Below are 106,144 nucleotides of genomic sequence, written 5' to 3'. Positions count from 1 at the left end.
ATCCATGCTGCGCTGCACACCGCTTGGTGCAAGGAGTCCAGCGTCCTATATTGCGCCTTGCCGGTTCACCAGTTCATGACGAGTCGGTATGCCGGACGGGCACTTCGCCACAATGCTGCCCCAGGTGCGAAGGCCATTTAACATATGCCGGGCCATATTTCGTCGGCGTCGCGTTTTCGGCCCGAAATTGAGGATTGACAACAGATGAGCAAAGCCACTCCCGTGGCGCTGGTGACCGGCGGAGCGAAACGGATCGGCAAGGCGATCGTCGAGGACCTCGCCAGACATGGTTTTGCGGTCGCCATCCACTCCAATCGTTCCCACGATGAGGCGGATGCGTTGGCCACGGGAATCAACCTGTCGGGCGGCCGCGCCGTCGTGGTGGCGGCTGATCTGACCGACATGGATGCCGTCGGCGACCTGGTCGGCCGGGCGGAAGCCGCGCTCGGCCCAATCTCGCTGCTGGTCAACAATGCCTCGCTGTTCGTCGACGATTCCGTGGAGGATTTCGACTGGCATGCCTGGGATCGCCATTTCGCCATTCATGTGAAAACCCCGGCGCTTCTGGCTCAAGCCTTCGCCCGCTCTCTGCCGGAAGCGCAGGAGGGGCTGATCGTCAACATCATTGACCAGCGCGTCTGGCGGCCGACGCCGCGCTATTTCTCCTATGCGCTGTCCAAATCGGCTTTGTGGACGCAGACTGAGATGCTGGCGCAGGCGCTCGGCCCCCGCATCCGCGTCAATGCCATCGGTCCGGGGCCGACGCTTAAGAACGTTCGCCAGGATGATTCCGATTTTGACGCGCAGGTCGCCGGCCTGATCCTGAAACGCGGCCCGGAATTGCCGGAATTCGGCGCGACGATCCGCTATCTCTGGCAGGCGCGCTCGGTTACTGGCCAGATGATCGCGCTCGATGGCGGCCAGCATCTTGCGTGGCAGACGCCCGATGTGACAGGCATGGCGGAATGAGTCCCTTGGATCACAAAAGCAAGGCGCGCGGCGGCGCCGATGATCTTCCTCCTGAAATCGACCTCGAGGACGAAGCGCTTGAGGAGATCGTCGAGCCGGCAGGTCCCGAGGTTGCCTTCACGGCGATCGACTGGACGCCGCATGCCGGCGACGCCGACGGCCAGGTCGGCGCTGAAGTGATCCAGACCCTGGTCAAGCGGCTGCCCAATGCGCCCGGTGTCTACCGGATGATGAACGCCGCTGGCGACGTGCTTTATGTCGGCAAGGCGCGCAGTCTGAAGAAACGGGTCACCAACTACGCGCAAGGGCGCTTTCATACCAACCGCATTGGCCGCATGGTGCGCGAGACCGCGACGATGGAGTTCGTCGTCACGCGCACCGAGATCGAGGCGCTGCTTCTCGAAGCCAATCTCATCAAGCGCTTGCGGCCGCGGTTCAACGTGCTGATGCGGGACGACAAGTCGTTCCCCTATATTCTTCTGACCGGCGACCATGTCTCGCCCGGCATCTACAAGCATCGCGGGGCACGCTCGCGCAAAGGCGACTATTTCGGTCCCTTCGCCTCGGCCGGCGCGGTGGGCCGCACCATCAATTCGCTGCAGCGCGCCTTCCTGCTCAGAAGCTGCACCAATTCCTTCTACGAGAATCGCACGCGGCCATGCCTGCTCTATCAGATCAAGCGCTGCGCCGGCCCGTGCACCGGCGAAATCTCGCATGAGGGCTATGCCGAACTGGTCGATGAGGCCAAGGATTTCCTCTCGGGCCGCAGCCAGAAGGTGAAGACCGAGATTTCGGCAGCCATGCAGCAGGCCTCGCAAGATCTCGATTTCGAACGTGCCGCCATCTATCGCGACCGGCTCGCGGCGCTCTCGCACGTGCAGAGCCATCAAGGCATCAACCCGCAGACCGTCGACGAGGCCGATGTCTTTGCCATCCATCAGGAGGGCGGCCAGGTCTGCATCCAGGTGTTCTTCTTCCGCACCGGCCAGAACTGGGGCAACCGCGCTTATTTCCCCAAGGCCGACCCGGCGCTGGAGGGATCGGAAGTGCTTGGCTCCTTCCTGGCGCAGTTCTATGACGACAAGCCGACGCCGCGCGCCATCCTGCTCTCGCATGCCGTCGAGGATCAGGAACTGCTGGGGGAGGCGCTCTCCACCCGTGCCGGCCGCAAGGTCGCCATCTCGGTACCGCAGCGCGGCGAGAAGAAGGACCTGACCGACAACGCCTTGCAGAACGCGCGCGAGGCGCTTGGCCGCCGGCTGGCGGAAACCTCGACGCAAGCCCGGCTGCTTGCCGGTTTCGCCGAGACCTTCGGCCTGGCCAGGCCGCCGGTGCGCATCGAAGTCTACGACAACTCGCACATAATGGGCACCAGCGCGGTGGGTGCCATGGTCGTCGCGGGGCCGGAAGGTTTCGTGAAAAACCAGTACCGGAAATTCAACATCCGCTCGACGGAGATCACGCCCGGCGACGATTTCGGCATGATGCGCGAAGTGATGGAGCGGCGCTTTTCACGATTGCTCAGGGAACATGGCGATGTTGCCGCGGACGGCGACGCGGCCCCGGAAGGCGCCGGTGACGATATCGAGGAGGACATCTCCGGCAGCTTCCCGGCCTGGCCCGACGTCATCCTGATCGACGGCGGGCAGGGCCAGATGACGGCGGTGCGCAAGATGCTTTCCGATCTCGGCGTCGAGGATCGCGTCGTGGCCATCGGCATCGCCAAGGGCCAGGACCGTGATGCCGGCCGCGAGCGCTTCTTCGTCAAGGGCAGGGATTCGTTTTCGCTGCCGGTGCGTGATCCCGTGCTCTATTTCGTCCAGAGGCTGCGCGACGAGGTCCATCGCTTCGCCATCGGTTCGCACCGAGCCCGCCGCAAGAAGGAGATGGTCAAGAGCCCGTTCGACGAAATCGCCGGCATCGGGCCCGGCCGCAAGCGCGCGCTGCTGCTGGCATTCGGCACGGCCAAGGCGGTCAGCCGCGCCGCGGTCGAGGATTTGAGGAAAGTCGACGGCATTTCCGAACAGGTGGCGAAACTGGTCTACAATCACTTCCACGAGAGCTGATGCATGTCGCCCAAAAGTGCACGCGGTGTCGAGATAGCGATAGGCATGAGACACCACGCATCCCGCCCGAAGCGCAGGCGGTTTAGGGAAAATGTCTTGCATGAGACACCACGCATGTTGTCCAAGCGTTCATGCGGTCTACCTCCTGAAGATAACTGCGGTTTTGGCACCAGGCATGCGAAGGTTTTCCGCTATTTTCGGCTGGCCAATCGATTTTGGCCTGTTGACCGCCCACATTCGCTTCTGATTTGAGTACGCAGGCAGAAAGAGTCCCAGAAGACATGGCCCAGCGCGCGTTCAACTTGCCCAACATCCTCACCTATGCCCGCATCATCGCGGTGCCGCTGGTGGTGCTGTGCTTTTTTCTCGAGGGCCATCTGAAGTCGAGCGACTTCGCCCGCTGGTCGGCGCTGGTCATTTTCCTGCTGGCATCGATCACCGACTATTTCGACGGCTATTTCGCGCGCGCCTGGCAGCAGACCTCCAACATCGGCAAGATGCTGGATCCCATCGCCGACAAGCTGCTGGTCGCGACATGTCTTCTGCTCCTGGCTGCCGATACCGATCGTCATGCCGGCATTGCCGGCTGGTCGCTGTGGGCGGCGATCATCATCCTGTGCCGTGAGATCCTGGTCTCGGGCCTGCGCGAATATCTGGCGGCGCTCAAGGTCTCGGTGCCGGTGACGCAGCTCGCCAAGTGGAAGACCACCATCCAGATGGTCGCCATCGCCTTCCTGCTGGCGGGTCCTGCCGGCGACAAGATCTTCCCGCTGACCACGCAGACCGGGCTGGTGTTGCTGTGGATCGCGGCGCTGGTGACGCTCTACACCGGCTATGATTATTTCCGTGCCGGCCTCAAGCACATCATGGACGAATGAGATGACGACCCGTCTCATCTATTTCGCCTGGGTTCGCGAACGAATCGGCATGCCTGAGGAAGACGTCGACCTGCCCGCCGGCATCGAGACGGTCGCCGACCTCTTGCGCTGGCTGCGGTCGCGCGGCGAGGGCTATGAGCATGCGCTGCAATATCCCGACGTGATCCGCGTCGCCATCAACCAGGAACATGTCGATCACCGCGAGAAGATATCGGGCGCGCGCGAGATCGCGCTTTTCCCGCCGATGACCGGGGGCTGAACGCATGTCGGCCGTCCCGGTGCCGACCGTGCGCATCCAGCGCCAGGATTTCGATGTCGCCGCCGAGATCGCCCGACTGACGCAGGGCCGTGCGGACATCGGCGCGGTGGTCACCTTCTGCGGTCTTTGCCGCGACGAGCAGGGCGCGCTCTCGGCACTCGAGCTCGAGCATTATCCCGGCATGGCGGAGGCCGAGATCGGCCGTATCGCCGCCGAAGCGGCCGGTCGCTGGCCGCTGCAGGGGCTCACCGTCATCCACCGCCATGGCACGATCGCGCCGGGCGAGAACATCGTGCTGGTGGTGGCTGCTTCGGCGCATCGCCAGGCGGCGTTCGAGGCGGCCAATTTCCTGATGGACTACCTCAAGTCACGTGCGCCCTTCTGGAAGAAGGAGCATCGCGCGGACGGCTCCGAAGGTGGCTGGGTCGAAACCAAGGAAGCCGACGCCCAGGCGGCCCGGCGTTGGCAGCGGCCGTCCGAATAATACCGACAAGGCGTCACGGAACGACCGCAATCCTTCTGCCAATTCATCACGTGACTGATTTGGGCAAGGGAGAACGGTCATGTTCGACAGGATCGCCGAGTTCTTCGTCTTCGGCTTCGTGCCTTTGGTCGTCGGCATACTGGCGGTGCCGGAGCTCTCCGTGGCCGCGCAAAAGTCGGTGAGGGGCGAAGTGATCTATCGCGAGCGCATCGCCTTGCCGCCCAGCGCCGTGCTCTCCGTCGAGCTTGCCGACGTCTCGCTGTCCGACGCGCCCGCCAGGATCATCGGCGAACAGAAGGTCAAGCCGGCGGGCCAGGTACCCATCAGCTTCGAGATAAAATTCGATCCTTCGGTCATCCGGCCGGGCATGACCTATGCGCTGCAGGCCCGCATCACCGTCGACGACAGGCTGATGTTCATCTCCGATGTGCGTCATCAGCTCGATCCGCTGACCGACGCGCCGCAGACCATCATGCTCAAGATGGCGGCGTCCGACGATGCCCCGGCGAAGGCTTCGATGCTCGGCCAGAGCTGGCTCGTCGACTATATCGACGGCGTCGGCGAGATACGCGAGCCGCAAGCCACGTTCAGGATCGGCAAGTCGGGCAAGGCTGGCGGCAACGGCCCTTGCAACGTGTACTTCGCCACCGCCAGGGTCGATGACCGGACAATTTCCGTCAGCAATATCGGCTCGACCTACAAAGCCTGCGCGCCCGAGGTGATGACCGAGGAAAAGGCGCTGTTCGACGCGCTTGCCAAGGCGGCGACATACAGCATCGATGCCGGCAAGCTGACCATCTCGGACAAGGACGGACACGAAATCCTGCGCTTCAGCGCGGCGAGCTGACTGCCGGGCCGACATCACGCCGTGGCGGTTTCCCTGACCATGGTCTTGACGATCTCGATGGTCTGGTCGTCGGCCGGAAACAGCATTTCCAGGGCAAGCTCCGCCAGGGTCACGTCATTGGGCGTGCCGAAAACAGTCGTGGTGTTGAGGAAGGACACGGTACCGAGCCGTGTTGCGATGCGCAGCGGTGTCGCCAGCCGCTGCGCCGCTTCCAGCCCCTCCGCCCCATCCGAGCCAGGCGGCACGGGATAGGCCGCCACTTCGGCGAGCAGGCCCTGGATGATCGGATCGGCCCGGGCCTCGATCTGCTGGCGCAGAACATGCACCGTATGCGCGCGCCAGGCGGCGAAGTTCAGGATGCGTGGGCCCATACCGGCCGGATGCAGGATGAGCCGCACCGAATTGACCGGGCTGCGCATCAGTTCGGCGGAACATCCTTCATAGAGCTGCGGCAGCGCCGAATTCGACAGCACCACGTTCCAATGGCGGTCGACCGCGAAAGCCGGGTAGGGCCTGTGCGCTTGCAGCACGTTGTCGATCGCTTTGCGTGCCGCCTCCAGCTCGGCTAGCGAGCGCTCCTGGAAGGCGGGCGCGAAGCCGGCGGCAAGCAGCAGCGTGTTCTGATCGCGCAGAGGCACCGTAAGGCATTCGGCCAGGCGCACGATCATCTCGCGGCTCGGCCGCGCGCGCCCGGTCTCCAGATAGGAGAGATGCCTGGTTGAGCTGTCCGCCGCCAGGGCGAGATCGGTCTGCGTCATCCGGCGCTGCTCGCGCCATCGCCGAAGCAAGACGCCAAACGGGGTCTGGTGCAGTGTCATGGCCGGACCTTAGCGCGCGCTCGTTCTGGTTCAATGACCTGCAAGGTCAAATTCCGCGTGATCCGGCGGTCGCTTTTTGACCTGAGAGGTCATGGAGTTCGGCCCTCCGCGCTGCGAATTCTCTCCCCAAGGGCGGTGCATTGCCGCTCGCAAACCAGATGGAGTGAAGATCATGACCAGGTTCTTGGATGCCCAGGCGTTGGCCGACCGCTATGTCGCCGCGTGGAACGAGACCGACAGCGAGCGTCGCCGCGCGGCGATTACCGCCCTGTGGGTGCCCGATGGCCGGCACTATGTCGGCGAACGCGCCGTGCGCGGCTACGAGGCCCTGGAAGAGCGGGTACGCGGGTCGCACGAGAAGAATGTCCGCGACGACGGCAATCGCTTCCGCGCCGCCTTGAACGCCCGTCTGTTGCATGACGTCGTCACCTTCCGCTGGGAGATGCTGCCGGCCGATGGCGACACCGTGCTGGCGACCGGGCTCGAAGTCCTCACCGTCGACGCCGAGGGCCGCATCCTGGTCGACTACCAGTTCGTTCCGGCCTGATCGCGGTCCAGCGTCCAAAGAAAAGGCCGGCAAAATTGCCGGCCTTTCGCATGGAGTTTCGCGGTGTCGGCTCAGCCGACGATCTCGGTGTCCGAGAACCAGTACTTGATCTCCTGCGCGGCGGTCTCGGGCGCATCCGAGCCGTGCACCGAGTTCTCGCCGATCGACAGCGCGTGCACCTTGCGGATGGTGCCTTCGGCCGCGTTGGCCGGGTTGGTGGCGCCCATCACTTCGCGGTTCCTGGCAATGGCGTTCTCGCCTTCCAGCACCTGGACGATCGTCGGCGCCGACGACATGAACTCGACCAGTTCGCCGAAGAACGGGCGGTCCTTGTGGACGGCGTAGAAGCCTTCCGCCTCGCGGCGGCTCATCCACACCCGACGCGAGGCGACGACGCGCAGGCCGGCTTCTTCCAGCATCCTGGTGATGGCGCCGGTGAGGTTGCGCCGCGTTGCGTCCGGCTTGATCATGGAGAAGGTGCGTTCGAGCGCCATGGGTCGTCCTTGTCTGGATTTGAATTGAGAGTGGCGGGCTCTATACAAGCCGCCCGGCTGATTGCCAAGAGGAGCGGCTCGCGAAGCGGATGGAAAGCCAATTGCCTTGCTTTCCAAGAGACGAACGGTGAAAGCCCGGTCCACCTTCGGCGGATTGAAGTTCCAGTGGACCTTTCAAAGGACTTGCACGCCCGAAAGGACTTGAACCCCCAAAAGGACTTGAACCCCCAAAAGGACTTGGGAGCGACGGCGAAGGGCCGGGGCGGCGCACGCTTCCGTGTCCGGACTATAGGCCGGCAGGCTGGATCAGATGGCTGTAAAGCAACGGTTTGCTTGCTATAGTCGCTGCGTCGGCGCCGCGCTGAAGTCGGCCCGCATGGAGACAACATGACCATGACAGACGATCGTCAGGAGCGCATCCGCAACCGCGCCCACCAGATATGGCAGGAAGAAGGGCAGCCGGCCGGTCACCACGAACGCCACTGGCACCAGGCGGCGGCCGATATCGATCGGGAGGATGCGGGCAAGAAGCCAGCCAAGAAGGCATCCGCTGCCGGCAAGGCCAAAGCCGCCCCCAAAGCGGAGAAGGCCGCAGCGAAAGCCGACAAGCCGAAAACCAGCAAGCCAAAGAAGGCGGCCAAATAAGGCTTTGCGCCGCTGATTTTCGCGACGGCTCGACGGCGCCTGCGCTGGCTTGCTGCAGGCGATTGCGTCGTCATGCCGCCGCAACCTTTCGTCCCAGCCCGCCATGCAGGTCGAGGCAGCGGGCGAACCATTGCGTCACCACATCGCTGTCGTCGAGCAATTTGTACGGTGTGGCAACGCGTGCCCATTGCAGCGCGCCGAAGACGATATAGTCGGCATACAGCGGCGAGGCGCCGCCGATGAACGGCTGGTAGCTCAGCATGGAGCGCAGCGGCTCCAGCGCGGCCCGGAAGCTTGCCAGCCCGGCATCGCGCGCGGCGACGACCTCCTCCAGCCGCTTGCCGAAGCGCTGCTCCCGGCTCCGGCGGAAATACGAAGCGTTCTCCTCGTCTTGCATGGCGTGCAAGTCGACGAGCGCCGCGGTGGTGACATAAGGGTGGATGGTCAATTGCGACCAGCGCTCGATGAAGCGCGCCATCGCCTTGCCGCCTTCGCCGCCAAACAGCGTCGGGCGATCCGGATAGGCCTCGTCGAGATAGAGCGCGATGGCGAAGGAATCGATGACGACCTTGTCGCCGTCGCGAATGACCGGAACGGTTTTCGAAGCGCCGCCCTCGATGGCCGCCACTTCGAGAAAACGCGTCGGCGCGGTCGAGATATCGAGCCCCTTATGGGCCAGCGCCATCGTCGCCTTCCAGCAATGCGCACTGAACGGCCGGCTCTCGTCACGCCCGACGAGGTCGTAAAGCAGAATGGTCATTGGCGTCGGCCTCTTCGCAGTCTAGGTATCGCTCCCGAAGCCCGAAACGGTCCGGCGGGAGACAAGATGAAACAGCACTTCATGATGTTTGCGGCCTATAATCAATGGGCCAATGGCCGCATCTACGATGCCGCTGCCGATCTCGACGAAGAGGAATTCAACCGCGATGTCGGCGCCTTCTTCGGCTCGCTGATGGGCACGCTCAATCATCTTCTTGCCGCCGATCGCATCTGGATGAAGCGCTTCACCGGCGAGGGCGACGCGCCGACGGCGCTGGACGCCATATTGCATCGGGCCTTGCCGGTCTTGAGGACAGCGCGCGAGGCCGAGGACCGGCGGATCGTCGACTGGCTTGCCGGCCTGGGCGACAAGGCGCTGTCTGGCCGCTTCACCTACATGACGGTTTCGGACATGCGCACCGTCTCGCAGCGCCTGGCGCCGGCACTGGCTCATGTCTTCAACCATCAGACCCATCACCGCGGCCAGGCGCATATGATCCTGACGGTTCTTGGACGCCCCTCCGTGCCACTCGATCTGGCGCATTTTCAGCGCACCGAGGAAGGCAGGGCCTTCGCCTGATCCAGTTTCGCAGGCCGCAGCGTGCCATTGCCGCGTCTTCGCGGTCGTCGCCCTACGGGTTGAATTTCAGACGGCCGCCGGAGCCAAGCCGGTGATTTCGCTGTCCAATTGGCTCTGTGTCAGGGTGGCTTCCGCCATCACCCATTGCTTGAACAGCAGCACCTTGCGCGCCGCAAGGCTCTTATGGGGCGACACGAAGTACCAGCCGGCCGTGTTCGGATGGTGGACCGCAAAGGGAGCGACCAGCTTTTCGGCGCGGATGTCGCTGGCCATGTAGGCGCGGTTGGCGACCGCAAAGCCCATGCCGGCATTGGCCGCCTCGTAGGACATCATGCAGGAATCGAAATAGATGCTCTTGGTCTCGCTGAGCACGAAGCTGGCGCCGGCGAAACCAAGCCAGGATTGCCAGTTCTGGGTGCAGGTGTCGGAATGCAGCAATGTGAAGTGCTTGAGGTCGTCCGGTGTCACCTTCGACACCGGCTTGTTGCCCAGGACCTCATGGAACAATTTGCGGCTGCACACCGGTGTCAGGTCTTCGCGAAACAACAGATCGGATGGCAGTCCGTTGAAGTGGCCGTCGCCATAGCGGATTTCGAGATCGAACTCGGACGTGGTGAACTCATGCGTGGCGTATGAGGTCGAAACCCGCATCACGATATCGGGATGTTGCCGCTGGAACAGCGGCAGGCGCGGAAACAGCCAGCGCGCGGCAAAGGTCGGCAACACGGATATCTTCAGCACATGCTCCTGCGACTGCCCGGTCGCTTCCATGCTGGCGGCGACGATCCGCTCAAGCGCCTCGCGAACGCGCGACACATAGGTCTCGCCCTCCGGTGTGAGCGACACCGCATTGCCGCCGCGCTGGAAAATCTTGAAGCGTAGCTGGTCTTCCAGACTCTTGACGCGCTGGCTGACTGCCGAAGCCGTGATGAATTGCTCCTCGCCGGCACGCGTGAAATTCCCGTGCCTCGCAGCACTCTCCACGATCTTCAGCGAATTGAGGTTGACCTGACTGAGCAGACGCACGGGTTTCGACCTTAAGCTGGGCTTACGGTAGCACTAGCATTCCTAATTTTACAGGGGGGGCTAATTTAATTGACTGTTAACCAAGTGTTTGCCCCCACTTGGAGAAGTACAATGAACGCACATACCATACCCGAACTGCGCTATGCGATGAGCCGCGAGGCCATTATCGGCCACGAAACCGCCTGGAAAGTGTCGAGTTTCGGCGTCGCGCAGTATCTGCATGGCTATGATCCGGCACTGCTTGCCGCGATCGAGGAGGCCGCCCTGAAGCTTAAGGCCAGCCATGCCGTGCACAAGCACCTCGATCTGACCTTCATCACCGGCGCCGACCGTTTCATTCCCGAAATCAAGGAGTTGCTGCACGACAAGTTGCGCCTGGAGCGGCTGTCCGACATGATGGGCACCAAGCTGGAGCCCTATCCGCTGTCGATCGTCGGTTCGACCGTTACCTTCATGAACCCTAGGGATGGCGCCGTCGAATGGCATTGCGACGGCGTTCCGGTGACCGAGCTCATTCCGCTGTCGATCAGCGATCCGCTGGTCGGCGGCCATCTCGAAATCTATTGCGACGATTCCGAGACCGGGCGCGCCATTCTCGAATCCGGCCGCGAGATTCCGCGCAATCGCATCATGCGCATCGATCACAAGATGAATTACGCCACGCTTGGCCAGTTCCTGGGCGTCCTGCACCGCACGGCGCCGATCCAGTTCGGCGAGCGCGTCACCCTGGTGCTCAATCAGCGCTCGGTGGCCAAGCCCTATGTCGACGATAACAGGATGTTCTATCTTGCCGCCGACAATGATCACGACCGCGAATGGGTCAACGAGCTGGCGGAAGATGTCTGGACCAACCAGCTGCCGGCCTATCGCCGGTTCGAGGCGGAACACCCCACGCCGGCGCCCGCCGAGGCGCCGGTCCCGGGCGGAGCAAGGGAAACATGGTAGCGATCCATGATCCCGAAAGTTGGGAGCCGGTTTTCGGGTGCGATCATGGTCCAACGCCGGGATAGCGCTCCAAGCCGGCTTCTTCGACAGGAAGCAGGCTCGATGTCAGCGCTGGCCTTTGCCGCCGGGGCGGTGGCTTTGTGGTCGACAAATGCCCTGGTCGGCAAATCCCTGCTGGCGAACCATCCGGTGGCGCAAGTGCAGTTCCTGCAATTCGTGGGGGCTTCACTGGTCTTCGGCCTGATCCGGTTCATGGCTCGGGAACAGGCGCCGCCGCTCGCCGCGAGAGCCACGCTCGCGCCGCTGGCGGTCGGTTTCATCGGTCTGGTCGGCACCATGGTGTTGCAATATGTCGCCTTCGCCTCGATGCCGGTGATCGAAGCCAATCTTGTCGCCTACACCTGGCCCTTGATGGTTGCCGCGGCGGTGATCGTCTTTGAAAATCCGCGGCGTCCGGCACTGCTCGGTCTTGCCGCGGTCCTCGGTTTCGTCGGCGTCGCGCTGGTGATCTGGGGCGGGCGCGACCGTGCCTGGTTCCAGGGCGATCTCACAGGCTATCTCGCAGCATTCGGATCCGCGCTGTGCATGGCGTTCTATTCGCTCGCGGTGGGACGGCTGGCCACCTCGCCGGACCGCCTTCTGCTGCCGTCGTCGCTGATCGGCGTGGCCCTGGCGCTGGTATGGTGCGTTCACGAAGGTGTCGCCTGGCACGCCGGCGCGGACCTTGTCCTCGGGCTCTATCTGGGCGCCGGTCCGATGGGATTGGGTTACTATTTCTGGTCGCGCGCTCTGAAACTTGGAGGCAGTGGCAAGGTCGCCGTCGTTGCCTACCTCACGCCAATTGCCTCGACGCTGCTGTTGACCCTGTCCGGCGAACGGCTGACGACAACCGCGATTGCCGGAGCCGTCCTCGTCATCGGCAGCTGCATAGCGGTCGGGCTGGAACGTTCGGAGACGGAAAACCATGTTTGACGATGATGAAGGACTGGCCAGGCGGGAAGCGCATTGGTTGATCAGGGAGTTCGGCGTGGAAGCGCCGCTTTACGCGGCGATGAAGGCCGAAAAGGCGATCGAACAGAAGGATTTCGGGCGTTGTGCCCATTGGAAGCGTATTCTTGAGATATTGGCTGACAGCCGCACAGCCAAGTCTGCAGCGTCCAAGTATTAGATTTTCTAATTTGCGTGGTGTCGATTTCCCATAAAAATAGTTGATGGCAAGTCTTGATTCGTTTTGGGACTTGTCGGTCCGTTGGGGGACGCGGTTAAAGGGATACATCGACAAAAGTCTTCGCTGGGGTGGATGACTTTGTCGCAAATAGGGTGAAAGAATTGTCAAATATCGAGGATAAGACCGTTATCGAGCTGACGGCCGATATTGTCTCGGCCTATGTCGGCAACAATCCGCTTCCGGCTTCCGGCCTGCCTGACCTGATTGCCAGCGTCAGCGCTTCGGTTCGCAAGCTGGCTGGCGCCGCAGTCGTGGAAAGCCCGAGCCTGGTTCCGGCCGTGAATCCGAAGAAGTCGGTATTCCCCGATTACATCGTCTGCCTTGAGGATGGAAAAAAGTTCAAGTCGCTCAAGCGGCACCTCAGGACGGATTATGGTCTGAGCCCGGACGACTATCGGGCCAAATGGGGCCTGCCGCCGGATTATCCGATGGTCGCGCCGAATTACTCGGCGACCCGGTCCGCGCTGGCGAAGTCGACGGGCCTTGGCCGCAAGCCTGCCGCTGCACCGGCTGTCGTGGCCAAGGCGACAAAGCGTGGCAAGGCCACTGCCTGAGGCTTGCCGGCCTGTACGACAGGCCACTGACTGGCCTCTTTGAAGACGGCGCCATGCGCGTCGTTTTGAGGCCTTGTGCGGCCAGTTGGCCCGCAAGGTCTTGCGAAGCGTCGATGTCCGGTGCAAAAGCGCCGCCATGCTTGTAATCAACGACCTTTCACTCCGCATGGCGGGGCGCCTGCTTCTCGACCATGCCTCGCTGACCTTGCCGGCCGGCACCAAGGCCGGCCTCGTCGGCCGCAACGGCACCGGCAAGACGACGCTGTTCAAGGCCATAACAGGCGATTTTCCCTCCGAGACGGGATCGATCAGCCTGCCGAGGAACACGCGCATCGGCCAGGTGGCGCAGGAAGCGCCCGGCACCGAGGAGCCGTTGATCGAAATCGTGCTCAAGGCCGACCTGGAGCGCAGCGCGCTGCTGGAAGAAGAAAAGACCGCCACCGATCCGCACCGCATCGCCGACATCCATATGCGGCTGGCCGACATCGACGCGCATTCGGCCGAGTCTCGCGCCGCCACCATCCTGGCCGGTCTCGGCTTCGACGAAGCCGCGCAGCGCCGTCCGGCCTCGTCTTTCTCCGGCGGCTGGCGCATGCGCGTGGCGCTGGCCGCGGTGCTGTTTTCCGAGCCCGACCTCCTGCTGCTCGACGAACCGACCAACTATCTCGATCTCGAAGGCACGCTGTGGCTCGAGAACTACGTCTCGAAATATCCGCACACGGTTCTGCTGATCTCGCACGACCGCGACCTGCTCAACCGCGCCGTCAACTCGATCGTCCATCTCGACCAGAAGAAGCTGACCTTCTGGCGCGGCGGCTACGACCAGTTCGAGCGGCAATACACCGAGCAGAAGGAATTGCAGGAAAAAGGCCGCGTCAAGCAAGAGGCTGCCCGCAAGCACATGGAGTCCTTCGTCGAGCGTTTCCGCGCCAAGGCCTCCAAGGCAAGACAGGCGCAGTCGCGCATCAAGGCGCTGGAAAAGATGAAGCCGATCGCGGCCATCGTGAACGACTCGGTGCGGCCGTTCTCGTTCCCGGAACCGGTGAAGACCGTGGCCTCGCCGATCATCGCGCTCAACAACGTCAATGTCGGCTATACCGAGGGTTCGCCGATCCTGAAGAAGATGACGCTGCGCATCGATGCCGACGATCGCATCGCGCTGCTCGGCGCCAACGGCAATGGCAAGTCGACCTTCGCCAAGCTGCTGTCGGGCCGTCTCAAGCAGGAGACCGGCACGATGACCGTCGCCCCTGGGCTCAAGGTGGCGATCTTCGCCCAGCATCAGCTCGACGATCTGCGCCCGGAGGAAAATGCCTACGAGCATGTCCGGCAGCTGATGCCGGAGGCCCCGGAATCCAAGGTACGCGGCCGCGTCGCCCAGTTCGGCCTCGCTACCGAGAAGATGAACACCGCCGCCAAGGACCTCTCAGGTGGCGAGAAGGCGCGGCTGTTGATGGGCCTGTCTGCCTTCGAGGGGCCGAACCTGTTCATCCTCGACGAGCCGACCAACCATCTCGATATCGACAGCCGTGAATCCCTCATCCACGCGCTGAACGAATTTCCCGGCGCCGTGATCCTGATCTCGCACGACCGGCATCTGCTGGAGGCAACGGCCGACCGGCTGTGGCTGGTCAAGGACGGCGCGGTCAACCCCTATGACGGTGACCTGGAAGACTACAAGACGCTGGTCACCGGCGTGTCCGGCGACCGCCGCGAGCGGCGCGAGGCGGACAAGGCATCGAAGGCGGACCGTCGCCGCGAGGCCGCGCAGCGCCGCGCTGCCTTCGAGCCCCTGGCCAAGGAAATCCGCGCCACCGAAGCGCTGATGGACCGCATCCGCAAGCGCATCGACGGCATCGAGGACGAACTCGCCAACCCGGCGATCTATGAAAAGGATCCTTCGACCGCGACCAGGCTGGCCAAGGAACGGTCGCAGCTTAGCCAGACGCTCGCCGGCCACGAGGACAAGTGGCTTGCCATGTCGGCGGAGTATGAGGAAGGCACGGCGGAATGATTGGCCGATCTTCCCGGGGGAGATCAGCCCATTGTCTGGCCCTACACGCCACTCGCAAAACCCGCTAAATACCCCCCATGAACCAGCACACCAAGCTCCGGATCGGCCATTCGGCCTGTCCGCATGACTGCCCGTCGACCTGCGCGCTCGAAGTCGAATTGCTCGACGGCAATCGGATCGGTCGCGTCCACGGCGCCAAGGCCAACAGCTATACGTCGGGCGTCGTCTGCGCCAAGGTCGCGCGCTATGCCGACCGCGTCCATCATCCCGATCGCCTGCTGAGGCCGCTGGTGCGCAAAGGCGCCAAGGGCGAAGGCGTCTGGCAGGAGGCGAACTGGGAGACGGCACTTGATCTCGTCGCCGAAAAATTCATCGCCGCCGAGGAGAAATACGGCTCGGAGACGGTCTGGCCCTACTACTATGCCGGCACGATGGGGCTGGTGCAGCGCGACGGCATCGAGCGGTTGCGCCATGCCAAGAAGTACTCGGGCTTCTTCGGTTCGATCTGTACCAATCTCGCCTGGACCGGCTGGATGATGGGGGCCGGCGCCTTGCGCGGACCCGACCCGCGCGAGATGGGTAAAGCCGACTGCGTGGTGATCTGGGGCACCAATGCCGTGGTCACCCAGGTCAACGTCATGACCCACGCCATCAAGGCGCGCAAGGAACGCGGCGCGAAGATCGTCGTCATCGACGTCTATGAAAACGCCACCATGAAGCAGGCCGACATCGGCCTGGTGCTGAAGCCGGGCACCGACGGCGCACTGGCCTGCGCGGTCATGCATGTGCTGTTTCGGGAAGGGATGGCCGACCGCGCCTATCTCGAAAAATACACCGACGACCCCAGGGGTCTCGAAGCGCATCTCGTCACCCGCACGCCGGAATGGGCGGCCGGGATTACCGGGCTTTCAGTGGCTGAGATTGAAGCGTTCGCAAGATTGGTAGGCACCACCAAAAAAACCTATTTCCGGCTCGGCTATGGTTTTGCCCGCCAGCGCAACGGCGCCGTCAACATGCATGCCGCGTCTTGCATCGCGGCGGTCACCGGCGCCTGGCAATATGAGGGCGGCGGCGCCTTCCATTCCAATTCCGGTATCTTCAAGCTCAACCAGGATGTGCTGGAGGGCTCGAGGATGCGCGATCCCTCGATCCGCTATCTCGACCATTCGCGCATCGGTCCGGTGCTGACCGGCGCCGGCGATGCACTCTATGGCGGTCCGCCGGTGACGGCGATGCTGATCCAGAACACCAATCCGGTGAATGTGGCGCCTGAACAGCGTCTGGTGAAGCAGGGCTTCATGCGCGACGACCTGTTCACCTGCGTACACGAGCAGTTCATGACCGATACGGCCAAGCTTGCCGACGTCGTGCTGCCGGCGACGATGTTCGTCGAGCATGACGACATCTACAAGGGCGGCGGCAACCAGCACATCACGCTCGGTCCCAAGCTGATCGAGCCGCCGGAAGGGCCGCTTACCAATCATTTCGTCATCGAGGAACTCGGCAAGCGCCTGGGCGTCTCCGACCGGCCCGGCTTCGGCCTCACCGAACAGCAGCATATCGACATCATCCTGGGCAAGCGCGGGCTGGGCAGCTTCGGTTCCTTGAAGGAAGACAAGTGGGTCGACCTGCAGCCGGATTTCGAGACCGCGCACTTCATCAGGGGCTTTGGCCATGCGGACGGCAAGTTCCGCTTCCGCGCCGACTGGACCGGACAGGCGGCTCCCAACCGGCCGCCGAAGAGCATGGGCCTGTTCGGCCCTGTTGCGCTGCTGCCGGAATTTCCCGACCATGTCGATCTGATCGAGGTGGCCGATGAGGCACATCCGTTCCGGTTGACGACCTCGCCGGCGCGCAACTTCCTCAACTCGACCTTTTCCGAGACACCGGTGTCGAAGGCCAAGGAGGGCCGCCCTGAACTTCTGCTGCATCCCGACGATGCGGCGGCTCTCGAACTCGGCGACGGCGACCGTGTCGAAATCGGCAACATGCGCGGCGAAGTGGTGCTGCACGCCAGATTGTTTGGCGGCATCAAGCGCGGCGTGGTGATAGCCGAAGGCATCTGGCCCAACAGCGCGCACGAACGCGGCGAGGGCATCAACGTGCTGACCGGAGCCGACGCGCCGGCGCCTTACGGCGGCGCGGCCTTCCACGACAACAAGGTGTGGCTGCGACGGGCGCAAGATCTGAGTAGCTGACGCCGGCGACGCCCCCATTCGACGTCTGGCCCAAGCACGAGCGGTCGCTCATGCCAGCTCCCGTCTCTATAGAGGCACTTGTCCGTCGCAAGGGGAAGTGTCGATGGCAGGCGCGATTTCGCTTCTGGGAATACCGCATGACGAGAATTCGTCCTACCTCCAGGGGGCTGCCAAGGCGCCGCCGCTGATCAGGCGTGAGCTCGTCAGCGATGCCTACTCGTCATGGAGCGAGACCGGTTTCGACCTGAGCGACCGCTTCGTCGATCATGGCGACATCGACTTCACCCAACCGGGCGATCCCTGGCACCTCATCGAAAGCGAAGTCGGCCGCGCCCTCGATGCGGGCCATCCGCTGATCAGCCTGGGCGGCGACCATGCCATCTCCTGGCCGGTGCTGCGCGCAGTGCGCCGGCGCCACCCGAGCCTGACGATCGTGCATATCGATGCCCACCCCGACATCTATCACGCCTATGACGACAATCCGCGTTCCCACACCTCGCCCTTCGCGCGCATCATGGAGGAACGGCTCGCCGACCGGCTGATCCAGATCGGCCTGCGCACCGTGAACGGTCATCATCGCGACCAGTTCAGGCGCTTTGGCGTCGAGGTGGTGGAGGCCCCGCGTTTCAGCGACAGCCTGCGGCTCGATCTCAAGACGCCGGTCTATATCTCGATGGATCTCGACGGGCTCGATCCAGCCTTTGCGCCAGGTGTCTCGCATCGCGAGCCCGGCGGCCTGTCGACACGGCAAGTCATCAACCTGATTCAAAGCGTCAACCAGCCGGTCGTTGCCGCTGATATCGTTGAATACAATCCGAGCCAGGACCTCTCCAACATGACGGCGCTTGTCGCCGCCAAGCTGACCAAGGAGATCGCCGGCGTGATGCTCAGGATGTCGCCCGCGCTCGACTGAGCGCGTGGCACAGCTTTACACCGGCAGGGTTTCAGCTGCCTTTTTCCTGTTTTGCCGCTGACGGATGTCGTTAGCGACCGCCTGGGCCTCGATGCCGATTTCGCGCAGCAGCCCGGTGACGGCATTGTGGAAGCCGACCAGATAGAGGCCGAGGTCCGAAGCGCGGGCGTTGACGCCGCTCGGGCCTGGCTCAATGCCGGGCTCGAGGAATTTGGCGTAGCCTGGCCGGTAGCCGGTGGCGAAGACGATGGCGTCGAAGTAGTCGTGCCTGCCGTCGGTAAAACGGACGCCGCCTTGCGAAATCTCGGCGATATCGGGCGCGACCTTGATCGCGCCCTCGCGAATCTTGCCGATGGTGCCGACATCAATCACCGGAATGCGCGATGCCAGGGCGATCTGCTGCAGCAATCCCTGCTTAGGCCGTCTGAGCCCGAATTTTTCCAGCCTGCCCACGACCAGGTAGAGGATGAGAGGGAACAGCGCGTCATTGATGCGCTGCGGCCCCATGCGCGTCGCCATGCCGACCATCTGGATCGGCACGCCGAACAATTCACGCGGCACGATGTGAACGCCGCCGCGCACCGAGATCGTCGGCCGGGCGCCGCCTTCGGCCAGATCGAGCGCAATCTCGGCGCCGGTGTTGCCCATGCCGACGACCAGCACCGATTGGCCGGCAAACGGCTTGGCGTTGCGATAGTCCGCGCTGTGCAGCGTCTTGCCCTTGAAGGTGTCGATGCCGGCGAATTTCGACAGCAAGGGCTCGGCATTATAGCCGGACGCGATGACCACATGCGAAGCGTGCAATGCGCCGGACGTCGCTTCCACCCGCCAGCCGCGGCCATCGCGGGTGATCGCGCGCACCGTTTCTCCGAGGCGGGGCGCGAGGTCGAAGCGTTTTGCGTAGGCTTCGAGATATTCGACCACGAGATGGCGCGGCACGTAGCGCGGATAATCCCTGGGGAAGGGGACGAAGGGCAGCGAAGAGTAGCGTTTGGTCGTGTGCAGGTGCACGCGGTCATAGTGGCGGCGCCAGGCCGGCGCGGCCTGCTGCGCTTTTTCGAGCATGACGAAATCCAGCCCCGCTTGCCGCAGGCAGGCCGCTGCCGCCAGGCCTGCCGGCCCGGCACCGATGATGGCAACCGTGGTGCTGTCCCGCAACCGCGCCTCCGTCCCCATTGCCGGCGCACAATGTCAGAAACCCGGCGGGGGCGCCACGGTCATCCAGGCAATGGCACGGTCAATCCGACCTTGACCCGGTCCATGGCGACGAAGGTGCGGAACTTCCGCACATTGTTGCTGCCGAAGAACAGTTTTCGCGTCAGCGCCTCGTAGGCACCCATGTCGGCCACGGTGATGACAAGGATAAAATCGGCCTCGCCGGTGACATAGTAACATTGCTGCACTTGCGGCTCCGCCAGGAATTGCCGCTTGGCCGCATCGATCAGTTCGGTGCGTTCGCTCTCGAGCTCCACCTCGACGAAGATGGTGATGGGCTGGCCGACGGCCGCCGGCTCCACGATGGCGACATTGCCGGCGATGATTCCGGCCTGCTCCATGCGCTTGATGCGGCGCTGCACCGCCGGTGCCGACAGGTTCACCGCCTCGCCGATCAGCCGTTGCGGCGTCGTGTTGTCCCGCTGCAGGATAGCGAGGACGGCGAGATCGAAGCTGTCGAGCGGGGCAGGCGTCTTAGGCATGGGCAGTCCTGACGAAATAAACTTGCATTTCGAGAGCCGAATTACAGCGCCTTTTGCGCCGGTCCTGCAATATCTTCTCTTGGACCCACCCAAGGAGAGACCGGCAATGTTCCTGCCCAACCGCAATGCCTTGTATCGCCAGCCGCTGGACGCGGCCGATGTCGAAACCCTCGGCATCGCGGGGGCGGACACGGTCGAGCGTTTCCTGGCCCGCCGTGACAATCATGTGGCGACGCCATTGCGCGAGTTGCCGGCGCTGGCGGCCGAACTCGGCCTCGGCGCCCTGCATGTCAAGGACGAGGGCTTTCGCCTCGGCCTTGGCAGCTTCAAGGCGCTGGGCGGCGCCTACGCGGTCTTCCGCCTCGTGCTGGAGGAGGCCGGCAAGCGGCTCGGTCGTCCCGTCGATGTCGGCGATCTCGACCGGCCCGAAGTCCGCTCGGTTGCCGCGACCATGACGGTTGCTTGCGCCACCGATGGCAATCATGGCCGCTCCGTCGCGCAAGGCGCCGAACTGGTCGGTGCCAGGGCGGCGATCTTTGTCCATGCCGGCGTCAGCGAGGAGCGTGTCGCGGCCATCGCCCGCTATGGGGCCGAGATGATCCGCGTCGACGGCAATTACGACGATTCGGTCAGGCAGGCGGCGCGCATCGCCGCTGAGAAGGGCTGGACGGTGGTTTCCGATACGTCATGGCCGGGCTACGAACGCATTCCGGGCCTCGTCATGCAGGGCTACACGGCGATCGTGCGCGAGGCGCTGCGCCAGCTCTCCGAGCCCCCGACCCATGTCTTCGTGCAGGCCGGAGTCGGCGGCATCGCGGCGGCGGTCGCCGGCCATCTCACCATCGTGCTCGGCGCGGCCAGACCTGTCTTCACGGTGGTCGAACCTGCCCGCGCCGCCTGCGTTTTTGGCGCCGCCAAAGCTGGAAGTCCGGTCAAGATCGCGCATGGCGAGGCCACTGTCATGGCGATGCTCGAATGCTACGAGGCGTCGCCGGTGGCCTGGCGCGTGCTGGCGCGCGTCGCCGATGGCTTCATGACCGTCGACGAGGACGACGCTGTCGCCGTGATGCGGCGGCTGGCACGGCCGGTCGGCAACGATCCGGCCATCGTCGCCGGTGAAAGCGGTGGCGTCGGCCTTGCCGGGCTGGTCCGTGCGATGGCCGACCATAAGGCCGAACTCGGTCTCGATGGCGCCTCGCGCGTGCTGGTCATCAACACCGAAGGCGCGACCGATCCCCGCCGCTATGCCGAACTCGTCGGCATGAGTGAGGCCGATGTGCTTGCCGGCAAGGTGCTTTCCGGAGCGACGCAATGACCTCGACCAAAGCAATGACTTCGATCGACGCACAAAGGCTGCTTGGCCGCATTCGCGAGCTCGGCGGCATAGGTCGCGACGGCGAGGGCAGGCTGGTGCGGCTGGCCGCCTCTGACGCGGACAGGTTGGGGCGCGACCGTTTCGTCTCCTGGCTGCGCGAGGCCGGGCTCGAAATCGCCATCGACCGCATGGGCAACATCTTCGGCACCTGGCGGATGCCGGAGAATGCCGGCCGTGCGCCGCTCCTCATCGGCTCGCATATCGACACCGTCATCGATGCCGGCATCTATGACGGCTGTTACGGCGTGCTCGCCGGGCTGGAGGTGATAGAGACGCTCAAGGCGTCAGGCCTTGTCCCGTCGCGTCCGCTCGCCGTCGCCGCCTTCACCAATGAGGAAGGGGTTCGCTATTCGCCCGACATGATGGGCTCCCTGGTTCATGCCGGCGGCGTCGGTATCGACGATGCGCTGGCGGCGGTCGGCACCGACGGCAGCGTGCTCGGAGAGGAACTGGACCGCATCGGTTATGCCGGCGACAAGGAACCGGGCTTCCTCAAGCCGCATGTCTATCTCGAACTGCATATCGAGCAGGGTCCGGTGCTGGAGCGCGAGGGCGTGCCGGTCGGCGCCGTGGAAAACCTGCAAGGCATCTCCTGGCAGCGCATCACCATCGACGGCGTGGCCAATCATGCCGGCACCACGCCGATGTCGATGCGCAATGACGCCGGTCATGCCGCCGCGCGTGTCGTCACCTTCCTGCACGACCGCGCAAAAGCTTCGAACACGCCAACCGTTGCAACCGTCGGCACGATGCGCTTCGAGCCGAACGCCATCAATGTCATCCCCTCGCGGGCCGTCTTCACCGTCGACCTGCGCGACCCTTTCGAGCATCGCCTCCAGGCTGAGGAAGCGGCACTCGCGGCATTTCTCGAAGAACTCGCGGCTGCCAATGGCGTCACGATCTCGGTCGAGCGGCTGGCCCGCTTCGAGCCGGTGATCTTCGACGGCGGCATCGTCGAGTTGATCGAGGCCGCCGCGAGGAATCGCGGCCTTGTGTCGAAGCGCATGACGTCGGGCGCCGGTCATGATGCGCAGATGATGGCGCGCCTCGCACCCGCGGCGATGATCTTCGTGCCGAGCGCTGGCGGCATAAGCCACAATCCGCGCGAACATACCGAGGACAGCGAGCTTGTCGCCGGCGCCAACGTCCTGCTTGATGTCGTCGCCCGCCTCGCGGATCAGGAGAAGCCAGGAAATGCCTGAAATCGACCGTGACGCGCTGAGGCGCGAGATGACCGCATGGCGGCGCGATCTGCACGCGCATCCCGAATTCGGCTTCGAGGAGAAGCGCACCGCAGCCTTCGTTGCCGCCAAATTGCGCGAATTCGGCCTGGATGATGTCGCCGAGAATGTCGGCGGCACCGGCGTCGTCGGCACTTTGAAGCGCGGCCGCGGCAACCGTGCCATCGCGCTCAGGGCAGATATGGATGCGCTGCGCATCACGGAGCAATCGACCGTGCCGTACCGCTCCGGCAATCCCGGCATCATGCATGCCTGCGGCCATGACGGCCACACGGCGATGCTGCTCGGCGCGGCAAGGCTGCTGGCCGGCGAGGGCGGCTTCGACGGCACGGTGCGCTTCATCTTCCAGCCGGCGGAGGAATGGGGAAAGGGCGCGTTGGCGATGCTCGACGACGGATTGATGCAACGCTTTCCCTTCGACGAGATATTCGGCCTGCACAACATGCCCGGACTTCCCGTCGGGCATTTCGAAACCCGCGCCGGTCCGATCATGTCGGCCGAGGACAATTTCGAGATCGTGCTGAGGGGAGTCGGCGGCCACGCGGCCCGACCGCATGCGGGAAACGAAACGCTGGTCGCCGCCTGCGCCCTTGTCACCAACCTTCAAACCATCGTTTCGCGCAGGCTCAGTCCGGCCGACATCGCCGTGGTTTCGGTGACCGAATTGATCACCGACGGCACCCGCAACGCCCTGCCAGGCCTTGCCCGCATCCTCGGCGATGCGCGCAGCTTCCGCCCCGAGGTCAGCGCCGAGATCGAGCGCCAGATGCGCATCATCGCTGAAGGCACCGCCGCCACCCACAACGTCGCCGCCGAGGTCGGCTACAGCAGGGAGTTCGTGCCGTTGCGCAATGACGCGGAACTGGTCGACGCGGCCTTCGCCGCCGCCGGGAAAATCTTCGATCCCGGCAAGGTGGCGGTCGCCCGCGAGCCGATGACGGCGTCGGAGGACTTTGCCCGCTTTCTCGACCACGTGCCCGGCTGCTTCGTCTTCCTCGGCAATGGCGAGGCTTCGGCACCGCTGCACAATCCAGGCTATGACTTCAACGATGAGGGCCTGTTGTCCGGCGTCGATTTCCATGTCGCCATCGCAAGGCAGCGTCTTGCGCCTTGAAACCCTGAAGCGTCCGGCGGCATTTTGCCGGTGGAAAACGCTGGGGAGAGGCCGAAAACCGCGATCCCGCATGACGCAACGGCAAGACTCAGCTAGCCTCCGTCATGCGGCGGACCTGATATCCGCCTGGCCGGCGCTATCAGATTACCTCCCAAGCGGCGCCGGCCTTCTTCCTTGGGACTAAATTAGCTTTCATTAAATTTAGAATATTCGCACTTGCCGGAAGTTAGGGTCTTGCTGGCATGATCTCGGCTGGGGATCGGGGTGGTGCAGGATCACAGATGCGCGGGCGGAGCTGGATAAAGGCGTTGCGTCAGGACGAAGCGCGGCAGGTCCGCGCGCGCATCGCCGAACTCGAACGAAACCTGACGGCGGCCTCTGCCCAGAACCGGCAACGGCGCCATGAGGCAGGGCACGAACTGCGCAATGCGAAATTCCGCCTCGAGCGCCTCGAGGAATGCATCGCGGCGATGCGCTGAGGACGCCCCCGCGCTTCGTCGAAGAAGACATCGTTCACTCGCCGGCGATACCCGTATTCACGACAGTGACATCTCGATCCGCCGCAGTCGCCTTTGTTGGTGGCAGCTTGTTGTCGCAGGCCGAGATTGCCAGGGTCAGTAACGCGAGAATCAGTCCTAGCTTTTTCATCGCCTAACCTCCTTCATTTCAAAACGGGACGGCGCCGTTTTGGTTGCCCCACGCGCGCAGGGAACAAAATGTCCTGCCTCCGGTTGGTCCAGCAAAGGAGGACCGCCGCAATGATCCGTCTGCTGCTGGTTGGCACGTTTGCCTTCGTCACTTACCGTCTCGCCCGCAGGATGATCGACGAGGTGCCAGACAGCGTCGATCCGCTCCTGTTGCCCGCACCCGCGAACGACCGTGAAGCGTTACGCCGGCAGTCGAGGGCGATGGGTGTCGATCCCAAACGCTGACCCTTCCGCTCCGGCGGATGGGGAGGCGCTTCACTGTTGCGAACAAAGCGGAAACGATGCTTGATGGGCGATGAACCTCGCCGCCCATGATTCGACCTTCTTGGAACCGGCCGCCCAGCCGGCTTATCTCGCCCGGCTGAACGACGCCCAGCGTCTGGCCGTAGAGCATGGCGACGGCAAGGTCGCAGGCCCGTTGCTGGTCATTGCCGGCGCCGGTTCCGGCAAGACCAACACGCTGGCGCACCGCGTCGCTCATCTGATCGTCAAGGGCGCCGACCCGCGCCGCATCCTGCTGATGACCTTTTCACGCCGCGCCGCGTCCGAGATGGCACGGCGCGTCGAGCGTATCGCCGGGGAGGTGCTTGGCCGAGACGCCGCCGTGATCACCGATGCGCTGACCTGGGCCGGCACCTTTCACGGCATCGGTGCGCGGCTGTTGCGCGATTATGCGCTGGAGATCGGCCTCGATCCGGCCTTCACCATCCACGACCGCGAGGATTCCGCCGATCTGATGAACCTCGTGCGCCATGAACTCGGTTTTTCCAGGACGGAAGCGCGCTTTCCAACCAAGGGCACCTGCCTTGCCATCTATTCGCGCGCCGTCAACGCGCAGGCGCCGCTCGGTGAGGTGCTGGGTTCGGCCTTTCCCTGGTGCGCCGGCTGGGCCGAGCAGCTCAAGCAGCTGTTTGCCGGTTACGTCGAAGCCAAGCAGGCGCAGAACGTGCTCGATTACGACGATCTGCTGCTCTACTGGGCGCAGATGGCGGCCGAGCCCGAAATCGCGGCGCATCTGGGCGGGCGTTTCGACCATGTGCTGGTCGATGAATATCAGGACACCAACCGGCTGCAGGCATCGATCCTGATGGCGCTCAAACCCGACGGCGCCGGGCTGACGGTCGTCGGTGACGACGCGCAGTCGATCTACTCGTTTCGTGCCGCCGAAGTGCGCAACATCCTCGACTTCCCCACACAGTTCGCGCAAACCGCCGACGTGGTGATGTTGGAGCGCAACTATCGTTCGACCGAGACTATTCTCGCCGCCGCCAATGCGGTTATCGGCCAGGCATCGGAGCGCTTCACCAAGAATCTGTGGTCGGAACGCAAATCCTCCGACAAGCCGAGGCTCGTGACCGTGCGCGACGAAGTCGAGCAGGCGAATTTCGTCTGCGACGCCATCCTTGCCGAGCGTGAGGCCGGCACCGCGCTGAAGTCGCAGGCGGTGCTGTTTCGCGCCTCGCACCACAGCGGTCCGCTGGAGATCGAACTCACGCGGCGTAACATTCCTTTCGTCAAATTCGGCGGTCTGAAATTCCTCGACGCCGCCCATGTCAAGGACGTGCTGGCGGTGCTGCGCTTCGCCGAAAATCCGCGCGACCGTGTCGCCGGGTTTCGGGTGCTGCAGCTTCTTCCCGGCATCGGTCCGTCCGCCGCCGCACAGATCGTCGAAACCATGACGACGGCGCTGGACGAGGCGATGGGCCTCGCCGGCTGGCGCCCACCGCAGCGCGCCGCCGACGATTGGCCTGGCTTCGTCTCGCTCTATTCCGGCTTGCGGGCCGGCGCCAAATGGCCGGCCGACCTCGAACAGATCAGGCTATGGTACGAACCGCATCTGGAGCGCGTTCACGAGGATTCGATCACGCGCCGCGCGGATCTCCTGCAACTCGAGCAGATCGGATCGAGCTACGCCTCGCGCGAACGCTTCCTGACTGAACTGACGCTCGATCCGCCGGACGCGACCAGCGACCAGGCCGGACCGCCGCACCGCGACGAGGACTATCTGATCCTGTCAACCATCCACTCGGCCAAGGGCCAGGAATGGAAGAACGTCTTCGTGCTCAACACGGTCGACGGCTGCATTCCGGCCGATCTCGGCGTCGGCACCAAGGAGGATATCGAGGAGGAGCGCCGGCTGCTCTATGTGGCGATGACGCGAGCCAAGGACAGCCTCAACCTGGTCATGCCGCAGCGCTTCTTTCCGCACGGCCAGGCGGCGCGCGGCGACCGTCATCTCTATGCCTCGCGCAGCCGTTTCATTCCGGCCTCCATCCTTGCCGCGTTCCAGCAGCTTTCGTGGCCGGCCGCGCAAGCGGCGCAGGGCAGGGCAGCCCGGCCTGAGGTGCGCGTCGATATCGGCGCGCGCATGCGCGGCATGTGGAAATAGCGAGGGTGAGGCCGCCGATCAGGATTGCCATATCAGGCGCACTGGGCCGCATGGGATGCCAGATGGTGGATGCGGTGCGGGCAGATGCGCGTCTGGCGCTTGCAGCCCGCTTTCACCGCCAAGGCAGCGCCGGCGATGGGCTGGTGAGCCGCGATGAGGCGCTTGCCGCCGCCGATGTGGTCATCGACTTCACCACGCCGGCGGCCTCCGCCGAGCTCGCTGGCATCTGTGCACAACGCGGTGGGCCTGCCCTGGTGATAGGTTCGACCGGTTTCGACGCGGGCCAGCTCGCTGCTATCGCCGCCGCCGCCAAGGCCGTTGCCATCGTGCGCTCCGGCAGCTTCTCGCTCGGGCTCAACATGCTGGTCGGGCTGGTCGGGCAAGCGGCGAAGGCACTCGCCTCCGATGACTGGGATGCCGAGATTTTCGAGGGCCACCATCGCCACAAGATCGACGCGCCATCGGGCACGGCGCTGATGCTCGGGCACGCCGTTGCCGGCGGGCGCGGTGTCGATCTGGACAGGGTTGCAAGACGGGTCCGCGACGGCGTCACCGGCGCGCGGCCGCCGGGCGAGATCGGCTTCGCCGTGATACGCGGCGGCGGCATCGTCGGCGAGCACAGCGTCTCCTTCTGCGCCGAAGGCGAGACCGTCACCGTGTCGCATGCGGCCGGCGACCGCATCATGTTTGCGCGAGGCGCCATAGCCGCCGCGCTCTGGGTGGCGGGCCGCGCTCCCGGCGAATATGACATGCGCGATGTGCTTGGTTTCGGCGCGGCCTGATCGGCAATTTCGCGGAATTCCATTTCAACAGCCGCTAAAACGGCTGAAAGCCAGCTGAAAGCTTGGCCATGCCATGACGGTTTTGTGGCGTTCGCCACGTGACCGGTGCGGGAGCGGCCGGCAGGAGGAAATGCGGCGCAGTCCGGATGGCGCGCCGCCCAGGTGGAGGAAATTACGTGACCGGTTTCATCTCGAAGTGCATCGTGCGTTCGGCGGTGCTGACGCTTGCCATCGCCGCCACGGGCGCGACCGCGGCCTCGGCCGCCGACAAGATCACCATCATCGTCGGCGGCATGGAAAAGCAGATTTATCTGCCGGCCGTGCTGACCCAGCAGCTGGGCTACTTCAAGGATGAGGGGCTCGACGTCGAACTGGTCAATTCACGTGCCGGCGTCGAGGCCGAGAACGAATTGCTGGCAGGCGCCGTGCAGGGCGTCGTCGGCTTCTACGACCACACCGTCGACCTGCAGTCGAAGGGCAAATACATCCAGTCGATTGTCCAGTTCAGCCAGGCCCCTGGCGAGGTCGAGCTAGTCTCGGCCAAGCACCCGGAGATCAAGTCGCCGGCCGACTTCAAGGGTGCGACGCTCGGCGTCACGGGTCTTGGTTCCTCGACCGATTTCCTGACCCAGTATCTTGCGGTGCGCAACGGCCTCAAGCCTGGCGATTATACGCTGCTGCCGGTCGGCGCCGGCAACACCTTCATCGCCGCCGTCAAGCAGGACCAGATCCAGGCGGGCATGACCACCGAGCCGACCATCGCGCAGTTGCTGAAGACTGGCGAAGCCAGTGTGCTGGTCGACATGCGCACACCCGAAAAGACCAAGGAGGCCCTCGGCGGTGACTATCCGGCGGCATCCTTCTACGTCCAGTCTTCCTGGGTCGAGGGCCACAAGGACGAAGCACAGAAGCTCGCCAACGCCTTCGTCAAGACGATGAAGTTCATCGCCAGCCATTCGGCAGAGGAGATCGCCGACAAGATGCCGAAGGACTATTACGCCGGCAACAAGGACCTCTATATCCAGGGGCTCGCTGGCGGCAAGGCGATGTTCACGCCCGACGGGCGCATGCCGGCCGATGGCCCGGAGACAGTACTGAAAGTTCTGTCGACCTTCTCCAAGAGCCTGCAGGGCAAGCAGATCGACTTGTCGAAGACCTTCACGACGGAATTCGTCGACGCGGCCAAGTAAGCCGCCCGGCAGGCGCGGACGTCTCCGCGCCTGTTGAAAAAACAACAGCTTGCGCCGGCTGCCTGAATCAATTCGGCAGCGGCGTCTTCCCGGATGCCGATGAACGGCGAGCCCATGGCTCGACCGCCGGTATCCCCGCATCATCGCCACAGGAGTGTGCCATGCAATTGCAAACCATGGCGGCGCAGAAGCTGTCTCCAGCCGCGCCGCCGGCCGATGCCGCCATTGCCATCGACGACGTGACGCTGCGCTTCGTCACGCCCGACGGCCATATGATGACGGCGATCCGCGACTTCACCATGACCGTGGCGCGCGGCGAATTCGCCTGCGTTGTCGGGCCGACCGGCTGCGGCAAGTCGACGACGCTCAACCTCGTCACCGGGCTGCTGCGGCCCACCACGGGCAATGTCCGCGTCATGGGCAACCCGGTCACCGACATCAGCCGCGACATCGGCTTCGTCTTCCAGGTCGACGCGCTTTTCCCCTGGCGCAGCGTCATCGACAATGTCGCCGCCGGTCCGCTCTATCGCGGCACGCCGAAGGCTGAGGCCTATGACAAGGCGCGCGACTGGATCGCCCGCGTCGGCCTCGCCCGCTTCGAAAAACACTATCCGCACCAGCTTTCGGGCGGCATGCGCAAGCGTGTCGCACTGGCGCAGACCTTCATCAACCAGCCAAAGATCCTGCTGATGGACGAGCCGTTCAGCGCGCTCGACATGCAGACGCGCACCGCCATGCAGGACGAGTTGCTCGGGCTGTGGTCGGAGCTGAAATCCTCCGTCGTCTTCGTCACCCACGACCTGGAAGAAGCGGTGGCGCTGGCCGACAAGGTCTATGTGCTGACCGCCGGGCCGGGCACCGTCAAGAGCGTCTACCGCATCGACCTGCCGCGTCCGCGTGTCATGGCCGACATTCGCTACGACCCGAAATTCATCGAGATCGCCAAGGTGATCTGGAACGACTTGCGCGAGGAAGTGCAGCTCGGCCAGAGCCGTGGCTTGCAAACCGGCCATTGAGAGGAGAAACGACATGACAGCCATCTCTCCTGCCGCCGACAAGGCCGCCACGCGCGAAACCTCGATTGCCATCGCCGAGGCCCGGGCGAGGGCACGGCTGCGCCGGCGCCATGCCCTGGTGATCGGACTGCGGCTCGCGATCCTGGTCATCTTCCTTGGCCTGTGGGAACTCGGCGCCGACTACAACATCATCGACCCGTTCTTCTTCGCCAGCCCCTCGGGCATATTCGAGCAGATCTGGTCGTGGATCACCGAGGGCACCTCGCAAGGGCCGCTCTGGCTGCAGATCTATGTGACGCTCGAGGAAACCTTCCTCGGCTTCGTCATCGGGGCGTTGGGCGGCATCGCCGCCGGCATCATCCTCGGCCGCAACCGGCTGCTGGCGGACGTCTTCTCGATCTACATCAAGATCGCCAATTCCGTGCCGCGCGTCGTGCTGGGCTCGGTGTTTATCATCGCGCTCGGCCTCGGCATGGCGTCCAAGGTGGCGCTCGCCGTGGTGATGGTGTTCTTCGTCGTTTTCGCCAACGCCTTTCAAGGGGTTCGCGAGGCCGACAGGGCGATGATCGCCAACGCCCAGATCCTCGGCGCCTCGCCCTTCCAGATCACCCGCACCGTCATCATCCCGTCGGCTATGAGCTGGATCCTGGCGAGCCTGCATGTCAGCTTCGGCTTTGCCCTGGTCGGCGCCGTGGTCGGCGAATTCCTCGGCGCCAAGCAAGGCATGGGCCTCTTGATCTCGACCGCGCAGGGCGCCTTCAACGCCAACGGCGTCTTTGCCGCCATGATCATCCTGGCTGTCATGGCGCTGGTGGTTGAGTTCATCATCACCCGCTTCGAGAACTATGTGGTGAAGTGGCGCCCGGCGCCGTTCAACGAGCAGGGTGCCTGATCTTACCCTGACGACAATGCGAGCCTCGCGCCTGGCGCGGGCTCGGGTCAGGCGAGCGGCAGCCTGACCTCGACCACCAGACCGCCGGCCGCTCCATCCCCAAGGGTGACGCGGCCGCCGGCGTTTTCGACGACCTCGCGCACGATGGCGAGCCCCAGGCCACTGCCTTCCTCCGTCGAACCGGCGATGCGGTAAAAGCGCTCGAACACGTGGTCCCGCTCTCCGGCCGGGATGCCAGGCCCGTCATCGGCGACGGTCAGCACCGCCTGGCTATCGATGGTCGCCAGTCTGACCGTGACACTGCCGCCTGATGTCGAGTAGCGCAGCGCATTGTCGACGAGGTTGACGATCATTTCACGCAGCATGGTACCGTCGCCGATAACGGCAACCGGCCCTGCTTCCTCAAGGCCGAGATCGATCCTGCGGGCGATCGCCGCGGGCGCCTGCGTTTCCAGCACATGACGCGCGGCTTGCGTCAGGTCGATGCGATCGGCGCGTGGCCGCCGGCTGCCCGGCTCGGCCCGTGACAGGGTCAGCAATTGTTCGGCCAGCCGCGCCAGCTTGCCGGAACTGGCCTGCAGCGCCACCAGCGCCTCCTGGCGTGCGTCGGCGGCGGTTTCGCGCAGCGCATAGCTTGCCTGCGTCGACAGCAGCGCCAGCGGCGTGCGCAACTGGTGCGCGGCATTGGCGATGAAACGGCGCTGCGCGCCCATCTGCGCGCGCACGCGGTCCATATAGGCGTTGAGTGCATCGATCAGGGGGCGGATCTCGTTCTGCGCGCCCGGCACGTCGACCGGATCGAGATCGTTGCGGCTTGGCGATCGCACCGCGTCCCGCAGGCTGATCAGTGGCGCCAGGCCGCGCCGCAGGCCAAGCAGCACGAACACGCCGGCGATCGCCACCAGCGCCAGCTGCTGGACGAAAGCGCTGAACCACAGCCGCTTCACCATGGCGTCATGCCCGGCAAGCGTGACCCCAACTGTGACCATAACAGGCGAATCCGCCCCGGCGCCGACCACCGCATGGCTGAGCGTCGCAAGCCGCAACGGGTGATCGCGATAGGTCGCCTCGACGCTCTTGTGCGCCGGAGCGACGGGCAGGTCGGGATAGCCGGTCAGCAGGCGTCCGCCCGCGGTCTCGACACGGTAGTAGACGCTGTCGCGGTCGCCTGTGTCGAACATCTCGATCGCTGCCGGCGGTATCGTGGCATCGAGTACGCCATCGGCCATGGCGACTTGTTCGGAGATGGCGCGCGCCGAACCGACCAGCATGCGGTCGGTGACCAGATCGGCGGTCGCCAAGGCGTTGCGCTGGCTGGTCCACAGATTGATGGTGGCAAGCCCGGCGAGGGGCAGAACGACCCAGGCCAGCAATTGCAGGCGCAGGCTGCGGGTTCTCATGGCGCCAAATCATCGTGGCGCAGGAGATAGCCGAGGCCACGCAAGGTGGTGATCTGAACCCGCGACCCTTCGAGCTTCTTGCGCACACGGTGCACATAGATCTCGATGGCGCTGGGATCGGCGTCGGTCTCGAAATCATAGATCGCCGCCGACAATGCGGCCTTGCTCACCGTGCGTCCCGCCTTGATCATCAACTGCTCGAGCACGGCATGTTCGCGCGGCGTCAAGGCCAGCGTCTCGCCGCCGAGCGAGAACAGCCTTGTATTGGTGTCGAAGACGAGGTCGCCGCAGGCGACGACCGGTGCCGTCCGGTCGTTGACGCGGCGCAGTTGCACACGGATGCGTGCTTCGAGCTCTTCGATCTGAAAGGGCTTGGCCAGATAGTCGTCGGCGCCTTCGTTGAGGCCCTTGACCCTGCCATCGAGGCTGGCATTGGCGGTCAGCACGATCACCGGCACCCGGTTGCCCCGGGCACGCAGCATGCGCAGCACTTCCAGCCCGCCCATGCGCGGCAGCGCCAGATCAAGAATGACAAGCGCGTGATCGCCCGCCGCAAGCGCATGCTCGACATCCTCGCCATCATGGACGATGTCGACGACATAGTTCGCCTGGCGCAAGGTCTTGCCCAGCCAGTCCGCCAGTTCACGATTGTCCTCAACAAGCAGCAATCGCATGTCTATCGCGGTCCCGGCATATTTTCGGTCTCAGCGAACATCTCTGGGCTCGATCGACGATCTCAATCCGGCAATCGGCGATGAATGATCGATAGTATCGATCTCGACGCAAGGCAAATGCCGCTTGATGGCGGGCCGGTACCGGTTTTCACGGCTGGAATCGTCCAGTTTCTGGACATAAATCGAACCGAACGGTTCGGTTCTGGTTGACGGATTGTATCTCAAATGGTGAACAATGACCTCCCATCTGCCTCCGCTTTCGGCTCGGCGGCAAATACTATCATGCTGAAAATACTGAGAAAATCCGATTGAAAATGGTGCGGCGCAATATGCATTGTCTATAATATGATAAAATGCTGCAGGACCACATCGACTGGAAATCCCAAAACGCCCTACCCATCTTGGGGTGGTCCGAGCGACGCGAAATCCTCCCAAGGGCACGCCACTAGACGGACAGAACAAGGAAATTCTGGAGTAAATAAAATGACCAAGATCGCTCTTACCGCAGCCGCCATCCTCGTTGCCACGGGCACTGCTTTTGCCGGCAGCGACAATTACGGTTCGGCGACCGCCAACCAGCCTGCCGCCACTGTCGACCATTCGGTCACGGCTTCGATCTCGAAGTCGACGGCTGCGTCGGTCCAGGCTCCGCAGGGCGCTGACCGCAATCTCTTCGGCCGCTAATCGCGACTGTCGACCAATCCAATCCCAAATCCAATCTTGAACCAGGAGTAATTGAAATGACCAAGATCGCACTCACCGCTGCCGCCATCCTCGTTGCCACGGGTACCGCTTTTGCCGGTAGCGACAACTACAACTCGGCCACCGCCAACCAGCCGGTTGCCAGCCAGTCGACCTCCAACGTCGACACCTTCCGCACCGGTTCGATCGTGAAGACCGACAAGGCGCAGGCTGATGCCAATGCCAACGTTCCGGCTCAGTCGGGCCAGGGCGTCTGGGGCCGCTAAGCCTCTCAAGAATAGTGTGACTACAAAGAGCGGTGGGCCCGGCCCGCCGCTCTTGTTTTTTTGTGGCTTGAGCGGCGCCCGCGGACCGCCGGCAAGGCTGCCGAGCCCAGCGGCCGCTTGCGGCTCGACGTATAAAATCGAACCAGTCGGTTCAATTAATGTTGATGGGCCGTGTAGAGGTCGATGAAAATTACTGTCGGAAATGCGGCGTGAAGGCGTTCAGGTTTTCCTATAAGTGTCTGATATAATATACATAAATTGAGATGCGGGGCGAGTCCGGCGGAATTTCAAGGGCCCGGATTCGGATTGTGAACGAACATCTTCGTGATTGGAAGTCGGCAAACGAAACTCCAATTTTCAGCTTGTCCGAGCGACGCGAAATTCCTCCCAAGGGCACGCCACTAGACGGACAGAACAAGGGAATACTGGAGTAAAGGAAATGACCAGGATCGCACTTACCGCCGCCGCCGTTCTTATTGCCACGGGCAGCGCCTTCGCCGGCAGCGACAACTATCACTCGGCCACCGACAATCAATCGGTCGTCACCGCGCCCGCGGGCAACATCGACCATGGCCGTACGGCCTCGATCCGCAGGCCGGTCGAGCGCGTCGCGAAGTCGACGTTGAACGTCGCTCCGGATGAATATGGCCAAGGCATCTGGGGCCAATAAGGCCTTCGAACTTCTGACAGCAAAGAGCGGCGGGCCTGGCCCGCCGTTCTTGTTTTTTGGGCGCTTCAGGCAGCGTCCGCCGACGAAGCCAGTCTCGCAGTCGGCAAAAAACATTTCACGGCCAGGGAATAAAACCGGGCCGCTTCTGGTCTTGTCCTCAGCGGAACCGTCCTCCCAAGACGCCGCCTAACGGATGAAACAGGAGATTGAAATGAACAGACTTGCCCTCGCCAGCGCCGCTATTCTCATCGCAAGCGGAACCGCATTCGCCGGCAGCGACCACTTTGGCTCCGACGGCGCCAACCAGCCCGTTGCCTCGGTCGCCGGCGTGGATCACGCCGTCACCGGCGCCGTCAAGAACACCGATATGAACGGTCACAAGGCAGCCGACACCAAGATCAAGACCAACACCAACGACTGGCCGGAACCTGGCCAGGGCATCTGGGGCAATTGATGTCACGGGCATGGCAGGCAAAACCTGCCGTGCCCGTATTCTTGCTCAAAGTATTCTAGCTCAAATCCTTTGGCCGCAGGCAATGTGTCAGCCGGGCGCGGGACAGGGCGGACCAATCGTCCTCGAAGACGAAGCGCGCCAGAGCCGCGGTCGGAAACTTTTCCTCGAGCCTTTTGAGTGCCTTCGGTTCCGATCCCGGTCCGGCGAGCTGTTTTGCCAGATCCTCAAGCCCTGGATTGTGGCCGAGCACCACCAGACAGCCGGCCGACGGGTCGGCTTTCTGAATCCGGCGCAGAATGTCCGTCGCCGAGGCATCGTAGAGCGCTTCGGCAAACGCGACCCGTGGGTGCACCGGCAGTTCCGCGGCCACCAGTCGCCAGGTATCGCTGGTGCGCAGCGCCGGCGACACCAATGCCAGGTCCGGCAACCAGTCTCGCGCGGCAAGCTCGCGGCCCATCAGTCGTGCCGACTTCAATCCGCGTCCGGCGAGTGGCCGGTCGAAATCATCGAGCTCAGGATCATCCCAGCTCGATTTGGCGTGGCGAAGCAGGAGCAGCTGTTTCATCGCCATTCTCGCTCAAGGTGTTATTCGCGCCAGATGCTCCAGATCGGCTTCCTCGCGCAGCGGGTCGGGCGCCATCACCACCGAGGTGCTGTTGTCGGCATCGTCGGCGAAGTGGGCTAGCACGGTGCGGCCCGCCTCCATCCGCGCTTTGCCTTCTGCGACCAGACCCAGCGCCAATGGATAGAGCCGATGCTCGGTTTTCAGCACGCGCGCAGCCAGCGTATCGGCATTGTCGCCGACCATCACCGGCACCGCCGCCTGGGCGATAACAGGGCCGTCATCCATCTCCGGTGTGACGAAATGCACCGTGCAGCCATGGATACGGATGCCGGCGGCCAGAGCGCGCGCATGGGTGTCCAGCCCCTTGAACGCCGGCAGCAGGGCAGGGTGGATGTTGATCATGCGGCCCTGCCACTTCTGGACGAAGCCTGATGTCAGGATGCGCATATAGCCGGCCAGCGCCACGATGTCGGCATTGAAGGCCGCCAGGGCCGCGTCGATTGCCGCGTCATGCGCCTGCTTGCTGCCATGGTCGGCGCGGGAAATGACCTGGGTGGCGATGCCGCGTGCCCTGGCAATGCCGAGGCCTGCGGCGTCGGCCTTGTCGGAGATGACGCCGACGATCTCGGCCGGAAAAGCCGGATCGCTGGCGGCCGCGATCAGCGCGGTCATGTTGGAGCCGCGTCCCGAGATCAGGACGACCGTGCGTTTCCTCTGCGTGCTCATAGGCCGATCGAGCCCCGATAGATGACGCCGGCGTCGCGGCGCGGCACGATGCGGCCGATCGGCGTCACCGTTTCGCCGGCTTCCTGCAACACGGCCGCGACCTGGGCGGCCTGACCCGAAGCGACAGCCAGGATCATGCCGATGCCGCAATTGAAGGTGCGCATCATCTCCTCCGGCGCCACGCCCCCGGTCTTGGCCAGCCAGGAGAACACGGGCGGTACGTCAATGGCTTCGAGATCGAGCTCGGCCGAGAAATCCTTGGGCAGGACGCGCGGAATGTTTTCCGGGAAACCGCCGCCGGTGATGTGCGCCAGCGCCTTGATGCCATGCGTGTTGCGGATCGCCTTCAGGATCGCCTTCACATAGATCCGCGTCGGCTCGAGCAGTGCTTCGGCCAGCGTCGCCTCGTCGTTGAAGGGGGCTGGATCGCTCCACGCCAGGCCGCTCGCGGCAACGACGCGGCGCACCAGCGAGAAGCCGTTCGAATGCAGGCCCGAGGAGGCAAGGCCGAGCAGCACGTCGCCTTCGACGATGTCGTCGGTGGGCAGCAACTGGCCGCGTTCGGCGGCACCCACGGCAAAGCCTGCAAGGTCGTAGTCCTTGCCGTGATACATGCCGGGCATCTCGGCGGTCTCGCCGCCGATCAGTGCGCAGCCGGCCTGCCGGCAGCCCTGCGCAATGCCGCCGACGATCGCGGCGCCCTGGTCCGGATCGAGCTTGCCGGTGGCGAAATAATCGAGGAAGAACAGCGGCTCGGCGCCCTGCACGACGATATCGTTGACGCACATGGCGACCAGATCGATGCCGATCGTGTCATGCTTGCCGGCGTCGATGGCGATCTTGAGCTTGGTGCCGACGCCGTCATTGGCGGCAACCAGCACCGGATCGGTGAAGCCGGCAGCCTTGAGGTCGAACAGGCCGCCGAAACCGCCGATCTCGCTATCGGCGCCCGGCCGGCGCGTGGCGCGCACCAGCGGCTTGATTTTCTCGACCATGAGGTTGCCGGCATCGATGTCGACGCCGGCCTCGGCATAGGTGAGCCCGTTCCTGCGCTTGCCCGTTTTGTCCTGGCCAGTTTCGCGCTTGCTCATCGCAACTTTCCTGCTCGTTTGCGGGCTCTTCGCATGAACGGTTTCGGTCCGCAAGGATAACGGCGGAGCCGAGCGCCTTTTGGCCCGACAAAAGCGTGGATAGAATGGCATCGCGTTTGGCGTTCGCGGCTGGACGGGCTGTCCCTTGTCCCGGCTCTCCGTCTTCCTCATCTATGTCGAAACAGCGCATGGCGGGACACACGCTTGACCATCCCCAACCTGATCACCATCCTGCGCCTTGTCCTGGTGCCCGCCGTGGTGCTGGCCATGCTGCAGGCGCGTTGGGACTGGGCTTTTGCCGGTTTCCTCGTCGCTGGTATTTCCGATGGCGTCGACGGTTTCATCGCCCGCCGCTTCAACCAGCAGTCGGCGCTCGGCGCCTATCTCGATCCCGTCGCCGACAAGCTGCTCCTGGTTTCGGTGTTCGTGGTCATGGGCTTCATCGGGCAGTTGCCGCTGTGGCTGGTCGTCACCATGGTGTCGCGCGACGCGCTGATCGTCTGCGCGGTCCTGTTGTCCACGGTGATGGCGCATCCGGTCGAGATAAAACCGGTTCTGGTGTCGAAGGCCAATACCGCCATCCAGATCGTGCTGGCCGCGGTTGTGCTGGGCGAACTTGCCTTTGCCGTGCACCTCGACCCGATGCGGCCCGGCCTCATATTGCTGTCCGGGGTCTTGACCGTGGCTTCGGCCGCGGCCTATCTCGTGGCTTGGCTGAGGCATATGAGCGGCTATGGCGAAAGCTCCAATCCGGACATCTGAGAAAGAGGCGGCAGTGCTCGAGGCCGCGGCTGCCGATCTTGCCGCGGCTTCCGCGTTCCGCCGGCAGATCTCCTTCTGGGTGATCGGCGCAGCGTTGCTCGCCCTTTTCCTCTATGTCTTCAGCGACATCTTGCTGCCGTTTGTCGCGGGAATGGTGCTTGCCTATTTCCTCGACCCGGTCGCCGACCGGCTGCAGCGGCTCGGCCTCAGCCGCTTCATGGCCACGGTGGTCATCCTGATCACTTTCCTGATCGTGCTGGTGCTGGCCTTCGTCATCCTGGTGCCGGTGCTGGCGACGCAGATGTCCGAATTCGCCGGCAAGCTGCCGGAGTACCTGACCCGGCTGCAGAGCCTGCTCACCTCCTTTGACCCGAAATGGCTCGAGCAGAAATTCGGCGTTAACGCCAATGGCCTGCGCGACGGGTTGAATTCATTGCTGACCTCCGGCTTTGGCCTGATCACAACGGTGTTCACCTCGCTGTGGAGTTCCGGCATGGCGCTGGTCTCGGTGGTCAGCCTGTTCGTGGTGACGCCGGTGGTCGCCTTCTACATGCTGCTGGACTGGGACCGCATGGTGGCGGTCATCGACAGCTGGGTGCCACGCGACCATGTCGGCACCGTGCGCGGCATCGCGCGTGACATCAACACCGCCACCGCCGGCTTCGTGCGCGGACAGGGCACGCTCTGCCTGGTGCTGGGCGCCATGTATGCCACCGGCCTGACGCTGACCGGGTTGAATTTCGCCATTCTGATCGGCCTGTTCGCCGGGCTGATCTCCTTCATTCCGTATGTCGGTTCGCTGACCGGGCTGGTGCTGGCGGTCGGCGTCGCCTTCGTCCAGTTCTGGCCGGACTGGACGATGATCGTGGCCGTTGCCGTGGTCTTCTTCATCGGCCAGTTCATCGAAGGCAACATCCTGCAGCCCAGGCTCGTCGGCAAGAGCGTCGGCCTGCATCCGGTGTGGCTCATGTTCGCGCTGTTCGCCTTCGGCGCGCTGTTCGGTTTTGTCGGGCTTTTGATTGCCGTCCCGGCATCGGCGGCGGTCGCCGTCCTGGTGCGGTTCGCCATTGCGCGCTATCTGGAATCGCCACTCTACAAGGGCCACGCCGCGGCTGCGGCGCCGCCGTTGCCTGCCGATCGCGGCGGCGGCCATCGCACTCAACCGCGTCGCTGAAGTGAGTGCCCAGCGAACCGATCCGCCGCGCCAGCTGCCGCTCGATCTCGGCCACGGCACAGGCTATTCGCGCGACGAGCTGGTCGTCTCCGGCACCAACCACCAGGCGGCGGCGCTGATCGACCGCTGGCCGGATTGGCCATCGCCAGTGGTGGTGCTGGCAGGCCCGGCTGGTTCGGGCAAGACGCATCTGGCCTCGATCTGGCGTGCCCGCGCCAACGCGGTGGCCGTCGATGCCAGGCGTATTGCCGACAGCATCGCCAATCTCGGCGCGCGGCCGGCGCTGATCGACGACATCGATGCCGGCGCGTTCGACGAACAAGGCCTGTTCCATCTGATCAACGCGGTGCGTGGCGCTGGCTCGACGCTGCTTTTGACGGCGCGGCGCTTTCCCTCGGCCTGGGGTGTTTTGCTGCCCGATCTCGCCTCGCGGCTGAAGGCGGCGGCGACCGTCGAGATCCACGAACCCGACGATCTCCTGCTCGCCGGCGTCATCACCAAGCTGTTCGCCGACCGCCAGGTCGAGGTGGAGCCGCATGTCGTGCAATATCTGGTACGCCGCATCGAGCGCTCGCTGGCAACCGCGATGCGTGTCGTGGAGCGGCTGGACCGCACCGCGCTGGAGCGCAAGACGCCGATCACAAGGGCGCTGGCGGCCGAAACGGTGAGCGCCATGGATGAAGGGCAGGGCGAGTTCGAGATTTAGCGCCTCGATCTGCGTTCAGCCGTGGAGTTGCGTGACCAGGCCGGCGTCCCATTTCGGGACGAAAAAACTGGTATCCATCTTGCTGCGTCAGGTTGCCGGCTGATCCCGGTGCTGATTGCGCTCCCAATCAGTTTGCAGGCTCGTCGGGAATGAGGCGATTGGGGTCCTCGCCCGGCGAGCCTGCCTTCAAATATATCCGGCCACCGCCGGGCGCGGCGTATCCCTGTTCAGCGATGTTGTTGAATTGGACCATTGAGCGGTCCATTTCTATGACGCATGGATACGAGAATGGTCTATCGGAGCGTGGCATGCGGATATCCGTCACCGACGCTCTCGGCCGGTGATCTTGCGGCTGGGTCACAACCACAGCCCAACGAAATGCCGGACCACCAGATAGACGCCTGAATGGACGGCGACGTAGCAGGCCGCCACAAGCACAAAGATACCGATACTGGCGGGCCAGGAACGGGAGGCGGCTAGCCCTGGGGCCAGCCTTGCCTGCCTGCGGCTCTCGCGATTGTTCCACATTGCCAGCGCCGCACAGGCGATCGCCCACGCCACCATGAACGGAACCGTCACGCCCGCATAGGCAAAATAGGCCGGTCCGAACAGCGACACCCATGCATCGATCCCAAGCACCGCAAGGCCCTCCCGCATCGCGCCCGGAGACTGGCATCAAAAAACCATTGGCGGCAAGGACCGAAGCTGACGGGCCTCTTGCTCAATCCAGGCGCGACTGCACGAAATCGATGAAGGCGCGTACTTTGGCCGGCGGCAGGTGGCGCGACGGGTGGAGCGCGTAGAGCGGAAAGCTCTCGCCGTGCCAATCCGGCAGAACTTCCACCAGTGCGCCTTGCCGGATGAGGTGCTGGATACCGATGGCCTTGACCCTGGCGATGCCGACCCCGTCGAGGCAGGCGCCAAGCATCGTGCCGAATTCGGTGATCATGAGGCGGCCCGAGGTCCTGACCTCGACAGTTTCGTCGGCACGCCGAAACTGCCAATCCTCGATCGGCTGGCCGGTCAGGGAATCGCGCACCTGGATGCATTCGTGATCGACGAGGTCGGCGGGGGCGCCGGGGTGCCCGTGCATCTTGAGATAGGAAGGCGACGCGATCGTCACCGTGCGCGTCTCGGTGAGCTTCCTTGCCACCAGCGAAGACACGGGCGGTGTCCCGAAGCGGACAGCAATGTCGAACCCTTCGCCGACCAGGTCGCCCAGCTGGTCCCTGGCGACCAGCTCCAGCGACAGGTCGGGATAAAGCGACAGGAAGGTGCCGATGTGCGGCGCCAACAGCTGGCGTGAGAAGAAGGCATCGACATTGACCCGCAATCGGCCGCGCACGGCGGTCGAGGTGCCGGAGGTGGTCGTCACGGCGTCTTCGATGCCTGTCAGCAGCGGCGCGACCTCGGCGTAGAGCCGACGCCCCTCGTCGGTCAGCGCGACCGCTCTTGTCGTCCGGTCAAGCAGCCGGACACCGACCCGGGCCTCCAGGCGCGAAACCGCGCGGCTGACGCCGGATCGCGACAGGCCGAGCGCATCGGCGGCTCTTGCAAAGCTCCCGCCTTCGGCGATCGCGGCCAGCACGCCGACATTGGAGATCACGCGTCCGTCGAATGCCATGACGATCACCGTTGATTTCAGATCAACAATTCTATGATTTAATAGCACTCACTGCAACAGTAAGTGCTGCGCTAGAAATCCGCCATCCCCGCATCCACCCGAGATGCGGCAACGATGGAGACGGATCATGTACGCAGTTACCGGCATTACCGGCAAAGTCGGCGGCGCGCTGGCGAGGGCCTTGCTTGCCGCCCGCCAGCCCGTCCGCGCAATTGTGCGCGACGCCGCCAAAGGCCAGCAATGGGAGGCTCTCGGCTGCGACGTCGCGATCGCCGAGATGGAAGACGCGGATGCGCTGACGCAAGCGCTCAAGGGTGCGGAAGCGGTGTTCGTCCTGCCGCCCCCGGTGTTTGATCCCGAGCCCGGCTATCCCGAAGCGCGAAGGGTCATCGGCAGTGTGGCGGCGGCGCTGCGGGCCGTCAAACCCGCAAGGACTGTCTGCCTGTCGACGGTTGGCGCCGATGCGGGCCAGGACAATCTCCTGTCGCAGCGCACGATGATGGAGGCTGCGCTGAGTGATCTCTCCATGGCGATCACCTTCCTGCGGCCGGCCTGGTTCCTGGACAATGCCGCCTGGGATGTGGCGTCGGCGCGCGAAACGGGCGTCATCCACAGCTTCCTGCTGCCGACAGACAGGGCGATACCGATGGTCGCGGCGCAGGATGTCGGCCGGCTGGCGGCCGAACTCATGCGGCAGTCCTGGACCGGCAAGCGCATCGTCGAACAGGAAGGACCGGACCGCGTATCGCCCGACGACCTTGCCGCCGCCTTCGCAACCGCTCTTGGCAGACCGGTGCGCGCCGTGCCGGTGCCGCGCGAGACCTGGGAAACGCTTTTTCGCGCGCAAGGCATGAACAACCCGCGGCCACGCATGCGCATGCTCGACGGCTTCAACGAGGGCTGGATTGCCTTTCCCGACGAGACGAGGACGATCAAGGGCACGACAAGTGTGGTGGCCGTGGCTGCGGCTCTCGTGGCAGGCGAGGGCGGTTAGATCGCGTCGATATCAGGGGATGGTCGGAGTGGAGAGATTCGAACTCCCGACCCTCTGGTCCCAAACCAGATGCGCTACCAGCCTGCGCTACACTCCGAACGGTCTGTTGCCTATTCATTTCGGTGTTACATGGCAAGTGCAAAAACCTTGCCGCCGGTGCCAATGCGCAGTAATGACGGCCAAGGGGCGGCGACGCCGCCTTGAACAACAATGAGGTGGCCATGTCCGCGCGCATTTTCAGCCCAGCCAAAACCGCGATGCAGTCCGGCAAGGCCAAGACCGGCCATTGGGTGCTGGAATTCGATCCCGAGATGCGCAAGAAGATCGACCCGCTGATGGGCTATACCACGTCGGGGGACATGAAAAGCCAGATCAGGCTCACATTCACCACCAAGGAAGAGGCCGTGGCCTACGCCGAAAAGGAAGGGCTCGCCTTTCGCGTCGAGGAGCCGAAAGAGCCCAAGCGCCGCCAGATTTCCTATGCGGAGAATTTCCGCTATGACCGCAGGACGCCCTGGACGCACTGACCGGCTAGCCCGGCGCGCGTGCCAGCGCGAACATCTACCGGCCCCGAGCCGGCCAGCGGTCCCGTAGCTCAGCTGGATAGAGCACCGGCCTTCTAAGCCGATGGTCACAGGTTCGAATCCTGTCGGGATCGCCAAAAACCTTACACAACAAGGCATTGTTTTGCAACGATTTATCGGCTTCGGCGGCCAACGGATTACATAAAGTTAGAGCGCCGAAATTGGCCGTTTTACAGATCGGTTTACCGATTTCGTTCCTCATGAGTTCCCTTCCATGCGCAGGATCACCGCGTCGGAAAGCCCTTGATCGGTCGCCAAATAGTGCTTTTCGAGAACGGATTTTATCTCAGCCATTGAGTGGCCCGAGATTCGCGCAATGTCCTCGATCGATGATCCTTCTCTTGCTCGGTCGCAGATGAACGTGCCTCGCAAGTCGTGATAGGTCACGTCTTCGATCTTGATGGCCTCCGAAGCCATTGCCTTTCCCCAGGAGGTTTTGAAGCCATCCTTGGTCCATGGACGCTTGCGGGAATTGAGACAGATGCGCAGCGTGTCCTTCGCCAGTGGGTCAAGCAGCCCCTTGAGTCGGGCGTTCGCTAGCACCTTTAGGCGCTTGCCTGTCTTGGACTGACGAAACAGCAGGTACTTGCCGTCCCACTGCTTCCAGTTCATTGCTAGGATATCGCCCTGTCGCTGGCCGGTGGCGAGCGCGATTTCAAACGGGAGCAATAGGTGAGGTTCAAGCTTTGCCCGCACCGTCGCTATCTGCTCGGCTGACCAGAGGAATTCCTTTCTGGATCCCTGATAAAGCCGTTCGATGCCGGTGCATGGGTTCTTGTCCAGAAGCTCGCCAGCGATGGCGTATGAGAAGACCTTGGACAGTGAAAAGAGCAACTTGTCGGCTTTCCGAGGATTGGCGGCAAAGCTCCGGTGCCACTTCCGTATGTCTGCCTTCATACCCTTCTGCTGGGTAAGCTTCGCCGGCAGATGCGGCCATTTGGCACGGATCAGGCGAAACGCATATTCGTGATCGGCGCGGGTCGACTCAGCGAGCGTGAGGAAGTCAGGGTTTGGCTTGCCATCATCGCCTGTGGTGAACCGATCGATCAATGACGCCAGTGTCTCGATGGTTTTCGGCTGGGTCGAAGTCTTCAGCCGCGCATATTCAAGGGCGAACGCTTCAGTCCGTGGCGCCGACGTCATCCGAGGGCCGCCACGCCACGCGTAGTAGTAGACGCCGACAGTTCCGTCTGCCAACTTGCGCTTGACCTTGTGGATGCCCTTAATTTTCACGAGCACCGCTCCTGTCCCTCCACGCTAGGTATTCTTCCAGCGTGTCAAAGGCTTCGGGGTTGGCGTCATCGTCAATTGGACTGATTGCCTGTGCGTTCGCAGCGGGGATAAGGCGCACAACCACGTCGCCTATCTTGACTTCCGCGATACAGCCAGCTGCTGCGGCGCCCTTGGCGAGGGCCGTCACCTGCTTCTGCTTCAAGGCGAGAGCACGGTTAGCCATTACCATCACCGGACTGGCTTGGGCGGCGACGGGGCCCGGCATTCATTCGCGTACTGACACTCCGGCATCGCGCACGTTATGACATTTGGACGATTGCACGGCCTCTCATGAGCATTGCCGAAACGACGCGCTACAATCTCCGCGTCCGGATCATTCGGTCGGTACACCTTCCACTCACCCATGATCGCCACCATCCTTCTGGCTGGTGGGGGCGCGGGAGGCGGCGAGGTCAAGTTTATCGGCGGCCATCTCCATAATACCGGTAAGCCGTTCAACGAATTGCTCAGCGGTCTCGCCAACCGGTGAGGTTTCCATTGCTTCAATCAGGCAATGGTTCATCGCTTCCATGCGTTGCGCCGACGATTCTATCTCGGAGAGAAGGGCGCGGAGATCCCCAATTGTGAATTTCGGGATGGCGCGGAAATTCGCCGCTCGTTTGTGATCCGGCCAATCTTTCAACTGCTCCAGCCCAGCCCGCAGTTTCTCTATGATCCGTTCTATGGTCATAGGCGGGGCTCCAGAGCGCGGAGACGACGAGGCCTTTCCACAGTGCATTTTTCAGGCTGGACGGCCAAAGCTGGTGGAAGAGCGCGAATTGCGTCTCGGATAATGTTGGCATCGTTTGCCCACCAAGGGACGTCCAGAATGACGGCGCCGCCAGGCATGTTGACAACCGCGCGAATAGTTTCACTCGCGCGCGTCATGGCTGCTTCTCCAGAGCGCGGAGAGCGGCGCGGCCGGCTCGTTTGAGTGCGAGTCGTCTGCTTTCTTCAGATGCAGCGCGACCTATGGCGACCATTGCTTTGACCATAGCCAGTCTATCCGCTTCGGTCATCTCGCTAAAATCGCGCGCATACTTCCTCTTCGTCAGCCCCTTCATGACGCATCTCCAGGCGCGGTGGGGAGAGGCATCCAGCGAGTCGGCGGGTGCACAAGCGGTCCCATTTGACCGTTAATTTTCCAATGCGTGCCGTAGAACTGCGCGGTAGCTGCCGCTTCCCATTTAGGCGACCAAAGCAAGACGCGCGTCCCGTCTCGCGGCGCCGTCTCCATCGTCTGCCATCCGGTTGCTGGTGGTGCAGGCGCGGCGGAGAGAGCGGCTTCGATTACCGCCCGAAAGTCAGACGGGAGTCCGGTCATCCGCAAGTCCTTGCCCTTGTTCCAAGCAGCGTTGACCATCTCTTTGGTGGCTTCTCTGATCATGGCTGGCGTCCTACTTGTGCTTCGATGGCGTTCGTAACAGCCGCATCAATTGCAGCATCCACAGTGTCGCCAAATTCATGGGACCCAAGCCCGGCGCGGGCGCCCCAACGACCGTCTACCGTATGCCAGAAGGTGATCGAATAGCAGGGACGTCTCGTCTCATCGGCAAGTCGAGCATAACTGTTTACGATCGCGATTGGTGCCACCGCCACCCTTCCGCCTGCCCTACAGACAGGGGATGCGGAGAGGGCTGTACGGGCGGCATCAATCGCGGGCTTCATATCCTCTACTAGCCAGCGCTGGATTTCAGATACGCTAGTCTCGCCGGATTTTGTAGCCTCCCAAGCGCGGACAACATTTTGCAAGGCGTCGTTGACGTTCATTGTTCTGGCCTCTGTGATGCGCTCAGCCATTCGACCCTCCATCGCTGGCGAGGGCGCGGGCACGGCGGAAGTCGCCAGCCGTGACTTCGGCATCTTCATCAGAGTAGATGCCGATCTCGACACGATCGTCTCTGATGTTGACGGCAGACAAAGCAACTCTGCCGTACTTGGCGAACGGCTCCAGCGCCTTCGTCGCCTCCTCCAGCTTGCGCTCGGCGGTTTCGCGGGCTTCTGTTTCGCGAAGGATGCGGGATTGTAGGAGCTGCTCTTGATCGATACCGCGCGTTATGTCTTCGCGCGCCTCCTCCAGCTTGCGCCGCAGATCGGCGATTTCTGCGTTGGTCTTATCGACCTGTATCTGCCAAAGCTCGGCATCTGCTTCAGCGACGCGGCAGCGAGCGATGACAGCGCCTTTCTCCCGCTCCACCTCTGCCAGTTTCGCGGACAGGGCTGTAAGGGCGGTGGCGGATTCTTTGGCGATTTTGTTGGCCGAAACTCCACCCTCAATGCCAGCGTCCAGCCTCTCGACCAGCGCCCCGATCTCCCCTACCTCCGGTGCTGCCGGAGGGGTGGCGTAGAGGGCAATGGCTTCCGTGGCGCGCGTCAATTCTGCAGCAACGCGTTGCCGCATCCGGTCCTCAAGCCATGCGCAAACATCTTTTTCGTGCTCAAAGCCGAATTTGCCATCCCCGTAATTTCCAGAACCGCTCCACTTTCCGTCCGTCCGCGATTTGACAGCTCGCGCGGTGAATTTGCCCCAAGTGGTCTCCAGCCGTATTGGGTCGCCATCTACGTCGCTCCCCATACGCTTCCATTCCGGATACCAAGCCCCCGCCCCCGCCTCCGCCCCCTGTGCTGGAGCGGGTGCCAGGGCGGCGAGGGCTATGCTGTGAAACGCTTTGAAAAAGCGTTCCGCAACGTCGTCGTCAACATAGCCATCCAGATCGAAACCGATGACCCTGTCGAGTTTGCTGGTAAGATGCTCTGCCGTGCTATCATGAACGACCTGATAGTCGGCCTCACACCGTCGTCGCACCCGATCAGGATCAACGCCCCGAACAACGGCGACGTAAGATACCGTCAGTGAAGCGTGCGCGGTTGCCTTCAGCGCGCCGTTTGAGCGAGCCCGGGTATTGGACAACAGGTATTGGGCTACGTCGACGCGGGTCAATTGCCGCATGGCGTTCTCAAAGCGCAACGCCTCAGCGCCTTTGTCGGGGAGAGTCATACTGCGTCCCCCTCTGCGTCTGGTGCCGGGGTGGTGAGGCAGGAGCGGATGCGAGCTTCGAAGTCGGCTTGCGCGGCGGCTTTGGCGGCTTCGAGGGTGGCAGCTGGGCGCCTTGCTTCGAGCAATCGATTCCAGACTGCAACACCATCACGCTCGCCAGCGAAATAGTCGCCGGCAACGGATGACGCAGCCCACTGTCGCGCGGCCCAAAGCCGCTCTACCCACTCCAGCTTCACCACCGCCGCTTCCGGCGCGGCGAAGTAAAGCGGGCGGATTGGCATATTCGGCCCGTACATTCCGGTCGGATCTTTTGTCACCGCGACCCAGGTATCGTTGCCGTCCTTATCCTCACCCTGCACAAGCCACGCGACAGGGTCCGCTTCCGGCGCGGCCTTGAGGGAGGCGACTTCGCGGGCAACGAAGCGATACCGCTCCTGATCGGCAGGGGCGAGTTCAGACCATGGCACCTTCCTCAGACCGCCGTTGCCGGCCCGCTTCCATTCGGCTTGCCAGATGCATTCCGCGATCTGCTCGACAGTCCCCCCCCCGTCCAGAGCGGTGGCCGCGAGAGCGCGACGGTTCCAGGCGGCGATGGCTTCTGCTTCTGTCGGATAAAATGGAGCCTCGACATTGCATCCGGCGCATTGAACGCGCCTCGACGGACCAGAATTGCCTCGCCCTTCTTCGGGGTCGCAGAACAGCATCAAGTCATGGCCCGAAGCGTCGCAAAACGGGCAATTCTTGAGCCCCTTCCCGTCCATGGCTGGCATATCCGGGGAGACTGCGCCGGCAAGTTCGTTCTCGTGTTCGTCGTGGTAGTGGGTCATGTCAGTAACCGCGCCCTGAATTGTCGCAATAACCGTCGCGGTCGTAGTGCTTGTGAAAGCGCCACCAGCCTGACCGCGTGGAATCCACGACCTGTTGAAGCCGCCCGTCGAACATTTCGATCTCACCGGGGATTTCACCATCCGGCTTCGCTGGCTCTTCTGTCTTCGTCTCCCCGCTCATGATGCGCTCCTGCGAAGACGAGCGGCGGGCTGATCGGCCATGTACCAGTCGACAATGGCGTTGAACTGATCGCGGGGGATGCGAATGAAGTAGGTGCTGCTGCCCTCTACGGGAGGGTGCAAGCTGATGTGATCCTCGCCGTTCATGATCGACCAAACACCGGCATCCTGCGGGTGGTTGTCGGACTCCATCGCAAGAAGATCGGCTTCGCTTCTGACGTCGTAGGGCTTCATCCTTGGCTCCTGTACATGGCACGAGGCGATAGCTGAGGCCGTTCGTGCTTGGGTTTGGGGATCACCGGATAGTTTCTCCGGATGCGATATGACGGCGTGCGGCGATCTTCGAAGAAGGCTTCGAACGCGGCACGTCGACGGGCATGACGATCAGTCCGCGACTGACCCACACAGCCCAGGTGCGCTGCATGGCGCGAAGGCTGTAGAAAAGCTCGTCCTCCTTGGAGAGACGGTGCTGATCAATGGCGGTGTGGCAAGCGTAGCAGCCGAACGCGGCGCTATAGTCGTTAGCCTTGTTCGAAAGCCCCTTTGCCTCGTCGCGAATGTGACAAAGAACAGTCGTCTCTGGATCGTGATTGCAGATGCCGGGAATGGCGAAGGTGCAGATTTCACCCTTGGCGCTGTTCCGAAGCTTGCTCGATACGATGCCCATTACCGCGCCCTCCATTCCCGGCCACCGGATAGCTCCAAGCACTTTTGATCGCGCTTCTTCAGCCAGTCCGAATGCTTCTTGGTTGTGAAGGTGGCGACCACAACAGGGCGGCGACGGCGAAAGAGGCTTTTGAGGAAACGGATCATGCTGCGACCTTCCTCTGCTCGGGATCGAACGCATATCGATCTGGGGGAATGGTCAGGCCGACGCCAATTTCGGCATGACGGCGGAACACGATGTCCAGATACCGGCTCATCTGCTCGACGTTCATCAAGCTTGTGACCGGCATTTCGGTATCGCGGATCAGTGCCAGCTTTTGCGCGTAGGCGAGCGGACGGATAAGCTTGTCGTAGGTTGCACGGAATTTGTTGTGCGCCTTCCGAAGGATCGGAACTCCGATTTCCAGCTTGCATCGCGCACGAACGTCTTCCCGATCCTCACCGGTCTGCTCGCTGATCTCGACGTACCACTTGAAGGCGAGGCGATTTTGCTCTGACGAGCGGTCGCGGCCTTCTGTGATCTCGACCGTGAGCGGTCGCTTGCGGCCTTTCAGGTATGTGGTGAGGAGCGACAGATCGTCCTCGTTCTTGACAGTGCGCGTGACCATGTCCCGTGGCCTTTCCGCCGCCAGCATTCGCGCTGGCGGCCTTGCTCGTTGCTAACCGGCTGAGTAGTTGTCTGCGTAGGCGTTGCCGTTTGCTGCTGGCCCAGGCAGCGTCGCAGCGAATTCGGTCATTTCCTTCTTCAAGGTCGCATCCCAGTCGGCAGGGATTTGCTTCCTCAATTCCTTGACCTCAGGATCGACAAACCAGCGGCGCAGATCGTCTTTGTTGGCGTTTTTGCGCATGTCAGTCTGGAGAGTTGTGAAGATCGGTCGCGCATCAGCCTTGGTCGGTGGCTTGTCGTCAGCCGGCGGCGCCAATTCGTCTTCCGAATAGACAAGCCCATGAATGCCGACGAGCTTCAGGATAACGCGGTCCTTCGCGCGCTTCTCACTCATTGCCCAAGGGTAGGACGGTTGCTTGCCTTTGATCGAATAGTTGGTCGGGTTGGTCTCGCCTGTTGCCCATTCCGATCGGTCGCCCATGTGGCCCATGACGACAATCGACGTGGTCAGAGCCGCAGCGTCTTTCTCGATGACAACCGGAAGATCGAATTTGATCTTGGCCTTTACGGCGACAACCTCAAGAGCAGCGTGTTTGCACACCCACTGCTTGTTCTGCGGTATCTGCCAGAAGTCGGTTTGGTCAAGACCGTACTCCTTGCGGATAGCCTCGATGCGAGGTTCAAGATTACTCATCAATCCCTCCTTTGCGCTCTGTCCACATCGGGCAGGCGCCACCATTGATCCCCGTGCACCGCATGAATGGCTCGCTATCAGCCCAAACCTTTGGAGCGACGAACCCGCCACCCTCAACCCGGGGAAATTTCAGACACACCCACGAAGCTGGCGAACGTTTGCGCCCATTTGGCTCAACGTTGTCGCAGTCCTCGCAATAGGTGTATGATCGGGTCACTGAATGGCCCTCACGGCGGCCTTGTAGTGCTGCCAGTAGCGAATGGCCCGGCGCAGCTCCAAACGATGCGCAAAGCGCCAACCTGGCCCTCTGAATCGAGCCAGACGGGAAGCCTGCTCCCGGCATGATTTCGCAATCTGGAAATCCGCGTCTACGCGGCAGCGGGCCACAATGTCGGGAATGACGGACAAGTCAGCTTGCGTCATGGCAGCCATCCGTCAGATCGAGATATCGGGCACGACATGCGGCGCGCAGAACGGCGCACTCGTCGTACTTCATGAGGTTTTCAAGAGCCGCCAAGATGAGGCTCAAACGGAAAGCCTCCTTGGCGTCGGATACGATGTGGAGGGTAGGGCGGATCATGGGATATCTCCTTTGTCGGCTTGGGAAACCGGCGCGGACGCCGGAAACCGAAGCCGACTAATCCGCGACCTGACGGGCCAATTCGGCATAAGGGTCGAACTCACGCCCAAGCCGGAATTCGTAGATGCCAGCGTCATGCTGGATGGTCTCGTGGGTGTCGTGGCCGCGCTGGTGAATGAGATCGGCTGGCACGTCGAGAATGGCGTAGAGAACGCGCATGCCAGCCGGAGGGTTCTTCGCCTCGAACACCTGCTTGCGATCCAACGTCATGACGTGATGGTGGCCGGTTTCAGAATGGCCGATGACGAAGTGGCCATTTTCGGGCTTGAGCGGCACGACATCCGCTGGGAGCGACGTGATCTTGCGAATGCTGATTTCGCCCTGTGCGGCGGTGTTCTTGAAGGTCTTCATTTTGGTATTTTCCTTTCGAGTTAGGTTCGGATTTCAGGGCGGATGAAGTCCGCAAGATGGACGCCCTGCATCCATGCTTGCGCAGCCAAAGCCGTTTCGGTTTCGGGAGGAACGCCAACGGCGAACTCGCGCCCGGTGCCGCATGTGACGCGACAGAAGCGAGCAGGGCGTGACAGGTCGGGCAGCGTCACTTCAACGAGTGTGCCGATCTGCGGATCACCATCAGCGTCGATGACCTTGGCGTTGAGTTCGCGAAGGATGCGAGCCCAGCCGACGATTTCGATTGCGGCGCGGCGCTGCTCGATATTGGTCCAGGTCAGCGCGATCTTGGCCGTGAGGCTTTGCTTGTCTTCGATCCACTCAGCCGGGATATTCACCCCATGCCAATGATAGAGGCTCCAGCCATCCCTCCAGCGGTGCGAAGGACCGCTTTCGCAATGGGCTCTGTTCTGATCGTCAACACGCAGGACTTCGGGGAAGTCCGAAACCATGCAGAATTCTTCGTGCATGACGCGGAAGCCGCCATGGATTGCCGCTTGCTCCCAAAAGGCGTAGCCGGCATGGCTGGTCAACTCCAGCCCGAGAATGTCGCGGCACGCTGTTAGGTAGCAGTCATAGCCCGCCCACATGTTGCCGCCTTGGTAGACGGTCCACCAGCGTTTCGCGCTCTCAATGCCGAGTTCGCCGGCCATATCATAGCAAGCGAGCGCAGCGAGCGAATCGTAGGTGGCGTCGTAGGTGGCGGCGTAGGTGGCGGCGTAGGTGGCGGCGCTGGTGGCGGCGTCGGTGGCGGCGCGGGTGGCGGCGCGGGTGGCGGCGCTGGTGGCGGCGTCGGTGGCGTTCTTCCGAGCATACCAGATCGCTGCTGACGCGCCGTAGGCAAACGCCATGACCACAGGCGAAGGAACGATAACGACGCGTGGCGCCTTTAGGTTAGCGGCAGCATAGATGCCTTCGATTGCCGGGATGATCTTGTCCGGCTCGATTGGCGCGGTACGCATGGCACGCGAAATCCAGAGCTTTGAATGCTCATCCATCAGAGATTTTTCGGCTGCGGTGATGCCGCCGTGGGCCTTGGTTTTCGTGCGAATGATTTTGGTCATGTCTCTTCCCTTTCGGTTGTGATTTCAGGCCGGCACGTCGATCGCGGCAACGAACAAGATCGATGCGATGACAAGCACGGCAATGATGCGAGGGTGATCAGCCAGCCAGTTGCAAACGTTCGTGAGAGCGTCGTCCATCACAGAGCCTCATCCGTCTCAGGATCGACTTCCAACAGATCAAGGTCTTCGGCAGGGATACCGCGCTTCAACTGGTCAAGCGCGAGTTGGCCGACGCGATAGTACCGGCCACCAGCGGCGACGGTGTATTCCGGGCCGAGAGTGCCGCCGAAAATCTTGGTGACAATGCGGAAGTCCGCGCTTTCTGCGATGACTTTGCGAAGGGCGGCGTTCATGGCGTTCTGTCCGGTTGATGGGGGTATTTGCTTTGGAGAGGTGCTATCCGCGCCTGAAGCCGATAAGCTTTCCGTCGTCGCCTTCTTGGCCGTCGAGAAAGTGCTTTCCACAACCGCAAGGGACATAGAGACTGCCAAGGACGGAGGACCGTACGGTCAGAACCTCATTCGCCTTGATGCAATCAAAGCCGCCATCAGCGATCAGCCTGTCACCGGCCTTCACGTCCGAATATTTCAGTGCTGCCGCGTTCATCTGTCGTTTCCCTTGTCTCTTGCCTATCGGCTTTGCGGGGTGAGGGCGGGGGTGAGGTGGCTTAGGAGGCGAGCGCGAGCGCCGCTGTTGTGTGGAAGCGGTCGGCGCCAGTGCGATATTTGTAGCCATAGAAGCCGTGGAGATCGGCGCCGTCCTCACCCACCGAAAACAGCGTCTCGATGGTCACAGTGCCGTCGCGGTGAAGCCGCTCGACGCGAGCGCGGAAGACGCATCCGTTCGTCCGGTAAAAAACCGTGTCACCCTTCTTGAGCTTTGTTGCGGTGTTCATCTGCGTCATCCCGTTTCGATGCCAGATCGGCTTGCGCTCGGCGCACATGCCTTCGGGGAATTCTCCAATGTTCATCACGCGACCGCCTTGAATTCGACGCCGAACGTGCCGGCGATCACAGCATCCAGATCGGCAAGGAAGGCGATGCGGCGGGCGTGCTGCTCTTCGCTGATCCAGGTCTTGCGCTTGGCAACCCACTGGCGCATCGCCCAAGCGGCGCCGCCGACCGTGGCGTTGACGCCCGAACCGAACTCGCGGCAGACCTTCGTGAAATCCGCAATGTCCGTATCGCCGCGCTCGCGCTTCATCGCGATCACGTCGCGGAGGAATTCAGGGTTGGTCTGGCGAAGCAGGCCGGGCTTGGTCGATAGGGCCGAAATCAGGCCGTCGCGGGTAAGGTCGAGGGAGTGGGTGTTCATTGCCGGTCCTCATCTGGTGTTGATGAGGAATTTAAGTCACACTGAAAAATCAGTCAAGCTGAAAAATCAGTGGGACTGAAAAAATTGTTCTGCCGCGATGAGCCACGGCCGAATCACGCGCAACAAAAAGCCCGCCGAAGCGGGCTGGTTGTGGATTGAAGGCGAGCGAGCAGGAGCCTCCTGGGCAAGGGAGGGGCGCTAGAGGATGCTGACCAAATAGGCGATCTCGCGCTGGTATCGCTGGGCGGATGAGTTCACCTGAAGTCTCTTGCCCTCGACGCTGTGAAAACTGCCGATCTTCAGTTTCGATATTGGGATGCTTTTGGCCCCGCTGATACGGCCAGCTGAAACGAAGTCGTCCGTTACAACGAAAGCGTCTGCAGGATCAGGGTAGTCGAATAGGGATGCGTGCTTCTCTGCGATCTCAATTGCGCGCTCAATATACATACGCGACGCGCGGTCTGGTGTGGCACGCAACTGGCTTTTGGAACCGACCATTGTCATCACGATAGCTGCGACGCGCGGCGCCGAACGACCGCCGGCCCGCTCGTTCCAGACGCCAAAGTCCTTCGTAGGGTTGTCCAAAAGGTCCAGCGTCAATTCGAGCGAATCAAGAGAATGCTCATCAACGCGAACGGGAATGATTACCGCGTCGGCAGCACACCACGCCAAGTGCGTGCCGCCAGCGTAAAACGGGCTCGTGTCGATCAGTATACCTTCAGCCTTCTTCTCGGCAGCTTCCCTATCCATCGCCGTCTTAAGGCTCTCGAGCAGCGATTTGACGGCCGAGATGTTCTTCTGCGCGTGCGCCGTCTGAAGCTGCTGATAGAGCATAGATGGGAAGGCGAACAGTTCTGCGTTCCCTGGCATCAAAAAGCTTGGCTTCGATGTCTTGAAAGAGTCGCAATAAGTGGACACGCGGTAAGACGCGTCACTAGGCGCGGTGCCGAAGGCCGGCCCCAGCAGGATTGGCTGGAGCGTTTCCATAACGGTCACTTCAGGATCTTGGTCCCGCATCAAGTTCTCAGTCAAGTTGCATTGAGCACACATGTCGGCGAGCAGGAGCGGGCGCTGCTGCGACAGTTCGTAAGCGAGATTGAACGTAATCGTTGATTTGCCGACGCCGCCGCGGAGCGTCGAGACCGCATACGAACGGTATCTCAAATCACCCGTCGAGACGTGCCCTTCTTCGACAGCTCGTTGGTGGTTCGCAAGAACCTTTTCGAGGGAGTTCATATTTCGATCCTTTGCTGGTCGGCTTGGCAACATGCAGGTGGTGCTGACCGACGTACAACATGCAGGTGGTGCGGGTCAATAAAAAAAGTGCAGGTGATCACCTATAACCTGCTCTACCTGCATGGGCTCGGCGCGCCAACTACCGTTGGCATTGTTCGCTTAGTCTCAAAGTGCCAATCACTCCTGAAGGTACTTGTCAGGAGCCTCGCTAGGCGGACACCGCGATCGCTCATTGACTCCGCGTCATAGGACAGCTTTCCTATCGGCCTAACCATAAGCTAAGGAGGCGAAATTGAGTGCTATGTACGTCGTCCAATCTTTCATCGCGGGTAAGCGTGGGCAGCTGCAGGCGGATAGTCCGATCCAGGCCAACAGCACAGCGCATGCTCGAGCGGTGGCGCAGCGTCTGGCTGTGCGCAAAGCTCTCGTTGTTGCGTTTCAGCGGGAAGGCGACCCGAAGACTGGGGAGTGGGAGGATGCCAAGCTGATCGACGCGTTCGGCGCGGTGCCGGACGAAGTTCGCGAGATGGAAAGGATCTGACCTGGGGAGGGGCCGATGGCCATCAGGCATCGGATCAAGCCGCGCTACAAAACGCGGAACGAACAGATAGTAGCCGACCTCCGCGATTTGGCCGGCGCCGGCCCGCCGATGGACCCCTACATGGTCATAAAACGCAAGGCCGCCGAAATATCAACAGCGATGGCCCTTCTTCATGGCGGAGAGTGGCAAGTGCAGATTGACCATACGATACCGTTGGTCCTCATCCGCCCCGTTTAGCCAAGGCAAGCTGGATCACACCGAAGGCCACATCGATATCCTTGCTGGTGAGTCCTTCGATCCGAGCGAGCATAGATAATATTTGCGCATCGCCGCGGATTACGTGAGGTGGCGTGGCGTCGATAGGCAGCAACAATTCGGCGGGCGTGCAGCCTAGAGCCTCAGCAATTGCAGACAGAGACTTGTCCGTGAATCCGTTTTTCTCCGCCTCGAGGTTGTGAATAGTCGTTGTGCTCATGCCCGCCTTGGCGGCCAATTCCTCTTGGCCCCAACCGCGCGCAACGCGTCGCTCTTTCACGGATGTTCGGACCGCAAGCCCGGGGATCGTTTTCTGCATTCTTAATGATCGCTGGCCACGAAGCGCCATTCCATAAAGCCCCACTGAAAAATCAGCTTGACTGAAATTTCAGTGGGGCTTAAATAGGCGCCATGGAAAAGCTGAAAGCATATCTGGCGGGAGAGCGCGGTCGGGCCACCAAACTTGCCGTAGCGATAGGCGTGTCTCCATCTGCGATATCGATGTGGGATCAAGTTCCGGCCGATCGCGTTGGGGCCGTCTCCAAGGCGACGGGTATCCCCCCTCATGAACTGCGATCTGACTTGGCGGACATATTTGGCGCCGTGCCGGAGCGCGCAGCATGACCGACATCACCGAAACTAGCCAGACAGTTGCCGCCGGCCAGCTCCGCGCCTTCATCGAGCGCATCGAGCGCGTCGAGGAGGAAATCAAAACGCTCAACGCCGATAAGTCCGAGATCTACAAGGAAGCGCGCGGCGTTGGCTTCGACGTGAAGGCTGTTCGCCAGTGTGTCGCAGCTCGCAAGCTCGACAGCGCCGAGCGCGAGGAGCGCAACGCGATATTCGACCTGTATTGGGAAGCTCTGACGGGGGCCTCTCGCGTGCACGTGCACGAGGAGCCGAAGAGCACCACCCCAAAATCTAAGGTCGCCAAGGCTTCCAGCGCGAAATCCGACGGTTTCGCCACCGCCCCTCACGACCCGGAAACCGGCGAGATCATTGAGCAGAATTCCGACGGCAAGGCGTCCGGTCGGATTGACCCCAGCGCAGGCCGCGTAAGTCCTCCGGCTCGCACCCATGAAAAGGGCAGCGGAAGCGCCAACACAGGAGGCGAAGATGTAACCGATGCCGACAATGCCAACACGTTCGACGGCCCGAGTAAGGGCAAAACCTCGCTGGCAGCGCGTGAGGGCGAAAAGTCGCTGCATTCCAATTCCGATGCCAATTCGTCCGATCTGACCTCCTCCCCAGAGACGACGGATAAGGCCGGGGCGGAACCTCCTCCCTCCGCTTCGGCCACCAATTCCAACCCTGTTGCAGCGTCCGCTTCCCCAGCCCTGGCTGCAACAGTGGAGGCCGGCGCCGATCCCCTCGCGGCGCCGGCCGATAATTCCGAGATACCTGACCACGCCACTTCGGGGGCTGCTGACGGCCAGCCCAGCAAACCAAACTCGGAAGCTGCTCGCGCAAAAAATGACGGTCCTCAGAAGGCCGTCGTTGGTCAGGACGGGCCTATACGGGGCCATTCCGAGCAAGCCGTCACCATTTCCGATGCCGATGTCCCGGCATTCCTCAAGAAGGCACCATCGCCGGCGCCCAATCCAGATTGCCAGAAGCCGCAGTCTTGCCGCTGGTCGCATAGCCAAGCCTCCTGCGCCAAATGCGCCAATGACGCCGCCGTGGCACGGCAGCGGGGGAGGGCAGCAGCATGAGCGGTCTTGCAATCTACCTCTACGCCGTAGGTTCGCTGCTAGCGGTCCAGTACGCCCATGAAATTGGCGACGGCCGACTATCCATCGGTACCGTCGTGCTCGCCATGTTTTGGCCGGTGATGATCCCCGTTGTTTGGTGCTGGGGCGTCATTCAGACCGTAATCGACGCGGTGCGGTCATGAGCGCGGCTTTCGTCATCATCTGCACGTCTGGCGGCACTTGGACCGCTCGCGATCCTCACACCGGCGCATTCGCCACCGGTGCCACTCGTTCCGAGGCTGAGGCGGAGTTGCGCCGCCTTATCGCCATCGCGAGGGAGGCAGCATGAACATTGTCGTTCGCCGCCCTCAATCTCGTCCGCGCGTCCAAGCCTGCAAGCAAGCGCGCGGCATCTCGTCTGTCCTGTTCTGTCCAAAACTCACTGTTTGTAATGTGTCTGTGGGGACCTTTCATGCTGCTCAATCCTACCTGGGACCGCCATCACGCGGGCTCCACGGTTATCCGCGAATTCGCCCCGATAGCTGGACTTCAATCCAGCATGGGGCACCACAGAATGTCTTCGACCTTCGACCACAAAACTTTGCGGCTCGACATGGACGGCTTTTGCCGGTTCGCGCGACGCGCCTTTCCGACGTCGACAGCGGCGCATCTTGCCAGCGTCGTCGGCGCGACGGTTTCAACTTGCGAGAAGTGGATATCAGGCCAGACCAGACCATCCGGCGAGCATCTCGCTTCGATGATCTCAGCCTTTGGTCCGGCCTTTCTCGCCGAAGCAGTTCCATCAACCCGCCAGTGGGCGGCGCCGATCATCGAGCGCGCCAGGCTGGCTGAAATCTCAAGGCAGCTTTCCGAGATCTTGGAGGCTGCGGAATGACCCATCACGAGGAGGACACGCATGCCTACCATCGACGAATTCACCGACTCTGAGATCAAGGAGGAGTACACCGAGAGATTTGGCGCGCCCGACGCGGACTTGAGTGACTTCTCGGCGGCGGATCTGGTCCACGAGTTGATCGAGCGCGATGCTATGCCTGATCCGGAAAGCCCGGATGAACTGGCAGAGATCGCCGACCTCGTTGCCGAGGCGGCGCGTACGTCGCCCCATGCGATTCGGGCTTACGGCCTCTTGTTCGACACCTATCCCGATCTGGGCTCGCTGAGCGGGCGGCAGAGGCTCATCGCCGGCCGGATGCAGGAGGCTGCATAATGCGCTTCACTGCTGAACGCGAGAAGATCCTCGCCGCACTGACATTCGTTGGAAAGTACGCGGCGCGCGGCCCCAAAATTCCCATCTTGGCGAACGTTAGGATCGACGCGTCCGATGGTGCAGTCACGGTGGTCGCGACCGATTGCGAACAATCAGCGCGCCAGATGTTCCCGTCAGCGATCGATCGGCCGGGCTCTGTGTGCTTGCCGGTCGAACTTCTGCGCAAGACCATTGATGCGTCTGCCGGTTCAGAAGTCTTTATCGACGCGGATGACAGGCAAGCACGTGTCGTGTGCGGTAAGCAGCGTTTTGTGCTTCCGGTCATGCCGGCATCAGACTTCCCGATTCTGCCCATGTTGGACAGCGAGAAGGGCGAAACCTTCACTCTGCCAGGCGAACTTCTGACCCGCGTGACAAAGGAGGTGGCGTTTGCGGTCATCGACCCGCGAGGGGCTTACTACCTCACTGGCGTGTCGTGGCGGTCGCAAAACGGGGCAGTCTACTTCTGCGCTACGGACACACATCGGTTGTCGATGCTCTCAGCGCCATGCAGCCGAATTTTCGATGTCATCGTTCCTCCTTTCGAGATACCGGCGTGGCAGGAGAACGTTGACGCAGTCGTGACCGAAACGTTCATCCGGCTGAGCTCTGGCACTCAAACTATCGCCTCGAAATTGATCGAGGCTACCTATCCAGAGGTTCGGAACCTTATCCCAGCCTCAACCCAAGCCATTCTTATAGATCGCGTCGAGTTTCTGGCGGCGGTCAAGCGAGCGGGCCTAGTTGCGAGTTCTGTGTTGATCATCGGCCGAGATGGCTTGGCGTCGTTTTCGGCGTCCTCTTCAGGGCAGAACGCTGATGACGAAGTCGCCTACGAAGGTGCTGATTTCCAGATTGTTTATGCAGTCGACCTTCTGGCCTCGGTGCTGTCTTCGTTCGATTGCGAGATGATCCGATTCGGCTTCGTTGCCCACGACGCAACGGGAGTTCTGACCGACCCGCGGGATGATACACGGGTCGCGCTCGCCTTCCCGCTCAGGGACGCCCGTGTGGTGCAGTACCTTCCAGCCATGGCTGCGGAGTAGGTAGGATGTCGATTGTCCCCGACTATTCCGCTTTTCTCTCGCGAAAGGCTCACGATGGCGCGGACGGCGGTTTCGAGCCGACGTTTATGCCGTCCCAGCTTTTCGACTTCCAGCAAGCGATGGTCGCCTATGCCGTAAGCAAGGGCAGGGCAGCGCTGTTCGAGGATTGCGGACTTGGCAAGACGGTCCAGGCGCTGGTCTGGGCGCAAAATGTCATCGAGCACACCAATCGGCCAGTCTTGTACCTCAACCCACTTGCGGTGGCGCCGCAGTCTGTTCGCGAGGCTGCAAAATTCGGCATCGAAGCCGCCCGTTCTAGCGATGGGTCTATCCCGGCAAAGCTGACGGTCACCAATTACGAACGCCTTGCCGCGTTCAATGCTTCGGACTTCGCCGGCGTCATTTGCGGCGAAAGTTCGATCCTCAAGTCCTTCGACGGATCTCGAAAGGCTGAGATCACGGATTTCATGCGCAAAGTGCCGTATCGGCTTTTGGAAACAGCTACTGCGGCGCCGAACGATTACATGGAGCTTGGCACTTCGTCCGAGGCCCTTGGGTACATGGGCTACATGGACATGCTCAACCGCTTTTTCAAAAACGACCAGAACAACAGCGCGACACGGCGCATGTACGGCGAGGCCCCGAAGTGGCGCTTCAAGGGGCATGCCGAATTGCCGTTCTGGCGCTGGGTATGTTCTTGGGCGCGCGCAATCCGGAAGCCTTCCGATCTCGGGTTTGATGACGGTCGGTTTGTCCTGCCGGCGCTGATCGAAAACGAGCATCTGGTTGAGGACAATAATTGCGCCAGCTGGCGGCTGTTCAACCCGCCCGCCTCCACGCTCCCGGAACAGCGTGAGGAAAAGAAGCGCACCATAAAGGCGCGCTGCGAGCGCGCCGCCGAGCTCGCAAGCCATGATCGGCCCGCTATCGTGTGGTGCCAATTCAATGAGGAAGCCGACTTGCTCGAGCGGATGATTCCCGGCGCCAAGCAGGTTTCGGGATCTCAATCAGACGACGTTAAGGAAGGGCGCCTCATGGACTTCGTTGATGGCGGGTTTCGGGTGCTCGTCACGAAGGCCAGGATCGCGGCGCTGGGGCTGAATTTCCAGCACTGCGCGCATGTCGTGGATTTTCCCTCGCACTCTTACGAGCAATATTATCAGGGCGTCCGGCGGTGCTGGCGCTTCGGCCAGACCAAGGAAGTCGTCGTCGACACGGTGATGACTGAGGGCGAGCGCAAGGTCATCGAAAACCGCAAGCGCAAAGCTGGGCAGGCTGAGGCTATGTTCGGAAACCTCATCTCCGAAATGAACAACTCGCTTTCGGTGACGATGGCGCATTCTTCCCTTAGAAAAATCGAGGTGCCGTCATGGCTGACGCCGATAGCGTAATCACCGACACGTACGCGATCTACAATGACGATTGCATCAATGTAATGCAGGATCTGCCGGCCCAATCGGTGCATGGAACAGTGTATTCCCCGCCCTTCGGCGGCCTGTACAATTATTCCAGCGATGAGCGCGACCTGTCGAATTGCCGGAACTACGACCAGTTCTTCGAGCACTATGAGTACGTGGTGCGAGAGGTCGAGAGGATCACGCTGCGGGGGCGTTGCTCTGCGGTTCACTGCATGGACGTCCCAACCGGCAATACCGGGTCTGACGCGTATATCGATTTCCCCGGAGACATCATCCGGATTCATCAGCGCATGGGTTTCGATTTCATCTGCCGACACGCGATCTGGAAAGAGCCGCTTTGGGTCCGCAACCGGACCATGCAAAAGAACCTGGCGCACAAAACCGCGGTCGACGACAGCGTCCACTGTGGAGTGGCATCAGCCGACTACCTCCTCATATTTCGGAAGCGAGGTGAAAACCCTGTTCCTGTGGCTCATCCAACGGGCTTTCTGGAGTATGCCGGCGACGACAGCAAAATGCCGGTCGATGTTCGGCGGCTTCGGGGGTTTAGCGGCGGTCAGAAGCAGAACAAATTCTCGCATTGGATATGGCGCCGGTACGCCTCGTCGATCTGGGATGACATCCGCATGGGACGTGTCCTCCCATATGTCGACGCGAAGGATCCCGACGATGAAAAGCATGTTCACCCGCTCCAGCTAGATGTGATCGACCGCTTTATTCAGATGCGGACCAATGAAAGGGAGACGATCCTCACCCCATTCATGGGGGTCGGTAGCGAAGTTTGGTCCGCGGTTACCAAGGGCCGGAAGGGCATAGGCGCCGATACCAAAGCGGCTTATTTTCGACAGGCCGTCCGCAATCTGGAGAACGCCAAACTTGGCGGGAACATTGCGGCGCCCGCCCAAGAGGGCATGTTCTCCATCGATCAGGACGCCGACGACGTCGAGGTTAGCGTGGCAGCATGACCAGCTACACTCGCTCCGACATTGAAAGGATCGCCGAACTCCTGAAAGAGGGCCTGGCGGCATCCGGCATCGCCAAGCGGTTTGGCGATGAACGTGGGATCGTATTCACGCGGAACGCGATCATCGGCATTGTCCGCCGAAACCAGACGCTGAGGAAGATCGGATTCGCCAACGCAACAGGCCCGCGCTCCGAGCGGCGGCCGCGCAAACAGTCGCTGCCAAAGATCCCGAAGGCAGCCCGTGCTCCCAAGCCTTCCGCGCCGCCTCGGGCAAAGGGCCGTGTAGCGGCCAGATATCCCGCGCCATACCAGCTTCCGGGTAGGTTATTCATCTCGGCGATCGAGGAGATCGACCGGGATGGCGAAGCGTTTCGCCTCAAATCCCCTTCGACAGGCCGACCGGCGATAGCCAGCCAGCCCCATTTCGCAGCAATACGATTCCTCGATTGCCTGCCCAACCGGTGCCGCGCGCCGCTGAGTTCCGACCTCGAGGAGAAAACCGGTCCGGACATGCTCTGCTGCGGGTTTCATGTCGAGTTCTGTAAGCCGTATTGCGCCTACCATGAGGCGCGGCTGACGAACCGCGAGCAGAACTTTCTGGCGGAGGCGGCATGAGATTCCTCAGTCTTTGCAGTGGCATCGAGGCGGCATCTGTCGCGTGGGCGCCAATGGGCTGGAAAGCCGCCGCGGTCGCCGAGATCGAAGCGTTTCCGTCTGCCGTTCTCGCGCACCACTATCCCGATGTCCCGAACCTTGGCGACATCACCAAATTCAAGGAGTGGCCTGACCTTGGGACAATTGACCTTATTTGTGGAGGCACCCCGTGCCAGTCCTTCTCGGTCGCTGGCCTTCGCAAGGGCCTTGCTGACCCAAGAGGAAACCTCAGCCTCACCTTCCTTGCAGTCGTTGATAAATTCCGGCCTCGCTACGTCATCTGGGAGAATGTGCCTGGCGTCCTGTCATCCGACGGAGGACGGGATTTCGCTGCCTTCCTCGGAGGCCTGGGGCAACTGGGGTACGGGTGGGCCTTCCGGGTGCTGGACGCGCAGCATGTCCGAGTGGACGGGTTCCCTCGTGCCGTCCCGCAACGACGCCGCCGTGTCTTCGTTGTCGGATATCTTGGAGACTGGCGACGTGCCGCAGCGGTACTTTCTGAGCCCGAAAGCGTGCTCGGGAATTCTCCGCCGCGCCGAGAAGCGGGGCAAGGAACTGCCACCGATGTTGTCTCAAGCCTTACAGCAAGTGGCCGGGGCGTAGAGCGCGCGGGAGAGACGCGCGGGCAGGATCCCGTAGTTGCTGTCGGGTATGGAGGCAATAACCAGCGTGGGCCGATTGAGGTGGCGACGGCGGTCAATGCTCACGGTGGCCCCCATGGCCGTCTTGATTTCGAAAGCGAGACCTTCATCACGCACCAAGTCTCGGAAACACTGACCAGCAACGGCGATGCGCATAGCGGCTTCCCGGAAGCCGCTGGACTGGTTGCGCACAGCCTTCGGCCCGAAGGCTTCGACGCCGGCGAGGATGGGACGGGGCGGGGGACGCCAATCGTGCCTATAGCCATTCAAGAGCGCGCCATATCCGACAACCCTAGCGCTGGTCCCGATGGCGTCGACGCCAGGCAAGACGGCGCCGCCTACACGCTCGAGGCGAGGCAGGTGACGCAAGCCGTAGCCTATGGCCTCTCAACGCAGCAGGAACCCAAATGGGCTGAAGACCTTAGCCCCACCTTGACGATCCCCAGCAAGTCAGGTGGCGGGCAGCCAACAGCTGTCGCCTTTGCCCAGAACAGCCGTGACGAAGTTAGGCTGCAAGATGGCGATGGGCAAATTGTCGGCGCTCTCGCAGCCGAACCTGGCATGAAGCAGACCACCTATGTGCAGCAAGGCTGGGCTGTCCGCCGGCTGATGCCTGTCGAATGCGAACGCCTGCAGGGCTTTCCTGATGGCTACACCGACGTTCCCTATCGCGGCAAGCCAGCCGCCGACGGCCCCAGGTACAAGGCGCTTGGAAACAGTTGGGCGGTCAACGTAGCTCGTTGGGTCGGGCGGCGCATCGAGATGGTCGAGCAGATCGCCGTCGAACCGCAGAAAGAGCGCGCCGCATGAAAGCGCTCGACTACGATCCATCCACAGCGGCCTATCTCCGCGACGCCCAGGCGCACGCTGCAATCGTTCTATGGGCGTCAGGGCAGTTCGATACGAAGGACATCGCCGACGCGTTGCGCTGCCGCGAGGACGCCGTCTATCGTACGCTTGCACTGGCCAAGGAAGGCGCTCGCGCCGATCGGAGGGCAGGGTAGTGAACGGCCTGCCTTACTATAAGCGATACCCGCGCGACTTCATCGAAGGCACGATCGGAATGCCGTTCGAGGTCAAGGCTGCATACGGGTTACTGCTCGACCTCATCTACATGCAGGGCGGCGCGCTCCCGGACAACGATCGGTACATCGCGGGGCTGCTCGGGCTGTCCGTTCGCAAGTGGAATGGCATCCGATCAGCCCTCATTTCGCTCGGAAAAATCTCCGTAAATGGCGCGGCAATTTCAAATTATCGCGCGATTATCGAGTTGGAAACTTTGAGATCGCACCGAGATAAACAGAGCGAAAACGCGCGATGCCCAAGGAAAAACAAAGGCTTAAAGCAGCCAAACGTAAGCCATACAGAACCAGATAACAGAATAGAAAAAGCTAACGCTTTTTCGGCGCGCGATGCGCGAAAAAAAACGGGTGAAGACGAGATCAGGAAGGTGTTCGCCAATGGCTGAACTTGTGCCACAGGATCAGTTCGACAAGCTGCCCGAGCGGTACAGGCGTCGCGCTCGGGAAATCGCTCGTCGTGTCAGTGAGATCGACGCCCTCACCAAGTCGTGCGAGCCGGGCGACATCGGTGCCGTGGTGCTGCGCATGTTTCGTCAGTTCCGCGATCAGCCCGGGATCGTTCATGCCGAGATGGCCGAGGCTTTCCGGGAAGCCTGCTGCGATCTACCTGGATGGTCGATATCCGAGGCCTGCAACGACTTCCTCGCCGGCCGCGTCGAAAATCACACCGGCCAGTTCATGCCGACGTGTGCCGAGTTCGCTAGGCGGGCGAGGGCGATCATGACGCCATTCCTGTCCGAACGGGCTGCGCTGCGAACTGAGGCATCGAAGCTGATCGAGCGCGCCACAGACGACCACAAGCGCCACTTGATCGAAATGGAACGGCAGGATCCTGCCGTCCGGAAACGTGTCGCTGCCTTGGCTGAGGCCGTCACCGCAGGCGCCGCAAGGCGCCAGGGCTTGCCGCACCTCGGCCTGAACGAAGCGGAGCAGCAGCGCATCGACGCGCTCAAGCGGCCACGGCAGGACGTTTCGAAGCTTGAGCAAACCAAAATCGTGAAAGGTCGGTCATGAGCAATTCAGCAAAGTGGTTCATCGCCAAGATCGGCCCCGGCGGCTCCCGCACGGCCAAGGATCGCATCGGTATTCCGGAAGAGCGGAAGGACGAGATCATCGCCGAGCGATCGATCCGCGACGAAGGTTTCCAGTGCTACTATCCGCGGATGCGCAAGGAGATCATCCATCACCGGACGAACGCGCGCATTGTGCGGCGCTTCCCGCTCTTCACCGGTTACATCTTCGTCTCGCTGCCGTCGGCGAATGGTGAGTACCTCAAGGACTGCGACGGGCTCGGCCGGCTGCTCAGCTATGATGGGGAGTTCGGGAAACCCTGGCAGGTGCCGACCGGCGATGTCGAACGCTACATGCGGGCCGAGGCCGAGCTCGAGTTCGATGACACGAAGGAATCGCGGATCAAGCGCAAGCTGGAAGGCAAGACCCGGAGGGAGACGATCCAGATGACGTTCCCGGAAGGCCAGGCGATCCGCGTCAAGCAGGACTGGCAGCATACGCATATGCTCGCTGGCTTCCATGGCGAGGTGGTCGGCGTCACCGGGCGCGGGACCGTCAAGAGCATGATCGAACTGTTCGGACGCCTGGTCGCGGCCGAGTTCGACGCCGACGATATCGAGCCATACGCGCGGCAGAACGCAGCATGAACATCGCTTGCGCTTTGGCCCAGATGATTTATCATCTCCGGTCAGGTGATTTGGCTGTTCTGTAGCGGACCTCCATCGGAGGGAATACTCGCCGGGCCATAGGGGAGAGCGTCACCGCTCCCCGTTTGCGAAGCGTTTTTGACTTATGGAACCGATGGCTTTTTAAGCGCCTTCATCCTCGCAACCAATGAAGTGTATTGGTAGACAGCTTTAAGGAGCTCCTTGGCCAAATCGATCGCGACCTCGATCTCTTCCGCCTCTATTGCATCATAAACTTGTGCTTCGATGTGTGCTGCGTCGTTTCCCAATAGCCTCAACTCATCTGCTGCTGCCAACAAATCGGGCGGCACGACGATGGTCGAGCTCAGCGCGGAAATCCTCGCCTTAAGATTATTTCCGGTTGCCGATTTGTCGTCGCATAGTTCTTCCAATACTCGTCGGACCATCAATGCTGCCGCTCGAAAGCACCCGGCACTATGGCATCGGATAGCCTCGTCAAGGCTTGACAGTATCTTGGGCGGTAAACTGCTAGCGTCGAAATCGATGACTTGCGGCGGAAATGACTCAATAAGCTTGCCTTTGAACAAGACGACGAAGATAAAACCTCTGCATTCTTCGTTTGGGCACTGTCGCATGCCAATCGCCGATCGGCCGACCGATACTGGCGCATTGTTGACCTTTTCAATATTTTCCCAGAGCACATCCTTTGCGGCATGAATTGAATGGAACGCGCCTTCGTGCCTGCATCGCGGGCAGCGGAGGTTTATTGTAGGCACGCTGTCCGTGGTGCTCGCGGAGCCAATTCTGACTGGATAAGTTGGCATTCTGTTCTACCCTCCCGGCTATCCCGTACCTAAAACATTATTGGTGCTCACAGACAAGCAGCGCCACATAGGAGCGCCAAACGGCGTCTGATCGCCCATGGCAAAGCCGACAATCCGAACACCTAAAAAAGAAGCGGCCTTCTTCGACACGCTTCGGGATGGTCAGTCGGTCACCGCGGCTTGCATCAACGCCGGGATTTCACGCACCGCCGCATACGAATGGCGCGATGCCGATGACGAATTCCGCAAGATGTGGGACGAAGCTGTCGACGAGGGAACCGACCGCCTCGAGGATGAAGCTCACCGCCGCGCCCGTGACGGGGTGCAGAAGCCAGTCTATCAAGGGGGCAAGCGTGTCGGTGAAATCCGTGAGTATTCGGACACCCTGACCATTTTCCTGCTCAAGGCCCGCCGTCCCGACAAGTTCAAGGACCGTGTGTCGACTGAGATTTCGGCGCCTGGCGGCGGACCAGTACAGGTAGAGGTATCCGCGCGTGAACGTATCGCTAGCCGTCTCGCTGGCCTCGCTGAGCGCCAAGGAAAGGGAAGCGGTTCTTAGTGACCTAACCGAAGCCGATCTCGCCGATCTGGAGTACGATTGGCAGTTCTGGGGTAGGCCTAACCAGCTGGCCCCCGTCGGCGACTGGCTCACATGGCTCGTCCTTGCTGGGCGAGGCTTCGGCAAAACCAGATGCGGCAGTGAGTGGGTTCGCAGCATTGCATGTGGCGCGACGCCGCTCTCCCGCGGCACACACGGCCGGATTGCTATCGTTGCCGAAACCGCAGCCGATGCTCGCGATGTCTTGGTAGAGGGTGACAGCGGAATACTCTCGGTTCACCCGGCCGATTTCCGGCCGCTCTACGAGCCGTCGAAACGTCGCCTGACCTGGCCGAATGGCGCGGTCGCAACACTGTACAACGCAGTCGAACCGGATCAGCTACGCGGTCCGCAGCATGATGCCGCATTTTGCGATGAACTCGCAAAATGGCGGTATGCTCGCGAAACCTGGGATCAGTTGCAGTTCGGCCTGCGCCTCGGCAATGCACCGAAACAGGTGATCACCACGACGCCCCGGCCGATCCCGGTGTTGAAGGAGATTTTGAACTCTCCCTCTACCGTCGTGACGAAGGGCAGCACGTTCGAAAACGCCGACAATCTGGCGCCATCGTTCCTCACTCAAGTGGTGGCGAAATACGAGGGCACAAGGCTCGGCCGCCAGGAACTAAACGCCGAGATCCTCGACGATCTTCCCGGCGCGCTGTGGACCCGCGATGCCATTGACAAGAACCGCGTCCGCGACTTCCCAGACCTGCAACGAGTTGTGGTTGCGGTCGACCCATCCGGCACTAAGGGGCAAAGCGATGACGGCGATGAGATCGGCATTGTCGTGGCCGGCAAGGGTGTTGATGGACGTGCTTATGTCTTGGCTGACAGGACATGCAAGCTATCTCCTGACGGCTGGGGGCGTCGATCTGTCGATGCATATCATGGCCGCTGGTCGCGGACGCCAGACAAGGTGAAGGCCGACAGGGTCGTGGCAGAGCGCAATTTCGGCGGTGCCATGGTTGAGCACGTCATCAAGACGATCGATCCAACGATTCCCTACAAGGAAGTGACCGCCAGCCGGGGCAAGGTGGCCAGGGCGGAACCGGTCGCGGCGCTCTATGAGCAAGGCAGGGTCAGTCATGTCGGTTCGATGCCAGAATTGGAAGATCAGATGTGCCTCATCGCACCGGAGGGCTATGTCGGCGAAGGCTCGCCCGACCGGGCCGACGCGCTCGTCTGGGCGCTGACTGAGCTGATGCTGGACGGCACGACATTCACGTTGGCGAATATCTGATGGCGAATGTCATTTCCATATTCAGGGATAGCCTGACCAATCTGGTCTCGCGCTTGGGTACGGACCGCGACAAGGCGGCCGGCAGCTATTACGGCTTGCCCATCCTCGATGACACCCAGCTACTCAACGCGTACCGCGGTGCCTGGTTGCCCAGGAAGATCGTCGACATCCCGGCCTTTGACAGCGTGCGGGCATGGCGCGACTGGCAGAGCGATGGCGACCAGATCGAGGACATCGAGACCGAGGAGAACCGGCTCAACGTCCGCGGCAAAGTGCTGGAAGCAAGGGTCAAGGCCCGTCTCTGGGGCGGAGCAGCCATCCATATCGGAGTGGGTGACCCGAACCTGGCAGAGCCATTGGAGGCCGCCAGGATCAAGAAATCGGGGATCAAATATCTGACGGTGCTGACGCGCCGCCAACTGTCCACGGGCGAGATCGATCGCGATCCAGGCTCGGAATGGTATGGCAAGCCGAAGGTCTACAACTTGACCGCGGGCACCGATGCGCAGGTGGCAATCCACCCGTCCCGCCTGGTGATCTTCGCCGGCAACGCCCAACCCGACGTGGACCTCGCCGCCTCGTCCGAACTGGTCTGGGGTGACAGCGTTCTCCTCTCGGTCATGGAGGCGATCAAACAGGCGGACAACACCTCGGCCAACATTGCGTCACTGGTGTTCGAGGCGAAGGTCGACATCATCCGCATTCCCAACTTCATGGCCTCACTCGCCAATGAGGACTACAAGCGCAAGATCCTCGAGCGCTACACCTTGGCGAACACCTCCAAGGGCATCAACGGCACGCTGATGCTCGACAAGGAGGAGGAATACGAGAGCAAGGCGACGTCTTTCGCGACCCTGCCTGACGTGCTGGACCGGTTCCTCCAGATCGTGTCCGGTGCAGCCGATATCCCGGCAACCCGTCTCCTTGGGCAGTCTCCGGCCGGCATGAATGCGACCGGAGAGAGCGATCTGCGCAACTATTACGATCGCCTTTCGGCCATGCAGCAGGTCGAGATGACGCCGGCGATGCATCGCTTGGATGAATGCCTGATCCGCTCGGCGACGGGCGCGCGCGACGCCAGCATCTATTACGAATGGGCGCCACTCTGGGGCATGTCGGAAACCGAGAAGGCCACGGTGTTCAAGGCCAAGGCGGACGCGGCCCGGGCTCTCGCCGGTGGCAATGGCCAAAGCCCGCTGTTGCCGATCGACGCCTTGAGCGAGGCGCTGGTCAACACCTTCGTCGAGGATGGCTCGTTGCCCGGCCTGGAAGCGGCGATAGAGACCTTCGGCACGCTGGCGGAGCAGGAGCCCAGCGAGGAAGAACTGGCCGCCGCGGCCGCAAATCAGAACGCAGATGTCCCGCCACAGCGGAAGGCAGCGAACGACGCCGAGCCGCGCACGCTCTATGTCCGTCGCGATGTCGTGAACGCCGCTGAGATCAAGGCTTGGGCACGTGAACAGGGCATCCCCGACTTGGTCCCGGACCTGCACGTCACCATCGTCTACAGCCGGACGCCCATCGACTGGATCAAGGCGGGTAATGCCTCGGAATGGGGACCGGCCAACAATGGCCAGCTTCTCATCCCGCCAGGCGGGCCGCGCGTGGTCGAGCCACTTGGCAACATGACCGCCGTGCTGATGTTCGCCTCATCGCAGCTTTGCTGGCGGCATGAGGAGATCGTCAGGGCAGGGGCGAGCCACGATTTCGAGGACTATCAGCCGCACATCAGCCTGACGAAGGCCGCGGTCGATCTGACCAAGATCGAACCCTACCGCGGCAAGATCGTTCTGGGGCCGGAAGTGTTCGAGGAAGTGAAGGAGACGTAGCCAAGAGGCATCACTTCCAGTGCGACTTGACGATGAGTTGCCATGAAATAGGGCTGGCATTTGGGTGCTGGTGATGGTTCTGCGGCGGTATTGTCTTGTCCGCCACGAACGTCGCACTCAAGCCACACCCGGTGCATCTGTAAATCCCAGAAATCGGTGTGTTTTGCCCGGGATGATGAATTGTATCGAACTCGGCACCGTTCTGCTGCGCGAGAAAGTTCGGATACTTATACCAAGCCATGAAGTCCTCCCAATAGATCCCAGTCTATTCAGGCATAGGACTGGACATTAGTCGAGGCCAACTCCCATGCAATTCACCGACAAAGTATCTGTCGCGGGAACGCGCCAGACCGCCGACGGCTACTTGGTCGCCACCGCGCGCGCTGTGCGCACTGGGATTCAGCTTTATGCCGGCCACGAGGTCGGCAAGCCGGACCAGGAGGTTGTGCGGGTCTATCGCGCCGCCGATCAGGTCTTTGCGCAGGACAGCCTGCAATCCTTCTCCCATGCTCCCATCACCGTTGATCATCCCGACGAGGGCGTCAGTGCCGAGAATTGGAAAGCCCTGTCAGTCGGCGAGGTGAGCACTGCCGCCAAGCAGGATGGCCAATGGGTGATGCTTCCGCTGATCCTCAAGGATGCCGCCGCGATCAAGTCGGTCGTGGATGGCAAGCGTGAGCTTTCAGCCGGCTACACCTGCGAGCTCGATTTTACGCCCGGTGTGACAGCCGACGGCGAGGCATATGACGCGCAGCAGCGCTCGATCAAGATCAACCACCTAGCGCTCGTTGATCGAGCCCGGGCCGGTTCAAAAGCTCGCATCGGCGACGGTGTGGGACCATGGGGCGCCGCCCCGATTTCAACCACTGACAAGGAGACCATCACCATGAGTGATGCACTTCGCACTGTGGTCGTGGACGGACTGTCGGTGACCACCACCGATCAGGGCGCCCAGGCCATTTCCAAGCTGCTGAAGGATCTGGAATCCTCGGCGGCCAAGCTGACCGCGCTGGCAACCGATCACGCCGCCGCCATCGCCGCCAAGGACAAGGACCTCGCCAAGAAGGACGCCGAAATCGACGGGCTGAAGGGCAAGGTGCTTTCCGATGCCGACCTCGACAAGCGTGTCGCGGCCCGTGCCGATCTCATCAGCAAGGCCAAGGCAATCGCCAAGGACGTCAAGACCGACGGTCTCAGCGATGCGGCCATCCGCAAGGCCGCCGTGTCGGCCAAGCTCGGCGACGCCGCAATCGCGGACAAGACCGACGCCTATATCGACGCCCGCTTCGACATCCTGGTCGAGGACGCAGTTAAGGATGCCGGCGGCGCCGATCAGTTCCGCACAGTGGTCGCTGGTGGTCTCAAGACTGTCGACACCGCGCCCGCCGCAACCGCTCACAAGGCCATGACCGACCATCTGTCGTCGGCATGGCAGATGAAGAAGGAGGCCTAAACGATGCCGGCCATTCAGACTACCTACAACGCCCAGCATGCCCGCTGGGTCGAGGGCATGGTCCTCGACATGGAGCCGTCCGTCGTCGTCTCGCGCGAGTGCGAGGACGCTGAGGGCATTGGCTTCGGTAAGGTCGCGGTGCAGGGCACTGGCGATCACCAGGTCGTCGACTCCGAGGCGACCGTCAAGTTCGTCGGCATCGCGGTGCTCGACGCCACGAAGCCCAACGGCAAGTACGAGCAGTACGACACCGGCGCCTTCATGAAGAAGGGCGTCATCGTCGTGCAGGCATCGGTCGCCGTCGCCGTCGGTGATCCCGTCTATTACGTCCCAGCGACCGGCGTTCTCACGAACGTCTCGACCTCCAACACCCTCATCGCCGGCGCGCAGTGGGACACCAGCACCGCCGGTGCCGGTCTCGCCGCACTGCGCCTCGGCTAACCAGGAGCGATCTCAATGAACGCACATAACATGCAGGACGCTCAGCAGGTTGCGATGAGCTTCCTTATCCGTCAGGCCTCGCTCATCGAGCCGACGGTCTACGCGATCCGCTACCAGGACATCCAGTATCCCACGCTGGTTCCGGTGGACACTTCGGCGCCGGAATGGATCCAGTCCGTCACCTACTTCTCGATGGACTCGGTCGGCCAGGCGCAGTGGTTCAACGGCAACGCCCACGACGTGCCCAAAGTCGAACTGACCCGCGAGAAGTTCGAGACGACCGTCTCCATGGCGGCGATCGGCTACGGGTACAATCTCGAAGAATTGGGCACGGCTCAGCTGCTCGGGATGAACCTGACGCCGGACAAGGCCAGCGCTGCCCGCCGTGTTGCGGAGGAGAAGATCGAGCAGGTCGCGTTCGTCGGCGACAGCGGCAAGGGCTTCACCGGCCTGGTCAACTCCTCGACCCCGACGGCAACAACGGCACCGGCGGACGGCACCGGCTCGGCCACGACCTTCGTGTCCAAGACGCCGGACCAAATCCTCCGCGACATCAACGGCCAGATCACCGGCATTTTCACCGGCACGCTGGGGGCGGAGATCGCCGACACGATCCTGTTGCCGTATTCCGTGCTGCTCGACATCTCGACGCGCCGCATCGATACGGTCAACCAGACCACGATCCTCGAATGGGTGATGAAGAACAACATCTACACCCTGACGACGGGTCAGCCGCTGACGATCCGCGGCATGTTCGGCTTCCTCGACACGGCCGGCGCCTCCAGCACCAAGCGCATGGTGGCCTATCGCCGCTCGCCGGAGGTGCTGAAGTTCCACATGCCGATGCCGTTCCGGTTCCTACCGGCATGGCAGACCGGGCCGATCAAATTCGACGTGCCCGGCATCTTCCGTCTCGGTGGCGTCGACATCCGCCGGCCGAAGTCGGTCCGCTACCTCGACGGCATCTAAGGAGGCGACCATGAAAGTCACCAACAACCAGGCAGGCCCGCGCGGCCTGAACACGCTCGACGGCGCCGTTCTGGTCGATCCCGGCCAGACTGTTGACGTCGACATGGCCGATGCTGAGATGAAGGTCGCCAAAGCGACTGGATGGTTCAGCTTCGGCGCAGCCAAGGCGGCTGATGAAGGCTCCCTCGACCGCGAGGACCTCAAGAAGCAGGCGGATGAACTCGGCATCGAGTATGCCCGGAACATCCCGACCGACAAGCTCAAGGAGCTTGTCGACGCCAAACTGGCGGAGTAACAGCGAATGGCCGGCTACGGATCAGATGCCGCTCTCATGGCGTATTGGGACGCGGCCGGCTATACCTATGCGGCGGATGCCCCGTTTGCAGCACTGAGGCAACGGGGCAGCGCCTATCTCGACGGGACTTATGGTCTCCGGTTCCCTGGCCAGCCGACTGGCGGATTGTCGCAGGAGCGGGAATGGCCGCGCACCGGTGCCACTGCCTACGGCACGGCATTGGCATCGGACTTGATCCCGGCCCGAGTTGAGCAGGCCAGCTATGAGGCCGCCTATATCGAATTGACCAAGCCTGGATCGCTGTCCATCAGCTTCGATCCATCCAAGAAGGTGAAGCGTCAGAAGGTTGAGGGGATCGAGCGCGAGTTCTTTGAACCCGGCGACAGCAGCAACATCTTCGCGCCTGACGCTCCGGTGTCTACCATCATTGAAGGGCTGCTCGCTCCACTGATCGGTCCGGTCTTCGGCCAGCCCGCCATCATGGTGGTGTGACGTGGGTTTTTACGACGAAATGGCCGAGATGGTCACCGAACTGCTCCAGTCGGACGCCGACGGCGGGCTCGGGCAGGGCATCGTCCAGTTGAAGCGCGAGACGCCCGGCGTTCCCGACCCAGACCAGCTATGGGTGCCGGTCGAGCCGTCGGTTGAGACGTGGCCACTCGAGGCTGTGGTCCGACGCGTTTCGCAGAAATACGTCGATGGCACACTCATCGTGGCGACAGACAACCAGGTCACGTTCGCCGTGCCGGAAGTCGTGCCAGCCATGACCGATCTGCTCGTAATCGACGGTGTTGAACTGGCGATGAAAGACCTGCGGCCAATACCGCCGGCCGGGACTGTGGTCGCGTATATCGCTTTCGTGGCGGGCTGATAGATGCTCGTCCGTCTCACCCCGCGTCAGCGCTTCGAAATCCTCGTCAGCCAGTTCGAGCCAGCCGTTCGTGCTGCCTTTATCGAAGCGATCGACGACATCACCTCCAACATCGTCCTGCGCCGGATCGTAGAGAGGCTTGAGCGCGGCGACATCAATGGCGCGGTCAACGCCATGAACCTCGACCCGGCCGCCTTCCGGCCATTGGATGAGGCGATCCGGGCGGCTTTCAACGGCGGCGGGGTTGCGACTGTCGATCAATTCCCGACCCTTCGCGATCCGTCAGGCCATCGTATCGTGGTCCGCTGGGATGCGAGGAATGTCGGCGCCGAGCAATGGCTACAGACGCATTCGAGCCAGTTGATAACCGGCATCGTCCAGGATCAGCAGATCGCGATAAGGACGGCGCTGGAGACAGGGCTTGCCCGGGGCGACAACCCGACCAAGACGGCTGTCTCTGTGGTCGGCAGGGTCAGCACCATTACCGGTCGCCGCGAAGGTGCCATCATCGGCCTAACCGGCCCGCAATCATCATTCGTCGCCACGGCGCGCGACGAGCTGCTCTCCGGCGACCCGGCGCAGATGCGGAATTACCTCGAGCGGACGCGGCGCGACAAGCGGTTCGACAAGACTGTTCTGGCCGCGATCGAAGCGTGGAAACCAGTTCCGGCCGCACTGGTCGATCGGATCACCGGTCGGTACGCGGACAGTTTGCTGAAGCTCCGCGCCGACACGATCGGTCTGCATGAAACCTTCGCAGCCCTCGGCGCCTCGAAAGACATCGCCTTTCGCCAGCAAATGGAGAAGGGCAACCTTCAGGCGCAGCACGTCACAAAAGGCTGGAAGCACACGCCGCAGAAGCACGGCAGGGAACAGCACGAGGCCATGCAAGGGCAGGTAGTGCCGTTCGATCAGTCGTTTACCGCGCCCGATGGGACTTCGATCCCATATCCGCATGCGCCCGGCGTCCCGACCAGGCACACGCTCGGATGCAAGTGTTTCTGCGAATACCGCATCTCGTTCATTGACCAACTGGAGAGCAAATTCCGCGCTGACCGCGCTTAACGCAACCTTCTGAACATGCTATAAAAACGGGCCGATTTGGTGCTGGTAACACCGCGTCGGCCCTAACCAAGCCAACCTGATGAGAGGTCGAAATGGCTCGCGTTTTCAAAGCATGTTCTGTTGAAGGTTGCAATCGTGACGCTCACGAGCCGGGATCCGGCCGAGGGTGCTGCTCAAGGCACTACCAGCGCCTTCGCAAGAACGGCGATCCGCTGAAGTCAAAGATCAACCGAGAACAGAGCGGCCAGCCCTGCTCGGTAGATGGATGCGACAAGCGGTCTGGCTACCACGGATTCTGCCAAGCTCACTACAAGCGCTGGCTGAAATATGGTCATCCGGAAGTCGTCTCTGACACCTTCCGTAGGCGGGTGCGCTGGGTAGAGGCTCATGTCGCTTATGACGGCGACGACTGTCTGAAATGGCCCTTCAGCGTTGGCGACAACGGTCGCGGCATTGTGCAGGTCGATGGCAGGCAGATGACTGCGCCGCGCTTTATGTGCCTTCTGGCTCATGGCGGGCCGCCATCGCCCGAGCACGAGGCCGCCCATAACTGCGGCAAGGGTCATGAAGGCTGTATTAACCCGCAGCATCTGCGGTGGGACACTTCGGCCGGCAACCACGCCGACAAGGTAGAGCACGGCACGATCATTCGTGGCGAGGCGGTCAACACCGCAAAATTGAATGAGGACCAGGTTCGCGAAATCCGCCGGATCGGGTCAAGCATGGAACGAAGGGACATCGCCGCCATGTTCGATGTTTCATACTGGACGATCTGGGAAATTCAGACCCGTCGATCATGGGCTTGGCTCATCTGATGGCCTCATTCGCCGCCCAGGTCGGCGACTGGTGCGCCAAGGTGCCCGTCGCCTTGGAGATTGTGTTCAAGGAAGCGGCCCAAGAGCTTGTCTCTCAAATGGACCAGCTCGTCGCCGACGAAATTTACGACACGCCGCCGGCGCCGGGCTACAAGCGGACCGGTTTCCTCCGCGCCTCGCTGATGGCCTCGACCACGGCCATGCCGACTTTATCGAGGAACAACCCGGGAGTACCGGTGCCCGCCGATCTCGGCGACGTGATCCTGGTCATCAATGGCGCCGATCTCGGCGACACGGTCTACCTCGGCTACACGGCCAACTATGCGGCCTTTGTCCACTACGGAGCGCAGGGCAGGACGCCGCGGCCTTGGGTGACGATGGTTGCGCAGCGCTGGGTCATGATTGTCGAGGCCAAGGCGGCCGAAGTGAAGCGCAGGCTGGGGCTCTAAAATGCCATCTATCGAAACCCAGATCTGGCTCGCCCTGAAAGGAAGGGTGCAGGCGCTCACGCTCTCGCCGGTCCTGCCGATCGCCTGGCCGAATGAGACGTACGTTCCGTCGCCGACGCAGAACTATCTCCGCGTCACCCATGTGCCGAACATCAATCGCCGCATCATCATCGGCTCGGCAGGCAAGCACCAGCGCATTGGACTTCTGCAGGTCGACGTGTTCACCAAGAAGAACCAGGACGCGTCGGTCGCGGCCGAGATAGCCGGGCAGGTCGCGGCATGGTTCCCGACCGATCTCAAACTTCGCTACGGCGCCACCAACGTCAGGGTCACCAAGGCCGCTGATGTCGCCCAAGCCATCGCAGATGACACGCATTGGCTGACGCCTATCACCATAGCCTACGAGGCATTCGCCTAAAACCAATCCCGGCCATCCGGGTTATCCGCCCTGCCTTCGCGGGGCTCAATCACGCCATTGAAAAGGAGCAACCACGATGGCCGATCTCTTTGCAGTTGCAGGTGCCAAAATCTCCATCGGCCCGGCGATGACCTTGCCCTCGACCGATCTCACGCTGTCGAATTTCACCGGCATCACCTGGACCGATATCGACGGCTGGTCGAACTGCGGCCCCGTCGGCGACAATTCCGCGCTGATCACCACGGCGCTGATCAATCGAGGCCGCGACGTGAAGCAGAAGGGCACGAAGAACGCGCCTTCGATGGACAACGTGTTCGCGGTCAACTCGACCGACGTTGGGCAGCTCGCACTGATCGCCGCGGCGCTGACCAAGAACAACTACCCGTTCCGCATCATTTGGGCCGACGTGCCGGCGGTGGTTTCGGCCACGGTGACGATGACGATTGCTTCGCCGGGCGTTGTCTCATGGGCCAATCACGGCCTCCAGGCCGGCGATGCATTCCAGTTCTCGACCACCGGCGCTCTTCCGACGGGCGTGACTGCCGGCACCACCTACTACGTCCTCGCTACCGGGCTCACGTCTGGCGCCTTCCAGTTCGCGGCAACCGCCGGCGGCACCGCCATTGTCACCTCTGGCACCCAGTCCGGCGTGCACACTGGCACCACCGTTCCTTCCGGCACGACGAACTATTTCGCCGGGCTGGTCATGAACGCCTCTCAGGCTGGCGGCGACGCCAACACGGTGCGCAACCTCAACTCGACCATCGAAATCAACTCCAACATCGTAACCGTACCGGCGGCGCAGTAACCATGGACATCCTTGCTATCCAGCCATCGACCATCACGGTCGACATCAAGCACCCCGCCACCGGGGCCCCGATCGGCCTTCAGGTCGAGTGCGTGTCGTTGGAAGACGATCGCGTCAAGATCGTCGAGCGGCAGATAAAGAACCGGGCGCTCAAGGGCGGCCGGAACACCGTCACCGCCGAGAAGATCGAGGACAACACCATCGAGATCTTGGCGGCCGCAGTGGTCGCATGGAAGTGGGCATCCGATCTCACCCTCGGCGATCTCAAGAACCCGCCTCTCAACAAAGCCAACGCCGCCAAACTGCTGTCGGTCGGGTGGATCGCCAAGCAGATCGACACCGCGCTCGGAGATGAGGCGGCTTTTTTTACGACCTCGGCGAAGGCCTAGCTCAGGTCGTCGCATCGGAGTTGAGGAAGGCCGAGCCCATCCTCATCGCCAATCCCGACTATGCCTACCTCATCGACTGGTTCTGGGACTTGTCCTCGGCCCGGTCGATGGGTTTTGCCGGTCCTGACCCGATCCGGCTAACCGATATCTCGGCCTGGTCGAGCCTTACCGGTAATATGCTGCTCCGCGAGGAGATCGGCATTCTCCGCCGGCTCGACTTCGCCTTCCTCCAGACCTTGGCCGAAATGGACCGGGAGAAGGAAGGGAAGGGGGTCGCGCCCAAGGAGGAGCGAAACCTTGTCGAGCGGGAGATGACGCCGGCCATGTTCGGGGCGATGTTTGGGGCTACTTGAACTCTTCCTTGGTGCCGTCGTCGTAAAGAACCTTCTCGGTACAGAGCGTGGCGACAAGATCATCGCGATTAAGGTGTTCTAGCCGCTTGCCGAAGTTCAACTTGCCCAACGACAGGACGAACTCGGCAGTCGCTCCAGCCTGAACCTTAAAATCCGGGTCGAGCTTCCATCCGTTTAGGCTTCTCCCGAGCGCATCTTCAAACCAGATCGTGCCTTCAACCATCTTCGTTGGCTTCTTCAGCGAACTGTTGATTTCGAAGGTGAAATCGCGGGTTTCGTCGGCTTTAATCGGCCCTAATGTCCATGAGCCTATGGCGAGAGCTTTGCCGCCGCCCTCGGAACAGTTGGCAGCGTGACAGGGTGCCCAGGCAATGGTCGCCATCGCAGCCGCCGCACAAAAGATTCGCATTTAGTCCTCCCCAGAGCGTGGCGGACGCTACTCCACGGAATTGACGGGATCAACTCATGGCCGATGTCGCCAGTCTTGGCCTTGCCGTAGACAGTTCGGGTGTGAAGCAGGGCGCAGCGTCGCTGAACCTGCTTTCAACGGCTGCAACGAAGGCAGAGGCGGCCGCTGCCGGCCTCTCGTCCACTACCCGCAATGCGAGCGCGGCCGCGGCATCTCTTGCGGCTTCCTCCGGCAACGCTGCGGCGGAGTTAAGCCAGGAAGGCGCCGCTGCGGCCAAGTCCACCGCTGCATTGCAATCCCACTATATCGCAGCCAACAATAATTCTGTAGCCGCCAAAAACACCGGCACTCAGATGCGGATGATGGCAATGCAGCTGTCGCAGGTCGCGCAGCAAACTCAGGCCAGCGGGAACTTCATCCAGGCTCTCGCCATCCAGCTACCCGACCTGGCGCTAGGGTTCGGCACCGTCGGGATCGCGCTTGGTGTTTTGGCGGGCATCCTTCTCCCTCTGATCCATGCCGGCCGGCTGACTGCCGATGTCCTGAATTTTATCGCCGATAGTCTCGTCGATATAGCGCCGTACGCCGTGGCCGCTGCTGCAGCCTTGGCGCTCCTCTATGCGCCAGCGATACTCGGCGGCCTTACCCTGCTTTCGGAGGCGATCCTAGGGGTGGCGGCCCGTTTGGCCGGGATGGCTGCGGGATTTCTGCTTGCGAACCCTGCCGTAGCGTTCGTCGCCGGAATGACCTTGGCCATAGCGGCGGCGAACATCTTCCGGGACGAACTCACTCAGATTTTCGGCGTCGATATCGTCGGTGTAGCAAAAGACGCGGTGAATTTTGTGATCGGCGCGTTTGTCGGCGGGTTTCACGCGATCCAAGATACATGGGCGCAGATGCCGGCTGCCTTGGGCGATATCGTCTATTCTACCGCCCAGACGGTGGTCAGCGGCATTGAGGCGATGGTTCAGTCGGCCGTCGACGCCTTGAACAACCTCACAAACAAGGCCGCTTTGGCATTGGCAAAGGTCGGACACCCGCTGAGCCCGGAAGCCTATGGAAGCCTGATCCTTGGCCCAGTCGATTTCGGGTCAGTCAAAAATCCCTACGCTGGTGCCTCCCAGAATGCCGTCGGCTCGGTCAAAGAATCATTCGGTTCCGCCATGGATGCTGACTATGTCGGCGCGGGCTTGAAGGTCATTGAAAAAGGCGCGTCAGCAGCTACCGGGAAAGTCAAGGAGCTCGCGTCCTGGCTGGCCAAGATCGATGACCCGAAGGCGACAAAGGCCAAGGGCCATCACGGCAAGTCCGATGAGGAAAAGTTCGACGACATAGTCACCGACGCCAAAACCAAGCTCGCCACACTGAAAGCAGAGCAGGCCTCAGTCGGCATGTCGGAACTGGCGACGGCCAAGCTTCGATACGAGACCGAATTGCTCAACGAAGCCCAGCGCAAGGGCATCACCCTAACGGCGGGCCAACGCGCCGAACTGATGGGTCTTGCCGACCAGATGGCCGAAACTGCCGTTCAGACGAAGAATGCAAAGGAGCAACTTGCCTTCGCGAAGGACGCGACGAAAGGTTTTATCGATGACCTGCAACAGGGCCTGGAAAACGGGAAGGGCTTCTGGCAGTCGTTTGGTGACGCAGCTCTCAATGTGCTCGACAAGATCATTTCGAAGATCGAGGACGAGCTTATCGAATCCCTCTTTTCGCTTGACGGTGGCGGGTCCGGCGGAGGGATCGGCGGCATACTTGATTTTGCGCTGAACGGCTTCAAGGGGTTCGCAACCGGGGGCTACACAGGCGGCGCAGCCGCCAACAAGGTCGCTGGAATTGTGCACGGTGGCGAGTACGTATTTTCGAAGCGGGCGACTGACAACATCGGAGTTGGCGCTCTCGACCGGCTTCATGGGTTCGCTCGCTCAGGAAATTCGGGATCAGGTGGTGGGGCTCCCGCCGCGAACGCGAACCAAGCTCCAGCCTACAACGACAACCGTGTTTTCAACATCGACGCGCGCGGCGCGCAGCAAGGCGTCGGCGCGGAAATACAGCAGGCGCTCGCCGCCTACGACCGGCAGATGCCGGCGCGCGTGAAGCAGATCAACGCTGACCCGAGGAAGCGATAGATGGCGCTGACGTTTCCGCTATCGCTCGCGGCGTTTGCCGATCTGCTGGATGTCACCGCGGTCAAATGGTGGCTCCAGGATAACCGGGAATATTCCGGCATGGGCTCGGGCCAGATACTCGAGGCCGATCTGGCGCCGCAACTGTGGCAGGGTGATGTGACCCTCGCCGAAGCTTATCACTATGAGGTCAGGAAGATCGAGGCGAGGGTCAACGCAGTCATTCGGTCGCTGGGCTCTTTCTACCTGTACGATCCAAGGACCGCCGCACCCTATGCCGACAGGGACGGTGCTATCCTCGGCGCTTCGACAGTGCAGATCAATTCGTTGCCCGATGCCAAATCGATGTCGCTGAAGGGCCTGCCGGCTGGCTACGTACTGACAGCGGGCGATTATCTTGCTTTCGATTACGGCTCCCCGTCGCGCCGTGCTTTCCATGAGGTGTCGGAGGACGTGACGGCCGGTGGCGGCGGCACCACAGGCGCTTTCGAAGTTTCGCCCTTCATCCGTCCCGGCGCCGCGGTCAACCAGACTGTCACGCTGATCAAGCCGGCCATGAAGTGCAAGATCAAGCCCGGGTCGTTCTCTGTCGGGTCTACAGGGAACGCTGTCACCAGCCAAATCAGCTTTTCGGTGGTTCAGAAGCTATGAGTGAGGCGCCGGTGGTCAATTCTGCTTATCTCGGGGCGGGACAGATCGTTCGAGGCCCTCAGCATATTTCAATAGAAGCGACGCGAGTTCTTTGGCTCGGGTGGGGCTCAGTCGTACCTGGATTTGGTGTCTCGGACGTTTGCCTTCGTGAAACATGTCCATCTCCTTCTGAGAGGTCGCGTAGGCCACCCGCAGTACAACGTCGTGCGGTGAAATAGCCGCTACGCCAGCCTCCAGCATCGTGTCGGCCTTGATGTCGCCGTTTGGGGCGACACGCCATTTCGACAGATCAGCCATTTCCCCTCCCATGCATCGGCGCATCAAAGCAGCGCCAAGCGGAGGAGTCTACACTTGAAGAGGAGAAGCCATATGGACCGACGTTCATTCATCGCCTCGATCTGCTTGTTGCCACTAACGGCAATTGCGTCGCCAGCTACATCTGCAGACAAGGCTGCAGATGCCGCCTTGGAAGATCTCCGGCTCAAGATGAAGCGCACCGATGATCAGCACCAACAGTTCCTCGACATGCTCCACTCAATCATGATCGAGCCGTATGAAGAGTACATCCCGATCTTCGATCCCATGATGGTTCCGTGACCCATGCGGTCGATCGACGGCACTACCTATGACGCTCTGCTGGCGGCGCCTGATGCGGGCATTTGCGAGCGCGATTTCGTCACTTTCTATGCCAGGACGCTGGACGGCACCGCGCCCGCGATATTCTCGTTCTGGAATGACCTCGACACGGTGACGGTGTCCGTGCTGCGGGGCGATACGGGCGTGGCCGAGAACCGCGACTATGTCGGCGACGGCTCGCTTCTCGGTGTCGACCGCATACCGCTTGTATCCGATCTCACCGTCCAGACCGTCCAGGTCACCCTCTCGCAACTCCACGCCACAGTGCAGGACATGGTTCGCGGGCATGACATCAGGGGCGCGCGCGTCGAGATCCATCGCGGGCTGTTCGATCCAGCCACCCATGCCGTGGCCGGCTCGATCTACTGCCATTTCATCGGCAAGGTGAACAAGGCGCCGATCGCCACGCCCAAGACTGGCGAGGAAGGCTCGATCGCCATTGAGGTGGTCTCGATCGTCCGCGAGCTCACCCGCACCAACCCGGCCAAGAAATCGGACGAAACCCAGAAACGACGCTCCGGCGATCGCTTCCGCAAATATGCCGGCGTGGCCAACGTCCCAATCTTCTGGGGCATCGACAAGAGCAAGACGAAAAGCTGATGGAACGTCTCCCGGACTGGCCGGCGCGGCTGCACGACTTTATCGATGGCGTGAAGCGCGACCCATTTGCATGGGACGGGCATGACTGTGTCTTTGGCTGGGCAGCGGATGCCGTCCTGGCGATGACCGGCAAGGATATCGCGGCCGGCTATCGTGGGAAGTACAAATCGGCCAAGGGCGCGGCCGGAGTGATGAAGCGGGCCGGCTTCGACGATCTCGCTGACGCTGTCGCTTCGTTTCTGCCCGAAATCCACATCTCCCAGGCACGCCTCGGCGACCTTGCGGCCATTCCGACCGATGGTCCGTTTGGCTGGTCGATCGGCATCGTCAATGGCGAGACCATCCTGACCGTCGGCGAGACCGCGATAGGCGTCTCGCCCCTCCTGTCGGCAACACGGGCGTTCCGGGTCGGATAATGCTGCTTCGCCTCCTGTTCACCGTCTGGCTGCTGCTGGCGGGCCTTTCGGCCGCCCATGCCGATCCCATTTCCATCATCCTGGGCATAGGCTCGTGGATTGCTGGCGCCGGCGCCTTCGTTCAGGCCCTTCTCGGCATAGCGCTCAATATCGGCGTCAGCCTGATCGAGAAAGCTCGTGCCCCGAAGCCGAAAGAGCCTGGCGTCCAAACCGAGATCAGCGTCGGCGGCGATAACCCCCTGTCCTTCATGATGGGCGCGTTCGCCGATGCCGGCCAGCTCGAATATGCCAACACCTGGGGCGAGATCGACGACACCCCGAACACCTTCCTGACGCAGGTGATTTCGCTCGGTGACCTGCCGGTCGGCGGGCTGACCGGGCTATGGGTAAACGACAAGAAGGTGACCGTGCCGGACATGAGCGGGCCTCCGCCGGCCGCTCACGGTTATCCGATTGTGGAGTTCAACAAGGACGGCGGCCACTTCCTCCGCATCCTTTTTTTCGACGGCACCCAGACCGACGATTGCGACTTCCTGACCAATCAGTTCGGCTCCGATCCTGACCGGCCATGGTCCAGCGACATGATCGGCAGGGGCATTCCCTATGCGGTTTTGACTGCCCGGGTGAAGCAGTCGCTGTTCTCCGGCGGCCCCCCGAAATTCGTTTTCGAGACGTCTGGGATAAGGCAGTACGATCTGCGCAAGGACAGCACCGCCGGCGGTTCGGGCTCCCACAGGCGGGGCGTGCCTTCAACCTATGAGGTGTCCGACAACCCGATCGTGCAAGCCTACAACATCATTAGCGGGATCTATTTCGGCACCGACGAATGGGTCTATGGCGGCCAGACAACGCAAGCCTACCAGTTGCCGCCGGCCAACTGGATGGCGGCAATGAATGTCTGCGACGCGCCGGTTTCGCTCGTCGGCGGCGGCACCGAGAAGCAATACCGCTCCGGCTGCAACATCACGACGGACCAGCAGCCGGCCGACGTGCTGGAAAGCATCCTGAAGGGGTGCTCGGGCCGGCTGTCCGACGTCGGCGGCATGTACAAGGTCATTGTCGGCTCGCCTGGTGCCGCGGTCTACTCGTTCACGGATGAAAACATCGTCGTGACCGAGGGGCAGAGCCTCGACCCTTTCCCTGGCCTCGAAAGCACTTACAACGGCGCGCAGGCCAGTTATCCGGAACCCGCCGAGAAATGGGCGTCGAAGGATGCCCCGGCCTACCTTCGTGCCGACCTCGAGGTGCTCGACGACAACCGGCGCCTGGTGACAGGCCTTGCCTTCCCGACTGTTCCCTATGCCGTCCAGGTCCAGCGCCTTCTGCAAGAGGCAATCCGCGATTCCAGGCGATTCCGGCAGCATCAGTTCTTCCTGCCGCCGGAAGCGTGGCTGCTGGAGCCCGGCGACGTGGTTGCGTGGACCAGCAACCACAACAGCTACTCCAACAAGAAATTCCTGGTCACCGAGATCGATGGCGGCTCCAACTTTCTGCAACTCGTATCGCTGAAGGAGGTCGATCCGAGCGATTTCGGCTGGAACCCGGACACCGATCAACAGCCCTACTCGGTCGGGCCTGTCGGGCCTATCCTGCCGCCGCCGCAACCGATGACGGGTTGGCAGGTATTCCCGGACAGTTTCGACAACAATGAAGGCGATCCGCGCAAGCCGACCATCCGGGCCGAATTCGCCGGCAACCTCGAAGACGTGCAGTTCGTCAGGGTGCAGGTCCGTCTCGATGACGGCGATGTGCTGCAATTCGACGGCACGCTGCCATATGGCGACCCGACCACCAATCCAAATCCGGCATCGGTGAAGCTTATTGGCACCTTTGTCGGCAACACCGACTATGAGGCCCGCGGCATCTTCCTGACGTTTTCAGGGAGGGATACCGAGTGGTCGGACTGGCTCCCCGTCACGACGTTTGCGGAGGTGCTGCCGGACTTCTCTGTCGGCCTGGCACAGATCCAGGCGGATATTCAAAATCTATTCAAGGAAATCACCGAAAGCCTGCAGGGCTATCGCGACAAGCTCGCCCAACTGGCGGCGGCTGCTACGGATGCCGCCGGCCGGCAGATAGAAGACAACTCGGTCGCTCGGCGCTTCAAGGATGCAACCGCCGTTGCGTTGCGCAGCATGACCGCATCCATTGAACAGACTGCGGAAGGCCTGCTTGCTCAGGCCGAAATTCTCGATGCGGTGCAAGCCACTGTTGGCGATGCTTCGTCAGGCATCTTGTGGCGCATGCGGGCCGTGGCCGGCGGCGGTGGCGACGTAGTGGCCCAGCTCGTGCTCGATATCAGGGCGACCGTAGACGATGATTTCATAACCGCCGGCACGATTTGGGAAGCGGGCTTTATCGGCGGCGATCCGCTCCAGCCATTCTCTCGCATGGTGACGAACGTGAAGCAGTGGGTCGTCACGGACGGCACCGATTCCGGTACCCCTCTCACATTTGAGGACGGCGAGTTGAAGGCCCTTTTTGCGCGGTTCGGCACCGCCACCATGGACCTTTTCAAGACGTCCTCGGGCAAGACGCAGATCGGCACATTCGCGGGCGGCGCCGAAGGCATCCGGATCATCGTATGAGCAAGATGCTTGCGTTGGAAAGCCAGTCCGGCAAGCCTGTCATCAAGGGCATGACGGATGCCTCGTACGATCCGGTGACGACACCGAACGCCGATACAGGCAAATTCTTCTTCAATTCGGAAAACCAGAAGGTCGGCTATATCAGGGACATTTTCGTCATCGAGCCGGACTTCACGTCCTATCCGCCGACGGGAAGCCCGATCAATCCGACGGAATATTTCTATCCGCCCGGGTCGAACAAGAACAATTGCCAGATCCTGATCCAGAGCTTCAATTCGAGCGGCAGCAACTATCAGCGGTGGAACTACTTTCAGGAGTTTTTCACTGCCGTCTACGGGTACACGTTCTTCCCCCTCGTCGAGATGCGGCCGACCATCAATTTCACGACCAACCAGTTCGCCGGTCCTCGGGTCGATCTGAGCAACGGGGGCGCGTCGAACGGCCAGATCCAGTCGCTTTCCGGATACGATTGCGAGACCAACAGGGTAATTGACACTGGCTCGAATGGCGGCCCGTCAGGGCGTAATAGGCCGGCGGTATTCGGTTTCGTTTCCACTTCAGGGGCCAATCCGGCGGTCAAGCGCGTGCTGGCGACGGTCTTCGATCTGCCAATGCATGACGAAGCAATCCCGAACAATGCAACATCGCCGGCGCCAGGCGATGTCATCATCGATCTGACTTCCCCCAGTACGTGCAGGGTGGCACTGCCAGGACATACCGTTTCCGACCCCGACCCTACCAATTTCATCCTGCATGAGGACAGGATACCGGCGAAGGTGCTGGCCGCGGGCACGATCACGTTGGCCGCCTTTGCGACCGGGGTCATCAACACGCGGCTGCCGACGACTGAATTGACCTACATGGACTATCTGGTCAAGAAGTCGACCGAGACGACCTATTGGGCGCCGCCGTTCATCGACAACATCAATGCCCACGCCAACGATTTTTCCTACACGGTGTCGGGATCGAGCGTGACGGTGGTCAGCAACTGCGACCAGTCGATCGACATCTTCTATGCCATCTATGCCGATTCCGGCGAAGCGCCGACGACCGGCGGCAGCCAAATCTTTATCGGAGGAAATGACGGGATCGGCGACTATATCCAGATCAAACGGCCCGGCTCTTCCGATCTCGCGCCGAACCTCAACGATATCATGCTCGACACGAGGCTCACCTATTTGCCGATCCTGGCAGAAGGTTTCCTCGCCTGGACGACGGATTTCCCGACGGTCCTGTCCGGCAGCGACAGGTTCATGGGCGTTCGCAAGGCCACCATAACGGTGCCGAACCCGGACGGGCTTCTGCTCTTCCCCAAGATCGGCGCCGTCTACAATCCGCCCGCCGTTCTGTCGGCCTTCAATGAACCATCTGCTCTTTGGGGGCAGCACCGGGTTTTCACGAACAATGCGACATGGGCCGGGCAAACAGCCGGCTACTCGACTTGGGCAAACCCGACGTCATCGACCAGCGTCGACCTCTACGCATCGGGCAACAATCCTTGGACCATCCAGCCCAGCGCGACCTTCTATAGCTCTCAACTGAAGGGCGCCCGCTACTACATCCTCGGTGTTCCGCCGAGCCACTAGGGACCTCCCATGACATCGATCTACAACACCGGCACAGTTTCCGTGACGAACGGCAATGCCGTGGTGACAGGCTCGGGCACGGCTTGGGCTGTGTCACTTGTGACAGGAGGCGTGTTCTTCTGCGCCGGCCTGTCCGTGCCCATCCTGTCGGTCGACAGCGACACGCAGCTTACGCTGGCGCTTGTTTATCCTGGTACGACGGGAAGCGGAAAAGCCTATGCAATCGATCGGGAGAATTCCGACGCCGCCAATATCGTCGACCTCTACGACAAGCTGACGCGCGTCCTCATCACGCTGTCGCTAGCTGGCATCCATCCTAACAATTCCGGTTCGCTGGCCAAGCGTGACGCGCTCACGCTTACGGCTGACGACGACAACTACCTGTTCCTGCGGGCGGAGCTTGGCGTCGCCTTCGCCTTCTACCGCTGGGACGGACCGACGCTGGCATGGATCGGTCCCTTCCCGGTTGCCGATGGGGCGGCCGGCGGGCCGGTGAGCAGCTTGGTCAACGGCACTGGTATTACTGTCGATGCGACCAATCCGGCGATACCTGTCGTCAAGCTCGCCAACATGGCGACATCGCGCCTGAAGGGGAGAGCTACGGCCGGCACTGGATCTCCGGAAGACCTGACGCTGTCGCAGGCTCTCGACATGATCGGCTCGGCAACGCAGGGCGATATTCTCTATCGTGGGTCATCAACCTGGCAGCGCCTTGCAAAGGGTACCGCGCTCCAAAGCCTGCGAATGAATCTGGCGGCGACTTCGCCGGAGTGGGCAACGGCTGACCGGAGATCGAACCGTTTGATCAACGGAAACGGTGCTTTCAACCAGCGAGGGGCCGCTACGGCGACCGACGACACCTATGGCTGGGATAGGCACAATGTCCTGACCCAGACAGCGGCTATAGGCATCTCGACGCTTTCGAAGGTGCAGAATGGCTTGCCTTACATGATGCGGATGACGCAGTCGCAGGCGACGGCCCAGCGCATGGGTAATTCGCAGATTATCGAGAGCATGAACTGCCTTGATCTGCGCGGCAAGACGATCACGCTGCTCGGCAAGCTACGCAATTCGCTAGCAGCCGCGGTTCGGTACGCCATTTTGGAGTGGACGGGCACCGACGACGTGGTGGTGTCCGATGTTGTGAATTCTTGGACAAACGGTACTTTCACCGCCGGTCAGTTCTTCAACAGCACCACTCTGAACGTACTGGCGGTCGGAGCTTTGACCCCAACCGCTGCCACCGCGACGGATTTCCTGCTTACCGCACAGGTAGGGAATACGGCCACAAACCTCATTGCGATGATCTGGACCGAGACGGCTCAGGCGCAAAACTCCACGCTCGACGTCGCGTGGGAGCTGCTCGACTATGACGCCACCGGTCGCACATATCCCACCGAATTCCGCCCGGCCAGCGCGGAAAAAAAGCTATGCGAATGGTACTGCCGCCTCGTCGGTGGGCAAAACACCGTGGAACGGCTTGCTCCGGCATTCTCGACGGGCACAACAAATGCTCGGGCGATGTTCATTTTCGAAGAGATGCGCGCCGCCCCGTCGATAGTTACGCCATCAGCAGCCAACATTCAGTTCGAGGTAAGCACGACCGCATACACCGGCTCCGCGTTGGTTCTTTATGGCGTGACCACGATGTCGTTTGTCGCAGACCTGACGATATCGGGCGCAACGGCCGGGTTGGCTGGGTTCATACGTGCCAACTCCACGACCTCGACAACCTTCATTCTTTCATCGGAGCTATGATGAATACCATCATCGGTACGTATGTCGACAACGGCACGTCCATCATCAGGGCGTCTGACGGGGTGTTTGTGCCTGTCGATGCAGCGAACGCAGACTATCTCGCGCTCATGGCGGCGATGGAAGGTGGTGCCACGATAGCTCCATATACAGCACAGCCGTCTCCGCCGCGCCTTGTGCCCAAACGAGTGATTGTGGACCGCCTCTATCAGGCTGGTCTTCTGGATTTGGCAAAAGCAGCTATCGACGCCGCTGACCTCTACACCCAGGAGAGATGGAACAGCAGAACAGATATCTATGCGGATGATCCGACGGCGCTTGCTATGCTTGCGGCGATCGGAGGGGACCCGGAAATAATTTTCGCGCCTTTGCCATAATGATTTCAGTGTTTTTCAGCGTCATCGCTGGCCGCTCAATCAAGAACCACGATGCCGTCGCCATGCCCAAAGCAATAGTCAAGCCTCCGCCTGCCGCGAGCCATGGGTTGTCGGTCGGGTCTAGCGCCACAACGATGTTGGCGGCAGGCCAGCCATAGATGTAAACCCCATAGGAAAAATCGCCGATCCTATCCAGTCCGCTGAAAATCGGTGCGATCCCAAATGCAAGATATAGACTGGCATAGGGGATAAATATCGTCACGGCTGTCAACGTATAAGACGGGAGCAAGAGATTTACCGCAGCAACGCCGATCAGCATTGTTCCGACAAGCCAGCCGGTCATCGGCACGACCGATTTCAACGAAAAGAACACGGCACCGGCAAAGAAGGAAATCAGGAGAATACGATAGCGCGGTTCGGAACCTGCGAACGGGATCGCCGAAAAATAGAAGACACAGATCGTCAGTGCCGCGATCCAGAAGACCGGTAGGCTCCGAACACTCAGCACCCGAGCAAGCGTCATGCAAAGCGCCATTGCCAAATAGGCTTGGATCTCCGCCGGCAGGGTCCAGAGGCTACCGTTGACGAATCCGATATGCGTATCGGTGAAAACTCCTGGTAGCCAAGATGAGGCAGCGAATTCAGCCGAGTTAGCAACAGCCATTGTTGATCCGACCCGGATGAAATTTTGCGTCTGCGGATCGGCCAGATACTCAAAATAACGACCGGTTGAGAATGCTCCGCAAATGACAAATACGGCGGTGCCCGCCCACAATGCCGGGTATATTCTCAGGATGCGGCGAAACACAAATACGGCTGGCGTCAGTCTCTCGGCGCTTAATGCGAGAAGATAGCCGCTCAATGAAAAAAAGACAGCTACGCAAGTTGCGCCAAGGTCAAGACCGCCAGGGAGAAGCCCATTAATCGGGTTGGCTCCCGCTGCCGTCTGCGGCCAAGCGTGAGAGAATATCACCAAGACGGCTGCGAGCAGTCTGATCGCTGTGACATTGTTGGTTCGCGCGTTGTTAACTGACGCATCGCCGAGCGTTTTCATGTCGTCATCCGTATCCCACGACCGTCCGAGCCGTCAATCAGGCTGAAGTCGCCGGGGCGCCGACCATAGCCAATCATCACCCGAAAGGAACATCCCATGGATCTGAAGACGGGTGACACCCGGCTTATCATCGATACGTGCAAGGCTCGGGGCCTTCTGCGCAACCAATGCGCCTATGTGCTGGCCACAACCTATCATGAGACGGCCCACACCATGAAGCCGATCACCGAGATTGGGAGCCCCAAATATCTCCAGAGCAAGCCCTACTGGCCGTTCATCGGGCGCGGCTACGTCCAGATCACATGGGAAGCGAACTATAAGAAGGCCAGCGACGAGCTCGGCATGCCGCTGCTGACTAGTCTGCCGCCCAAGCCGTACTTCGTCGGGCACCCGAACGCTCTTTTGGACCCGCAGTATGCAGCACCGGTCCTGGTCATTGGCATGCAAGAGGGATGGTTTGCCGGCGACAAGATCGGACGTCACAAACTGTCCCGGTACATGACGCTCGACAAATCCGACTTCAAGGGCGCTCGCCGGGTCATCAACGGCACGGACAAGGCGGCTTTGATCGCTGGATATGCCAAAGAATACGATGCGCTGCTCCTAGATGATGGATATGGCGTTTCGGTACCCCAGCCAGTCCCGCCTGCGCCCGTTCAGCCTTCCCCGGCTCCTGTGGCGCCCGCCGCGCCTCCTGCCTCCTCCCCTGAGCCCGCCTCGGCACCGCCCGTCATCACTCAGCAGCCCAGCACTCCCAAGGCTCCCGAGCCGAAAAAGCCCCTGGACGTCATCACCCCAGCACCGGGCAAGAAGGGCCTCGTCACCACCATTGCCGCAGCCATCGCCCTCGGCGGCATGGCCTTGTCTGGCTGGTGGCACCACATCACCGACCTGTTTTGGAGCATCTTCTGATGAAATGGTTCAACACCAACGCCCTGCACAACCTGCTCAACACGCTGATCTTCGTCGTCACGTCGGGCGCGCTCGCCGGCTTCGACTGGACGATGTTCGGCATTACCGATCACCGGGCGCTCCAGATCAGCGGCACGCTGGCGCTGGCCAAGCTGCTCATCAATGCATTCCGAGATGGCCCGGCGGGCATGGTCGCGCCGCCACCGCCAGCAGAGGAGAAGTGAGATGGCCGCCATCCTCGCCTTCTTCCTCAGCAACCCAACCGTGATCGCCATAGGCGCAGCCATCATCGCCGCGCTCGGCTTCGGCTTCCAGCAGCGGTTGGCCGGCGCCAAGGCAGAGCGCAATAAGCAGGCGGCAAAGGAGGCCGCAGCGGGCACCGAAGCTCAGGCAATTGATGACGCCGTGGCCGGCCGTGCGCCGAACGACAACCGCGAAAGGCTGGGCAAATGGTCAAAGTCCTGATCGTCACGCTGATGCTAGCCGGCTGCACCACGGCGGGCGGCTCCTTCTGTGCAGTCGAGCATCCTATTCGTCCGACAAAGGCGGAAGTTGCCACGCTCTCGGACGCTTCAGTCTCGGCGATCCTGGCCCACAATGAAAAAGGCCAAACACTTTGCGGCTGGAAGCCGTAGCAGCGCGTTGAAAGGGCAGGCGGGGCAAATGGCTGAAGGTGATGAGATGAACATACCGTCCGACAGGAGGGTTGAAGCAGTCGCTGATAATGCTTGGCTAAAACTCATAGGCCGGGCCTCCATGGCTGCTATCGGCATCCTGTTGGTCCCAATTCTCACAACGGCCATCTCATGGGCCACGTCCACCGGAGCGGATGTCAATACGCTCAAGGAGCGTGTGACCGTTTTGGAAAGCATCGGCAAAAATGGCCGCGAAGATCGGCAGAAGTTTCAGGACCAGACGACGCAGTTGCTCCAGTCGATCCTCGGCAAACAGACTGACATGCAAGCTCAAATAGCCGGCATGTCGGCCAAGCTTGAAGCCCAACAACGTGAGTTGGACAAGCGGCCCTAAAGCCAACCCCATGATTTCCCGGAGTGGATCATACTAATCATCGAAGGCCGGACGCCAAACTGCGCGGCTATCTCTCTCTGAAGTCGGCGCCCTTTCAAAGATCGGATTACCATAACGTCGGCTTCTGAAAGCTTGGCCATACCATGGCGCTCACCCTTGGGCGAGGTGCCGTGGGCGATCATGTCCGCCATGTTCCCAGCGTGGGTTTTCCACGAGAGGTGCCGCTTGTTCACGCAAGCCAGATGGCCATTCCCGCAACTGTGTGCGGCCTCGTGGCCCGGAGACGGCGGTGGCCCATAGTGAGCCTCGCATACGATCCTCGGCACGCGCCGTGAACCTGCTCCCGAATTGACCAGACCAACACCATTCTGGTCGCGACTGAACGGCCAAGGCAGGCACTCGTCGCCTTCATAGGTAAGAACCACTTTTTCAAGGTATCTCATCTGCTCACCATTCGGTGATCGACCGGCGGTAGGGTCGCCATGCCGGAGCAATCGGCGGTAGTGCATCTCGCAGCATCCGCGCTTAGTGGACACCTTGCCGCAATAGGCAACAGAGCATAGGGATTTTACAGCCATATTCGATCCCTTCATGATCGGTCGTGGTTAGGGCTGAGGTGGGACGGCAATCCCAAATCAGCCCGCAACTTATAGCACATGAGGTGCTATCCCAGAAGATAGATGCGCTCACGCCTGCCAAGAAGGCCGATCTTGGCCAGCCGCCGGAATTGGTGCGCTAAAGCTCTCCCCATCCTGCCGCAGATATTCGCCCCGCTGGCCTCGCGCTGGCGGGGCTTTTCGTCGTTTAAGGGCCGCGCTATATCGGCTCAATGGGAAATGGCTGGACATTCCAAACGCTGATCGACGGCAACATGCAGTTGACTGCCTACTGCCATGCCTGCAACCACAGCAAGGTTCTGTCACTCGAAAAGCTCAAGCGGCGGTTTGGCCCAGACACCCCGGCCATGGCGGATGACATCAAGCCGAAGCTGAAATGCGAGAAGTGCGGTTCGAAAAAAGTCGGGCTCATCTACGCGCCTGACGCGGACAAGGTATCAGGAATGGGGAGGGCGATCCCGCCGAAAAGCTTGTATTCCAAGGCGAAGGGCGAATGACCCACGGCACCACCTACACCGTTTCCGCCTACGATAGTATCGAGAAGGTATGGAAAACCGTGCTGGCCACATCGGATAAGGCCGAAGCCGAGGCGATGAAGGAAGCAATGGAGCAGGACGGCGTTAAGAGCCGGGTCGAGACTTTTGCGCAGAAGCGTTAGGCTTCCACTCAGTCGCCCAGAATTCGCTCCCAGTGCTTGCAACCCAGCCTTCCGTATAGCCGCCTTCCTCATAGAAGCCATCAACCTCAACGATCTCCTTCCATCGCGGCCAAGTACCCCTCAGGCGCATAACCGTGCCATCAGTTGGCGCTGTTCTGATCGGTTTCCAGTCCCCCATCATCATCTCCCATCAAAACTCCACCATCCCCCCCATTGCCCTCAGCCCATATGCGGCTACCAGGATGATAGCCCCGATCGCGGCAAGGTGGGGGAGGTTGGAAAACCTCATGGCGTCAGCGCTCGGTAATAATAATACCGATAGGTGCAATCAAAGCCGTCCGTTGAAGATCCAACACAATTGCCCTTGCGGAACGCCTCAGGATCGACCGGGTTTGATCCTCCATCGCGCGTCTTTACACACAAATCGCCGACCTGTGCATTGCCGGATTCCTCCTCGTCTTCGATCTTGTCGATGATCCACCAGCCGCGCGGACGGTTGCCGGTCACATCAGGATTGACACCATACTTCGCTACGACTTCTTCGATTGTCATCTCACTGCTCATCGTGTTCCCTCCTACCTGTGCTGCGAATATGGGGAGGGTTAGGGGCGAGGTGGCCGAGCAGCGATCATGGCCCTATACGCCCTTGCAGCGGTCTCGCGAATCTCCATGCCAGATGTGGCTTTCTGTTCATATAGCTTCGACAGACGGTCGTACCCAGCGCTGATCATTGCTTCGGTCGGCTCAGCAGGGACGGTGACGATATGGCCCTCCAGCGACCGTAGAAACTGTCGGCTCAACATAGACAGATCATCGTCGGGGTCTCGCCCGGCATCGTCCAAGACTTTATTCGCCAATCGGATTGCGTCGTCTCGCTCGGCCATCCTTCATTCCCCTCTGGTTGAAGGGGAGAGGGCGGCTGAGATCGCTGCTTCGAACCCGGCACCAATCATAGGTGCCTGACTTCCGTCCCATCTGTCCACGAACATGGCTTCGTACATTGCCCTCATCATTTCAAATGACGGATCTCGCATGGCCTCTATTGCGGCGCGGGCCATGCCCAGGTAATCGGCCTCTGTGAGGCTATGTCCATCTGCTGTGCCGATCGCCCGAGCCACGCTCTTCAACATCTCGCTCGTCTCTTCCATGCTTAGGCTCCTTCTTGGTGGGGGAGGGTTAGGCTATTACCGCACCGGTGTCGCGATCGGTTAGAACTAAGACCACGTCCGGCTCACGGCGGTAGCCCTTGCGAGCTTGGCAGATGCCTCGAACGACGTCCTTGCCGCTTACAGTCGCCCCGCAGGCCGGGCATGGATCTGGCGCCTCTTCGAAGCACGGGCAGAATTCAGGGCGCGTCATTGCCTTCTCCATCGTTTACAGTGCGGCGGGTTTTCTCAATGGTTTGACGGGCACGGTTTACAGCTAGAGATGCCAGAAACCGCAGAACAGCGCGGTTTGCTTTGGGCCTTCTAAGCCGATGGTCACAGGTTCGAATCCTGTCGGGATCGCCAAATATTTCAATAGCTTATACCGCATGATCTCATGAGGTCATTCAATCCGGCCCTTGCCGTGCGGCGCTATCATCGCCTGGCCATCGATGCCGGGGACAGCGGACCGGGGCTGGTGCGCCGGCTGGCCCCGGAATTATTTCGTGATCTCTCCGGTTGGAACCTCGGCCGATACCAGGCGTTCGGGGCCTTGTATTCGTGGAGCCTCATAAAAGGCAATGTGCGGTCCGGCGAATGGGGTGGGGCGAAACAAGAACGGGTTGGGGGAGGAGAAGCCAGGCCATGTCGAAACGTGAAATTGGAACATCCCCTGCCTTGGTGCGGCGCATCGCCGAGCTCAGGGCCCGAATGCAAGATGCGGAAATCTCCGGCCACGAGATGAAAACCTTTCACAAGGTCGCCGCCATCATGGGAGCCGGCGACGGCTCGCTGCGGCTGGATGCCGACGACCTGATCGCCGCATCCTTCGTTGTCGAGGCGGCAGGGCCGGCGCCCAACCGCTGACTTCGGAATCTTCCGAGTCCCAGATCCGCCGCGCAATTTGTGGCGACATCGGAGCACGATCGCCTCTCGGGCGATCGTGTCCCGGTTTGCGGCCATCTGATCTCGAATTGAAAGGAAAGTCTTATCATTTTGTTTGCGTTGGCACGTCATAGTAGGGACGGCTAACGGAGTGGAAGGGGATGAAGCTCGACTTGTCGCCGACCAGCTGGGGCAGGGTGGTCGCCGTCACCGTCGCCGGCACGGCATTCTTCATTGCCGTGGCGTTCTTCGTCGATTCGTTCAATTTCCCCTATCTTTCGCCCGAGGCCGTCTGGCGCGCGGAACTGACCGACCTTCTGCTGCCGCTTGTGCTGGGCGGCTCGTTTCTGTTCTTCCTGATGTGGAAGATCCGCCAGCTGGCCATTGCCCAGCGCGACCTCAGCGTCATCGCCGCGACGGACAGCCTGACGGCGGTGCTGAATCGCGGCGCCTTCTCGATGCTCGTCGAAGCCTATCTCGAGCAGACCCGCAAGCAGGAAGAGACCCGCTCCGGCGCGCTGCTGATCATCGATGCCGACCATTTCAAATCGATCAACGATCGCCTCGGCCATGATTGCGGCGACCAGGCGCTCAAGGTGATCGCGCAGGCGATCAAGGGCCAGTTGCGTGGTGGCGATATCGTCGGCCGGATCGGGGGCGAGGAGTTCGGCGTGTTCCTTCCCGGTGTCGATCCCTCGCAGTCCTGGCTGGTTGCCGAGGGCATCCGCCGGCGGATTCGCGAAACGGACTTTTCGCCCGGTGGCCGCTCCTGTCCGCTTTCCGTCAGCATCGGTGGCACCAGCTTCAGCGGGCCAACCACCTATGAAGCCATATTCTCCGCCGCCGACAGACGGCTTTATGCCGCCAAGTCGAATGGACGCGATCAGGTCAGCTTTGATCCGGCAGAAGCCTCGCATGCGTCGCAGCCCAACGCCGCCACCATGCATTGACGGTAGGGCCTGCAACAGGCTGATACTAACGCCTTCCTTGATGCTTACTTGACGTTTACTTATCTGTATGCTTCATCCGGGCAATTGATGTATGAAGCATCGCCGGAAAATTCTGCTCCTCAAGCCCTCCATCGTGCGGTTCGCGGGTGCCGCCACGGGCTTGAATGCAGGCAATTGGCGAGACACGCAGTAAGCACCGCGACCATGATCCATTTGTTTAACGGCTTTCAGAACCCGTTTGGGGGCAGTGAACGGGAAACCCTGGAGTTGTATCGGCTGTTGAGCGCCGATTGCAGGGTGCGGTTGTGGGCAACTTCTTCACGTGCATCCGAAGACCTGATGCGGGAATTTCCGATACGTCGCGTCTCGCCGGCGACACGCAACGTGCCGGATGGCGGCACCTACGTCTTTCTGGGTGCGCATTGGCGGAACAAGGTGTGGCCTTACCTGATCCCACGGCCGCGCCGGCTGGTCTATGTCTTCAACACCTTTCATCCCAAGTTGCTCGCGCTGACGACGCACAGGTCGCGCCTGCTGGGCTGGCCCGGCGCCGAACTGGTGCTGATCTCCGACTTTCAGAGGCGCATGCTGCGGGTCGAAGGCGTGGTCCACCCTTCGCCGATCGATATCGAGCGCTTCTCGCCGGGGCCGGCAAGGCCAAATCGTCCGTTCACCGTGGGGCGGCTGAGCCGCGACACGGCCGACAAACATCACGCCGACGATGTGGGGCTCTATGAGGCCTTGCTCGCCAACGGCGATGCCGTGCGCATTCAGGGTGGCATGCCGCTCAAGGACAGGCTTGCGCCGCATCCAGGGCTGGAACTCCTGCCCCAGGGTCGGTTTGCCGCGGAGCAGTTTCTGCCGACGCTCGACGTCTTCTGCTACCGCACCGGCGCGCATGTGGAGACATTCGGCCGTGTCGTGTTCGAGGCCATGGCCTGCGGCTTGCCGGTCGTGTGCCATTCGTATGGCGGCTATGCCGACCATATCAGGCATGGCGAAAACGGCTTTCTTTTCGAAACGACGCAACAGGCCGCACGGATTCTGGCCGAACTCAAGGCTGACCCGGGGCTGCGCGCGACCGTTGGCCATAGGGCGCGGCAAACCGTCGAGCGGCTGTTTTCGCCGCAGGCACAGCAAGAACGGCTGGATTTCTATCGAAGCTAGCAGGACTGGATCGCTCCTTTTCCCCCGCCGTTCGCGAGGCGGCGCTCGGACGGCATGCCGACCGATAAAATATGAGTAATTTCTAATTTATTCATGCGCCACTCTGGCCATTTCCAGGGATGCTCCTATTTCTCTGACCGGTTGGGGTGTCCTGTGCCGGCTTTCGGCCACGGACTGGGTTTAGGGGCAAAAAATGGCCGAGCCGGGCGAGCGCGAAAGCGCATGATCCACCTGTTCAATGGCTTTCAGGATTCCTTTGGTGGCAGTGAGCGCAAGACGGTCGAATTGTATCGGCTGCTCGGCGCCGAGACCGGAGCGCGTCTTTGGGCGGCATCGTCCAGGGCATCGCAGGAATGGACGCGTCAATTTCCGATCCACCGCATCTCGCCGCTGACGCGGCATGTGCCGGACGGCGGCACCTACGTCTTCATAGGCGCGCATTGGCGCAACAAGATATGGCCCTATTTGATCCCGCGCCCGCGCCGGCTGATCTACGACTTCAGCACCTTTCATCCCAAAGTCATGGGCCTGACGACACATATGCCCGCCACGCTGGGATGGCCCGAAGCCGAACTGGTACTGGTTTCCGATTTTCAAAAGCGCATGCTGCGGGCGGACGGCGTCGTCCATCCGTCGCCAATCGACATTGGGCGGTTCTCCGCGCGGCCGGCAAGGCCTGACGGCCCATTCACCATAGGGCGCATGAGCCGTGATACGCCGGACAAGCACCATGACGACGATATCGCGCTCTACGAGGCCTTGCTGGCGGAAGGCGTCGCGGTGAAGATCCAGGGTGGGGTGCAACTCAAGGACAGGCTTGCGCCGCATCCCGGGCTCGAACTCCTGCCGGTGGGGCAACTCGCGGCGGAAGACTTTTTGCCGACGCTCGACGTGTTCTACTATCGCACCGGCTCGCATGTGGAGACGTTCGGCCGCGTGGTGTTCGAGGCGATGGCCTGCGGCCTGCCGGTGGTCTGCCATTCGAATGGCGGTTACGTCGACCATATCAGCCATGGCGAAAACGGTTTCCTGTTCGAAACGACACAAGGAGCAGCGCGGATCCTGGCGGACCTCAAAGCCGACCCGGGCCTGCGAGCGACGGTAGGCCGCAAGGCGCGGCAGACCGTCGAGCAACTATTTTCGACGCAGGCATTGCAAAAGCGGCTTGATTTCTATCGACGCTAGCGGCCCCGCGCGATCCGGCTTCGGCCGAGGATCCACGCCGTTTGGCATCGATCCCGAGATCGCGCTAAAGCTGGCATGACGTGAATCGCGGGCGGCCGGCATCGGTGCGCAACAGATCGAGCAGGGCCACTACCGATGACATTGACGGGCGCCGCGGCACTGCTGATCCTGGTCCTCACCTACGCCGGCGTCGCCATCGGCCGCATTCCCGGCTTGCGGCTCGACCGGGCCGGCATCGCCCTGCTTGGCGGCGCGGCGATGATCGCCATCGGCGCGCTCAGCATGGAGGACGCCTATCGCGCCATCAATTTCGACACCATCACGCTTCTGCTCGGCATGATGATCGTGGTGGCGCATCTGAAAGTATCGGGTGCCTTCCGGGGTCTCGGTGCCATCGCCATCGAGCACGCGCATGCGCCATTCATGCTTCTGGTGATGGTGACGCTCCTTACCGGCGTGCTGTCGGCCTTCCTGGTCAACGACGCCATCTGCCTGGTCATGGCGCCGATCGTCGTCCACGTGACCCGCGTCATCAACCGCAACCCGATCCCCTATCTGATCGCCACCGCCACCGCTTCGAACTGCGGCAGCGTCGCCACCATCACCGGCAATCCGCAGAACATGGTCATCGGCGCGCTGTCGGGCATCTCTTACCCGGCCTTTTCGGCGGCGCTGTCGCCTGTCGCCTTGTTCGGCCTCGTCGCGGTGATCGTCATCGTGCGCATCGTCTACCGCGCCGAATTCACAAGCAGCGGCGAACTGACGCCGCACGTGGCGCGCGGCCGCATGCATCGCGGCCAGGTGCTGAAGGCGGTGATCGTCTGCGTGGGGCTGGCAATCGCCTTCTTTGCCGGCGTTCCCGTCGCCAAGGCGGCGCTCATCGGCGGCGCCATCCTGCTGCTTACCCGCGCCATCAAGCCGGCGCGCATCTATCGCGAGATCGACGGACCGCTTCTGTTCATGTTCGCCGGCCTGTTCGTGGTGGTTGCCGGCGCCGAAAAGACGCTGCTGACATCGGACATGATCGCCTCGGCCAAGAATATCGGGCTCGACAATGTCTGGAGGCTGGCGGGTTTCACCGCCGTGTTATCCAACATCATGAGCAATGTTCCGGCCGTGCTGGCGCTCAGGCCGTTCATACCAGGCCTGGAGAACCCCGAGCGCGCCTGGCTGGTCGTGGCCATGAGTTCGACGCTCGCCGGCAATTTCACGCTGCTCGGCTCGGTCGCCAACCTGATCGTCGCCGAACAGGCGCGCGCCTCGGGCACGCAGCTTTCGTTTGGTGCCTTCTTCAAGGTCGGTCTGCCGCTGACGCTGATCACGCTTCTGGCCGGAACGGCATGGTTGGCTTTCGGGGTCTAGGAGAAGCCGCGTCCAGTCTAGCCTTCAGCATAAGTTTGGAGCCTGGTAGCATCATCAGTCAGAAAACTGGTGTTCAGATGTGAAATCTCCCACTAGGGTCGGACGATAGAGTTTGGGGTTTCTTTCTGGACGAGCAGGGGGAGGGCTGATCCTTTGGGGGTGGCAAGGACGATTGCCCTTCGGTGGCGCGCTTACAGATCTTATCTGCGGACGGAACTTGCCGATACACCGCCGAGCGGCAAATGGCGGTTACGCGGCTTGCTTCGCGGCCATCAGTCCCAGGCACTGATCATGCTGGACGACCAGGCCTTTCTTCGAAAAGAATTTACGTCCCTCACTTTGTACACACGCCGCCTGGCGACCTACAATCACCGTCTCGACCGGTTGTTGTTCAACAAGCTGAACCAGAAGGCTTGGCTTGACCATGTCATGCCCTTCGCGGCCCCGCCCATGACCCACTATGTGGCCGGCCGGCATCTGGTCGAACTCGCCAGGCCGGACGAACGCCTTGAATTTTCAGCGATACTTTCGCTTGTCCGGGACAAGGGCGAACTGTTTCTCAAGCCCGCGGCCGGTGGACACGCGCAAGGGGCGCTAAGATTGGCCGATGTGCCCGAAGGCCTGCGGGTCAATGGCGTCACAGTGGATCCGCAGGAATGGCTGAACGATTTCCTGCGCCAGAAGCCAAACGCCTACACGGTCTCCGAGATCATCCGGCAGGGGACATGGAGCGAGACGTTTTTCCCACCCACGCTGAACACGCTTCGCGTGCTGACCGGGACGCATTTTTCCAGCCACAGCCCTGTCATCCTGGCGGCGACGATGAAGATGGGCCGTCCGGAAACCTATCCGACCGACAACTGGAAGATCGGGCGCGGCGGAATTTCGGCTTTGGTCGATCCGGTGAACGGCGTTCTCGGGCCCGGTCTGTCCTACGACAGGGAAAACAGGCGACGCCAGGTCAATGAGCGTCATCCGACCTCCGGTGTCCAAATCCGCAATGCTTTCATACCCAATTGGGAGCTTGTCAGATCGCGGATGTTGAAGCTGGCAAGCCAACTGCCCTATCCGGGCCTCATCGGTTGGGACGTCGCATTGACGGATGATGACATCGTCATCGTCGAGGCCAACACCACCCCCAGCCTGGCAATCCATGAAAGTCATGCCAGCTTGAAGCGGACAGCCGAGCAACGCGCATTCTGGGCTGAAATGGGTATCTGAGACCAGAAACGCGCTTCAATCCCTGTCTGGCGTTCGCGCCCGCACAAGCGTGGCCGCTGCCCGTCCCGCAGCCTCGATATAGTCGGGATTGCGGTGGATCAGCATGATCGAAAACGAGCCGTCGATCAAAAGCACGATTTCGCGCGCTACCACCTCCGGTTCCTCAATACCATGGCCCGACAAGGCTCCAGCCAGCCATGCTTCGAAATTAGACTTGTGGCGCGATCCGACCTTGACCGCCGGGTGGCCGGGCATCGAGGCAAGTTCCGCGGCCGTGCGCAGGAACCCGCATCCCTTCCATTTGGGATGACGCGCAGCCACAGCCAGATTGGCGAAGATGGCTTCGACCTTGCTGTCCACGCCACCTTGATCGGCTTCGAACCAGCCGGCCATCCGCTTCAGATTGGGCTGATCGCGGCCATCGAGATAGGCGGCGATCAGGTCGTCCTTGCTCTTGAAATGATAGTAGAGCGTCCGCTTCGTGAGCCCCGCCTTTTCGGCGACGGCGTCGACGCTGACGCGGCCGATACCCTCCGCATAAAACAGTCTGGTTGCGGCGTCGACAATGCGCTTGCGGGTGGGACTTTGTGCTTCGGGCATGGGCCTAAGTATACCGACTAGTGAATATACACAAGATGGGAACGGCGTAACCTCCAGCGCATCGACACACTCTGGAAGGAAGCCGAAATGACCGATCTCGTCCTCAACGAAACAAAGGAGGGGATTGCCGTCCTCGCTCTCAACCGGCCCGAAAAGCTGAATGCGTTGAACTATGCCTTGATCGATCGCCTGCTCGCGATCCTCGACGCCATTGAAGTCGACAGCGCTGTCCGCGCCGTCATTGTGACGGGCGCCGGCGAGCGGGCCTTCTCGGCCGGCGCCGACATCCAGGAGTTTTCGGCAAGCGTGGCGCTCGGGACCGACACCGCGCTGCGTGACTTCGTCATGCGCGGACAGCGGCTGACGGCGCGGCTTGAAGCCTTCCGCAAGCCTGTCATCGCAGCCGTTAACGGCCTCGCCTTCGGCGGTGGCTGCGAAATCACCGAGGCGGTGCCGCTGGCCATCGCCAGCGACCGTGCGCTGTTCGCCAAGCCCGAGATCAACCTCGCAATGCCGCCGACCTTTGGCGGCACCCAGCGCCTGCCGCGGCTCGCCGGACGCAAGCGCGCGCTCGAACTGCTGTTGACCGGCGACTGGTTCGCGGCCGAGCGCGCCCTTGAACTCGGCCTCGTCAACAGGGTGGTTCCGCACGCCGAACTGATGCCGGCCGCACATGATCTTGCCCGCCGCATCATCACGCATTCGCCCGCGGCGCTCGCCAGCATCCTGACCGCGGTGTCGCGCGGCATCAATCTTGGCATCGCCGAAGGTTTGCTGGTCGAGGCCGAACAGTTCGCCCGCATGGCTCCGACCGCCGATCTCCGGGAAGGGCTCGGGGCCTGGATCGAACGGCGCAAGCCGGGCTATGACGGCTCCTGGACGCATGTCGCAAGGCCGGACGAAGCAAGACGCGCCTCGCTACGCCTCGACCAGGCCGCCGGCCTTGGCAAGACGCCGGGGTAACCGGCCATCATGTGGGCCCAGAGCCGCCCGTCACTTCGCCCTGACCAGGAAACCCAGCCGCCCGAGAATTTTCACCGCGCCGCTCTTGCCGCCCTCGAAGTCGCCGGAGGCCAGTCGTTTTCCAGTGGCGAATTCATAGGCCGTGCCGAGGATCGCCTTCGGCGGATAAAGGCGGGCGTCGGCGACCAGTTCGTAGGTCGTGGTCGGGGCAAACCCATATTCGGCGAAGAAACGCTGGGGTCCCAGCCGGTCGTACTCTTGCATCGCCCGCACCACATGGGCGCGGGTGACGTCGTCCCACACGATCATGTCACCCTCCTCAGACCGATTTCACCTCGCCGCCATCCATGCGCAGCGTCGAGCCGGTCATCCAGCGCGCGGCTGACGACACCAGGAAGGCCATCAGCTCGGCGATCTCTTCCGGCTCGCCGTAGCGGGCGATGCCGGCTTCCCTCGGGAAGTTGGCCGTCGCCTCCTCGACGCTCATCTTGTGCAGCGGCGCCCAATGTTCGAGATAGGAACGTCGGCGGCCGGTCATCACCGGGCCGGGGAGCACGCTGTTGACCTGCACGCCATCGGCGATGCCGCGGTCGGAGAAGGCTTTCGCCAGCGCCACGACGGCTGCGTTGATCGTGCCGACGGCGGCATAAGGGGCCTTGGGGAGCAGCGCGGAATTGCCCGACATCAGTACCACGGCCCCCTTGGCCGCCTTCAGCGCCGGCCAGGCCGCGATTGTCAGCCGGCGTGCGCCGTGCAGTTTCAGCGCCAGGCCGGCGTCCCATTGCTCATCGCTCATCTCGAACAGGTCGATTTGCGGCACGGCGCCGGCAATGTTGAGCAAGGCATCGATGCGCCCGAAGGCGGCCAGCGCCTGCTCGACCACGGCTCCGGCTGCTTCGGGCTTGGCCAGATCCGCCTCGACGATCAGCGTCTTGGCGCCCGCCGCCTCGACGGCGACGGCTGTTTCCTCGAGCTTCGCCCGGCTGCGCGCGACCAGAACCAGCGCGGAGAAATCCCGCGCCAGCCGAATGGCTGTGGCCTGGCCGATGCCCTGGCTGGCGCCGGTGACGATTGCGACGGACGTCGACATGGCAAGTCTCCTCTTTTCGGATCAGCGCAGGAAATCGCCGATGGCGGCGGCGATCTCCCCGGCATGGGTTTCCAGCGCGAAGTGGCCGGTGTCGAGGAAGCGCACCACCGCATCCGGCATGTCGCGCTTGAACGCTTCCGCGCCCGGCGGCAGGAAGAACGGGTCGTTTTTGCCCCACACCGCCAGGAATGGCGGCTTGTGCGTGCGGAAATAGGCCTGGAAGGCAGGATAGAGGTCGACATTGCTCCTGTAGTCGCCGAACAGGTCGAGCTGCACCTCTTCGGCGTCCGGCCGGTTGAAATAGAAGCTGTCGAGCGAATGGCCATCGGGCGAAACCAGGTTCGCCGGGGCGCCATGCGTGTACTGCCAGGCGATCGCATCCGGCTTGAAGGAAGGGCGCAGCGCCTCGCGATTGGCAGGCGAGGGGTCGTGCCAATAGGCGCGGATGGGGTTCCAGCCTTCGCTCAAGCCTTCCACGTAAGCATTGCCGTTCTGCGAGATGATCGCGGCGATCCGTTCGGGATGCTTTAGCGCCAGCCGGAAACCGGTCGGCGCGCCATAATCGAAGACGTAGAGCGCGTAGCGGTCGAAGCCGACCACTTCGGTGAAGCGGTCTATGATCTCGGCAATGTGGTCGAACGTATAGGCAAATGTTTCACGAGACGGCATGTCGGAGCGGCCGAATCCCGGCAGGTCGGGCGCGACGATATGGAAGCGGTCGGCAAGTAGCGGAATGAGGTTGCGGAACATATGGCTGGAGCTTGGGAAGCCGTGCAGCAGGAGCAATTTTGGCGCGCCAGGCGTGCCTGCCTCGCGATAGAAGACGTTGAAGCCGTCGACGTCGGCGTTGCGATAGGCGGTCATGGTTCTCTCCGTTTCTGTAACCGAAAAATTGGCGTTAACAAGGTTATCTGGATTTAAGACGACGAGCCCGTCTTCAGGAGGCACTCCGGCGCTGCGCAGGCCCGGGCTGCTTCGAGGATGATGTCGATGACGATGCCGGGCGCGGTGACGATCGGCGTATGATCCACCGGGTGCGAACGGACATGCGCGTTCATGCGCCTCGCCATGAAATGCTGGGTTTCGGCGGCGATCATGCGGTCCTGCTCGGCGACCAGGAACCAGGCCGGCCGGTCCTTCCACAGCGGCCGTGCCACCGGCACCGTGATGCAGGCCGGCGAGATCGGCCGCTGCACGGCCCGCAGCACCGTCAGGTCG

General features: G+C 61.8%; 134 protein-coding genes, 2 tRNA genes and 1 pseudogene (1 of these 137 cut by a window edge). 90 read left to right on the top strand and 47 right to left on the bottom strand.

The genetic code is table 11. The features are described 5' to 3' along the window. Positions 1-204 precede the first annotated feature (204 nt). The 6 genes from FJ967_RS09365 to FJ967_RS09340 all read left to right on the top strand — a co-directional run bounded on the left by FJ967_RS09365 (position 205) and on the right by FJ967_RS09340 (position 5,503). Entirely contained in the window at positions 205-969 is a 765-nt protein-coding gene (locus FJ967_RS09365) for an SDR family oxidoreductase (RefSeq protein ID WP_140731417.1), read from the top strand. Continuing rightward, positions 966-3,035 (top strand): excinuclease ABC subunit UvrC, encoded by a 2,070-nt coding sequence (gene uvrC, locus FJ967_RS09360; protein WP_140731416.1) that lies wholly within the window; start codon positions 966-968, stop codon positions 3,033-3,035. The genes FJ967_RS09365 and uvrC overlap by 4 nt, the downstream gene beginning before the upstream one ends. A 281-nt stretch (positions 3,036-3,316) precedes the next feature. Next, positions 3,317-3,913 (top strand): CDP-diacylglycerol--glycerol-3-phosphate 3-phosphatidyltransferase, encoded by a 597-nt coding sequence (gene pgsA, locus FJ967_RS09355; protein ID WP_115145227.1) that lies wholly within the window; start codon positions 3,317-3,319, stop codon positions 3,911-3,913. A 1-nt stretch (position 3,914) separates the two neighbouring features. Beyond that, positions 3,915-4,172 carry a molybdopterin converting factor subunit 1 gene (gene moaD, locus FJ967_RS09350; RefSeq protein WP_140731415.1) on the top strand — a complete coding sequence of 86 codons (258 nt, stop codon included), beginning with the start codon at positions 3,915-3,917 and terminating at the stop codon, positions 4,170-4,172. 4 nt (positions 4,173-4,176) lie between these two features. Further along, positions 4,177-4,656 carry a molybdenum cofactor biosynthesis protein MoaE gene (locus FJ967_RS09345; RefSeq protein WP_140731414.1) on the top strand — a complete coding sequence of 160 codons (480 nt, stop codon included), beginning with the start codon at positions 4,177-4,179 and terminating at the stop codon, positions 4,654-4,656. A 79-nt stretch (positions 4,657-4,735) separates the two neighbouring features. Continuing rightward, positions 4,736-5,503, top strand: coding sequence for a YbaY family lipoprotein (locus FJ967_RS09340; RefSeq protein ID WP_140731413.1), 768 nt, complete (start codon positions 4,736-4,738; stop codon positions 5,501-5,503). Positions 5,504-5,517: 14 nt separating this feature from the next. On the opposite strand, the gene FJ967_RS09335 is transcribed toward FJ967_RS09340, so the two are convergent. After that, positions 5,518-6,321, bottom strand: a complete 804-nt coding sequence (locus tag FJ967_RS09335) for a helix-turn-helix transcriptional regulator (protein ID WP_140731412.1) — start codon at positions 6,319-6,321, stop codon at positions 5,518-5,520. A 172-nt stretch (positions 6,322-6,493) separates the two neighbouring features. On the opposite strand from FJ967_RS09335, the gene FJ967_RS09330 reads away from it, so the two are divergent. Next, positions 6,494-6,868 carry a nuclear transport factor 2 family protein gene (locus FJ967_RS09330; RefSeq protein WP_140731411.1) on the top strand — a complete coding sequence of 125 codons (375 nt, stop codon included), beginning with the start codon at positions 6,494-6,496 and terminating at the stop codon, positions 6,866-6,868. 71 nt (positions 6,869-6,939) lie between these two features. On the opposite strand, the gene ndk is transcribed toward FJ967_RS09330, so the two are convergent. Beyond that, positions 6,940-7,362 (bottom strand): nucleoside-diphosphate kinase, encoded by a 423-nt coding sequence (gene ndk / locus FJ967_RS09325; protein WP_023673443.1) that lies wholly within the window; start codon positions 7,360-7,362, stop codon positions 6,940-6,942. 387 nt (positions 7,363-7,749) lie between these two features. Here ndk and FJ967_RS09320 point away from each other — a divergent pair, with 387 nt between their 5' ends. Next, positions 7,750-8,007, top strand: coding sequence for a DUF2934 domain-containing protein (locus FJ967_RS09320; RefSeq protein ID WP_140731410.1), 258 nt, complete (start codon positions 7,750-7,752; stop codon positions 8,005-8,007). Positions 8,008-8,077: 70 nt separating this feature from the next. Here the strand turns inward: FJ967_RS09320 and FJ967_RS09315 are convergent, their stop codons facing one another. Then, on the bottom strand, positions 8,078-8,767 hold the full coding sequence (locus FJ967_RS09315; protein ID WP_140731409.1) for a glutathione S-transferase family protein: 690 nt from the start codon (positions 8,765-8,767) through the stop codon (positions 8,078-8,080). Between the two features lie 66 nt (positions 8,768-8,833). Here FJ967_RS09315 and FJ967_RS09310 point away from each other — a divergent pair, with 66 nt between their 5' ends. Next, entirely contained in the window at positions 8,834-9,346 is a 513-nt protein-coding gene (locus FJ967_RS09310) for a DinB family protein (protein WP_140731408.1), read from the top strand. 66 nt (positions 9,347-9,412) lie between these two features. On the opposite strand, the gene FJ967_RS09305 is transcribed toward FJ967_RS09310, so the two are convergent. Then, entirely contained in the window at positions 9,413-10,372 is a 960-nt protein-coding gene (locus tag FJ967_RS09305) for a LysR substrate-binding domain-containing protein (RefSeq protein ID WP_140731407.1), read from the bottom strand. A gap of 111 nt (positions 10,373-10,483) precedes the next feature. Between FJ967_RS09305 and FJ967_RS33320 the strand changes: the two genes are divergently transcribed. From FJ967_RS33320 to FJ967_RS09265, 7 genes are all read left to right on the top strand, one after another. Further along, positions 10,484-11,317 (top strand): hypothetical protein, encoded by an 834-nt coding sequence (locus FJ967_RS33320; protein WP_181175725.1) that lies wholly within the window; start codon positions 10,484-10,486, stop codon positions 11,315-11,317. A gap of 102 nt (positions 11,318-11,419) precedes the next feature. Continuing rightward, on the top strand, positions 11,420-12,289 hold the full coding sequence (locus FJ967_RS09290; protein WP_246675229.1) for a DMT family transporter: 870 nt from the start codon (positions 11,420-11,422) through the stop codon (positions 12,287-12,289). After that, positions 12,282-12,485 carry a hypothetical protein gene (locus tag FJ967_RS09285; RefSeq protein ID WP_140731405.1) on the top strand — a complete coding sequence of 68 codons (204 nt, stop codon included), beginning with the start codon at positions 12,282-12,284 and terminating at the stop codon, positions 12,483-12,485. Before FJ967_RS09290 ends, FJ967_RS09285 begins: the two co-directional genes overlap by 8 nt. Before the next feature lie 161 nt (positions 12,486-12,646). Next, complete coding sequence (locus tag FJ967_RS09280; protein ID WP_140731404.1) at positions 12,647-13,099, top strand: MucR family transcriptional regulator; 453 nt, start codon at positions 12,647-12,649, stop codon at positions 13,097-13,099. A 136-nt stretch (positions 13,100-13,235) separates the two neighbouring features. Then, positions 13,236-15,113, top strand: a complete 1,878-nt coding sequence (locus tag FJ967_RS09275; RefSeq protein ID WP_140731403.1) for an ABC-F family ATP-binding cassette domain-containing protein — start codon at positions 13,236-13,238, stop codon at positions 15,111-15,113. A 77-nt stretch (positions 15,114-15,190) separates the two neighbouring features. Continuing rightward, on the top strand, positions 15,191-17,311 hold the full coding sequence (locus FJ967_RS09270; RefSeq protein ID WP_140731402.1) for a molybdopterin oxidoreductase family protein: 2,121 nt from the start codon (positions 15,191-15,193) through the stop codon (positions 17,309-17,311). 103 nt (positions 17,312-17,414) lie between these two features. Next, a complete protein-coding gene (locus FJ967_RS09265; RefSeq protein ID WP_140731401.1) occupies positions 17,415-18,224 on the top strand; it encodes an agmatinase family protein in 810 nt (269 codons plus the stop codon). A gap of 15 nt (positions 18,225-18,239) precedes the next feature. On the opposite strand, the gene FJ967_RS09260 is transcribed toward FJ967_RS09265, so the two are convergent. Both FJ967_RS09260 and FJ967_RS09255 read right to left on the bottom strand, forming a co-directional pair. Then, on the bottom strand, positions 18,240-19,382 hold the full coding sequence (locus FJ967_RS09260) for an NAD(P)/FAD-dependent oxidoreductase (RefSeq protein ID WP_140731400.1): 1,143 nt from the start codon (positions 19,380-19,382) through the stop codon (positions 18,240-18,242). A gap of 59 nt (positions 19,383-19,441) precedes the next feature. Further along, positions 19,442-19,921: an Lrp/AsnC family transcriptional regulator gene (locus FJ967_RS09255; RefSeq protein ID WP_140731399.1), complete on the bottom strand. Its 480-nt coding sequence runs from the start codon at positions 19,919-19,921 to the stop codon at positions 19,442-19,444. A 106-nt stretch (positions 19,922-20,027) separates the two neighbouring features. Here FJ967_RS09255 and FJ967_RS09250 point away from each other — a divergent pair, with 106 nt between their 5' ends. The 4 genes from FJ967_RS09250 to FJ967_RS09235 all read left to right on the top strand — a co-directional run bounded on the left by FJ967_RS09250 (position 20,028) and on the right by FJ967_RS09235 (position 24,130). Continuing rightward, positions 20,028-21,236, top strand: coding sequence for a diaminopropionate ammonia-lyase (locus FJ967_RS09250; RefSeq protein WP_140731398.1), 1,209 nt, complete (start codon positions 20,028-20,030; stop codon positions 21,234-21,236). A 14-nt stretch (positions 21,237-21,250) separates the two neighbouring features. Then, on the top strand, positions 21,251-22,498 hold the full coding sequence (locus tag FJ967_RS09245) for a Zn-dependent hydrolase (RefSeq protein WP_140731486.1): 1,248 nt from the start codon (positions 21,251-21,253) through the stop codon (positions 22,496-22,498). Continuing rightward, positions 22,491-23,651 carry a M20 aminoacylase family protein gene (locus FJ967_RS09240; protein ID WP_140731397.1) on the top strand — a complete coding sequence of 387 codons (1,161 nt, stop codon included), beginning with the start codon at positions 22,491-22,493 and terminating at the stop codon, positions 23,649-23,651. The genes FJ967_RS09245 and FJ967_RS09240 overlap by 8 nt, the downstream gene beginning before the upstream one ends. 308 nt (positions 23,652-23,959) lie before the next feature. Further along, a complete protein-coding gene (locus FJ967_RS09235; protein WP_246675228.1) occupies positions 23,960-24,130 on the top strand; it encodes a hypothetical protein in 171 nt (56 codons plus the stop codon). Positions 24,131-24,164: 34 nt separating this feature from the next. Here the strand turns inward: FJ967_RS09235 and FJ967_RS33940 are convergent, their stop codons facing one another. Next, positions 24,165-24,299: a hypothetical protein gene (locus FJ967_RS33940; RefSeq protein ID WP_281405674.1), complete on the bottom strand. Its 135-nt coding sequence runs from the start codon at positions 24,297-24,299 to the stop codon at positions 24,165-24,167. A gap of 110 nt (positions 24,300-24,409) precedes the next feature. Between FJ967_RS33940 and FJ967_RS33315 the strand changes: the two genes are divergently transcribed. The 6 genes from FJ967_RS33315 (at position 24,410) to FJ967_RS09210 (ending at position 30,627) form a co-directional block, all read left to right on the top strand. After that, positions 24,410-24,583 carry a hypothetical protein gene (locus FJ967_RS33315; protein WP_181175724.1) on the top strand — a complete coding sequence of 58 codons (174 nt, stop codon included), beginning with the start codon at positions 24,410-24,412 and terminating at the stop codon, positions 24,581-24,583. A gap of 70 nt (positions 24,584-24,653) precedes the next feature. Next, positions 24,654-26,747 (top strand): ATP-dependent helicase, encoded by a 2,094-nt coding sequence (locus tag FJ967_RS09230; RefSeq protein WP_140731395.1) that lies wholly within the window; start codon positions 24,654-24,656, stop codon positions 26,745-26,747. Positions 26,748-26,752: 5 nt separating this feature from the next. Further along, a complete protein-coding gene (gene dapB / locus FJ967_RS09225; protein ID WP_181175723.1) occupies positions 26,753-27,529 on the top strand; it encodes a 4-hydroxy-tetrahydrodipicolinate reductase in 777 nt (258 codons plus the stop codon). Positions 27,530-27,705: 176 nt separating this feature from the next. Next, the gene (locus FJ967_RS09220) at positions 27,706-28,719 is read left to right on the top strand and encodes an ABC transporter substrate-binding protein (protein WP_140731393.1); all 1,014 of its coding nucleotides are present in this window, start codon (positions 27,706-27,708) and stop codon (positions 28,717-28,719) included. A 161-nt stretch (positions 28,720-28,880) separates the two neighbouring features. Then, on the top strand, positions 28,881-29,735 hold the full coding sequence (locus FJ967_RS09215; RefSeq protein ID WP_140731392.1) for an ABC transporter ATP-binding protein: 855 nt from the start codon (positions 28,881-28,883) through the stop codon (positions 29,733-29,735). Positions 29,736-29,748: 13 nt separating this feature from the next. Beyond that, positions 29,749-30,627: an ABC transporter permease gene (locus FJ967_RS09210; protein WP_140731391.1), complete on the top strand. Its 879-nt coding sequence runs from the start codon at positions 29,749-29,751 to the stop codon at positions 30,625-30,627. 47 nt (positions 30,628-30,674) lie between these two features. Here FJ967_RS09210 and FJ967_RS09205 read toward each other — a convergent pair whose 3' ends face one another. Beyond that, positions 30,675-32,027, bottom strand: coding sequence for a sensor histidine kinase (locus FJ967_RS09205; protein WP_140731390.1), 1,353 nt, complete (start codon positions 32,025-32,027; stop codon positions 30,675-30,677). Further along, entirely contained in the window at positions 32,024-32,701 is a 678-nt protein-coding gene (locus FJ967_RS09200; RefSeq protein ID WP_140731389.1) for a response regulator, read from the bottom strand. Before FJ967_RS09200 ends, FJ967_RS09205 begins: the two co-directional genes overlap by 4 nt. Positions 32,702-33,184: 483 nt before the next feature. Between FJ967_RS09200 and FJ967_RS09195 the strand changes: the two genes are divergently transcribed. From FJ967_RS09195 to FJ967_RS09180, 4 genes are all read left to right on the top strand, one after another. After that, on the top strand, positions 33,185-33,385 hold the full coding sequence (locus FJ967_RS09195; RefSeq protein ID WP_140731388.1) for a DUF680 domain-containing protein: 201 nt from the start codon (positions 33,185-33,187) through the stop codon (positions 33,383-33,385). A gap of 56 nt (positions 33,386-33,441) precedes the next feature. Further along, on the top strand, positions 33,442-33,669 hold the full coding sequence (locus FJ967_RS09190) for a DUF680 domain-containing protein (protein ID WP_140731387.1): 228 nt from the start codon (positions 33,442-33,444) through the stop codon (positions 33,667-33,669). A gap of 439 nt (positions 33,670-34,108) precedes the next feature. Next, the gene (locus FJ967_RS09185; RefSeq protein ID WP_140731386.1) at positions 34,109-34,339 is read left to right on the top strand and encodes a DUF680 domain-containing protein; all 231 of its coding nucleotides are present in this window, start codon (positions 34,109-34,111) and stop codon (positions 34,337-34,339) included. Positions 34,340-34,550: 211 nt separating this feature from the next. Further along, positions 34,551-34,793, top strand: a complete 243-nt coding sequence (locus tag FJ967_RS09180) for a DUF680 domain-containing protein (protein WP_140731385.1) — start codon at positions 34,551-34,553, stop codon at positions 34,791-34,793. Positions 34,794-34,848: 55 nt separating this feature from the next. Here the strand turns inward: FJ967_RS09180 and FJ967_RS09175 are convergent, their stop codons facing one another. Genes FJ967_RS09175 through purM form a run of 3 tightly spaced genes read right to left on the bottom strand, consistent with a single transcriptional unit; the run spans position 34,849 to position 37,175 of the window. Then, complete coding sequence (locus FJ967_RS09175) at positions 34,849-35,358, bottom strand: histidine phosphatase family protein (protein WP_140731384.1); 510 nt, start codon at positions 35,356-35,358, stop codon at positions 34,849-34,851. 12 nt (positions 35,359-35,370) lie between these two features. Then, positions 35,371-36,084, bottom strand: a complete 714-nt coding sequence (gene purN / locus FJ967_RS09170) for a phosphoribosylglycinamide formyltransferase (RefSeq protein WP_140731383.1) — start codon at positions 36,082-36,084, stop codon at positions 35,371-35,373. Beyond that, positions 36,081-37,175, bottom strand: coding sequence for a phosphoribosylformylglycinamidine cyclo-ligase (purM, locus tag FJ967_RS09165; protein ID WP_140731382.1), 1,095 nt, complete (start codon positions 37,173-37,175; stop codon positions 36,081-36,083). The genes purN and purM overlap by 4 nt, the downstream gene beginning before the upstream one ends. Positions 37,176-37,379: 204 nt before the next feature. Here purM and FJ967_RS09160 point away from each other — a divergent pair, with 204 nt between their 5' ends. Genes FJ967_RS09160 through hdaA form a run of 3 tightly spaced genes read left to right on the top strand, consistent with a single transcriptional unit; the run spans position 37,380 to position 39,817 of the window. Further along, on the top strand, positions 37,380-37,937 hold the full coding sequence (locus tag FJ967_RS09160) for a CDP-alcohol phosphatidyltransferase family protein (protein ID WP_140731381.1): 558 nt from the start codon (positions 37,380-37,382) through the stop codon (positions 37,935-37,937). Beyond that, positions 37,909-39,111 (top strand): AI-2E family transporter, encoded by a 1,203-nt coding sequence (locus FJ967_RS09155; protein ID WP_140731380.1) that lies wholly within the window; start codon positions 37,909-37,911, stop codon positions 39,109-39,111. Before FJ967_RS09160 ends, FJ967_RS09155 begins: the two co-directional genes overlap by 29 nt. A 1-nt stretch (position 39,112) precedes the next feature. After that, a complete protein-coding gene (hdaA, locus tag FJ967_RS09150; RefSeq protein ID WP_140731379.1) occupies positions 39,113-39,817 on the top strand; it encodes a DnaA regulatory inactivator HdaA in 705 nt (234 codons plus the stop codon). A gap of 357 nt (positions 39,818-40,174) precedes the next feature. On the opposite strand, the gene FJ967_RS09145 is transcribed toward hdaA, so the two are convergent. Together FJ967_RS09145 and FJ967_RS09140 are read right to left on the bottom strand one after the other, a co-directional pair. Then, positions 40,175-40,456 carry a hypothetical protein gene (locus FJ967_RS09145; RefSeq protein ID WP_140731378.1) on the bottom strand — a complete coding sequence of 94 codons (282 nt, stop codon included), beginning with the start codon at positions 40,454-40,456 and terminating at the stop codon, positions 40,175-40,177. Positions 40,457-40,538: 82 nt separating this feature from the next. After that, complete coding sequence (locus FJ967_RS09140) at positions 40,539-41,441, bottom strand: LysR family transcriptional regulator (RefSeq protein ID WP_140731377.1); 903 nt, start codon at positions 41,439-41,441, stop codon at positions 40,539-40,541. Between the two features lie 127 nt (positions 41,442-41,568). Between FJ967_RS09140 and FJ967_RS09135 the strand changes: the two genes are divergently transcribed. Next, complete coding sequence (locus tag FJ967_RS09135; RefSeq protein WP_140731376.1) at positions 41,569-42,435, top strand: NAD(P)H-binding protein; 867 nt, start codon at positions 41,569-41,571, stop codon at positions 42,433-42,435. A 20-nt stretch (positions 42,436-42,455) separates the two neighbouring features. Here the strand turns inward: FJ967_RS09135 and FJ967_RS09130 are convergent. Further along, positions 42,456-42,532: transfer RNA gene (locus FJ967_RS09130), tRNA-Pro, on the bottom strand. Between the two features lie 124 nt (positions 42,533-42,656). Here FJ967_RS09130 and FJ967_RS09125 point away from each other — a divergent pair. Further along, entirely contained in the window at positions 42,657-42,962 is a 306-nt protein-coding gene (locus FJ967_RS09125; RefSeq protein ID WP_140731375.1) for an ETC complex I subunit, read from the top strand. Between the two features lie 57 nt (positions 42,963-43,019). Then, a tRNA-Arg gene (locus FJ967_RS09120) sits at positions 43,020-43,096 on the top strand. A 121-nt stretch (positions 43,097-43,217) separates the two neighbouring features. On the opposite strand, the gene FJ967_RS09115 is transcribed toward FJ967_RS09120, so the two are convergent. From FJ967_RS09115 to FJ967_RS09025, 19 genes are all read right to left on the bottom strand, one after another. Then, a complete protein-coding gene (locus FJ967_RS09115; RefSeq protein ID WP_246675227.1) occupies positions 43,218-44,252 on the bottom strand; it encodes a tyrosine-type recombinase/integrase in 1,035 nt (344 codons plus the stop codon). Between the two features lie 397 nt (positions 44,253-44,649). Continuing rightward, positions 44,650-44,982: a hypothetical protein gene (locus FJ967_RS09110; protein ID WP_140731373.1), complete on the bottom strand. Its 333-nt coding sequence runs from the start codon at positions 44,980-44,982 to the stop codon at positions 44,650-44,652. A 193-nt stretch (positions 44,983-45,175) separates the two neighbouring features. Continuing rightward, positions 45,176-45,355 carry a hypothetical protein gene (locus FJ967_RS09105; protein WP_140731372.1) on the bottom strand — a complete coding sequence of 60 codons (180 nt, stop codon included), beginning with the start codon at positions 45,353-45,355 and terminating at the stop codon, positions 45,176-45,178. A gap of 319 nt (positions 45,356-45,674) precedes the next feature. After that, a complete protein-coding gene (locus tag FJ967_RS09100; RefSeq protein ID WP_140731371.1) occupies positions 45,675-46,091 on the bottom strand; it encodes a hypothetical protein in 417 nt (138 codons plus the stop codon). Next, positions 46,084-47,289 (bottom strand): hypothetical protein, encoded by a 1,206-nt coding sequence (locus FJ967_RS09095; RefSeq protein ID WP_140731370.1) that lies wholly within the window; start codon positions 47,287-47,289, stop codon positions 46,084-46,086. The genes FJ967_RS09100 and FJ967_RS09095 overlap by 8 nt, the downstream gene beginning before the upstream one ends. Beyond that, positions 47,286-48,116 (bottom strand): hypothetical protein, encoded by an 831-nt coding sequence (locus FJ967_RS09090; RefSeq protein WP_140731369.1) that lies wholly within the window; start codon positions 48,114-48,116, stop codon positions 47,286-47,288. The genes FJ967_RS09095 and FJ967_RS09090 overlap by 4 nt, the downstream gene beginning before the upstream one ends. 1 nt (position 48,117) lies before the next feature. Beyond that, a complete protein-coding gene (locus FJ967_RS09085) occupies positions 48,118-48,297 on the bottom strand; it encodes a hypothetical protein (RefSeq protein ID WP_140731368.1) in 180 nt (59 codons plus the stop codon). Then, positions 48,294-48,530 (bottom strand): hypothetical protein, encoded by a 237-nt coding sequence (locus tag FJ967_RS09080; RefSeq protein WP_140731367.1) that lies wholly within the window; start codon positions 48,528-48,530, stop codon positions 48,294-48,296. Before FJ967_RS09080 ends, FJ967_RS09085 begins: the two co-directional genes overlap by 4 nt. 61 nt (positions 48,531-48,591) lie before the next feature. Then, on the bottom strand, positions 48,592-48,963 hold the full coding sequence (locus FJ967_RS09075; RefSeq protein ID WP_140731366.1) for a nuclease domain-containing protein: 372 nt from the start codon (positions 48,961-48,963) through the stop codon (positions 48,592-48,594). 142 nt (positions 48,964-49,105) lie between these two features. After that, positions 49,106-49,570: a hypothetical protein gene (locus FJ967_RS09070; RefSeq protein ID WP_140731365.1), complete on the bottom strand. Its 465-nt coding sequence runs from the start codon at positions 49,568-49,570 to the stop codon at positions 49,106-49,108. A gap of 51 nt (positions 49,571-49,621) precedes the next feature. Then, positions 49,622-50,263, bottom strand: a complete 642-nt coding sequence (locus FJ967_RS09065) for a hypothetical protein (RefSeq protein WP_140731364.1) — start codon at positions 50,261-50,263, stop codon at positions 49,622-49,624. Between the two features lie 409 nt (positions 50,264-50,672). Then, entirely contained in the window at positions 50,673-50,843 is a 171-nt protein-coding gene (locus tag FJ967_RS33310) for a hypothetical protein (protein ID WP_181175722.1), read from the bottom strand. 57 nt (positions 50,844-50,900) lie between these two features. Beyond that, entirely contained in the window at positions 50,901-51,254 is a 354-nt protein-coding gene (locus FJ967_RS09060) for a hypothetical protein (protein ID WP_140731363.1), read from the bottom strand. A gap of 20 nt (positions 51,255-51,274) precedes the next feature. Continuing rightward, complete coding sequence (locus FJ967_RS33305; RefSeq protein WP_181175721.1) at positions 51,275-52,357, bottom strand: DUF6745 domain-containing protein; 1,083 nt, start codon at positions 52,355-52,357, stop codon at positions 51,275-51,277. A 137-nt stretch (positions 52,358-52,494) separates the two neighbouring features. Then, a complete protein-coding gene (locus tag FJ967_RS09045; RefSeq protein ID WP_140731361.1) occupies positions 52,495-52,710 on the bottom strand; it encodes a hypothetical protein in 216 nt (71 codons plus the stop codon). Positions 52,711-52,753: 43 nt separating this feature from the next. After that, on the bottom strand, positions 52,754-52,963 hold the full coding sequence (locus FJ967_RS09040) for a hypothetical protein (RefSeq protein WP_140731360.1): 210 nt from the start codon (positions 52,961-52,963) through the stop codon (positions 52,754-52,756). Between the two features lie 61 nt (positions 52,964-53,024). Next, complete coding sequence (locus FJ967_RS09035) at positions 53,025-53,327, bottom strand: hypothetical protein (RefSeq protein ID WP_181175720.1); 303 nt, start codon at positions 53,325-53,327, stop codon at positions 53,025-53,027. Next, entirely contained in the window at positions 53,327-53,671 is a 345-nt protein-coding gene (locus tag FJ967_RS09030; RefSeq protein ID WP_140731358.1) for a hypothetical protein, read from the bottom strand. The genes FJ967_RS09035 and FJ967_RS09030 overlap by 1 nt, the downstream gene beginning before the upstream one ends. A gap of 198 nt (positions 53,672-53,869) precedes the next feature. Next, complete coding sequence (locus FJ967_RS09025; RefSeq protein WP_140731357.1) at positions 53,870-54,907, bottom strand: ParA family protein; 1,038 nt, start codon at positions 54,905-54,907, stop codon at positions 53,870-53,872. Positions 54,908-55,208: 301 nt separating this feature from the next. Between FJ967_RS09025 and FJ967_RS09020 the strand changes: the two genes are divergently transcribed. Both FJ967_RS09020 and FJ967_RS09015 read left to right on the top strand, forming a co-directional pair. Next, complete coding sequence (locus FJ967_RS09020) at positions 55,209-55,448, top strand: hypothetical protein (RefSeq protein WP_140731485.1); 240 nt, start codon at positions 55,209-55,211, stop codon at positions 55,446-55,448. Positions 55,449-55,463: 15 nt separating this feature from the next. Then, a complete protein-coding gene (locus tag FJ967_RS09015; RefSeq protein WP_140731356.1) occupies positions 55,464-55,685 on the top strand; it encodes a hypothetical protein in 222 nt (73 codons plus the stop codon). Here the strand turns inward: FJ967_RS09015 and FJ967_RS09010 are convergent. After that, positions 55,669-56,022 (bottom strand): helix-turn-helix transcriptional regulator, encoded by a 354-nt coding sequence (locus tag FJ967_RS09010; RefSeq protein ID WP_181175719.1) that lies wholly within the window; start codon positions 56,020-56,022, stop codon positions 55,669-55,671. The genes FJ967_RS09015 and FJ967_RS09010 overlap by 17 nt on opposite strands. 92 nt (positions 56,023-56,114) lie before the next feature. Between FJ967_RS09010 and FJ967_RS33935 the strand changes: the two genes are divergently transcribed. From FJ967_RS33935 to FJ967_RS08945, 14 genes and pseudogenes are all read left to right on the top strand, one after another. Continuing rightward, entirely contained in the window at positions 56,115-56,327 is a 213-nt protein-coding gene (locus tag FJ967_RS33935) for a YdaS family helix-turn-helix protein (protein ID WP_140731354.1), read from the top strand. Further along, a pseudogene (locus FJ967_RS33680) lies at positions 56,324-56,569 on the top strand (DUF2312 domain-containing protein); the annotation flags it as partial. The gene FJ967_RS33935 and the pseudogene FJ967_RS33680, both read left to right, overlap by 4 nt. Positions 56,570-57,411: 842 nt before the next feature. Further along, positions 57,412-57,597, top strand: a complete 186-nt coding sequence (locus FJ967_RS08995; RefSeq protein WP_140731352.1) for a hypothetical protein — start codon at positions 57,412-57,414, stop codon at positions 57,595-57,597. A gap of 149 nt (positions 57,598-57,746) precedes the next feature. After that, positions 57,747-58,289, top strand: coding sequence for a helix-turn-helix transcriptional regulator (locus FJ967_RS08990; protein ID WP_140731351.1), 543 nt, complete (start codon positions 57,747-57,749; stop codon positions 58,287-58,289). Positions 58,290-58,310: 21 nt separating this feature from the next. Continuing rightward, positions 58,311-58,622 carry a hypothetical protein gene (locus FJ967_RS08985; protein WP_140731350.1) on the top strand — a complete coding sequence of 104 codons (312 nt, stop codon included), beginning with the start codon at positions 58,311-58,313 and terminating at the stop codon, positions 58,620-58,622. Further along, positions 58,622-59,707 (top strand): DNA polymerase III subunit beta, encoded by a 1,086-nt coding sequence (dnaN, locus tag FJ967_RS08980; RefSeq protein ID WP_140731349.1) that lies wholly within the window; start codon positions 58,622-58,624, stop codon positions 59,705-59,707. The genes FJ967_RS08985 and dnaN overlap by 1 nt, the downstream gene beginning before the upstream one ends. 5 nt (positions 59,708-59,712) lie before the next feature. Further along, positions 59,713-61,098, top strand: a complete 1,386-nt coding sequence (locus tag FJ967_RS08975; RefSeq protein WP_140731348.1) for a DEAD/DEAH box helicase — start codon at positions 59,713-59,715, stop codon at positions 61,096-61,098. Beyond that, on the top strand, positions 61,077-62,090 hold the full coding sequence (locus FJ967_RS08970) for a DNA methyltransferase (RefSeq protein WP_140731347.1): 1,014 nt from the start codon (positions 61,077-61,079) through the stop codon (positions 62,088-62,090). The genes FJ967_RS08975 and FJ967_RS08970 overlap by 22 nt, the downstream gene beginning before the upstream one ends. Then, a complete protein-coding gene (locus FJ967_RS08965) occupies positions 62,087-62,704 on the top strand; it encodes a GcrA family cell cycle regulator (protein ID WP_140731346.1) in 618 nt (205 codons plus the stop codon). Before FJ967_RS08970 ends, FJ967_RS08965 begins: the two co-directional genes overlap by 4 nt. Beyond that, entirely contained in the window at positions 62,701-64,194 is a 1,494-nt protein-coding gene (gene dcm, locus FJ967_RS08960; protein WP_140731345.1) for a DNA (cytosine-5-)-methyltransferase, read from the top strand. The genes FJ967_RS08965 and dcm overlap by 4 nt, the downstream gene beginning before the upstream one ends. Beyond that, positions 64,191-64,388 (top strand): hypothetical protein, encoded by a 198-nt coding sequence (locus FJ967_RS33300; RefSeq protein ID WP_181175718.1) that lies wholly within the window; start codon positions 64,191-64,193, stop codon positions 64,386-64,388. Before dcm ends, FJ967_RS33300 begins: the two co-directional genes overlap by 4 nt. Continuing rightward, complete coding sequence (locus FJ967_RS08955) at positions 64,388-64,852, top strand: DUF1376 domain-containing protein (RefSeq protein WP_181175717.1); 465 nt, start codon at positions 64,388-64,390, stop codon at positions 64,850-64,852. Before FJ967_RS33300 ends, FJ967_RS08955 begins: the two co-directional genes overlap by 1 nt. Further along, a complete protein-coding gene (locus tag FJ967_RS08950) occupies positions 64,845-65,480 on the top strand; it encodes a hypothetical protein (protein ID WP_140731343.1) in 636 nt (211 codons plus the stop codon). Before FJ967_RS08955 ends, FJ967_RS08950 begins: the two co-directional genes overlap by 8 nt. Beyond that, a complete protein-coding gene (locus tag FJ967_RS08945) occupies positions 65,477-66,124 on the top strand; it encodes a transcription termination/antitermination NusG family protein (RefSeq protein ID WP_140731342.1) in 648 nt (215 codons plus the stop codon). The genes FJ967_RS08950 and FJ967_RS08945 overlap by 4 nt, the downstream gene beginning before the upstream one ends. A 143-nt stretch (positions 66,125-66,267) precedes the next feature. Here the strand turns inward: FJ967_RS08945 and FJ967_RS08940 are convergent, their stop codons facing one another. After that, the gene (locus FJ967_RS08940) at positions 66,268-66,948 is read right to left on the bottom strand and encodes a DUF4145 domain-containing protein (protein ID WP_140731341.1); all 681 of its coding nucleotides are present in this window, start codon (positions 66,946-66,948) and stop codon (positions 66,268-66,270) included. Between the two features lie 97 nt (positions 66,949-67,045). Here FJ967_RS08940 and FJ967_RS08935 point away from each other — a divergent pair, with 97 nt between their 5' ends. The 3 genes from FJ967_RS08935 to FJ967_RS08925 are packed head-to-tail and all read left to right on the top strand — an operon-like array spanning position 67,046 to position 70,618. Next, a complete protein-coding gene (locus tag FJ967_RS08935) occupies positions 67,046-67,507 on the top strand; it encodes a terminase (protein ID WP_140731340.1) in 462 nt (153 codons plus the stop codon). Further along, a complete protein-coding gene (locus FJ967_RS08930; RefSeq protein ID WP_210243570.1) occupies positions 67,443-68,789 on the top strand; it encodes a terminase family protein in 1,347 nt (448 codons plus the stop codon). The genes FJ967_RS08935 and FJ967_RS08930 overlap by 65 nt, the downstream gene beginning before the upstream one ends. Beyond that, entirely contained in the window at positions 68,789-70,618 is a 1,830-nt protein-coding gene (locus FJ967_RS08925; RefSeq protein ID WP_140731339.1) for a phage portal protein, read from the top strand. The genes FJ967_RS08930 and FJ967_RS08925 overlap by 1 nt, the downstream gene beginning before the upstream one ends. Before the next feature lie 10 nt (positions 70,619-70,628). Here the strand turns inward: FJ967_RS08925 and FJ967_RS08920 are convergent, their stop codons facing one another. Then, on the bottom strand, positions 70,629-70,859 hold the full coding sequence (locus FJ967_RS08920) for a hypothetical protein (RefSeq protein WP_140731338.1): 231 nt from the start codon (positions 70,857-70,859) through the stop codon (positions 70,629-70,631). Between the two features lie 66 nt (positions 70,860-70,925). On the opposite strand from FJ967_RS08920, the gene FJ967_RS08915 reads away from it, so the two are divergent. The 13 genes from FJ967_RS08915 to FJ967_RS08855 all read left to right on the top strand — a co-directional run bounded on the left by FJ967_RS08915 (position 70,926) and on the right by FJ967_RS08855 (position 78,944). Further along, on the top strand, positions 70,926-72,071 hold the full coding sequence (locus FJ967_RS08915; RefSeq protein WP_140731337.1) for a DUF2213 domain-containing protein: 1,146 nt from the start codon (positions 70,926-70,928) through the stop codon (positions 72,069-72,071). Positions 72,072-72,074: 3 nt separating this feature from the next. After that, a complete protein-coding gene (locus tag FJ967_RS08910; protein ID WP_140731336.1) occupies positions 72,075-72,512 on the top strand; it encodes a capsid cement protein in 438 nt (145 codons plus the stop codon). A 15-nt stretch (positions 72,513-72,527) separates the two neighbouring features. Beyond that, positions 72,528-73,481 carry a major capsid family protein gene (locus FJ967_RS08905; protein ID WP_140731335.1) on the top strand — a complete coding sequence of 318 codons (954 nt, stop codon included), beginning with the start codon at positions 72,528-72,530 and terminating at the stop codon, positions 73,479-73,481. Between the two features lie 10 nt (positions 73,482-73,491). After that, the gene (locus FJ967_RS08900) at positions 73,492-73,776 is read left to right on the top strand and encodes a hypothetical protein (protein WP_140731334.1); all 285 of its coding nucleotides are present in this window, start codon (positions 73,492-73,494) and stop codon (positions 73,774-73,776) included. Positions 73,777-73,782: 6 nt separating this feature from the next. After that, complete coding sequence (locus FJ967_RS08895) at positions 73,783-74,268, top strand: DnaT-like ssDNA-binding protein (RefSeq protein ID WP_140731333.1); 486 nt, start codon at positions 73,783-73,785, stop codon at positions 74,266-74,268. Between the two features lies 1 nt (position 74,269). After that, the gene (locus tag FJ967_RS08890) at positions 74,270-74,647 is read left to right on the top strand and encodes a hypothetical protein (protein WP_246675226.1); all 378 of its coding nucleotides are present in this window, start codon (positions 74,270-74,272) and stop codon (positions 74,645-74,647) included. Positions 74,648-74,650: 3 nt separating this feature from the next. Beyond that, the gene (locus tag FJ967_RS08885) at positions 74,651-75,712 is read left to right on the top strand and encodes a head morphogenesis protein (RefSeq protein WP_140731332.1); all 1,062 of its coding nucleotides are present in this window, start codon (positions 74,651-74,653) and stop codon (positions 75,710-75,712) included. 92 nt (positions 75,713-75,804) lie between these two features. Beyond that, complete coding sequence (locus tag FJ967_RS08880; RefSeq protein ID WP_140731331.1) at positions 75,805-76,527, top strand: hypothetical protein; 723 nt, start codon at positions 75,805-75,807, stop codon at positions 76,525-76,527. Beyond that, on the top strand, positions 76,527-76,976 hold the full coding sequence (locus FJ967_RS08875) for an HK97 gp10 family phage protein (protein WP_181175716.1): 450 nt from the start codon (positions 76,527-76,529) through the stop codon (positions 76,974-76,976). Before FJ967_RS08880 ends, FJ967_RS08875 begins: the two co-directional genes overlap by 1 nt. 1 nt (position 76,977) lies before the next feature. After that, positions 76,978-77,394 carry a phage tail terminator-like protein gene (locus FJ967_RS08870; protein WP_140731329.1) on the top strand — a complete coding sequence of 139 codons (417 nt, stop codon included), beginning with the start codon at positions 76,978-76,980 and terminating at the stop codon, positions 77,392-77,394. A 76-nt stretch (positions 77,395-77,470) separates the two neighbouring features. Continuing rightward, on the top strand, positions 77,471-78,202 hold the full coding sequence (locus FJ967_RS08865) for a hypothetical protein (protein WP_140731328.1): 732 nt from the start codon (positions 77,471-77,473) through the stop codon (positions 78,200-78,202). Between the two features lie 2 nt (positions 78,203-78,204). Then, positions 78,205-78,591 carry a hypothetical protein gene (locus FJ967_RS08860; RefSeq protein WP_140731327.1) on the top strand — a complete coding sequence of 129 codons (387 nt, stop codon included), beginning with the start codon at positions 78,205-78,207 and terminating at the stop codon, positions 78,589-78,591. A gap of 20 nt (positions 78,592-78,611) precedes the next feature. Next, positions 78,612-78,944 carry a hypothetical protein gene (locus FJ967_RS08855; protein WP_140731326.1) on the top strand — a complete coding sequence of 111 codons (333 nt, stop codon included), beginning with the start codon at positions 78,612-78,614 and terminating at the stop codon, positions 78,942-78,944. On the opposite strand, the gene FJ967_RS33675 is transcribed toward FJ967_RS08855, so the two are convergent. Further along, the gene (locus FJ967_RS33675; RefSeq protein WP_246675225.1) at positions 78,937-79,326 is read right to left on the bottom strand and encodes a hypothetical protein; all 390 of its coding nucleotides are present in this window, start codon (positions 79,324-79,326) and stop codon (positions 78,937-78,939) included. The genes FJ967_RS08855 and FJ967_RS33675 overlap by 8 nt on opposite strands. 83 nt (positions 79,327-79,409) lie before the next feature. Here FJ967_RS33675 and FJ967_RS08845 point away from each other — a divergent pair, with 83 nt between their 5' ends. Together FJ967_RS08845 and FJ967_RS08840 are read left to right on the top strand one after the other, a co-directional pair. Beyond that, the gene (locus tag FJ967_RS08845) at positions 79,410-81,482 is read left to right on the top strand and encodes a phage tail tape-measure protein (RefSeq protein WP_140731325.1); all 2,073 of its coding nucleotides are present in this window, start codon (positions 79,410-79,412) and stop codon (positions 81,480-81,482) included. Then, entirely contained in the window at positions 81,483-82,130 is a 648-nt protein-coding gene (locus tag FJ967_RS08840; protein ID WP_140731324.1) for a hypothetical protein, read from the top strand. 15 nt (positions 82,131-82,145) lie between these two features. Here the strand turns inward: FJ967_RS08840 and FJ967_RS08835 are convergent, their stop codons facing one another. Further along, positions 82,146-82,427: a hypothetical protein gene (locus tag FJ967_RS08835; RefSeq protein WP_140731323.1), complete on the bottom strand. Its 282-nt coding sequence runs from the start codon at positions 82,425-82,427 to the stop codon at positions 82,146-82,148. A gap of 72 nt (positions 82,428-82,499) precedes the next feature. On the opposite strand from FJ967_RS08835, the gene FJ967_RS08830 reads away from it, so the two are divergent. The 7 genes from FJ967_RS08830 to FJ967_RS08800 are packed head-to-tail and all read left to right on the top strand — an operon-like array spanning position 82,500 to position 90,088. Continuing rightward, positions 82,500-82,727 carry a hypothetical protein gene (locus FJ967_RS08830; RefSeq protein ID WP_140731322.1) on the top strand — a complete coding sequence of 76 codons (228 nt, stop codon included), beginning with the start codon at positions 82,500-82,502 and terminating at the stop codon, positions 82,725-82,727. A gap of 3 nt (positions 82,728-82,730) precedes the next feature. Further along, positions 82,731-83,366 carry a hypothetical protein gene (locus tag FJ967_RS08825; protein WP_140731321.1) on the top strand — a complete coding sequence of 212 codons (636 nt, stop codon included), beginning with the start codon at positions 82,731-82,733 and terminating at the stop codon, positions 83,364-83,366. Beyond that, entirely contained in the window at positions 83,366-83,782 is a 417-nt protein-coding gene (locus tag FJ967_RS08820) for a hypothetical protein (RefSeq protein ID WP_140731320.1), read from the top strand. The genes FJ967_RS08825 and FJ967_RS08820 overlap by 1 nt, the downstream gene beginning before the upstream one ends. Then, on the top strand, positions 83,782-86,370 hold the full coding sequence (locus FJ967_RS08815) for a phage tail protein (RefSeq protein WP_140731319.1): 2,589 nt from the start codon (positions 83,782-83,784) through the stop codon (positions 86,368-86,370). Before FJ967_RS08820 ends, FJ967_RS08815 begins: the two co-directional genes overlap by 1 nt. After that, positions 86,367-87,956 carry a hypothetical protein gene (locus FJ967_RS08810; RefSeq protein WP_140731318.1) on the top strand — a complete coding sequence of 530 codons (1,590 nt, stop codon included), beginning with the start codon at positions 86,367-86,369 and terminating at the stop codon, positions 87,954-87,956. The genes FJ967_RS08815 and FJ967_RS08810 overlap by 4 nt, the downstream gene beginning before the upstream one ends. Before the next feature lie 9 nt (positions 87,957-87,965). Further along, on the top strand, positions 87,966-89,714 hold the full coding sequence (locus FJ967_RS08805) for a hypothetical protein (protein WP_140731317.1): 1,749 nt from the start codon (positions 87,966-87,968) through the stop codon (positions 89,712-89,714). Then, on the top strand, positions 89,714-90,088 hold the full coding sequence (locus FJ967_RS08800; RefSeq protein ID WP_140731316.1) for a hypothetical protein: 375 nt from the start codon (positions 89,714-89,716) through the stop codon (positions 90,086-90,088). Before FJ967_RS08805 ends, FJ967_RS08800 begins: the two co-directional genes overlap by 1 nt. Here FJ967_RS08800 and FJ967_RS08795 read toward each other — a convergent pair. Next, positions 90,033-91,142 (bottom strand): acyltransferase, encoded by a 1,110-nt coding sequence (locus FJ967_RS08795; RefSeq protein WP_140731315.1) that lies wholly within the window; start codon positions 91,140-91,142, stop codon positions 90,033-90,035. The genes FJ967_RS08800 and FJ967_RS08795 overlap by 56 nt on opposite strands. Positions 91,143-91,238: 96 nt before the next feature. Here FJ967_RS08795 and FJ967_RS08790 point away from each other — a divergent pair, with 96 nt between their 5' ends. The 6 genes from FJ967_RS08790 to FJ967_RS33295 all read left to right on the top strand — a co-directional run bounded on the left by FJ967_RS08790 (position 91,239) and on the right by FJ967_RS33295 (position 94,358). Continuing rightward, positions 91,239-92,054 (top strand): hypothetical protein, encoded by an 816-nt coding sequence (locus tag FJ967_RS08790; RefSeq protein WP_140731314.1) that lies wholly within the window; start codon positions 91,239-91,241, stop codon positions 92,052-92,054. Further along, on the top strand, positions 92,054-92,278 hold the full coding sequence (locus FJ967_RS08785; RefSeq protein ID WP_140731313.1) for a hypothetical protein: 225 nt from the start codon (positions 92,054-92,056) through the stop codon (positions 92,276-92,278). The genes FJ967_RS08790 and FJ967_RS08785 overlap by 1 nt, the downstream gene beginning before the upstream one ends. Position 92,279: 1 nt before the next feature. After that, the gene (locus FJ967_RS08780) at positions 92,280-92,519 is read left to right on the top strand and encodes an ABC transporter permease (protein ID WP_140731312.1); all 240 of its coding nucleotides are present in this window, start codon (positions 92,280-92,282) and stop codon (positions 92,517-92,519) included. A 132-nt stretch (positions 92,520-92,651) separates the two neighbouring features. Beyond that, positions 92,652-93,083, top strand: coding sequence for a hypothetical protein (locus tag FJ967_RS08770; protein WP_181175715.1), 432 nt, complete (start codon positions 92,652-92,654; stop codon positions 93,081-93,083). Positions 93,084-93,912: 829 nt separating this feature from the next. Beyond that, positions 93,913-94,197 carry a hypothetical protein gene (locus FJ967_RS08765; protein WP_181175714.1) on the top strand — a complete coding sequence of 95 codons (285 nt, stop codon included), beginning with the start codon at positions 93,913-93,915 and terminating at the stop codon, positions 94,195-94,197. Next, on the top strand, positions 94,194-94,358 hold the full coding sequence (locus tag FJ967_RS33295; protein ID WP_181175713.1) for a hypothetical protein: 165 nt from the start codon (positions 94,194-94,196) through the stop codon (positions 94,356-94,358). The genes FJ967_RS08765 and FJ967_RS33295 overlap by 4 nt, the downstream gene beginning before the upstream one ends. A 285-nt stretch (positions 94,359-94,643) precedes the next feature. Here the strand turns inward: FJ967_RS33295 and FJ967_RS08760 are convergent, their stop codons facing one another. Together FJ967_RS08760 and FJ967_RS08755 are read right to left on the bottom strand one after the other, a co-directional pair. Continuing rightward, entirely contained in the window at positions 94,644-94,922 is a 279-nt protein-coding gene (locus tag FJ967_RS08760; protein WP_140731309.1) for a hypothetical protein, read from the bottom strand. A gap of 323 nt (positions 94,923-95,245) precedes the next feature. Further along, positions 95,246-95,506 carry a hypothetical protein gene (locus FJ967_RS08755; protein ID WP_140731308.1) on the bottom strand — a complete coding sequence of 87 codons (261 nt, stop codon included), beginning with the start codon at positions 95,504-95,506 and terminating at the stop codon, positions 95,246-95,248. 642 nt (positions 95,507-96,148) lie between these two features. Here FJ967_RS08755 and FJ967_RS08745 point away from each other — a divergent pair. The 6 genes from FJ967_RS08745 to FJ967_RS08720 all read left to right on the top strand — a co-directional run bounded on the left by FJ967_RS08745 (position 96,149) and on the right by FJ967_RS08720 (position 102,273). Beyond that, positions 96,149-96,370, top strand: a complete 222-nt coding sequence (locus FJ967_RS08745) for a hypothetical protein (protein WP_140731307.1) — start codon at positions 96,149-96,151, stop codon at positions 96,368-96,370. 179 nt (positions 96,371-96,549) lie between these two features. After that, a complete protein-coding gene (locus tag FJ967_RS08740; protein WP_140731306.1) occupies positions 96,550-97,338 on the top strand; it encodes a GGDEF domain-containing protein in 789 nt (262 codons plus the stop codon). Between the two features lie 48 nt (positions 97,339-97,386). Further along, complete coding sequence (locus tag FJ967_RS08735; RefSeq protein ID WP_246675224.1) at positions 97,387-98,505, top strand: glycosyltransferase family 4 protein; 1,119 nt, start codon at positions 97,387-97,389, stop codon at positions 98,503-98,505. 222 nt (positions 98,506-98,727) lie between these two features. Further along, a complete protein-coding gene (locus FJ967_RS08730; protein ID WP_140731305.1) occupies positions 98,728-99,690 on the top strand; it encodes a glycosyltransferase family 4 protein in 963 nt (320 codons plus the stop codon). A gap of 135 nt (positions 99,691-99,825) precedes the next feature. Then, positions 99,826-101,052 carry an anion transporter gene (locus FJ967_RS08725; RefSeq protein ID WP_140731304.1) on the top strand — a complete coding sequence of 409 codons (1,227 nt, stop codon included), beginning with the start codon at positions 99,826-99,828 and terminating at the stop codon, positions 101,050-101,052. Positions 101,053-101,343: 291 nt separating this feature from the next. After that, positions 101,344-102,273 carry a sugar-transfer associated ATP-grasp domain-containing protein gene (locus tag FJ967_RS08720; protein WP_140731303.1) on the top strand — a complete coding sequence of 310 codons (930 nt, stop codon included), beginning with the start codon at positions 101,344-101,346 and terminating at the stop codon, positions 102,271-102,273. Between the two features lie 15 nt (positions 102,274-102,288). On the opposite strand, the gene FJ967_RS08715 is transcribed toward FJ967_RS08720, so the two are convergent. Further along, complete coding sequence (locus FJ967_RS08715; protein WP_140731302.1) at positions 102,289-102,873, bottom strand: TetR/AcrR family transcriptional regulator; 585 nt, start codon at positions 102,871-102,873, stop codon at positions 102,289-102,291. 87 nt (positions 102,874-102,960) lie between these two features. On the opposite strand from FJ967_RS08715, the gene FJ967_RS08710 reads away from it, so the two are divergent. Continuing rightward, positions 102,961-103,836 (top strand): crotonase/enoyl-CoA hydratase family protein, encoded by an 876-nt coding sequence (locus tag FJ967_RS08710; protein WP_140731301.1) that lies wholly within the window; start codon positions 102,961-102,963, stop codon positions 103,834-103,836. A 30-nt stretch (positions 103,837-103,866) separates the two neighbouring features. Here the strand turns inward: FJ967_RS08710 and FJ967_RS08705 are convergent, their stop codons facing one another. The 4 genes in view from FJ967_RS08705 to FJ967_RS08690 are tightly spaced (at most 53 nt apart) and all read right to left on the bottom strand, a layout consistent with a single transcriptional unit that may run on beyond the window. Further along, entirely contained in the window at positions 103,867-104,145 is a 279-nt protein-coding gene (locus FJ967_RS08705; RefSeq protein ID WP_140731300.1) for a hypothetical protein, read from the bottom strand. 10 nt (positions 104,146-104,155) lie between these two features. Continuing rightward, the gene (locus tag FJ967_RS08700; protein WP_140731299.1) at positions 104,156-104,926 is read right to left on the bottom strand and encodes an SDR family oxidoreductase; all 771 of its coding nucleotides are present in this window, start codon (positions 104,924-104,926) and stop codon (positions 104,156-104,158) included. A 21-nt stretch (positions 104,927-104,947) separates the two neighbouring features. Next, the gene (locus FJ967_RS08695; protein ID WP_140731298.1) at positions 104,948-105,790 is read right to left on the bottom strand and encodes an alpha/beta hydrolase; all 843 of its coding nucleotides are present in this window, start codon (positions 105,788-105,790) and stop codon (positions 104,948-104,950) included. Positions 105,791-105,843: 53 nt separating this feature from the next. Continuing rightward, positions 105,844-106,144, bottom strand: the end of a protein-coding gene (locus tag FJ967_RS08690; RefSeq protein ID WP_140731297.1) for an alpha/beta hydrolase. Its footprint extends 425 nt past the window's final position; the window shows 301 of its 726 coding nt (coding positions 426-726); its start codon lies beyond the right edge, outside the window; the stop codon is at positions 105,844-105,846.

The organism is Mesorhizobium sp. B2-3-4 (genome assembly GCF_006442315.1).
GTDB lineage: Bacteria > Pseudomonadota > Alphaproteobacteria > Rhizobiales > Rhizobiaceae > Mesorhizobium.
Note: the sequence above shows the minus strand (reverse complement) of the source record. Positions and strands in the feature narration are given on the sequence as shown.

What these genes read in the sequence shown, in the direction of transcription:
- FJ967_RS09330 (WP_140731411.1), top strand. Translation starts at nt 6,494, where the DNA reads ATGACCAGGTTCTTGGATGCCCAGGCGTTGGCCGACCGCTATGTCGCC.
- FJ967_RS08965 (WP_140731346.1), top strand. Translation starts at nt 62,087, where the DNA reads ATGACCAGCTACACTCGCTCCGACATTGAAAGGATCGCCGAACTCCTG.
- FJ967_RS33940 (WP_281405674.1), bottom strand. Translation starts at nt 24,299, where the DNA reads ATGAAAAAGCTAGGACTGATTCTCGCGTTACTGACCCTGGCAATCTCG.
- FJ967_RS09285 (WP_140731405.1), top strand. Translation starts at nt 12,282, where the DNA reads ATGTTTGACGATGATGAAGGACTGGCCAGGCGGGAAGCGCATTGGTTG.
- FJ967_RS08950 (WP_140731343.1), top strand. Translation starts at nt 64,845, where the DNA reads ATGGCTGAACTTGTGCCACAGGATCAGTTCGACAAGCTGCCCGAGCGG.
- dnaN (WP_140731349.1), top strand. Translation starts at nt 58,622, where the DNA reads ATGCGCTTCACTGCTGAACGCGAGAAGATCCTCGCCGCACTGACATTC.
- FJ967_RS09080 (WP_140731367.1), bottom strand. Translation starts at nt 48,530, where the DNA reads ATGAAGCCCTACGACGTCAGAAGCGAAGCCGATCTTCTTGCGATGGAG.
- FJ967_RS08845 (WP_140731325.1), top strand. Translation starts at nt 79,410, where the DNA reads ATGGCCGATGTCGCCAGTCTTGGCCTTGCCGTAGACAGTTCGGGTGTG.
- FJ967_RS08760 (WP_140731309.1), bottom strand. Translation starts at nt 94,922, where the DNA reads ATGAGCAGTGAGATGACAATCGAAGAAGTCGTAGCGAAGTATGGTGTC.
- FJ967_RS08880 (WP_140731331.1), top strand. Translation starts at nt 75,805, where the DNA reads ATGGCTCGCGTTTTCAAAGCATGTTCTGTTGAAGGTTGCAATCGTGAC.
- FJ967_RS08835 (WP_140731323.1), bottom strand. Translation starts at nt 82,427, where the DNA reads ATGGCTGATCTGTCGAAATGGCGTGTCGCCCCAAACGGCGACATCAAG.
- FJ967_RS09085 (WP_140731368.1), bottom strand. Translation starts at nt 48,297, where the DNA reads ATGAGCGGGGAGACGAAGACAGAAGAGCCAGCGAAGCCGGATGGTGAA.
- FJ967_RS33295 (WP_181175713.1), top strand. Translation starts at nt 94,194, where the DNA reads ATGACCCACGGCACCACCTACACCGTTTCCGCCTACGATAGTATCGAG.
- FJ967_RS09255 (WP_140731399.1), bottom strand. Translation starts at nt 19,921, where the DNA reads ATGCCTAAGACGCCTGCCCCGCTCGACAGCTTCGATCTCGCCGTCCTC.
- FJ967_RS08695 (WP_140731298.1), bottom strand. Translation starts at nt 105,790, where the DNA reads ATGACCGCCTATCGCAACGCCGACGTCGACGGCTTCAACGTCTTCTAT.
- uvrC (WP_140731416.1), top strand. Translation starts at nt 966, where the DNA reads ATGAGTCCCTTGGATCACAAAAGCAAGGCGCGCGGCGGCGCCGATGAT.
- FJ967_RS08755 (WP_140731308.1), bottom strand. Translation starts at nt 95,506, where the DNA reads ATGGAAGAGACGAGCGAGATGTTGAAGAGCGTGGCTCGGGCGATCGGC.
- FJ967_RS08770 (WP_181175715.1), top strand. Translation starts at nt 92,652, where the DNA reads ATGAAAAAGGCCAAACACTTTGCGGCTGGAAGCCGTAGCAGCGCGTTG.
- FJ967_RS08810 (WP_140731318.1), top strand. Translation starts at nt 86,367, where the DNA reads ATGAGCAAGATGCTTGCGTTGGAAAGCCAGTCCGGCAAGCCTGTCATC.
- FJ967_RS09025 (WP_140731357.1), bottom strand. Translation starts at nt 54,907, where the DNA reads ATGAACTCCCTCGAAAAGGTTCTTGCGAACCACCAACGAGCTGTCGAA.
- FJ967_RS08935 (WP_140731340.1), top strand. Translation starts at nt 67,046, where the DNA reads ATGGCAAAGCCGACAATCCGAACACCTAAAAAAGAAGCGGCCTTCTTC.
- FJ967_RS09240 (WP_140731397.1), top strand. Translation starts at nt 22,491, where the DNA reads ATGCCTGAAATCGACCGTGACGCGCTGAGGCGCGAGATGACCGCATGG.
- purM (WP_140731382.1), bottom strand. Translation starts at nt 37,175, where the DNA reads ATGAGCAAGCGCGAAACTGGCCAGGACAAAACGGGCAAGCGCAGGAAC.
- FJ967_RS08895 (WP_140731333.1), top strand. Translation starts at nt 73,783, where the DNA reads ATGGCCGGCTACGGATCAGATGCCGCTCTCATGGCGTATTGGGACGCG.
- FJ967_RS08820 (WP_140731320.1), top strand. Translation starts at nt 83,366, where the DNA reads ATGGAACGTCTCCCGGACTGGCCGGCGCGGCTGCACGACTTTATCGAT.
- FJ967_RS08700 (WP_140731299.1), bottom strand. Translation starts at nt 104,926, where the DNA reads ATGTCGACGTCCGTCGCAATCGTCACCGGCGCCAGCCAGGGCATCGGC.
- FJ967_RS33305 (WP_181175721.1), bottom strand. Translation starts at nt 52,357, where the DNA reads ATGACCAAAATCATTCGCACGAAAACCAAGGCCCACGGCGGCATCACC.
- FJ967_RS09105 (WP_140731372.1), bottom strand. Translation starts at nt 45,355, where the DNA reads ATGAAGGGGCTGACGAAGAGGAAGTATGCGCGCGATTTTAGCGAGATG.
- FJ967_RS09090 (WP_140731369.1), bottom strand. Translation starts at nt 48,116, where the DNA reads ATGACCCACTACCACGACGAACACGAGAACGAACTTGCCGGCGCAGTC.
- FJ967_RS08925 (WP_140731339.1), top strand. Translation starts at nt 68,789, where the DNA reads ATGGCGAATGTCATTTCCATATTCAGGGATAGCCTGACCAATCTGGTC.
- FJ967_RS33310 (WP_181175722.1), bottom strand. Translation starts at nt 50,843, where the DNA reads ATGATCCGCCCTACCCTCCACATCGTATCCGACGCCAAGGAGGCTTTC.
- FJ967_RS09015 (WP_140731356.1), top strand. Translation starts at nt 55,464, where the DNA reads ATGGCCATCAGGCATCGGATCAAGCCGCGCTACAAAACGCGGAACGAA.
- FJ967_RS08730 (WP_140731305.1), top strand. Translation starts at nt 98,728, where the DNA reads ATGATCCACCTGTTCAATGGCTTTCAGGATTCCTTTGGTGGCAGTGAG.
- FJ967_RS33320 (WP_181175725.1), top strand. Translation starts at nt 10,484, where the DNA reads ATGAACGCACATACCATACCCGAACTGCGCTATGCGATGAGCCGCGAG.
- FJ967_RS08995 (WP_140731352.1), top strand. Translation starts at nt 57,412, where the DNA reads ATGAGCGGTCTTGCAATCTACCTCTACGCCGTAGGTTCGCTGCTAGCG.
- FJ967_RS08860 (WP_140731327.1), top strand. Translation starts at nt 78,205, where the DNA reads ATGGACATCCTTGCTATCCAGCCATCGACCATCACGGTCGACATCAAG.
- FJ967_RS09175 (WP_140731384.1), bottom strand. Translation starts at nt 35,358, where the DNA reads ATGAAACAGCTGCTCCTGCTTCGCCACGCCAAATCGAGCTGGGATGAT.
- dcm (WP_140731345.1), top strand. Translation starts at nt 62,701, where the DNA reads ATGAGATTCCTCAGTCTTTGCAGTGGCATCGAGGCGGCATCTGTCGCG.
- purN (WP_140731383.1), bottom strand. Translation starts at nt 36,084, where the DNA reads ATGAGCACGCAGAGGAAACGCACGGTCGTCCTGATCTCGGGACGCGGC.
- pgsA (WP_115145227.1), top strand. Translation starts at nt 3,317, where the DNA reads ATGGCCCAGCGCGCGTTCAACTTGCCCAACATCCTCACCTATGCCCGC.
- FJ967_RS09365 (WP_140731417.1), top strand. Translation starts at nt 205, where the DNA reads ATGAGCAAAGCCACTCCCGTGGCGCTGGTGACCGGCGGAGCGAAACGG.
- FJ967_RS08795 (WP_140731315.1), bottom strand. Translation starts at nt 91,142, where the DNA reads ATGAAAACGCTCGGCGATGCGTCAGTTAACAACGCGCGAACCAACAAT.
- FJ967_RS08885 (WP_140731332.1), top strand. Translation starts at nt 74,651, where the DNA reads ATGCTCGTCCGTCTCACCCCGCGTCAGCGCTTCGAAATCCTCGTCAGC.
- FJ967_RS09065 (WP_140731364.1), bottom strand. Translation starts at nt 50,263, where the DNA reads ATGAGTAATCTTGAACCTCGCATCGAGGCTATCCGCAAGGAGTACGGT.
- FJ967_RS09215 (WP_140731392.1), top strand. Translation starts at nt 28,881, where the DNA reads ATGCAATTGCAAACCATGGCGGCGCAGAAGCTGTCTCCAGCCGCGCCG.
- FJ967_RS09230 (WP_140731395.1), top strand. Translation starts at nt 24,654, where the DNA reads ATGAACCTCGCCGCCCATGATTCGACCTTCTTGGAACCGGCCGCCCAG.
- FJ967_RS09110 (WP_140731373.1), bottom strand. Translation starts at nt 44,982, where the DNA reads ATGACCATAGAACGGATCATAGAGAAACTGCGGGCTGGGCTGGAGCAG.
- FJ967_RS09100 (WP_140731371.1), bottom strand. Translation starts at nt 46,091, where the DNA reads ATGGCTGAGCGCATCACAGAGGCCAGAACAATGAACGTCAACGACGCC.
- FJ967_RS08785 (WP_140731313.1), top strand. Translation starts at nt 92,054, where the DNA reads ATGAAATGGTTCAACACCAACGCCCTGCACAACCTGCTCAACACGCTG.
- FJ967_RS08910 (WP_140731336.1), top strand. Translation starts at nt 72,075, where the DNA reads ATGCCGGCCATTCAGACTACCTACAACGCCCAGCATGCCCGCTGGGTC.
- FJ967_RS08975 (WP_140731348.1), top strand. Translation starts at nt 59,713, where the DNA reads ATGTCGATTGTCCCCGACTATTCCGCTTTTCTCTCGCGAAAGGCTCAC.
- FJ967_RS09200 (WP_140731389.1), bottom strand. Translation starts at nt 32,701, where the DNA reads ATGCGATTGCTGCTTGTTGAGGACAATCGTGAACTGGCGGACTGGCTG.
- FJ967_RS09265 (WP_140731401.1), top strand. Translation starts at nt 17,415, where the DNA reads ATGGCAGGCGCGATTTCGCTTCTGGGAATACCGCATGACGAGAATTCG.
- FJ967_RS08945 (WP_140731342.1), top strand. Translation starts at nt 65,477, where the DNA reads ATGAGCAATTCAGCAAAGTGGTTCATCGCCAAGATCGGCCCCGGCGGC.
- FJ967_RS09275 (WP_140731403.1), top strand. Translation starts at nt 13,236, where the DNA reads ATGCTTGTAATCAACGACCTTTCACTCCGCATGGCGGGGCGCCTGCTT.
- FJ967_RS33675 (WP_246675225.1), bottom strand. Translation starts at nt 79,326, where the DNA reads ATGGCGACCATTGCCTGGGCACCCTGTCACGCTGCCAACTGTTCCGAG.
- FJ967_RS09315 (WP_140731409.1), bottom strand. Translation starts at nt 8,767, where the DNA reads ATGACCATTCTGCTTTACGACCTCGTCGGGCGTGACGAGAGCCGGCCG.
- FJ967_RS09340 (WP_140731413.1), top strand. Translation starts at nt 4,736, where the DNA reads ATGTTCGACAGGATCGCCGAGTTCTTCGTCTTCGGCTTCGTGCCTTTG.
- FJ967_RS08745 (WP_140731307.1), top strand. Translation starts at nt 96,149, where the DNA reads ATGTCGAAACGTGAAATTGGAACATCCCCTGCCTTGGTGCGGCGCATC.
- FJ967_RS08825 (WP_140731321.1), top strand. Translation starts at nt 82,731, where the DNA reads ATGCGGTCGATCGACGGCACTACCTATGACGCTCTGCTGGCGGCGCCT.
- FJ967_RS09185 (WP_140731386.1), top strand. Translation starts at nt 34,109, where the DNA reads ATGACCAGGATCGCACTTACCGCCGCCGCCGTTCTTATTGCCACGGGC.
- FJ967_RS08790 (WP_140731314.1), top strand. Translation starts at nt 91,239, where the DNA reads ATGGATCTGAAGACGGGTGACACCCGGCTTATCATCGATACGTGCAAG.
- FJ967_RS08805 (WP_140731317.1), top strand. Translation starts at nt 87,966, where the DNA reads ATGACATCGATCTACAACACCGGCACAGTTTCCGTGACGAACGGCAAT.
- FJ967_RS09190 (WP_140731387.1), top strand. Translation starts at nt 33,442, where the DNA reads ATGACCAAGATCGCACTCACCGCTGCCGCCATCCTCGTTGCCACGGGT.
- FJ967_RS09205 (WP_140731390.1), bottom strand. Translation starts at nt 32,027, where the DNA reads ATGAGAACCCGCAGCCTGCGCCTGCAATTGCTGGCCTGGGTCGTTCTG.
- FJ967_RS09040 (WP_140731360.1), bottom strand. Translation starts at nt 52,963, where the DNA reads ATGAACGCGGCAGCACTGAAATATTCGGACGTGAAGGCCGGTGACAGG.
- FJ967_RS08870 (WP_140731329.1), top strand. Translation starts at nt 76,978, where the DNA reads ATGCCATCTATCGAAACCCAGATCTGGCTCGCCCTGAAAGGAAGGGTG.
- moaD (WP_140731415.1), top strand. Translation starts at nt 3,915, where the DNA reads ATGACGACCCGTCTCATCTATTTCGCCTGGGTTCGCGAACGAATCGGC.
- FJ967_RS08940 (WP_140731341.1), bottom strand. Translation starts at nt 66,948, where the DNA reads ATGCCAACTTATCCAGTCAGAATTGGCTCCGCGAGCACCACGGACAGC.
- FJ967_RS09245 (WP_140731486.1), top strand. Translation starts at nt 21,251, where the DNA reads ATGACTTCGATCGACGCACAAAGGCTGCTTGGCCGCATTCGCGAGCTC.
- FJ967_RS09180 (WP_140731385.1), top strand. Translation starts at nt 34,551, where the DNA reads ATGAACAGACTTGCCCTCGCCAGCGCCGCTATTCTCATCGCAAGCGGA.
- FJ967_RS08705 (WP_140731300.1), bottom strand. Translation starts at nt 104,145, where the DNA reads ATGATCGTGTGGGACGACGTCACCCGCGCCCATGTGGTGCGGGCGATG.
- FJ967_RS09075 (WP_140731366.1), bottom strand. Translation starts at nt 48,963, where the DNA reads ATGGGCATCGTATCGAGCAAGCTTCGGAACAGCGCCAAGGGTGAAATC.
- FJ967_RS09140 (WP_140731377.1), bottom strand. Translation starts at nt 41,441, where the DNA reads ATGGCATTCGACGGACGCGTGATCTCCAATGTCGGCGTGCTGGCCGCG.
- FJ967_RS08800 (WP_140731316.1), top strand. Translation starts at nt 89,714, where the DNA reads ATGAATACCATCATCGGTACGTATGTCGACAACGGCACGTCCATCATC.
- FJ967_RS09310 (WP_140731408.1), top strand. Translation starts at nt 8,834, where the DNA reads ATGAAACAGCACTTCATGATGTTTGCGGCCTATAATCAATGGGCCAAT.
- FJ967_RS08830 (WP_140731322.1), top strand. Translation starts at nt 82,500, where the DNA reads ATGGACCGACGTTCATTCATCGCCTCGATCTGCTTGTTGCCACTAACG.
- FJ967_RS08920 (WP_140731338.1), bottom strand. Translation starts at nt 70,859, where the DNA reads ATGGCTTGGTATAAGTATCCGAACTTTCTCGCGCAGCAGAACGGTGCC.
- FJ967_RS09035 (WP_181175720.1), bottom strand. Translation starts at nt 53,327, where the DNA reads ATGAACATTGGAGAATTCCCCGAAGGCATGTGCGCCGAGCGCAAGCCG.
- FJ967_RS09020 (WP_140731485.1), top strand. Translation starts at nt 55,209, where the DNA reads ATGTACGTCGTCCAATCTTTCATCGCGGGTAAGCGTGGGCAGCTGCAG.
- FJ967_RS08970 (WP_140731347.1), top strand. Translation starts at nt 61,077, where the DNA reads ATGGCTGACGCCGATAGCGTAATCACCGACACGTACGCGATCTACAAT.
- FJ967_RS09335 (WP_140731412.1), bottom strand. Translation starts at nt 6,321, where the DNA reads ATGACACTGCACCAGACCCCGTTTGGCGTCTTGCTTCGGCGATGGCGC.
- FJ967_RS09290 (WP_246675229.1), top strand. Translation starts at nt 11,420, where the DNA reads ATGTCAGCGCTGGCCTTTGCCGCCGGGGCGGTGGCTTTGTGGTCGACA.
- FJ967_RS08780 (WP_140731312.1), top strand. Translation starts at nt 92,280, where the DNA reads ATGGCCGCCATCCTCGCCTTCTTCCTCAGCAACCCAACCGTGATCGCC.
- FJ967_RS08985 (WP_140731350.1), top strand. Translation starts at nt 58,311, where the DNA reads ATGCCTACCATCGACGAATTCACCGACTCTGAGATCAAGGAGGAGTAC.
- FJ967_RS33935 (WP_140731354.1), top strand. Translation starts at nt 56,115, where the DNA reads ATGGAAAAGCTGAAAGCATATCTGGCGGGAGAGCGCGGTCGGGCCACC.
- FJ967_RS09270 (WP_140731402.1), top strand. Translation starts at nt 15,191, where the DNA reads ATGAACCAGCACACCAAGCTCCGGATCGGCCATTCGGCCTGTCCGCAT.
- FJ967_RS09045 (WP_140731361.1), bottom strand. Translation starts at nt 52,710, where the DNA reads ATGAACGCCGCCCTTCGCAAAGTCATCGCAGAAAGCGCGGACTTCCGC.
- FJ967_RS09070 (WP_140731365.1), bottom strand. Translation starts at nt 49,570, where the DNA reads ATGGTCACGCGCACTGTCAAGAACGAGGACGATCTGTCGCTCCTCACC.
- FJ967_RS08905 (WP_140731335.1), top strand. Translation starts at nt 72,528, where the DNA reads ATGAACGCACATAACATGCAGGACGCTCAGCAGGTTGCGATGAGCTTC.
- FJ967_RS09135 (WP_140731376.1), top strand. Translation starts at nt 41,569, where the DNA reads ATGTACGCAGTTACCGGCATTACCGGCAAAGTCGGCGGCGCGCTGGCG.
- FJ967_RS08915 (WP_140731337.1), top strand. Translation starts at nt 70,926, where the DNA reads ATGCAATTCACCGACAAAGTATCTGTCGCGGGAACGCGCCAGACCGCC.
- FJ967_RS09060 (WP_140731363.1), bottom strand. Translation starts at nt 51,254, where the DNA reads ATGAAGACCTTCAAGAACACCGCCGCACAGGGCGAAATCAGCATTCGC.
- FJ967_RS09155 (WP_140731380.1), top strand. Translation starts at nt 37,909, where the DNA reads ATGGCGAAAGCTCCAATCCGGACATCTGAGAAAGAGGCGGCAGTGCTC.
- FJ967_RS09195 (WP_140731388.1), top strand. Translation starts at nt 33,185, where the DNA reads ATGACCAAGATCGCTCTTACCGCAGCCGCCATCCTCGTTGCCACGGGC.
- FJ967_RS09125 (WP_140731375.1), top strand. Translation starts at nt 42,657, where the DNA reads ATGTCCGCGCGCATTTTCAGCCCAGCCAAAACCGCGATGCAGTCCGGC.
- FJ967_RS09095 (WP_140731370.1), bottom strand. Translation starts at nt 47,289, where the DNA reads ATGACTCTCCCCGACAAAGGCGCTGAGGCGTTGCGCTTTGAGAACGCC.
- FJ967_RS09010 (WP_181175719.1), bottom strand. Translation starts at nt 56,022, where the DNA reads ATGCAGAAAACGATCCCCGGGCTTGCGGTCCGAACATCCGTGAAAGAG.
- FJ967_RS08765 (WP_181175714.1), top strand. Translation starts at nt 93,913, where the DNA reads ATGGGAAATGGCTGGACATTCCAAACGCTGATCGACGGCAACATGCAG.
- FJ967_RS08715 (WP_140731302.1), bottom strand. Translation starts at nt 102,873, where the DNA reads ATGCCCGAAGCACAAAGTCCCACCCGCAAGCGCATTGTCGACGCCGCA.
- FJ967_RS09250 (WP_140731398.1), top strand. Translation starts at nt 20,028, where the DNA reads ATGTTCCTGCCCAACCGCAATGCCTTGTATCGCCAGCCGCTGGACGCG.
- ndk (WP_023673443.1), bottom strand. Translation starts at nt 7,362, where the DNA reads ATGGCGCTCGAACGCACCTTCTCCATGATCAAGCCGGACGCAACGCGG.
- FJ967_RS08815 (WP_140731319.1), top strand. Translation starts at nt 83,782, where the DNA reads ATGCTGCTTCGCCTCCTGTTCACCGTCTGGCTGCTGCTGGCGGGCCTT.
- FJ967_RS08900 (WP_140731334.1), top strand. Translation starts at nt 73,492, where the DNA reads ATGAAAGTCACCAACAACCAGGCAGGCCCGCGCGGCCTGAACACGCTC.
- FJ967_RS33315 (WP_181175724.1), top strand. Translation starts at nt 24,410, where the DNA reads ATGATCCGTCTGCTGCTGGTTGGCACGTTTGCCTTCGTCACTTACCGT.
- FJ967_RS08865 (WP_140731328.1), top strand. Translation starts at nt 77,471, where the DNA reads ATGGCCGATCTCTTTGCAGTTGCAGGTGCCAAAATCTCCATCGGCCCG.
- FJ967_RS08740 (WP_140731306.1), top strand. Translation starts at nt 96,550, where the DNA reads ATGAAGCTCGACTTGTCGCCGACCAGCTGGGGCAGGGTGGTCGCCGTC.
- FJ967_RS08725 (WP_140731304.1), top strand. Translation starts at nt 99,826, where the DNA reads ATGACATTGACGGGCGCCGCGGCACTGCTGATCCTGGTCCTCACCTAC.
- FJ967_RS08720 (WP_140731303.1), top strand. Translation starts at nt 101,344, where the DNA reads ATGCTGGACGACCAGGCCTTTCTTCGAAAAGAATTTACGTCCCTCACT.
- FJ967_RS08710 (WP_140731301.1), top strand. Translation starts at nt 102,961, where the DNA reads ATGACCGATCTCGTCCTCAACGAAACAAAGGAGGGGATTGCCGTCCTC.
- FJ967_RS33300 (WP_181175718.1), top strand. Translation starts at nt 64,191, where the DNA reads ATGAAAGCGCTCGACTACGATCCATCCACAGCGGCCTATCTCCGCGAC.
- FJ967_RS09320 (WP_140731410.1), top strand. Translation starts at nt 7,750, where the DNA reads ATGACCATGACAGACGATCGTCAGGAGCGCATCCGCAACCGCGCCCAC.
- FJ967_RS08875 (WP_181175716.1), top strand. Translation starts at nt 76,527, where the DNA reads ATGGCCTCATTCGCCGCCCAGGTCGGCGACTGGTGCGCCAAGGTGCCC.
- FJ967_RS09210 (WP_140731391.1), top strand. Translation starts at nt 29,749, where the DNA reads ATGACAGCCATCTCTCCTGCCGCCGACAAGGCCGCCACGCGCGAAACC.
- FJ967_RS09345 (WP_140731414.1), top strand. Translation starts at nt 4,177, where the DNA reads ATGTCGGCCGTCCCGGTGCCGACCGTGCGCATCCAGCGCCAGGATTTC.
- FJ967_RS09030 (WP_140731358.1), bottom strand. Translation starts at nt 53,671, where the DNA reads ATGAACACCCACTCCCTCGACCTTACCCGCGACGGCCTGATTTCGGCC.
- FJ967_RS08840 (WP_140731324.1), top strand. Translation starts at nt 81,483, where the DNA reads ATGGCGCTGACGTTTCCGCTATCGCTCGCGGCGTTTGCCGATCTGCTG.